We start from the raw sequence: 115,343 nt of genomic DNA on the forward strand, positions 1-115,343 counted from the left end.
GTCATTAGCTCAGTTGGTAGAGCAGTTGACTTTTAATCAATTGGTCGATGGTTCGAATCCATCATGACCCACCATTTGCTATATTCTTTTTTAAAATCCTATTCTGTTTTTTATAAACAAGCTTAACCAGTTTGCTGTTATTTATGTTTTTATTCTCGTATAATTCGCCGTAATTTATACACTGTAAATAAGTGGTCGAGAACATGAGTTTAGCGCAAACTATTATGCCTGAAGGCTATATTTTCCCTCCAAAGCCAGCACCGTTAACAAACGATGAGCAAGGCGAATACAAAGCACGTATTAAGCAATTACTTAAAGATAAAAACGCGGTACTCGTAGCGCATTATTATACTGATCCTGAAATCCAAGCCCTTGCCGAAGAAACTGGCGGTTGCGTTGCCGACTCTTTAGAAATGGCGCGCTTTGGTGCAAGACACGACGCTAATATGATCATCGTTGCAGGCGTTCGTTTTATGGGTGAAACTGCTAAAATTTTAACGCCAAACAAAACGGTTGTTATGCCAACACTTGAAGCAACTTGCTCGCTAGACATCGGTTGTCCTATTGATGAGTTCTCAGCATTTTGCGACCAGCACCCTGATCGTAAAGTGGTGGTGTATGCAAACACCTCTACAGCGGTTAAAGCCCGTGCAGATTGGATTGTAACCTCATCGTGCGCGCTTGAAATTGTTGAGCACTTAGACGAGCAAGGCGAAAAAATTATTTGGGGCCCAGACAAACACCTAGGCAGCTACATTCAAAAAAATACCGGCGCTGATATGATCATGTGGAATGGCGCATGTATTGTTCACGACGAGTTTAAAACTAAAGCATTGAAAGAGTTTAAGGCACTGCACCCAGATGCTGGCGTTTTAGTTCACCCAGAGTCACCTGCAGAAATAGTTGCACTTGCTGACGCCGTTGGATCTACAAGCCAGCTGATTAAAGCAGCGCAAACAATGGCGAATAAAAAGTTTATTGTTGCGACTGATCGCGGTATTTTTTATAAAATGCAGCAGCTATGCCCAGAGAAAGAGTTCTTTGCCGCCCCTACGGCTGGTGAAGGCGCTTCTTGCAAAAGTTGTGCACATTGCCCGTGGATGGCAATGAATGGCTTAAAAGCGATTGAGGAGGCTTTAATAGACCCTCAAGGTAAAGAGGTATTTGTAGATATGGACTTGCGTGAAGGTGCACTTAAGTCACTTAACCGCATGCTAGACTTTACGGCGAGTATGGCTAAATAGTTTTTAGCAAATGTAAAGTAACTAGACTGATATAAAAAACGGCTAAGCCTTATGGTTTAGCCGTTTTTTATTGAAAAAGTAAATAACTGCACGATTAATAGCCATTCAACAGTACATATTTAAAAAGGCCTTGCACCTGCGTAACCTATTTCATACTATAACGCGCTGTTGCTAGGCAACACCGTGGAGGAATGGCTGAGTGGCTGAAGGCGCACGCCTGGAAAGTGTGTTTAGGTTAATCCCTAACGAGGGTTCGAATCCCTCTTCCTCCACCATCATTCAATATTAGGACGTCTCAGGACGTCCTTTTTTGTGCCTGTAATATTTTAAAATCAATAACTTAGAGTGTCACTCTGTCCCAGGCTGTTTCATCCAAGCTCAAAGCTTTAGTATCTAAAATGGTATTCCTTGAATAAGCTTCCATAATAAAAGAATACTAAATTTGAGTGGGGTTCATTTTTTATGGCAAGATCAGCCAAGCAGCTTACCGATACAGCGTTAAAAAAAGTAAAAGCAGAGGATAAAGATATAATTTTATCCGATGGTAACGGCCTACAAGTAAAAGTCAGAAAGAGTGGCTCTAAGCTCTGGAACTTTAATTACTACCATCCAATCACAAAAAAGCGTGTCAACATGGGATTAGGCAAGTACCCAGATGTATCTATTGTAAATGCCAGAAAGTTAGCGCAACAAGCTAGAGAACTAGTTGCTTTAGGGACTGATCCAAAAGAGCATAGAGATGAAGCCTTAGCTTTTAAACGGGCTCAAGAAGAGTTAACACTAAATAAAGTAGCTTTAGAGTGGTTTGATGTTAAAAAGCCTGATTTTACGCAAGCTCATGGCGAAGATATTCGGCGATCGTTAAATAACCATATACTGCCGGTTATTGGTAAATATCCTATTGGCAAAATTAACGCACCACAAGTCATAAAAATTTTAAGGCCTATAGAGGCTAAAGGTACTCTAGAAACAGTTAAGCGTTTGAGCCAACGATTAAACCAAGTTATGACCTATGCAGTTAATAGTGGTTATATTCAAGCTAATCCGCTTGCTGGAATAAAAGAAACATTTAAAAAGCCGCAAAAACAAAACATGCCTTCGTTAAAACCAGAAGAGCTGCCTGAATTGATGCAAACGCTTGCAACGGCGTCAATTAAACGAGTAACCCGCTTTTTGATTGAATGGCAGTTACATACTCTTACCCGCCCAGGTGAAGCGGCCGGTACTCGTTGGGATGAAATTGATTTTGAGAATAAACTATGGATTATCCCAGCTGAACGTATGAAAAAGCGCAGAGAGCATGTCATACCGTTATCACAACAAGCTATAGAGTTATTAGAAGCTATAAAACCAATTTCAGGGCACAGAGACTTTGTTTTTCCGTCAGACAGAAACCCGAGAACCCATATCAACAATGAGACAGCTAATATGGCTCTAAAACGCATGGGGTTTGAGGGCCGTTTAGTAAGCCATGGCTTACGTTCGCTTGGAAGTACAACATTAAACGAGCATGAGTTTAATCCCGATATAATAGAAGCCGCACTGGCACATGTAGATAAAAACTAGGTTCGTTCTGCTTATAATAGAGCTGAATATATAGAAAAACGTAGAGAGTTGATGAACTGGTGGAGTGAGCATATAGCAAAAGCATCTCAAGGTTCATTGTCGGTATCAGGACATAAGCACCTTTTAAAAGTTGGTTAGAAGATAAAATAAGGATATAAAATGGCTTTAACACAAATGCAAATCATTCAGTCGCTGGGTGAGGCAATGAGCTGGTTAGAAAGGGAGTTGAGTTGGGATGTACCTGCAACAGAACTTAGACATTTAACAGGTAGAATTGGGGAGCTGTACGCCGCACTTATAACAAATGGACGCATGGCAACAGAGGTTAACCAGGCGGGGTACGATGTTGTATCAAGTAGTGGCGAGCGTATATCAGTCAAAACAACAGGTAGAATGCATACAGGTGGCCATATAAGCTTTAATACTAATACGCTAAACTTGGTCGATCGTATAATTATTTTAAGAATCAATACAGATGAGATGCAAGTTGAAACTTTATTAGATGCGCCCGTTGAAGAAGCTAAAAAACTAATGAGTGATGCAGTAACGGGAAAAAGCTGTATTACAATGAGTAAGTTAATAAACGCACCAGTTAAGCCACGTATACTATTAAATGTAAAAGAAGTTATATGGAATAACTACAAATTGGTGGAGCTTGAAAACGGCACTATTGAAGTGTTTTTAAATGACGAGCTTGTAACACCCAGTAAGCCTTACTTGCGTGATATTGCTAAAGAGTTAGGGGTTTCAATTTTAAATGGCAACGGGAATCCGTTTAATACACGCCAGCAGGGTTCTGTGTTGATTAAAGAGTTATTAAATTAAAGCTACTGTTGTTTATACACCGTAGCTTAAAGGCAAGAAATAAGGCCTCTAATCCACTGAGCTCAAACAAGTTTCATTAACTATGTAATTTATGTATTATGCAGATTCCTCATACAAAAGGATCGTTGATGAAGAATGTACTACTAATAGTTACCGGTGCAAGCCCGCAGGTATTAACCGAAACTCTTTTTGCGCTTTATCAGCAGGGTAAGCCTATGCCTGAAGAGATTTTTGTTATTACAACAAAAAGCACCAAGGCTATGCTCACCGATGGATTATTTAAGCAAGGTAATTTAGCTAAATTAATAGCAGATTATAAACTTCCCTGCATTAAACTTCCCGATGAAAACATATGCCTAATAGAAGACGATAAAGGCCAACCTATTAATGATGCTAAATCTGAAATAGAACAAACCTACATGGCCGACTTTATTACGCGTAAAGTGTTTGAACTTACCAATAAAAACGATATTAGTATTCATGCATCCATTGCAGGTGGCCGTAAAACAATGGCATTTTATTTAGGTTATGCCATGTCTTTATTGGGGCGTGAGCAAGATTCACTCAGTCATGTATTTGTAAATAGCGAATTTGAATTTGTTAGAGACTTTTACTACCCAACACCTTATGACCACATTATTGATGGTAAAAATGGCACGCAAGTAAACTGTATTAATGCAAATGTAACCCTTGCCGAAATACCCTTTGTACGAATGCGCCAATCTATCGACGAAACCCTCATTGCAAATATGCAAAGTGCATCGTTTAGCCAAACAGTAGCAAGCTTAAACTCAGCGCATAAAAAAGATTTAACCCTTGAAGTAAACGCAAAAGCAAAAACGCTCACCTTTGCAGGTATCGAAATTAAACTTACCGCAAAAGAAACCGCCTTCTATTTATGGTTAAACCAATACAGCCAAAATGAAAATAAACAGTTAGTGGTGGGTCGTGATTTTGAAGAGTCTTTGCGATACAGCAAAGAGTACCTCATGCTTTTACAGCAAAATAGCAGTGATTTACGTATATTTCGTGATACGTTTGGCATAGAGCCAGAAGATTTTAGAGAAGGTATACACAGTAATTTAAAAGTAATGGAAAAAACCTTTGTGCAACAAACGCGTAGCCGCATAAATAGTAAAATAAATAAGGTGTTACCAAACGAGCTTGCTAAGAAAATAGCGATTGATTCTAATAACCAAAGCTTTGAAACAAGCTACTGGTTAAGCGCAGTAACACACAATATAAAAATAAATATAACGGCTTAATATTCGCAAGCTTGCAAACGCATAAAAATAATAACGCATGGTAAATTAGTTGATAAGGAAGTAATCAGGAATGAAGCAATCAATGAACTTTGAACACATTCAATCTAAGTGGCCAGAGCTACACCAGTTAGCCGCTTTTGCAGAAGACTATGCGATTACCGATCCACAAAGCTCACTGGTTAAGCTGCGTTGCTTTGCCGAAAAAGTAGTAGGTTACTTATATAAAGAACTTAGTTTACCTGTTTTACCCACTTCTAACATTTTTGATAAACTTACCGCCGACGACTTTACCAGCGCAGTTCCGCGTTTAATTACCGATAAACTTCACGCCATTCGTAAAAGTGGTAATCAAGCAGCCCACGAAGGCAAAGTTGATCAACAACAAGCTATTTGGATATTAAAAGAAAGCTACTTTGTAGCTTCGTACTTATTTATGGCGTATGCCAATGGCACGCAACAAGAATGCCCAGAGTTTAAAGCGCCTGAGCAAACACAGCCGACTAATCAAAGTGATGCTCAGTTTGCTAAAAAGAACAAGCAACTTACTCAGCAGCTAGCTGAAAACCAAGCCCGTTTAAAACGCGCACTTGACGAACTAGAAGCCGCAGAGCTTGCACAAAAACAAGCACAGCAGCAAGCAGCAAAACTAAAACAAACTATTGATGCTGAAAAGCTGGCTCAGGTTAAAACCCGCAATGAGCAAATTGTTAACTCTAGTTTTAACTTTAACGAAGACGAAACCCGTAAACGCATTATCGATTTAGATTTACGTAATGCTGGTTGGAATGTAGCACTTGACGACAAATCAACAGAAGACGTTGGCAAAGAAGTAAAAGTAACAGATCAACCTACAACAACAGGCGTAGGTTATGTTGATTATGTATTATGGGATGACGATGGTAAACCACTTGCGGTAATAGAGGCAAAACGCACTCACGAAAATATCGAAAAAGGCCGCCAGCAAGCAACGCTTTATGCCAATGCGCTCGAAAAGCAATATGGCCAACGCCCTATTATTTTTTATTCAAACGGCTGGGATATAAAAATACTCGACGACACGCAAGGCTATAATAGCCGTGGTTTATACGGTTACTACTCAAAAGATTCTCTACAGTACTTAATAAAGCAGCGCACACTTAAAAAAGACTTAAATAAAACGCCGATAGATACTGCTGTGGCAGGGCGTTTGTATCAAATGGAAACCATAACCCGAGTGTGTGAGCGTTTTAGTGATAAACACCGCAAAGCGCTTATTGTTCAAGCAACCGGCACAGGTAAAACACGCGTATCTATTGCCCTTGCAAAACGACTACTTGATGCAGGTTGGGCTAAGCGCGTACTATTTTTATGTGACCGAAAAGAACTACGTAAACAAGCGGGTAACGCCTTTACCGAATTCACCAAAGAGCCAGTACATATTGTTGGTAAAAGCGCTAAAAACACAGCAGCCAGCGCGCGGGTATTTATAGCAACGTACCCAGGTATGCTACGCATAATGAACAAGTACGACGTAGGCTATTTTGACCTAATAGTAGCCGACGAATCGCACCGTTCAATTTACAATATATATGGTGATATTTTTAAGTACTTTGATGCACTCGAAGTAGGCCTAACCGCCACTCCGGTTGAAATGGTATCGCGCTCAACGTGTGATTTGTTTGGTTGCGATTACAAACTACCCACAGCTAACTACCCATTAGAAGATGCTATAGAACAAGGCAACTTAGTCCCTTACAAAATTGTAAGTTACACCACTCAGTTTTTGCGCGAAGGCATTAAAAAAGACAATCTAACCGATGAGCAAATAGCCCAATTAGAAGAGCAAGGCATTGACCCTAACGAGCTCGACTTTGACGCAAAACAAATAGACGAAGCCATTAAAAATAAAGACACCAACAGGCTCATACTGCGTAACCTAATGGAAAAAGGTCTGCGCGATAAAGACGGCCAACTGCCAGGTAAAACAATTATATTCGCCCGTAATATAGCTCATGCCGAATTAATGGCCCAGTTATTTAGTGAGCTTTACCCGCAGCATGGTGCTAATTTTTGCCGCGTTATTCACTCAAAGTACGAACGGGCCGAAGAGCTAATAGACGATTTTAAATCAAGCGACGAAAACAGCATGCGTATAGCAGTGTCGGTCGATATGCTCGACACCGGCATAGACGTACCAGAATGTGTAAACCTTGTATTTGCAAAACCCATAAAATCAAAAGTAAAGTTTTGGCAAATGATTGGCCGTGGCACACGCTTATGCGAAAACCTATACGGACCAGGGCAGCACAAAACTCACTTTTTAATATTCGATCACTGGGCAAACTTTGAATACTTTGACGAAAACCCAGAAGAAGACGACGTAAAACAAGCAAAATCGTTACTGCAAAAACTATTTGAAGCGCGGGTAACCCTTGCACAAACGGCCCTCAAAAAAGCAAACATGGATGTGTTTGACCAAACCATTAAATTAATTCACGACGATATTTGCCTACTGCCAATGGAATCAATATCGGTGCGCGATAACTGGCTAGTGGTCGAAACTTACAAAGATTTTAAACGTCTTAATCAATTTGCACCGCAAACAGTAAGCGATCTGCTTGAAAAAGTCGCGCCACTTATGCAATGGCGTAACATAATGGGGCAAAGTGAAGCGTATAAATTCGATTTAGAGCTAACCACTATCCAAACACTAATATTTATCGATGCAAACCAAATTGATTTAGCTAAACAAAGTATAATGAACAAGGTTGAATCGCTTCAAATGCACCTAAACGAAGTGCGTAGCAAAGCACCTGCAATAGAAGAAATACAAACACAGCAGTACTGGCAGTATTTAACCCATGCAGCCCTTGAGCAAAGCCGTATTAATTTACGCAGTATTATTCACCTGCGTAATAAAAGCGTGAAGCCACCAACAAGTGATTTTGTACTTGATATAACAGAAGACGAAAATCAAATACACGAAGCTGATAGGCTTACAAAAATAGTCTCCATTGATTATCAAATATATCGCCAAGAGGTAGAAAAAACACTCACCCCGTTATTTGAAACCGACAGCGTACTTAAAAAAATTCGCAACGGCGAACAAGTAACCGAAGCCGACTTAGCGCAATTAAGCTCGTTAGTGCATACGCAAAACCCAAGTGTTGATTTAAATACATTAAAAGAGTTTTTTCCCGAATCAACCGCGACGCTCGACAAAATATTGCGTACCATAGTCGGCATGGATAAAAACGCCATAGAGCAAAGCTTTACAACCTTCGTGCAGCAAATACACACCCATGTAAATGCCAAGCAACAACGCTTTATTGGTATGTTAAAAAACCACCTGATTCGCCACGGCGCTATTGAAATAGCCCAGCTTTACGATGCGCCCTTTACACAAATACACGACATGGGGCTCGATGGCGTATTTAGCCAGCAACAAGCCGACGTAATTGAGCAATTTATTAAGCAGTTTGATGTACAATTGGGTGATAAAAACCAAACGGTAGATAAAGAAGTGGTAGTGTAAATGGCTAATCAAGTAGAAGTGTTTCAAAATGAAGATGGTAGCCTACAGTTAGCAGTGCAAGTGCAGCAAGAAAGTATCTGGTTATCGCAATCTCAGCTTGCTGAACTGTTTAAAACATCAACAGACAACATTAGTTTACACCTAAAAAACATATATCAGTCAGGTGAACTTGATGAAAACGCAACTACCGAGGATTACTCGGTAGTTCGTCAAGAGGGTAAACGCCAAGTAAAACGTAAATTAAAACACTACAATCTTGATGCAATAATATCTGTGGGCTACCGCGTTAACTCAACCCAAGCAACACGCTTTCGCCAGTGGGCAACTAAAACATTAAAGCAGCATTTATTAAAAGGCTACACCTTAAATCAAGAGCGATTAGCACAAAACGCAACAGAGCTAGATAACGCATTACAACTCGTTAAACGAATTGCTGTTTTGCCTCAAAACAGTGAATTTGGTGCAGGGCTTGTAGATATAATTGCCAGTTACACGCAAACCTTTTTATGGCTACAACAGTATGATGAAGGACTGCTTAATTCTCCACAAGGTGAGTTAGGCGGCGCACTTACACCACTTAATGATGCAAAAATCGCAATTTCACAGCTTAAGCAAAACCTTATAAACAAAGGTGAAGCCACCAAGCTATTTGCACAAGAGCGTAACAGCGGCCTAAATGCCATTTGGGGCGCTTTAGATCAAAGTGTATTTGGTGAGCCTGCCTACCCAAGTGTAGAAAAGCAAAGCCGCGCATTTATTGTACTTCGTGGTTAAAAACCACCCGTTTAGTGATGGCAATAAACGCACCGCAGCATTTTTATTTGTCGATTTTCTAAATCGAAATCAACGCCTGTTAAATGAGCATTATCACCCGTAATAAACGATATAGGGTTAGCGGCCATTACTTTATTAGTAGCAGAGTCAAACCCTAAAGAAAAAGATACCATTATTCGCTTAATCGAAAATTTATTAAGCCAAAATTAAATAGCACAAAACGTAGGTTGGATAAGCCAGAGCGCCATCCGACGATGTTGGATAAGCCAAAGCGCTATCCGAGGATGCTGGATAAGTTAGAGCGCCATCCAACACCATGATATAAAATTTAATCAATACAATGAGCGCAATAAACCGCTCACACTAGGAAAATTATGATAACCGGACCTTTAAAAAGTAAAATCGACAAACTATGGGAAGAATTTTGGACAGGCGGAATAACTAACCCGCTTACCGTAGTAGAGCAAATTACTTTTTTAATGTACGCCCGTATGCTCGACATGAACGAGCAAGCCGATGAAAAACGAAGTGCACGTACTAAACAGCCATTTAACCGCCGCTTTAGCGACGCCGAGCAACACATTCGTTGGCAAAACCTGCGCCATTTAGGGGCAGAAGAGTTATACAAACTGGTTAAAGATGAACTGTTTCCGTACTTTTCAAAAACCTCAGATGATGTATCGCCAGAAGGCGCGGTATTTAACGAGTTTATGAAAGACGCGCAATTGATGATCCAAAAGCAAAGCTTATTGGTAAAAGCCGTTGAAATGGTAAACGACTTACCCCTTGAAAACTCAGACACCAAAGGCGATTTGTACGAATACTTGCTTAGCAAACTCACTACAGCAGGCATTAACGGCCAATTTAGAACCCCGCGCCACATTATACGCGCCATGGTCGAAATGATGGACCCAAGCGTTACCAGCCAAATTTGTGACCCATCAACCGGCACCGGTGGCTTTTTATCGGTAAGTTACGAATACCTATTACAAAAATACACCTCAGCTGAGGGCATCGACCGTGAACCCGTGCTGGATGTAGATGGCAACGTTCAATGTGATGACAGCGGTAAACCGCTTGAAAACTTACTTTACTCAGGCGATTTAATAACCCCAGAGCAGCGCAGCCACATAGATGCTCACATGTTTAACGGCTTTGACTTTGACGCCACCATGCTACGCGTAGCTGCTATGAACCTAGTAATGCACGGCATTAAACAACCGGGCATTCATTATCAAGATACCCTAAGCCAAAACTTTAAAGAGCACTACCCGCAAAAAGCAAAAGAAGGCTTTGACATAATACTGGCCAATCCGCCATTTAAAGGCAGCCTAGACGAAGAAGACGTATGCCCCGAGTTATTACGCAAAGTAAAAACTAAAAAAACCGAGCTGCTATTTGTTGCCCTTATAGAGCGCATGCTAAAAATAGGCGGGAAATCGGCGACCATCGTGCCTGATGGCGTATTATTTGGCTCATCAAAAGCGCACGTACAACTGCGCCAAATGTTGGTAGATAACAACCAGCTAGAAGCGGTAATCTCACTACCCAGTGGCGTGTTTAAACCCTATGCTGGTGTTTCAACTGCCATAATTATATTCACCAAAGGCGGCAGCACCGACCACGTATGGTTTTACAACGTACAAGCCGATGGTTTTAGCCTTGATGACAAACGCACCCCTATAAAAGCCAACGACTTACCAAGCCTAATTAGCGAATTTAAAGCCCGTGATAAAGCACAGGCGACAAGTAATAAAAATGATAAAACTCAGAAAGCCTTTTGGGTAAGTAAAGATGAAATAGCCAGCAATAAATACGATCTATCAATCAACCGCTACAAAGAAGTGGTATACGAAGAAGAAAGCTACGATCCGCCAAAAGAAATCCTAGGTAAATTAGTGAGCTTAGAAAACGAAATACTCGCTGAGCTGAAAGAGCTGGAGGGAATGCTGTGACAATCAAATTGAAAAAGTTTAAAGATTTGATTTCAAAAAACGGTTTGTTTTCTGATGGAAACTGGATTGAAAGCAAAGATCAAAATCCAGATGGTTCAGTTAGATTGATTCAATTAGCGGATATCGGTGTAGGTAAATTTATAGATAAATCTAACCGTTTCATGACTGAAGAGCGTGCAAATGATCTAAACTGCACTTATCTTGTTGAAGGTGACATCCTTGTTGCTAGAATGCCAGATCCAATTGGTAGAGCTTGTATTTTCCCTCAAGTTCAACAGAAATGTGTAACTGTTGTAGATATTTGTATTATAAGACCTGACTCTGATCAAATAGGTACTCGTTGGTTAATGCATTTGATTAACTCTAAACATTTTAATAACCAAGTTTTACAATATGTGACTGGTACTACTCGGCAACGGATTTCGAGAGGAAATCTAGCTAAACTGGATGTTGAAGTACCACCATTAGACGAGCAAAAACGCATAGCCGCGATTTTAGATAAAGCCGACGCCATCCGCCGCAAACGCCAACAAGCCATCCAACTCGCCGACGACTTCCTACGCAGTGTATTCCTAGACATGTTCGGCGATCCGATTACCAACCCGAAGGGGTTTAAAAAGGCAGCAATAACTGAGATGTCAGAAGTAATTACTGGCTATGCCTTTAAAAGTGCAGAGTATGTACAAGATAGTGAAAATTCTGTAAGGCTTTGTAGGGGGGCTAATACTTTAACGGGTTATTTTGAATGGAAAGATACGGCATATTGGGATAAGGATAAATTAAAAGGAATAGAAAGCTATATTATTAACTCGGGTGATGTGATTCTAGCGATGGATCGTCCATGGATTTCAAGTGGTCTTAAAGTCTGTATATTCCCTGAGAATCAACGAACTACATACTTAGTGCAACGTGTTGCGAGGATTAGACCGAAACAAGCAATCTATACAGATTATTTATATTCATGCATTTTATCTAGTGCATTTGAAAAACACTGTTGTCCTACAGAGACTACTGTGCCGCATATTTCTCCGGTAGAACTTAAGAACTTTGAGGTATTAGTGCCGGATAAAAAGCTAGTTCAAAAATATCATGATGTAGTATTTAAGGTTCGAAGTTCTATGTTAGCGATGGAAGAGTCCTTGCTAGAGGCTAATAGTGCTTTTAACTCATTAAGCCAAAAAGCCTTTGCTGGCGAACTATAACGATTACCATAAAACTAGAATAACAAGGACGTTGATATGCTAGAAACAATCAATAAACCAATTGAGTTCGATAATGTAACTATTTTTATCACTGAGTTTTTATCAAAAAGAAACTTAGAAGCTCCCATTGCTGCTGCGTTATTTACCTATCATTTTAGTATCGGGGCTTACACGCGGTTAACGTTTTTACTGTGTAAACAAACAATTATTAACGCGACCTTCAATAATAAGTATTAGTGTAATGGGTTTTGTTTGTTGAGCGTCGAGTGGTATCGCCAAAGGTAAATAGCTAATGTCATAATAAAGTTGTAAAGGGAGTTTTATTTACAAGCTTGTGAAAATAAACTCATATTAAAATTTTAGTAATCTATTTAGTAGTTTAGTTTTTTTAAACTGCTGCAATATGTAAGTGTTAAATAGGTTATTTTCAGAATAAAAAATTTAGTTAAGGATAAACAATGGATACAAAAATAATTTCTCAATGGACGTTGTCGAATAAAGAAGCACAGCAAAAAGGATTAGATGGGTCATTTGACAACATGGTGGCGAACCTAGATGAAATAATACAACCAGAAATCGCTGCATTTATTAATGGTCAAACCGATAATAAAGACAAGCTATTGTTGAAAGCTTTAAATTCATGTTTTTCGATTGTTGAGAGTGAATTTAAGGCAGCCCGCTGGATAAGCTTTGAAGGCGATATTTTCTTTGATAAAGATGCCAAAGGTTTTTGGATGCTTTGTGAAGATAAAATAAGAAACTTCAATAAAAATAATAGCTTTAATTCTGGGGAGCTTTATGCGGATGTTATTGAAATTATAAATTCAGAGCTTGAAGATGCGTTTAATGAATGGGATGTGCCAAGCTTATCAATTTTAAAGTGTTTAACTAATTTATCTAATACACCTTTTAAAATTTCTAACGGTCGCTATAGCTTTTCCGCCTATAGTTTATATAAAAATGAAAATAAGGTGCAAGGATTTGATTGTGATCGCTCAATACTTAAAGTTTCTAGCTTTGGCCGTTGTTTACCGTATTTACCTCAGAGTGATGTAGCTGAGCTAGGCGATAAAGGGGTGTTTATTAATGCTATATACAGCGGCTTTATTCCACCTAAACTCAAAGATAATGAATTGTATAAATCTTTAATTGTTGCATTAAATTACAGCAATAAAGCAGCGGTTGAAGAGTTTAAAGATAAAACACAGGTTGTAGAACAACTTATACAGCAAAAAATATCTAACATATTGCTTTTAGATGACTTTATTCGCGCTGATATTACCCCTTATCAAGAAAAAATACTCGAAGATACTGAGCTTGGTCATTGGTCTTTATGGACCGAGGAGCTAGAGAGTGATGCTGAGCAAGTTATTGACTTACCCACCCCGATGGTCGCGCGAGATCCAAAGTCGAGCATTAACGATGGTGTGGTAGCAATTGATTTTGGTACAAAAAGTACTGTTGTGGTGTATCAAAAAGATAATGTGAATATACATCCAATGCGTATTGGAACAGGCGATTTAAGCAAAGATATACAAGCTCATCATTATGAAAATCCAACTATTATGGAGTTCAGAGATCTTGACGCCTTTATAGGTGCTTATAGTGCAAAAGCCAATAAGCCTTACACACGCTGGCAAGATTTAACCATTTCACATACAGCAAAAAATGCGTTAGAAGGAACGGATTCTAGTAAATTCAATACATTTTTAGATGAAATAAAACAGTGGGCAGGCGATAAAAACAGAAAACTAAAAGTAGTTGGTCAACAAGGTAAAGTGATTGACTTACCCCCGTTTTTAGAACTCACAGAGGACGACTTTAACCCGATTGAAATTTATGCTTACTATTTAGGTTTATATATTAATAACTTAAATAATGGCATTTTTATGGATTACATTCTTTCATTTCCTGTGACTTACGAAATGCCAGTGCGCGATAAAATAATCGAAAGCTTTGAAAGAGGCATTAAAAAATCCCTCCCGAGTGAGCTAGGCGCTGATACTATTGAGCACTTAACAGTAACAAAAGGGGCGAGCGAACCGGCTGCCTACGCACTAACAGCATTTAAAGCTCATAATTTTGACCCTGTAGACGATGAACATATTTTTTATGGTGTATTTGATTTTGGTGGTGGCACCACTGACTTTGACTTTGGTATTTTTAGAGAAGCGCAAGGTGCCAAAGAGCGCCGTTTTGACTATGTTATAGAACATTTTGGCGCAGGTGGAGACAAATTTTTAGGAGGCGAGAATTTACTTGAGCTTTTGGCGTTTGAAGTGTTTAAGAAAAATAGAGTAGCACTATTAGAAGCCGGTATTCAATTTGAAAAGCACCCTGAAAAAGATGCGTTTGCGGGTAGTGAGCAGTTATTAAGTTATTCCCAAGAAGCCAAAAACAATACAAAGAAGCTGTGTATTGCGTTACGTCCATTTTGGGAGGAACATGACGATTTTAGTATTGATTCATCAGACTCTTTAAGTATTACACTAACCGATAGTCGTGGTATTCAGCATTCAGCTTTTAACTTAGTTGTTGATGAAGAAGAGTTAAGGCAATTGCTTTCAGATCGAATTGAACGTGGGGTAGAAAACTTTTTTGATGCTTTGCGTTTGGCGTTTAGCCACAGTGAAGCACAGCTTAATGGCATAGAAAATGTAAATATATTTTTGGCTGGTAATTCAAGTCAATCAAGCTATGTGACAGCGTTATTTGAAAAGCATATTGCGCTGCAAGATGAAGAAATTGGAAGAGAGGGGCAAAGTCATTTTAAATTATTTGGACCCCTTGGTGCAGATAAAACGAATATAGAAAAGCCAACGGGCAAAACTGGCGTTGCTTTTGGCTTAATTGAATCACGAGAAGGCGGTAATATTAAGGTTATTGACCGTAATGTTAGTGGTGAGGATATTCGTTTTAAATATTATTTAGGAGAAAATAGGAAGGGTAAATTTAAACCTATTGTTGACCGCGAAAATAAGTTTAATGAATGGGTAGAGTTTATTGATGCGGGGTATCAAAAATTTGAACTTTATTACTCAGAACAACCTACTTCAAGTACTGGTAATGTACTTGCCGCAGATGACAGTATTAAAAAGAAGAGTATTAAACTTGATTTAACCGATGATGATGCAATGGTCTACATAAAAATTATATCACCTACTCAGATTGAGTACGTGATAGCAGATGAGCAGGATATTAAAAATAACATTTATTTAAATGAACCTCAGAGCATAGAACTATAATATTTAAGGAAGATTATGTTAGCACCCACACTTATCCCTACAATAATAACAGCGGTTAGTAAATTAGCTTCGACCCTAGGGCCAATGATAGCTAGAACTGCACCTATGGTATTAAAAACAGTAGGTGAAAACTTACCTAAAGTGGTTCAAGCCATTGAGCAGTTGAGCATTGCATCGAGCGTTCTTAAACCGAATGAAAGCGTTAATGAGCTGGGCGCTAAAGCTATCGCTGCTGATAAAACACCTGAAGACTTTAATGAAATTAATGATTATATCGAGTATTTACGAAATGATGTAACAGAAGTAACTCTATCTGATGAACCAACAAGTGTTTTAGCTCGTCAGGCGATAGGGAGTGCCATTTTACTACAAGGCTTAAACACGGAATTGAGTACTAACATTTCTTTGCCATTTTTAAATAAAGTAGGTGAGATAGGTGTAGGCTCGAAAGTGGTTTTCGAGATTATTAAAGCGTATTCAGACAGTGGCTTAAATATAGAGCAAATAGAAGCTTACAGTGACGGGCAGTTATCATTGGCTGAAACTAAATGCCATAGTGATTGCTTGGTTAGCGCTTATAAAAATGCTGAACCAACAATGACTCAGCAAGAAGCCGAACAAGCTGTAATGAAGGACTTTTAGAATGCCAAGGATAAAAAAATCGCTAGTTGAGCTTTTAAAAGCAAATAGTGTAGATGGAAAAGTACAAGTACCAGCTATCGAAAAGCCATTTTTATTAGCTGAGCATGAATTTTCACTTTACCATATTAAAGAAGTAACCTTTGATGAAGAACTCCCCCGAAAAGAGGCGTTTGAGAATGTGTTAAATTCGTTAAATATTGAAGGTATTCTCTTTCTTTATTTACTCATTGGTGATGGAGAAAGCGTTAAGTTTTTATTTGGTATTGCAAAAGATAAGCGCTATAAGGGAGATTTATTGCTTGATGTTGACGATATAGGCGAAAGTATTTTAAAACCATCTTTAGAGGGAAACTTTAGAGGAAGCATAGTCAAAAAGCTTGATAAATATGAACGAACGCAAGTTAAAAGCGACGTTGATGCCTTTTCTAAAGTGTCTAAGCTTGAAGGTGTGCCAAGTGTTCATGAAGATAATGAACAGTTTCAAGGTGTTGACCGCTTGGTAGATATAATGAGTGGCGATAAGTTCTGCTTGGCTGTTTTGGCTGATCCTCTTTCATTGGCTGAGGTAAATGAGCTTGAAGGGCAATTGCATGAAATTTATGACAAATTATTGCCTTTATCTAAAAAAAATATTCAAGACGGAACAAATAAGGCTAAGACAGAAGGAGCCTCTGAAGGTTCTAGTACCACTAAAACAACGAGTGAAAATGATGGTAAATCTATAACAACTAATACGGGTAAATCGGTTAGTACAACCAAAGGGACAAACAACACTGAAGGCAGTAAGCAGTCATCATCAGGTTTTTCTGAGACCGACCATAATCGTCATATAAATGGCAGTGAAAGTACAACGAAAGGCACTTCAGAGTCAACGGCTACAGGCAGTAACCGAGGTACAAATACATCGGAACAAACAGGTAGCTCATCTAGTGAGTCTCGAGAGTTTTCTGATAAAACATTACAGGATTGGGTAAATTATATTGATGAGGTATTATTAAAGCGTATTCAAATAGGTAAAAATAAAGGACTTTATCTATCTAATATCTACTTATTATCGAATTCTGAGGCTAGTGTTTTAAAGCTAGGAAATACTGCAAAATCAATATTTTCCGGTGAAGAAGCAAATAAGTCACCTTTACAACTTAAAAAATTAACGATTAAAAATGAGATTTCTACATTAAAGAACTTTCAATTACCTGCATTGCAAGTAGCAAGTGCTGATGTTGCGAAAAGTGATAATACTCATCAGTTAAATTTGTTGCTTTCTAAAAATCCTTTTAATCGATACTTATGTAATTGGTTGTCTACTAATGAATTGAGTGTTGTTGCTGGTCTACCTCAAAAAGAAGTCGTGGGATTAACTTTAAAAGAAGAAGTTGAATTTGGCTTGAATATGACGCAACAGGCCAGCGTTGAAAACAAACTCTTTTTGGGTAACTTAGTTAAAAGTGGTTTAAAGCAAAAAACAGAGGTGAGTATAGATAAGCGTGATCTAGACAAACATACGTTTATAGCAGGTGTTACAGGCAGTGGTAAAACGACAACCTGCCATCGATTATTACACTCAGCTCAAATGCCATTTTTAGTTATTGAGCCAGCTAAAACAGAATATCGAGTACTAACAAAAAAAGATAATAGCATCTTAATTTTTACCTTGGGTAATGACAATGTTGCTCCTTTTAGGCTGAACCCTTTTGAATTTTTCCCGCATGAAAATATCACCTCTAGAGTCGATATGATAAAGGCGAGCATAGAGTCGGCATTTGAGATGGAAGCTGCAATACCACAGTTAATAGAAGCAGCTATTTATAGGTGCTACGAAGCTAAAGGTTGGAATATTGCTAACTCTAAAAATAGCTATTACGAAAACCCATTCGCGCCTGGGGTATATGCGTTTCCTACACTTGCAGAATTGATTGATATGACAGAGGTTGTTGTAAACGATCAAGGTTTTGATGATAGGTTGAAACAGGATTATGTAGGGTCAATAAAAGCCCGCTTACAAGGATTATTGATTGGCTCTAAAGGCCAAATGTTAAATACACCACGGTCTATAAACTTTAAAGATTTAGCTAAACGCAATGTAATTTTAGAACTTGAAGAGATACGCAACCCAAGTGAAAAGTCTTTAATAATGGGGTTTGTTTTAGCTAATCTAAATGAAGCTATACGTGCTAATTACGAAGAGTATCGTAAACGTGGTGAAAAGTTTAGACACATTACACTAATTGAAGAAGCGCATAGGTTATTATCTAAATTTGAGGCAGGGGATAGCTCGAATAAAAAACAGGGGGTTGAAACCTTCTCTGATATGTTGGCAGAAGTGCGTAAGTATGGGGAGTCGTTAATCATTGTTGATCAAATTCCAAATAAGCTAACGCCAGAAGTTTTAAAAAACACGAATACAAAAATTATTCATAAACTTTTTGCTCAAGATGATAAAGAAGCAGTTGGGAATACTATGGCTTTATCTGATGAGCAAAAAAACTTTTTATCTAACCTTGAACCAGGGCGCGTAATTCTATCGAGTTCGGGAACGACAAAACCCTTGCAGGTACAAGTCAAAGAGTTTCTTAGTACAACAGAGGAAGCAGATGTTGATCCCGATAATATTAGAAAAATAGCACTTCAATATTACGCAGATAATTACAAATCAGGTTTGATAAAAGGTTTAGAATTACTTGAAAGCCCTCCTTCAGGTGATGTTATTGAGGATATTCTTCAGGGGAATCCGCTATTAGCTTGGGTTGAAACATTAAAGAAACGAAAATCAAATAAAGCGCTACATAACTACATACAAAGTTATGGTGTTGAGTTTATGCACCAATATATTCTTGCCTCTTGTTATAAACCTCTTGCTGAGTCGAAAGAAAATATAAAAGAGTTAGGTTTAAGAAGTAATTGTTTAGGTCACTACTTATCTGAGGTCAATCTAAACCCTGATGTAGCATTTACTTTGGAGCAGAAAAATGCCCTTTCAACCAACAAAAGTATAAATGTTTAACTAAGGAAAATTTTATGGGACTTTGGAGTAGTGTGTGTAGCGTTGTTAGCAGTGCTTGTAGTTTTATAAGCAGTGTTGCCTCAAGTATTGGTAATAGCGTTGTAAAATCAGCAACCAGTATTGCTAGTTTGGGTGTTTCCCTTGCGGCTAAAGTGACAGATGCAATAAGAAGTGTAGGTGTTTCTTTAGGTATTATTCGACCAGAGGATAATCTCGAAGAGTTAGGTGAAAAGGCTATTCTAAGTGACAAAAAACCAGAAGATTTTGACTCAATCAATGAATACATCAATCACCTAAACAATAATGTTGCCTTTGATAAGGATAAATTTGACAGATTAGACGAGAAAGAACTTTTAGCTCGCTCTTCAATAGGTGCTTCAATAACCTTAAAGGGAATTAACGAAAAATTAGATTCAGTAGTAACGCCTGAATTTATGGCTACTGTGGCTTCGCAAGAGCTCGAAACGAAAGAAATAGTTAGCACTATTAAAGCCTACAAAGAGAACGACTTAAAACTAGAAGATTATGATCTTTATTTAAACGATGAGCTTACTCTTGATGAAACAACTAAACATAGTTCAGCTTTGGTAGAAGCATACCAGAAGTTGGAGCCAGAGTTATCTATAGAAGAAATTGAAAATAAAGTAATGGGACTAAGTAATTAAATGACAGACTTTTACGTTGAAAATAAAAATTGCAAAATTAGAACGTGCAGAGTTATTGAAGGTGAGTTAGAGGATGTTCGGTTTTCAGGTGAATTATGGATTGATAGTGCTGACTTTTGGGAACAATTTAAACGTAAAGTTGAGTATATTGAGAATGAGCGTTTAGCATTTATTGTTGTTTCTGATGACGAAGTATTTGATGTTGATCCTAGCATTTTCATTGCTGACGATTTTGCGACAGGTAAAAGTGAGTTAAATAGGCTATTGGCACAAATAGGTGCTATTTCTTCATCTATTAAACTTTACCCAAACTCATTTGAAATACAACGAACTGCCATAAATGATAAGGCAGAAGCGCTTGGTGTACTTTTAGATGATAGTGCCAGTGAAGCTCTAAACACTTCGATAGAATATAGCTCAAAAGGTTTACAAGCTCATTATCGAAAAAAAACGAATGAGCTAAAAAAGGAAGATTAGTTATGTATAAGAACAGTTTAAAAACAGAAGTATTAGTTCTCCTAGAAGATGAAGATATTAGAAGTAAAGTATGTGAAATAGCATTCGAGTATTCAGAGAAACACTTAACTACTTTGTCGCCAAATAAGATTGAAGAATCAAGCCAAAAAGAGTGTCATGGTCTACAAGCTGAAAAAGATACGTTAAAAGAAGAAAATGCAAAACTTAGATCTATGCTGGGACTAAAAGAATCCGCTTTAGTGGAAAGTGAAAATTTAATTCAGTCTTTAAATGTTGAAAAATCAGGTCTGGAGAAAAATTTATCTGTAGTTTTGAGTGATGTCGAAAAAAATGAAAAAACACTGACAGAAACTTTAAGTTTATATGAAGAGCTAAAGAGAAAAATTACATTTTACAGAGATAACTTTGAGGAAGACCTTAGGATTAAAGAGGTTTATGAGGAGCTCTCATCACAAACTAAAGTATCAATTAAAAATATTTTTAAAGATACAACACCAAAAGGGTTGGTTGTTTGCGGGACTCAAGAAAAGTTTATATTTAGCTTCTGGGACTATATTAAAGCTGAAATAAACAATAGTAACAATCAAGACGATAAAAAATTAGTTTGTTTATTTGAGTTATTGTTTACTCGTTTCAAGTTAGCCTTTCCTATGTTTGAGCTACAACAAGTTAAAGTGGGTGATGTATTTGATAATCAAAAATTTGTAAAACATCACAGTAGCCAAAATATGAGTGGGCCGATACAAGCATTATTATTCCGAGGCTGTGTAAATAACCAAACTGGAAAAGTAGTTAAGCAATCTATAGTAGTACTTTAGCTGCCAAATTATATGCTCATCAAAGCGGTTATTTAATGTGTTTTAGCAAAATAAATTTGTTTATGAAATTTCGACTTTGTGCCTCAAACGCACTCAATAAATACCTAAAAGCTGATTTACCTCGTTTGCCACATGAACCCGGTAAACAAGCGGGGGTAAATACCCTTATTAGCGATAGTCATTGTTTTAACTGGCAATTACAGATTATTGATAATAGATATAAATCTCGTGAAAAAACAATCATTGTTTGTGAAGCGAATAGCCGTTTTACGTTTTTTATACCGGTTAGTTTAAAGTTATCGCAAAAAGAATTAACTCAGCACCTACAATATGAATGGCAGCTAATGATGGCTGAAACGCTTGAGGTGTATCAGTTAATACCGCGCAGCGATATTGCGGTGCTGTTAAGTGAGCTATCTAAAATAGAGTTTACTCCGCACTGGGTTAAAAATACCGATTTAAGTATAAGCGGGCATATTAGCGATGCTGCACTTTGGGTTACTCAAACACTACAAGAAGAGGGGCTTTATGAGTTACCTAAAGAGCTTGCCATTGAGTTAGCTATTTACTTAAACACCCAACCTAAACGTATTACTAATAAAACCACTGGCCGCAAAGAGAAGTTTATACCCATAGAGCGCCTACTCACTTATTGCCAATCGCTGATTACTGTTCAACAACATGATGATGAGTCATCAAACGAAATAGTTGATACCAGTAATATCATTAATTTTAGTGATTATAAAAAAGATTAAAGCCAGCTAGATTAAATTTTCACAAGCTTGTGAAATTATATTTTTATAAATTTTTGTATAGCATTACAAAAAATAAAGCAGTACTAACAAACATCTAATTGTTAGTTAAATATTTAAGGAAGAAAATGACCCTCTCATTACAAAATTTTAACAGAGCCCTATCTGAAGCAGAACAACTATTAGCATGCTTTGAAACGTTAAATAACCATCCAGAATTATGCTCATATGATGTTTTAAAAAAAGCGAGCTTAATAATGACGCTAACCGCATGGGAAACCTATGTTGAAGATGTGGTAACTGAAATTTTTGATGCCAAGTTTAGCTTAATTAAAGGCTCTCAATTTGGTCACTTTGCAGAAAAACAATTGCATGAGCGTTTAAAGTTTTTTCATAATCCAAATTCAAATAAAACCAAAAAGCTTTTTGAAGAGTTTTTTGGAGTAGATATTACTGAGCAATGGTCATGGCCTAATGTACTACCAAAAGATGCCAGAGAGCAGTTAAATAAGTGGATTTCGAAAAGAGGGGAAGCCGTACACCGCGCACAGCTTGATACAACTCAACCACAAATAATTAAAAAAGATGAGCTTGAAAAGTGTTTGCGTTTTTTTAAAGCGCTTGCACAAGCAACAGACAAAGCATTAGCAGTAATTTAAAGGAATAAGTAATGAGTTTACAAACAAGAATAAAAAAATTAATTGATCAAATTTCGGTCGGAATGCATGAGCGTGAGGAGATAATCCCGGTCGCATTACTTGGCGCACTAACTGGGCAAAATACATTTTTATATGGCCCACCAGGTACAGCTAAAAGTTTGATATCGCGACGTATTGCTAAAGCATTTGATAACCCGCCTTATTTTGAATATTTAATGAACCGTTTTAGTACACCAGAAGAGGTGTTTGGGCCGGTATCGATTAAAGCGTTAAAAGAAGATCAATACACACGTAAAACTGAAAATTATTTGCCTAAAGCAGAGTTTGCGTTTTTAGATGAAATTTGGAAGTCGAGCCCTGCAATATTAAATAGTTTATTAACACTTATAAATGAAGGGATTTACAAAAATGGGCAAGAGCTTGAAAAAGCACCTTTAAAAGCCCTAATTGCAGCATCAAATGAAACACCTGAAGAAAACCAAGGCCTAGATGCTTTATATGATCGTTTTATTATTAGGTTAATGGTTGGCCCTATTGAAATAAAAGAAAACTTTGAAAGCTTAATTAGTAGTAAGCCAACCCATGCTGAAATTAAAGTCACTGATGAGGTAGTCGTTAAGAATAATGAATGGGCTAGCTGGCTTAAAAAAATTGATACGGTTGAACTTTCACAAGATACGTTAACAATAATTCATTTAATAAGAAAAGAACTGTCGGATCAATTTGTAGAGCTTGGTGTTTATGTATCAGACAGACGATGGCAAAAAGCCGCACAATTGCTAAAAGCCTCGGCATTTTTTAATAACCGCAAACAAACTAACCACAGCGATGCTTTATTATTACGTTATTGCCTTTGGACCACCGAGAATAATCGCGAAGATGTTGAGAGTATAGTAAACAGTGCAATAGAAGAATCTGGTTTTTCACCAGAGTTAAGCTTAGCTGAGCTTGATAGAAAAAAAGATGCGCTTGATAAAGAGATTACTAATGAGATTTTTCATGAAAAAGATGTGTACGAAACACATGATATTAATGGTAAAGAGCACTATCAAGTGAAACAAGTATTTTCATATAGAGGGGGATACTATGCATCAGATACAAAAACAACAACACGAACTTTTTATATCCCTATTAATAAAATGAAGAGTAAAGACACCTTTAACCCTTTTGATGCGAATGGTAATGAGCTTGAAACTTATACATGTACGTTTGATGGTCAAGGTAGTTGCGAAGTTAAAATTACTGGATTAGAGGGACGATATGACTCTACAGCCCATGTAACACCAAAGATTCTATATAAAAAAGGGCAAAAGAAACAAAACGTAAATAATCGCTTAATTAATGCTTTAAAAGCTGAAGTTAACAAGCTTACACAGAGCTTGAGGACAACTTTAGAATTATGTGAGGCTAAGCAAGCAGAGTATGTGTCTAGCTTGTACTCACCATTTGTGTCTGAACAATCATGCAATATAGCGCTAAATGGCATTAATCAACAAATAAGTAATTTGAAGTTAAGAATTAAAGATTGTGACCGTTTAAAAGGGTTATGTAGTGCGTAAAGTTGATGAACATGCAACCACTATGCTGGCTGAAATATGTAACGATTACCAAGGTGTATTTGAGCAAGCGCCCAACTTAGCATTACAAGTAGAAGAACGCTTAAAAAATTGGGCCGATAAAACGAACCGGCATTGCTTATTAGAGTACCCTTATTACGATGCTCAAAATGAGTTGGATGTTTTTAATAGTTTAAACTTTGATAGCTTAACTATTAGAAAATATGAACTTGCGTTAAATAAATACAAAGCTTTGTGTCTAAAAAGCGACGTTAATTACAACCAAGACTTTTGGGATACAGATTTAGTTCACCTCAAAAATGAGGCTGTTGCGTCAAAAAGTAATAACGTTAAAGCTGCTAGTGATTTAGCCACTTCTGCTAATTTATTGGTAAAAGAGTGGCAAAAATTACTGTGTTCACTATATGAACAATGGGAGCTAGAGCAAATACTTTCATTAAGAGAAAAGTTTTTAAAAAGCTTAGTTAAAAAATTAAAGCTTATTGATGAAATGCTTACCTTACTGAGTAACATAGGTATTGAACCAGGCATTTTACTTGATCTTTCAAGTGGTTCTTTAAGGCTAAATAATTTAGCTAAAGTTAAAAGCTTAATGGAACGAATTCATAGTGATGAAGGAATTAAAAAGCTATTAGACTTGTTAGGTCGTATTAACCAGGTTAAAAAAAGTGAAAAAATAGAAACAGTTACTCATTCTTATATACGAAAATCTCCCATAATTGATATTAACTCTAAAGAAGAAATAGTAGGTATTAAATTATCTAAAGATATTGAGCATGCACTACCTTCTGAATTAGCGCTATTAAGCGACGAGGACACATCAATTTTATTTGATCTTAAGTATGTTGAATCTTCTTTGATGTGCTTTGAAATGTCGGGGCAGCAATTTATTGATGAGGAACATGAAGTAGAAAAAGAACAAACCATTGATGAAGATGAGCAAAAAGGCCCTTTAGTTATTTGCATTGATACCAGTGGTTCAATGCGAGGAACGCCTGAAACTGTTGCAAAAGCCGTTGCCTTAGTTATGTCACTAAAAGCGCAAGCTAAAAATAGAGATTGCTATATTATTAACTTTTCTACTTCGATTAATACCTTGGATTTATCCAAAGGGTTTAGTTTAGAAAAGTTGACGGACTTTTTGTCAATGTCGTTTTATGGTGGAACGGATGTAGGACCAGCTATTAGGCATGCAGTTAATTTAATGACAGAAAACACCTATAACAAAGCTGATTTACTTATCGTTTCTGATTTTATAATGGGTGGACTACCAACGTCGCAAATAGAGGCTATATCCGCTTTAAAGCTGAACGGAAATAAGTTTTTTTCTTTAGTGGTGGGTAACTGTTACCTAAGTAAACGCCTCAGAGAAGTATTCGATCAGGAATGGATATATAATCCTCATAATGGAAGTATTAATGAGCTGGTTGCTATTGAAAGCTGGCTAGATTAATAAAGATTTTCAAATCCCCACCATCATTCAATATCAGGACGCCTTTGGGCGTCCTTTTTTGTGCTTTAAATCTGCTGAGTGGTATTGTGGTTAGTAGGTGTATTATTTTTACGAGCATATTTTGCCGCATACATTCTTTCATCAGCTAAAGTAAAACATGCTTTATAATCTGTGCACTCACTGCTGCTAGCAATGCCAAAGCTTAAACCAGATTGCGGCCACGTTTGCTTTAGTTGAATATGCGCTTTATTAAGTGCTTTAGATGTGTTGTCTGCCAATTTTTCTAGCTCGTTTAACGACGAAGCACAACACAAACATATAAACTCATCGCCTCCAGTTCTATACACATCTCCTAGGTTGGCCAGTTCTTTTTTAATTAATTCAGTAACATTGATAAGTAGTTTGTCGCCACTGGCATGCCCTAGTTGATCGTTTATTGATTTCATACCATCGCAGTCAATAAATCCTATTAAATAATAATGGCCTATAGAATTTAGCTTTTCTTGTAGTAGTAAACGATTGCCTACTTTTGTAAGTGGGTCAATACGGGATTGCTCAAGGGCATTAATATAATCGTTTTGCTTTATTTTCAGCCATTCGGATAATGAAAGTAATATACAAATACAATCAATAGCGAGGGCAACAAGCACCCAAAGTTCAGCTGAAGCCGTTACGAATAAATTAAGGTGAGATAAAATAAAGACAATAAGTGATAGGCTGTAAACAATATTACCGGTTAAAAAGTACTTTGCTCTAAAATCGTTTAAGCTCAACATTTAAAGCCGAGCACTAACGTTAGTACCACCCATATTGCTGCTAAAGTGTGTGCTAAATAAAATACCCAATGAAAGGGTAGTACTAGGTTTATAAAGCCACTAATAAAAGCGACATAAGAAAAATACTTTAAAAATTGGCTTATTCGTGTTTTTTCAACCGTATGAAAATTAAATAAGTAATAGGCAAAGGCGCTGGCTGAAGATATCGCAAACGAAAAAATATACATACCAAAATAATGTGAGTTTATGCTTTTAAAGCTGTAAAACACGCCAAAAACCCCAGCCGCAAACGCCCAACCAATTCCGTGTAAGCCAATATAACCTGCACAATATAACGCAACGTTTTGACCTGTTTTTAAATAAAGAATGAATGCCATGCAGGCAAGGGTGAGCATAATGGTGATGGACATTATACTGAGTGAATTTATAAAAAACTGCTGGTATATAAATGTAGGCTCATCTAAAAAGGTTACACTCACTGGTTTGGCGTAATGACGTGCATTTAAATAAAGCCACAGTACGCCTTGAGAATTTGTTTCTAGGTTTAATTGAAACGCTTGTCCATGCATTATAATTGCTGACTGCGACAAATTACCCTGAGAAAAATCAGCAATTAAACGAATTCCCTGTGTATCTTGCCAATAAGCAAAACCACCATCTAGGTAGTTTGCTTGGGGTAATACAAACCAGCGTTCTTCATTCAGAGTCGACACTGGTATTTTAGCAACAGCGGGTCCACGCATTTCAGATAAAGAAACAAGAGGGCTTTGCTTATTTTGATATGCACTGATTATTTGTTCACCCGAAACAGGTGACTTTATATTAACTTGTTGCCAAATAGCTGGCCCAATTTTTTTAATTTGTTCATCATTAAGCGATTGAGCTAATGTACTAAAAGGCAATAGGGTCAACAATATACATAAATATAAACTAAATAATCTAAGCATACTCCCCCATTAATTTGCTTATGTGCTTATGTAAAAAATACTTTATAAGTATTTATATAACCATTTAATACCCAATATGTCAGTTTTTAAGGTATTTCGGTTTTAGCCATTTTTAATATGTAATGCGTTTATTAGTTTTTGTTTTTCAATAGGTTTTGATACGTACCCATCAAAAAACTGTTCATAAAGTTGCTTTTGTTCAGAGAGTACATTGGCTGTAAGTGCAATAACTGTTTGTGATGCATCTATCCTTTTTATGGCTTTACACGCTTCAAAGCCATCCATTTTTGGCATTTGTATGTCCATTAAAATTATATGAGGTGATACCTTTTTGTATAAATCTATTGCTTCATAACCATTATTAGCAATGACTAATTTAGCACCTGTAGGCTCAAGAAAAGAGCTCACAATTATTTGGTTAATTTTATTATCTTCAGCAATCAAAATAACTTTATTACTTAGATCGGGAAAATCTAAATTTTCAGTATTATCAGTGCTTGGTATTTTGTCAGCTTGTTCTAACGGTAGGTATACATAAAACTGGCTACCCACACCTTCTTCGCTTGTTACTTTTATGTCACCGTCCATAAGGTTGATTAGCGACTTCGTAATTGGCAATCCAAGCCCTGTTCCACCATATTCACGCGTGGTTGAAGACTCTGCTTGTTCAAATCGTTCAAAGAGCCTGTTTACAACATTTTTTGGAATACCAATACCTGTGTCTGAAACAATAGCGCAAACTTGTTCATCGTCAGTTAGTTTAAACTCAACCGTTACACCTCCTTTGTGTGTAAACTTAATTGCGTTGTATATTATGTTTAAAAACACCTGCCTTATTCTTACAGCATCACCACGCCAGTATTTATGATGAATCGTTGATTTAAATTTTAGATAAATATTTTTATCTTGGGCAGGTACTAATAAATCAGACTCTAAATGATGAATTAATTCGTCCAGCTCAAACACCTTCTGCTCAAGAGAAAGTTTACCGGCTTCGATTTTAGAAAAATCCAGTATATCGTTAATAATAGTGGTTAATGAGCGAGTAGAGTAGAGTGCTTTTTTTAAGTAGTCTGTTGATTTATCATTCATCGGTTGCTCTTGCAGTAACTGCAGAGTACCTAAAATACCATTCATAGGTGTACGTATTTCATGGCTCATGTTCGCTAAAAATTCAGATTTAGTCTTAGAGCTTTGCTCTGCGAGTTCTTTTGCATGAGCAAGCGCGTGCTCGTGTTTTATTTGCTGCGTTAAATCAAACGCAATGCCTAAAAAACCTACAACTTGGGCTCTGTTATTCAACAGCGACGTAACACTTAAGCTGACTTGAATATGCTTGCCTTTAGAGTCTACATAGGTCCATTGATTAACATCGGGTTCTGTGGGGGTTGCTTTTACAATTAATGTTTCAAATCCAGGGCTTACTTTTTTATTGAGCTCAATACTCAGTTGTTTTGCTTTGCTTATCAGCTCTGTTTCTAAATGAAATATGCCACAGGTTTTTTTACCCACCACATCAAATGCCTTGTAGCCCAGTAACTTCTCTGCGGCAGGGTTAAACTCGGTGATTAAACCGTTTATGTCGGTAGCTATAATAGAGTAGCTAGCACTGTCTAAAATACTACGCTGTAACATACTAATATCAGCTATTTGCTGAGTTCGCAGTTTTACATCGGTTTCTAGTTTTAAATTGGCTTGTTCAAGAATATTTTTATGTGCTTGTTCAGCTTCACGTCTTAAATTTTCTTTTTGGGCTTTTCGAAAAAATTGTAACTGTATTGCAAGCACAATTAACATAGCAATGAGTGTTAAAAAAATACCATTCACGAGTGCTTGATACTGATAGGGCAAATGCAGGTTTTCTACAAACGCGTAAGAGCCATGCAACGTTATTTGCCACTCACGACCAATCACTTTAGTCACAGTGGATACTTTAAATTCAGTGTTATTTGCTGGATTGCCGTATGTAAAAAAGGCCACATCAGTTGCATCGTTGAGATCGCTAATGGTTAAGTAGTTTTCATCAATCTCAAATAATGAGTTTAAAATATTGTCTATAAGCAAAGGGGAGTATGCCCAGCCATGCAGTGCTTCAAGGCGTTCATCGTTGGATGCAGGAGTGATCTTACTCTTATAAATAGGTAATAGAATCAAAAAACCATGATGAGCTTTCTGATCTGCTTGGACTAACGTAATAGGTGCAGATAATTGCGCATTATTTGCAAAAACTGCGCTTAATGCTGCACGTTTACGAATAGTTTCTGAGCCAATATCTAACCCTATTGCTTGTTTATTACCACTTTCAGGAAAAATATATTGGATCACAAAATGATCATTTTTATTTTCAGTAAGTGTTTTAAAATTAAATAGGCTATCGGGGCGTTCGCTTTGTGCTTTATTTATAAACGCGGCAAGTTCGTTATGTGTTACTTTTTTTATGTACCCAACGCCGTTAGCACCAGGAAACTCTTGGGCGTAATCTCTTGCGTTTGAATAACTCTTAATTGCGGTGTAGTTTAAGTTTTCAATACCAATACCCTGTATAAACCCTTTAAGGCCAAATAACCCGTATTGATATAACTCCATTCTGTTGTTTATGCCTACGGAGAGGTTTGTTAGCTCGTGGTTTAAAGCCGCTAATACTTTTGTGTCTAATGTTTGCTGATGTTGTATTTGTTGAAAGTAGGTTAAAACAATACCTGTAGTGAGGATTACAACCTGAAGCAAAGCACTTAATAGCACCCCTTTACTAGCTCTACTTTGCAAAGCCATTTAGCAATCCTTTTGTATGGTGTTTTTTTAGATTGTATTACTGCCTAAGAGCTTTGAATATAGCATTTAATGGTTAAGTTACAAGCTAATAATTAACTAAACTCTTTGTTAAATAGTACGTTGCTTAATACTTTTATTTAGCGTGGGTTTTCAGTTAATACCGTATTTATAGGCATTTTTGTAATGAAAAAGGCTTTCTTTTAATCAATGCGTTAAAGCTTGCTGGTGATTTTTCGAAGTTTATGGGTAATTGTGTTACAACACTTAAATAAAAAAGTTCTGGTTCATAACATGTACACACTTTCACAATGGCAATTAAGCGGTCAATTTATAAATATAAACGGGCATCAAATTTTTACTAAAACGGCAGGGAATACACATAACCCCGCGCTTGTTTTAATTCACGGTTTTCCAAGTGCAAGCTGGGATTGGGAAGGTATGTGGGATGAACTTAGTAAACACTACTTTTTAGTGACACTTGATATGCTTGGATTTGGGCTTTCGGATAAGCCATTTAAAGCGGATTATAAAATTGCAGAGCAAGCTGATTTATACACACATTTTTTACAGCGTTTAAATATAAGTAATGTACATATACTTGCCCACGACTATGGCGATACCGTTGCCCAAGAGCTATTAGCGAGGCAAGTGGCTAATCAAAGTGAAATACATATACACAGTGTGTGCTTTTTGAATGGCGGGTTGTTTCCTCAAGCACATAAACCGTTATTTATACAAAAGTTGTTACTTTCAAAGCTGGGCTGGATAGTCCCTAAGCTAATGAGTAAAAAAAAGTTTGCCAAAAATTTAACCTCTATATTTGGCGAAAACACACCACCCACACCTGTAGTTATAGATACGCTTTGGGCGCTTTTAAATCACAATAATGGTTTACGTGTTATGCCAAAGTTAATTAATTACATTACACAGCGAAAGCAAAACGAGCAGCGCTGGGTTACTGCAATTATTAATAGCGATATACCGGTTATATTTTTTGCAGGTGAGCAAGACCCAATATCAGGGAAACACATGCTCGAACAGTATGAAAAAATAATACCTAATGCCCGCACGCAAGGCTTTGTTGAGCTTGGGCACTATCCGCAAGTTGAAGATGCTAAGGCAATCACTCAGGCTTATTTAAATTTTAGAAAGCAGGTATAAATACGCGGCTATTGTAAAGCCGCGTTTATAAACTAAATAAAGTTATGCTAGTTACTTAGTATTTTTTCTTTGGTGCTTTTAGTTGCCTTTCAAATTCATCAGGAAATAAAATAGTGCCGTCGTCTTCCTCTGTCGGGAATACGGCAATAAGTAAGTCGTCTTCTTCAAGGCCAGGTGTCCATCGGCTGAACCAGTCATTAGTAGGGATTGCTTTAGGTGTGCATCCTTCCCAGTCGCCCGTTGCCCATGCTTGTGCAAATTCTCGTGTAGGCCATACAGGCACACAATCGTCATCTTCGTTAGTAAGCATTACACAGCCGTCGTCGTCATTTAAAATCCATACTTGCTTGTACTGTTGTACGGTTTCAAACATAAAAGCGAGACGCTTTTTGGCCCCAAGGCCTAAAATTACGTCGTGTTCTTCGGTTGCATTTGCGCGTGTCATGATGGGCTCACTTTTGTTGCGGTCAATTTATATTTATAGCGTACAAGTATATCGAGTTATGTGACATCGTGTTGAAAACTTCACAATTATTTTTGTTATTTAGATCTGTTTTATGGGTTAGTCAGTATATTTTGAGCAAACATTCAAAATTGATCTTGAATGTTGCCTAAATGGCCGCACTTAGTATGCATACACTTAATCAAGGATTTATAAAATGAACACAGATTTACTTACACCATATCGATTAAATGACACGATTGAACTTAAAAATCGTGTATTAATGGCACCGCTTACACGTTGTATGGCTGACGAAAATTTAGTGCCAACGCAAGATATGGTTGAGTATTATGCTCGTCGCGCAGACACAGGTCTCATTATTAGCGAAGCGACAATTATTCGCCCAGACGGGCAAGGTTACCCAACTACGCCTGGTTTGTTTACACGCGAGCAAATTCAAGGTTGGAAAAAAGTGACCGACGCTGTTCATGCAAATGGTGGCAAAATGTTTGCTCAACTTTGGCATGTTGGCCGAGTTGCGCACCCTCACTTTTTTGATGGTGAAGTACTTGCCCCTTCAGCAATCGGCGTAGAAGGTTCTGTGCCCCGCATGCGCGAGCTGACTTATATAACACCAAAAGCGGCAACCATTGATGATATTAAATCGTTAATTGCAGATTTTGCCAAAGCCGCCGAAAACGCAATTGAAGCCGGTTTTGACGGTGTAGAAATTCATGGCGCAAACGGCTACTTAATTGATCAATTTTTACATTATGAAGCCAATGTACGTGAAGACGAGTACGGCCAAACACCGCAAAACATGGCTCGCTTTGCACTTGAGGTTACCGATGCAGTTATTGCTGCAGTAGGTAACGAGCGTACAGCACTGCGTGTAACACCTGGCGCCTACTTTAATATGAGTGAAGATAACCGTGACAAAGCGGTATTTGACTACTTACTACCTGAACTTGAAAAACGAAACCTTGCTTACTTGCACGGTGGTATTTTTGACGACAGCACAACATTCGAATCGCTAGAAGGCAAAACAACTTCAGCGTTTTTACGTGCGGGATACAAAGGAACACTGGTAGGCGTAGGTAGCTACAGCTTTGAGTCAGCTAAAGAAGCAATTAATGAAGGTAAGTTTGATTTGATTGCGATTGGCCGCCCGCTAATTGCAAACCCTGATTACATTAGCAAAGTAACTAACGGCGAAGAGTTAGTGCCTTACAGCGACGAGATGCTTGCTGAGCTTAAATAACGTTTAGCAATTAAATAAAAAAAGACACTTAATAACCTTATTGAGTGTCTTTTTTTTTACATATTTTCGCCATTATTTTCTCATATTTGTTTAATCTTTATGTCAATAAAACAAAGCTTTATTGTCATATTTAAAAATCATACTGTGCCCGTTTTCATAATAAACCATTAATAAAATCAAACGGGACAACAATGTACGCTTTAAAGAGTAAATCGATTTTGAGCATGGCCATTGCCATGGCGGTATCAACATCTGCTTATGCTAACGACGAAACCACTATTGAAGAAGTAACGGTTGTGGCAAAGCCAACCAGTTACGCTAATAATGTGATTGAACCTGCCATGTTAGAGCAGCAAAGCACGGTTTCAAGTGTGTTGTCAGTCATTGATAATTTGCCAGGCATTAGCATAAATGAAGGCGACGCATTTGGCGGTGACGATTGGTCTACCACAATTACGATGCGTGGTTTTAGTATTGACGGGAATCAGCAACAGTTAGGTATGACGGTTGATGGCATTCCTAATGGTGGCTCTAACTATGGCGGCGGTGCAAAAGCAAACCGCTACTTAGACTCTGAAAACCTTGCAACCGTTGAAGTAGGACAAGGCACGTCTGATATTAAATCGGCTTCACTCGAAGCACTTGGCGGTACATTTAACTTTGTCAGTAAAGCACCAAGCCTTGAAAAAAGCACTACTTTTGCTTACACGTCGGGCAGTCACGATGCTACACGATATTACTTAAAACACGAAACGGGTACATTATTTGATAACACCCAAGCTTACGTTAGTTACTCACAAACTGATACTAGCCGTTGGATTGGTTCGGGTAGCAATGGTGGTAAAGATAACCAGCACGCTGAAGCTAAATTTGTTACTACATTAACGGATTTAACCATTACCGGGCGTATATCATACGATGACGTAAGCGAAACAAATTACAACAGCGTGAGTCTAGCCCAATTTGAGCAAACACCAGACTGGGATCAACTAACGTGGAATTGGACGGGTGTGCCGCATTTTGACCAAATGTTTGCAGAAGGTTGGGGTACACTTCGCGAAAATACGTTAGCATATTTAAAGTTTGAATACGCTATTTCGCCAACGTCATTACTTACTGTTAGCCCTTATTATCATAAAAATTCAGGACGTGGCGATTGGATCCCACCTTACCTAACAACCCCAGTTGATGAAAATGGTAACCCAACAACCGAAGGTGGCTCAAATGCAGGGTCTTACGGTTTTACCGACAGTGAAGGTAATCCGCTTGCACCCAACGCAGATTGTACAGCTAGCTTAAGCTGGCCATGGGAGTCTGGCCCGGGGTTAAACCCTGCGTGTTACGATGCAGGAGCAACACCGGTTATGTCGTATCGTCATACTCATTACAATAAAGATCGCTTAGGCGTAACAGCCCATTATGCCGCTACATTTGGTATGCACGACATAGAAGCGGGCTTTTGGTATGAACAAAGTGACCGCGACGAATCGCGCGATTGGCACAAAGTGATAGATGCACGTATTTATCACCACTACGACAGCACGCCTTACTGGACTCAATATAAAAATACCTTTGAAGCCGATACGCTAAAATGGTACGCACAAGATTCAATGGCATTTGGCGATTTAACGCTTAACGTAGGTGTCAAAAAATACCTCGTTGATATTGAAAAGTTCGACCATTACCAAAATGCAACAACTGCAAAAGTAAACAGTGACTCAGATATACTGTTTAGTGGTGGTATTGTGTACCAGTTAAATAACTCAACAGAGCTATTTACTAGTTATAGCGAAAATTTTGCAGCTATAAAAGATGGTGTGCTTGAGCGCGACAGCTCTGATTTGTCAGCCATTGAACCAGAAACAGCTGAAAATATTGACTTAGGTGTTCGTTACCAAAACGATGCTCTTAAACTCACCGCTACAGCTTATTCAATTGAGTTTGATAACCGTATTACCTTTATTGCACCTGGCAGTGATACTGGCGGCATTGACTATACCATTGGTACTAATGGCTCTTACTTAAATGTAGGCGGTATTGAATCACAAGGTCTAGAGCTTTCAGCAAGTTACATGCTTAGCCCTGAGTGGAGTTTTTACAGCTCGTATACAAATAATAACTCAGAGTACAAAGGTGATGCGCCAGGTTTTGAAGCGGGTGATAAGGTTATAGACTCAGTGGATGACTTATTTGTGCTTTCTACCGATTATTACAGTGGCGATTTTCGCTTTGGTTTGTCGGCTAAATATACCGGTGAGCGTGACGACGTAGATAGCTACACTGTGCTTGATTTAAATGCGGGTTACGCAGCACAAGTTGATGCAGGGCCATTTAAAGCTATCGATATTGCTTTTGTTGTTTATAACGTAACAGATGAAAGCTACTTAGCCGGCGGCACCGGTAATGGTTCAACTTACTTTATAGGCTCGCCTCGCACTGCGGCAGTTACCTTTACAGCTACGTTTTAAGCAATCAATAACGTAAATATAAGCCCGTCACTTTGATGGGCTTTTTATTTAACGTGAGGTGAAAAATTCATGCATAAAATATTAAAAGTATTATTGGCGAGCTTTATTTTATTTACCAACTCTGTGTGTGCGAGTGACGCAAACGTTGTGCTTGTGACCCTTGATGGCGTGCGCTGGCAAGAAGTATTTAGTGGTGCTGATAAAAATCTTATTAGTAATAAAGACTTTGTTAAACAGCCGAGCGATTTAAGTAATGAGTTTTGGGATGAAAACCCACAAAAGCGTCAGCAATTATTAATGCCTTTTTTAACGCAAGTAGTCGCTAAACAAGGTGTAATTATTGGCGACAGAACAGAGGGATCGACAATGTCGGTTAGTAATCCGTGGTATTTTTCGTATCCCGGTTATAACGAAATCTTAAGTGGCGAAGTAGATGAAAATATTAACAGTAACGATAAAGTATATAATCCAAATAAAACCATTTTAGAGCGTTTAGACGCGCAAGCTGAATTTAAAAACAGCACCGCGTTATTTGGTAGCTGGGATGTGTTTCCATACATTGTAAATACCAAGCGCAGTAACGTCTATGTAAATGCAGGGTTTACGCCTATTGTAGAAGATTTATTTGCAGATGCCCCACTTTTAAATGCACTGCAAAAAGAAATTCCCAGCCCGTGGAAAAATGTTCGATTAGACAGTTTTACCTACCGTTTTGCTAAAGCCTACATGTTGGCTAAACAACCAAAATTGCTGGTAATAAGCTTAGGTGAAACAGATGATTTTGCCCACGATGGTCATTACGATGCTTACTTAAAATCAGCGAAACAAAGCGATGCATTTTTAAAAGACTTATGGCAAACCATTCAAAGTACCCCAGGTTATAAAAACAAAACAACCCTTATTATTACTACTGACCATGGCCGAGGGAGTCATGCAAGCGATTGGCAGCACCATAGCTCTAAACAGGCCTTAGCCAATTCACCGCAAGGTAAAAGGGCATTCCCAGAGGGAATTGTTGGTTCGGAGCATATTTGGCTTGGCGCAATTGGCCCTGCCATTAAAGGAAATGGCCTAATAAAAATTAAAAATGTTAAGCAAGCGCAAATTGCCGCTACAGTGCTTTCGGCACTTGGTCAGCAACCACATATAATAAACCCCAATATGGCACCCGCTATTAAAGAGATTTTAAAATGAAAATGTTATTAAACCCTATTTTATATTCAACGCTTGCGTTGGTTGTTAGTGCAAGCGCGATGGCTGCACCATCAAAAATATTGTTTGGCTCGTGCGGGCATCAAGACAAAGACATCCCAATATTCGACACCATAAATAAAGAGCAGGGCGATCTATTTATATTTTTAGGCGACAATATTTACGGCGACACCAATGACATGTCAGTGCTTGCTGATAAATATCAAAAACTAGGTGCAAAACCCGGCTTTAAAACCCTAAAAGAAAACACACCTATAATTGCAATGTGGGACGATCACGACTTTGGTCAAAACGATGCTGGAAAAGAATACCCTCATAAAGAAGAATCGCGACAAATTATGCTCGACTTTTGGGGCGAGCCTAAAAACACAGAGCGTAGAACACGCTCAGACGGTATTTATACCTCGTATATGTATGGTGAAGGCGAGCAAACGGTGCAAGTGATTATGCCCGATTTACGTTGGAACCGTGACACACTTAATCATGTAAGCGAGCTTGAATATTACACCAAGCGTAAATTAAACAACCAAGGCCCTTATAGCCCAACAGAAGTAAAAGGCGCATCAATGCTAGGTGAAGCGCAATGGCAGTGGCTCGAGCGCGAGCTTAAAAAACCTGCTGCTATTAAGCTTATAGCATCAAGTTTGCAGTTATTACCTGATTTTACAGGCTGGGAGTCATGGGCAAACTTTCCAGAAGATCGAAATCGTTTATTTACGTTAATTAAAAAACATAAAGTAAATGGCGTGGTGATCATTAGTGGCGATACACATTGGGGGGAAATATCTAAATACAATCAAAACCTAGATTACCCGCTTATTGAAATGACCAGCTCAGGTTTGACTGAAAAATGGAAAGACGTCAGCCCAAATAAGCATCGCGTGGGCAATTACACGCACAATGTAAACTATGGTGATTTAAGCATTGATTGGAAACAAGCTGACCCAGCTATCTCATTAAAACTCAAAGGAATTGACGGCAAGGTCATTATGCAAAGTAACTTTGGCCTTTCAAGTATTAGCCCTTATAAATAAGAGCGTGATATAAATAACAAACGCACAGTGATTAAAAAGTGATTAAAGTAAGTTCTGTGCGTTTATTTTTTGTTTAACTACCTTCTAACTTGCTGTTTTATTAACGTCATTTTCCCCTTATTGCTACCCCTATAATTGAAAATATCTTACACTGGTTTTACTTCAAGTAAGGACAGTGTCGTATGCTCAATATTATTCAATCAAACCGTATGGAAGCCCTGCAGGCACAGTTTCATCAACTGTTAAAGGTAAGCCCATTGCAAAGCCCGTTCGATAAAGAAGTGGTGCTGGTGCAATCTCCGGGTATGTCGCAGTGGCTAAAAATTGGCTTGAGTGAGCATTTAGGTGTGGCTGCTCAGGTTGATTTTCCGTTGCCATCGAGTTTCATTTGGCAACTATATCAGCAGCTATTACCTAATGTGCCTAAAGAGTCGGCCTTTAACAAACCTAACCTTGCATGGAAATTATTTTCAATTTTACCCACTTGTATTGACGAACCGCTTTATTTACCCCTAAAAACCTACTTAGAGGGCGATATTGATGGCCAAAAAACCTTTGCTCTATGTGAAAAAATAGCCGATGTGTACGATCAATACCTAATGTATAGACCGCATTGGATAGCAACTTGGGATAGTGGCAATGATGAACTTGATGACGTAGATGTCACCATTGCACCATGGCAGCCTGATTTATGGCGCCGAATTGTAAAATTAAGCAAAGCGCTAGGCCAAAGCCAATTTCACCGCGCAAATATGCAGGGGCAATTACTTGCTGCGTTGGAAAATATGGACAACAGCTTATTACCCAAACGCATTAGTTTATTTGGTATATCAGCCATTGCCAATTCTCAGCTTGATGTGTTTGAAGCATTGAGCAAAAAAACAGAGGTGTTTTTATTCTTTTTTAACCCGAGTGAGCATTACTGGGGTGACATAATTGACGAAAAAACAGCGGCTAAAATAAACGCTAAATACGCCAAAATGCCGCTGGTGGAAGCGCAGCAAAAAAAACAATCTAACCCAGATGAAGACTATTACTTTATAGGTAACCCACTTTTATCGTCTTGGGGGAAGTTAGGTCGCGATTATTTTGAACAGCTAGTGCAACTTGATGCCCGTTGGATTGATGGCTTTATAGATGCTTTTGACACTACATTACTTGGGCAAGTACAAAGCGAAATTTATCAGCTTGCGTTTAAAGGGGAGTCGCTTACCGATAACAAAGAATGGTTTATAAACGATGAAGGTAAATTACCAGTAAGTGCAAACGATACCAGTATTACCCTTAGTGACTGCCATACACCGCTTAGAGAAGTTGAGCGATTACACGACTACTTACTTAATTTGTTTAACCAAAACCCTGCGCTGACCCCAAAAGACATTATTGTAATGATGCCCGATGTAGGCACATACAGCCCCTATATAGAAGCTGTATTTGGTGGTGCGCAAGGCAGCCGCTATATTCCCTACGCGTTAGCTGATTTAGCCATAGAGCAAGAAAAACCAGTACTAAGCTCGTTTGCCAGCTTAGCTAACTTACCGTTCTCGCGGTTTGGCGTATCAGATATTTTAGATTTACTACAAGTAACCCAAATAGCTGAAAAGTTTGGCCTTGAAGCGCACGAGTACGAACAAATACAATACTGGCTTGAACGCGTAGGTGTTAAATGGGGCATCAATGCCGAACATAAACACAGTTTTGATTTACCCGCCATTGAACTAAATACATGGCAGCATGGTTTAAACCGTTTATTACTGGGTATTGCCATGCGCGACGAGCAATGCCCATTTAATGGTATTTACAGCGCCGACGAAGTAGAAGGAATGGCGCTTGATACGCTTAATAAGCTGGTAGACTTTATCGATGTGCTTCAAAACTTTAAAGCCAAGCTTACCCCCGACGACACCCTCACTAACAAGGCACAAATTTTAAGCGAGCTACTTGGCGCTGTTTACGAGAGTGAAAGCGACGACAGTTGGGATTTATTAGTGCTGCAAAAAGTGCTTGAAGATATTCAAAAGCACCACGATAACGGCGACTACAATCAAGCGGTGTCGCAGCGCATAGTTAGCTATTTAATAAAACAGGGTATACAAGAAAAAGGCGTCGGTCAGCGATTTTTAGTAGGGCAAGTAAATTTTTGTACGCTTATGCCCATGCGCGCCGTGCCATTTAAAGTAGTGTGCATGCTAGGTTTAAACGACGCTGACTACCCACGTAATGTTCAGCCTATAGGGTTTGATTTAGTACCACACTCTAAAAAACAAAAAGGTGACCGATCACGAAAATTAGATGACCGTTACCTATTTTTAGAAGCGCTACTTAGCGCCCGTGAAAATCTTTATATGAGCTATATTGGCCGCTCCTGCTTTGATAACCAACCTCGCATGCCATCAACCCTGGTGAGCGAGTTATTAGAATACATAGGGCGTAGTTTTACGCTGGGTGACGACTCATCTAAAGCATTACCGGCATGTTTGATTAGCCAGCAACACTTGCAACCCTTTAATAGCCACTACTACCAAGATAATAAAAATAGTACCGTGCTTAATGATCATAGTTATAACCCAATTTGGTTGCCAAATGAGCCCATATTACCAGAGCCAGTTACCGCACTTGATGTAAAACCACCTGAACAGTTAGAGCTTGATGTATTTATACGCAGTGTTTGCAGCGCACAAGAGAGTTTTTACAATCAAACCTTGGGTTTACGTTTGCCGCAATTTAACGAAGTAGCAAAAGATGAAGAGCCATTTAGTATTGATGCGCTGCGCCGTTACTTTTATTTAGACGAAATATTAGAAGCCACAATTAACGATACGCCAATAAGTACTGAGCAAATTTTGCAACGCGGCGAGTTACCGCAAGCGAATGTGGGAAGTTTAGTTTTACAAAGCATGCAACACCGTGTTGACGCGCTTGCAGGGCAGGTGAAAGAGCAAATAAAAGCGGGTAAAAGTGAGCCTATAGAGGTGTCGTTTAATATTCAAGGAACACAAATTCAGGGCTGGCTTAACCATATTTTTATGCAAAAGCAGGTGTTTTACCGCAGCGCCAGTATTAAAGCCAAAGACATGATTAAAGGCTTTATTTATCACCTTGTGGCACAAAGTTTGGGGCATAACCTCGAAACGTTATTACTTGGGCTTGATAAACAAATTAGCTTTGCGCCTATGGGCAAAGCCGACGCTGATTTAATTTTGGCAGATTGGTTTGAATTATATAAAGCACTGCGTAAAGAGCCTGTGGCGTTTTATCCGGTAAGTGGATACGAATACATAAAAACGGGTGGCGATATGGCAAAAGCGATGAATAAATTTAGTCCGCAATACATAGGCCGAGGTGAAGGTGAAAACCCTTACATTAGATTAACGGTGCAATCACTTAACGACTGCCAAGACGAGTTTATTAGCTGGAGCGAAAAGCTACTCGCGCCGTTATATGAGCATGCTAAGGAGAGCGACCATGCAAGCGCTTAATCCACTTACTATGCCACTCAAAGGGCAAAGTTTAATAGAAGCCAGTGCCGGTACGGGTAAAACGTATACTATTACCGGGTTATATTTACGCTATTTACTTGGCATGCAAATACCGGGTGAGCTTAATGCTCCTTTAAGCGTAGAACAGATTTTGGTAGTAACGTTTACCGACGCTGCTACTCAAGAAATCAAAGACCGTGTGCGTAACCGTATTATTGCAGCCAGAGATGCATTACTTGGGCAAAACCCAAACGATGAGTTAATTGAAGGGGTTATTGCTGCTGTAGACGACAAACACAGGGCCTTTGATTTACTGGACGCTGCCGCAAAATCGATGGATGAAGCCGCTATATTTACAATTCATGGCTTTTGTCAACGAATGTTAAAGCAACATGCGTTTGAATCAGGTGTGGCATTTAATTTAGAGTTTATTTTAGACGAGCGCGACATACTACTCGAAACAATAAAAGACTTCTGGCGTTCGTTTGTTTATCCACTGAGTGAAGAAAGAACCGATGCTATTTTAGATGTATTTTCAGCACCCGAGTCTTTATTTTCACAGGTAGCCAGCATTTTAAATAAAGCCAATGCGCACATAACACCGCAAATAAACTTAGATGATGTATGGCAAGCTCGTGATGAATACCTAGCTCTCATCCCACAGTTTAAAGAAGATTGCCAAGAACACGGATTTACTGATGCTATTAAAGGCTCCGGCCTAAGTGGTGCTAAAACCCCCGCTCGCAAAGCAAGCCTTGCAGCGCTTGATGCATTTTGTGCAAGCGGTGACGTGTTTTTTGAGTTTGGTACCAATAAGTATTCGTTTGAAATATGGAGTACCAAGAACTTAAGTGACACCACTAACTATAAAAAAAATCAGCCTTTGTTTACGCATCCACTATTAAGTCAGTTTGATACCTTATCAGCGCTTAACAACACCATGAACCAAGGTTTAAAAATAGCGTTGGTACAAGAAGCTGCACGCTGGGTAAAATCAGCCATTGTTAAGCGTAAGCAAGAGCAAAGTGTGATCACCCCCGACGACTTACTCACTAATTTATACACTGCACTTAATAATGAGCAAGGTGATGTGCTTGCGCAAAAAATTGCGCAGTTATTTCCGGTTGCTATGATAGATGAGTTTCAAGACACCGATCCGATTCAGTATGGTATTTTTAGTCACATTTATGGCCAAGCCAATACTACACTTGCCATGATAGGCGATCCTAAACAAGCTATTTACGGTTTTAGAGGCGCAGATATATTTACGTATATAGGCGCAAAAAAGGCGGTAGACGAGCCTCAACAATTTACACTGGGCACTAATTTTCGCTCAAGCAGCGATATAGTAAACAGCGTAAATAGTTTATTTAGCAAACACGACAACAGTTTTATTTATAACGATGTTATCCCGTTTAACAAAGTGAGCGCTAAGGGTAAAAAAGCAGATGAATCGTTTTTAATTGATGGTAAACCGGCCAACGCCTTTGAATTTAACGTGTTTGTAGATGAAGCCGCCGATGAAAAAAATAAACCCACCAGTAAAGGATTAGGGCAAGCACACCTAGCCACTTACTTTGCGAATAAAATAGTCACTTTATTAGAACGCGCTAAACAGGGCACGGCGTGCATTGGCAAAACGCCAATAAGTGCGGCAGACATATGTATTTTGGTGCGTGACCGCGTTGAAGCGCAAATAATGAAAAAGGCTTTGAGCGAGGCTAAAATTGCCAGTGTGTATCTATCCCGCGACAGCGTGTTTAGCCAAGAGTTGAGCCATCATTTACTTAATTTTTTAACTGCATTACATGGTCAATATGACGAGTCATTACTTCGTGGTGTGCTCGCAGGACCGTTATTTTGTTTAAGTTATAACGATGTATACGCACTTGCCGATAACGAAAACGCTTGGCAAGATCACTTAAACTTTTTTGCTCAGCTTAGCCATATTTGGCATAAGCAAGGGGCAATGGCCATGCTTGAGCGATTACTAAGTCATAATCAGTTAAGTGCTAAATGGCAAGGTTTAGGCTACAACGTGGAGCGGTGGCTTACCGACTTTAGGCACCTTGGTGAAATATTACAGCAAAAGCAAATTGAGCTTGAAGGCACATTACGCTTGCTGCGTTGGTTTGCGCAAAAGGTGAGTCAACAAGATGGCGAAACCGTACAGGTACGTTTAGAAAGTGATGCCAACTTAGTTAAGATTGTGACAATGCATGCTTCAAAAGGGCTCGAATATCCATTGGTATTTATGCCGTTTGCCAGTGGTTATCGTGAAACTAAAGAAGCGCTTTATCATAAAAATGGCAAACTTATTTATGATTTAAGTAAGGATGAAGACGCACTCCAGCAGGCTGAAAAAGAGCGCTTAGCCGAAGATTTACGTTTATTGTATGTAGCGCTTACGCGCGCAGTGCATTTTTGTGCGCTGGGTGTTTATAACATAGGGCAAGGGCAAAGTAGTCGGTTAGCAATTCAAAGTAGTGCGCTTGGGCATGTGCTGTTCTCAGAGCTCGAAATTTCAAGCAGCCAAATATGGCGAACACATTTAAGTGAGTTTTGCGACAAGCACACATTCATGTGTTATCAACAATTTACCTCTGAAGAATTACGCCAACAGGGAACCTTACAGTTTGCTAATACCGAGGCTGCTCAGCAAATTCTGAGTGTAAAAAATAGTAAGGCGCACATAGAACGAGATTGGCGTGCAACCAGCTTTAGTGCATTGAGTTTTAAAAAGCACAGTGATGAATTAGCCCCAGGACGAAGCGACGAAGATCACGAGAAAGACGAGTTTGCCGTTCAACAAGACGAACTCCCTTCACCTTTTAGTTTTCCTAAAGGGGCAAAGCCAGGAAGCTGTTTACACGAAATTTTTGAACAAATTGATTTTACAAGTCCCGTTGTTCACCCCACAAACAGCGAGCAAAATTTGTCACAGGTAATTAAACGGGCCTTTGAAAAATATCACATTAGCGACACATGGCAGCCAATTGCGCAGCAGTGGGTGCTCGATGTGCTAAATTGCCCATTGAATGCTCAAACTGATTTAAGTTTAAGTAAGCTAGCGCCCAGTGACTGCTTAGTCGAAATGGAGTTTAATTTACCGCTGACGAGTTTAAGTGCCCCCAAGCTTAACGAAGTGCTAATTAAACACTTTGGCTTTGTACAAAGTAAGCTGGATTTTTCTCATGTTAAAGGGCTTTTAAAAGGCTTTGTGGATTTAATATTTTGCTACCAAGGGAAATATTATATTTTAGATTATAAATCTAATTACTTAGGTAATACGCCTAAAGATTATGAACCCGAGCAGCTAGAGCAAGCCATGAGCAGCCATCAATACCATTTACAGTATTTAATATATACCGTAGCGCTGCATAGGCTATTAAAGCAACGCATTAGTGACTACTCAATTGAGCGTCACTTAGGGGGCGTGTATTACACCTTTTTACGTGGCATGCCAGCAGGGCAAGGTGTTTTCTTTAATCAATTGACACTAGAGCAAGTAACTATCTTAGATGGCTTATTTAGCCAAGGAGCCATGCTATGAGTGAGTTAAATCAACAGCCGGGTTTATTTGACGCGCTAGAAGACGACGTTGAACAGGCGCCTTTAGCGCATGAGCAACAGGCAGTATCTAATAGTGTGGTTACCGAAGTGCCGTTACTGGATTATTTAGTGGGCGAAAATAGAATACGCGTCGTTGATGTAAAACTTGCGCAGTTACTCTCAAATACGGATAAAACAACACATAATGAGCTGTTTTATATTGTATTATTGTTATGTATAGCCCAACAAAGCCAGCACAGTTGCTTAACTTTAAACACCATAGATTGGGCCAATCCATTTAATTTACGTCAAAGCGACTTTAATAAAGTTGAAGGGAATATTCCCACTACGTATAGCCCATTTGTGCAAGGGTTTAACCAACAAACCGCGTTAACCTATTTACAAAATCATCAAAGCGTTGGGGATGCCAAACCACTTCAGTTATTTGACCAACGCCTTTATTTTTCGCGTTTGGCAGCTTATGAGCACATACTTGCAGAGCGGCTATTAGCCATGAGTGAGCGAGCGCTTAATATTGATAGTCAAACTCTTACTGCTTTATTGCAGCATTATTTCCCAGAGCCCCCCGTGGACGACGTTGACTGGCAAAAAGTGGCGTGCGCCATTGCAGCAACTAAAGGGTTTAGTGTAATAACCGGTGGGCCAGGAACAGGTAAAACAACCACAGTAACTAAGTTGCTGGCTATATTGCAATCGCTTTACAAAGCAGCGCCATTAAGCATAAAGCTGGTGGCACCGACGGGTAAAGCTGCGGCAAGGCTAAGTGAGTCTATTTTAGGGGCTAAAAATCAGCTAAGTAGTATACCCGACGATATAAAAGCGCTGATCCCTGATACTGCGCAAACTATTCATCGCTTATTGGGGGTAAAACCTTTTACTAATAAATTTAGACACACTCAAAGCAATCCTCTGCACCTAGATGTGTTAATTATTGATGAAGCAAGCATGGTGGATTTATCGCTAATGGCGAAATTAATTGAAGCTTTGCCTGCTCATGCTCGATTAATACTGCTTGGTGATAAAGACCAGCTTGCCTCGGTTGATACAGGCAGCGTTATGAGCGATTTGTGCCAAGGGCTTGCACTTGGGCGCACACCAAACTACTCAAAGCAGCGGTGTGATGAACTAAATGCGCTTTGTTTTGATGATCAGCCTACATTAATATCGCAGGGAAATAGCCTATTTAAACTAGCCGATTGCATTGCCTTTTTACAACGCAGTTACCGCTTTGACGCTAAAAGTGGCATAGGGCAACTAGCATTGGCAGTTAATACAAATAATAGTGGCTTATTAAATTATGTAGAGCAGGAAAGTGTTGAAGGGCGTTTTAGTGATGTTATTTTGGATTACGACTTTATAGGTAAACCAATAGAAAACCTTGTAAATCGAGCAGCCAAACATTATGCACATTATTTAAATTTAATTGCCCAAGGTGAGAGTGTAGCCAAAGTGCATGCTGCGTTTGCAGGTTATCAATTACTGGCCGCAGTAAAAGAGGGCGACTACGGCGTTAATAGTTTGAATCAACGCATCGAACGGACCCTGCAGCAACAGGGTTTAATAAACGTAAACCCAAACCAGCGCCACTATAGTGGTATGCCTATAATGGTGAGCCAAAACGATTACCAATTAAAGCTATTTAATGGCGATATTGGTATTTTAATGAATGATGAAGCTGGGCAGCTTAAGGCTATATTTATTGACGAGCAGGGCAGCACACGTGCATTTTCACCGGCTCGTTTACCCGCACACGACAAAGTGTTTGCAATGACAATACATAAGTCTCAAGGGTCAGAATTTAGCTATACCGCAATGGTTTTACCGCCACTACAGCAGGCAAGTGTTGGGGTTAATCGCCAGCTTGTTTATACCGGAATTACCCGTGCTAAACATACTTTTGAGTTAGTTGCCGATAAAAAGGTACTGCAGTTAGCAATGAATAAAACTGTATCGCGCTCATCTGGTTTATATGAGCGGTTACAAGTGAAATAACCTTATGAAAACCTCATTTACAATAAATCGCATTACTACAAGTTTTGGCATATTTAGAGTAAAAGGGCTGTGGTGCACTCAATACGAAAACATCGATAGCGTAGAAATAACCTCGCTACAAATAATGGGAACAGACGGTTGGGTACGTATAAGTCACCAATATGAAGAAAACGCCCAGTGCATAGAAACGTTATTACCTGCACTATTACTGCATTTAAAAGCGTAAATGGGGCTTAAACAGTGATTTTAGTAAAATAGCCCATCGTAAAGTTTGACTTATATGGAGGCTATATTAAAGTAATAAATGGTCCCAAATGTGTGTTAAGTGTTTACTTTACCATGTAAAAGTCTTGGTTTTGGTTGAACTTTAAGCAAATTATTTAACGCTAGGGCAAATTTCATTTATCACGTAGATAAATTAGCCTCTGCATTTATAAATTTCATACCTCGAGTATTAGTAAGGATATTAATGTTTTTTTCTAATAGTAAACAAAACGAAATAGCATCTTTAAAAGCAGAGCTTTACCCACTACAACAAGTATGGGAAGGCCTTAATCGTGAAATGCTAGTAATTAATATTCTTTATGACGGACGAATTTCCCACGCAAACGAGCAGCTCCTTAATATGCTGGGCTATCGAGAAAATCATATTATTAATACTCCGCTTTTAGATATTATTTCTGAACACTCCCAACACTCAGACGAGTACAAAAGCTTACAAAAAGCGATTAAAAAAGAGGGCCATTGGGGGGGCGCGTTACAATTTATTCGCCAAGACGGTCAAGTAGAGTGGTTACGTTTAATTGTTCACCCTGTAAAAGGAGAACAAGATCAGCTTTTATATTTTTCTATTTTTTGTACTGTATTAACCAAAACAATTTCAGCATCGCGTGAGCAAAGTGACACAATCAAGGCGATTTACCGATCAATGGCGGTTATTGAATTTGATTTAGAAGGACATGCATTAAAGGCTAATCAGCAATTTTTAGATGCAATGGGCTACAAAGAAAAAGAAATATTAGGCCAACATCACCGTATTTTTTGTGAGCGCGAAGAGTCAGAATCACAAGAGTATCAGGCCTTTTGGTCAAAGCTCAGGCAAGGACAGTTTATAGCGTCTCGATTTAAACGTGTTGATAAGCATGGCAACATTGTCTGGTTAGAGGCCTCTTACAATCCTATTTCTAATGATGCCGGAAAGCTTTATAAAGTAATGAAGTTTGCGACTGTCATTACGAAGCAAGTAAACCGAGAAATTGCGATTTCTCAAGCTGCCGAAATTGCCTACAGTACCTCAACACAAACAGATAAAAAAGCAGAACAAGGCGCTGAAGTAATTAAAGACACAGTGGCTGTTATGACAGAGCTTGCTATAAATATGGAGCAAGCGGCCAGCGAAATCTCTGCATTGGATCAACAATCTCAACAAATAGCGAGTATTGTTCAAAGCATTAGTAGTATTGCTGAGCAAACTAATTTACTTGCACTCAATGCAGCTATTGAGGCCGCCCGTGCTGGTGAGCAAGGCCGGGGGTTTGCCGTTGTAGCAGACGAGGTTCGTCTACTCGCATCACGCACATCTAAAGCAACAGAAGAAATTGTTGAAGTTGTACAGCGAAATCAATCGCAAACCCAAAACACGGTTGATGTAATCGAAAAAGGGAAAGAAAAAGCAGAGCAAGGCTTAGCTTTATCTAAAGAGTCGGGCAATGTTATGAGTGAAATACAAAATGGTGCTCAAGAAGTTGTAAATGCTATAGGGCAATTTACAAGCGAGCTTAAAGGTCAATAAAGTCAGTTAAAAATTTTTGCCAAGGCTAAACCACGTTTAGGCTTGGCAAAATAGATTGCACTCCTCAGCTATATTTTTACAAACCCACCATATAATTCCAAAAAAGACAATTTTTAAATTGTTGATTAAAAATAAATTTTGTTTTGATCTTATATAAATGATAATAAATTGTTGCATTTTTGTTCTTTGTTCCTAATACTGGTCATTGTCTGGACTGATCAGTCATACTTAATTTGCTTAACTAAGTACATTACCTAAGGCAGGTAAAATAGAGTTATAACTCGCTGATAGTAGAATCAGGTTATTTCCTCTAATGCTTAATATTGCAGATAAGTAAAAAAGACACTAATAATGAATACCTTAACAAATAATATTTAACACACACATTAAGGAATTTTATGAACAACACACACACACACAAGTGGATAAAACCTCAGCATATAGTGGGCGCATGCCTTGCTATGCTAATGAGTTTTTCAGCTGCAAGTAAAGATCACAAAATAATATTAATTCATGGTTTGCAGGTATCTCAAATAACCAATAAATCAGGAAGCGACGTTGTAAATGATGGCGAAACATATTGGCAGTCGTATTGGAATAACAGAGCAGATGAACGAATTGATTGGCCTGCCTACGAGCGTGTTGAAGGTAAAATAGCAACAGATTGGGTTTGGCCTAAATTAAAGCAATTATCGCGCTCAAACTTATGTGCCGATGGCTGTGTATTAGTGACTCACTCTACTGGGGATTTAATTGCACGCCATATTATAGATAACCAAGCAAACTGGCTTGAAAACGCAGGGCTTTCTCCACTTAATATAGTTGCTACATTCGATTTAGCTGGTGCTGGTGGCGGTAGTGAACTTGCTGATGTTGCTGTAAGCGCACTTACAGGTGCCTCATGGAATTTTGCTATAGATGCTGCACTTAGATGGTGGCTAGGAAACGATGTTACTGAAGCGGTTGGCGTGTTACATGATTTAAAAGTAAATAATGCGCGTAAAATTTCTCCATTTCCAGATGCGCGTACACCTCGTTTACGTTTTGTTGCCGACGGTAATGAATACTTAGGGATCACTGGCGCATTTTTAAAAGGTAATGATGATTCGGTTGTCGCGTCGCACTCATCATGTGGTGCAAGCTCAGCGCGTTCATTTGGTAGCTGTAGCAGCAGTATTGGTACTGATGGTCGATTAAAATCACAAAGTGATGCGGTAAATAGTTTTATGCCTAACCATTACCCTATGATGATGAGTGACAGCTACAGTCATAATGAAATTCATAATGCTCAGCGTAAAGGTAATGTAACCATTGCTATGAATAATATTAATGTCGACGGACAAAATGTTGGCTTTAATACATTTGATCAAACAACGGGTACGTGGTTTTGGAAAAAGAACTACCGTTATATTAAAAACTCAAACACAACGAGTGCTTCTGCATTAATTTATAATGTGATCCCATAAGCGTTAAATGTGCAGCTTTTTTAAGCTGCACTTTTTATAAGGATTGAAGTATAAATGATAAAAAAAATCCTAGTAGTCATTTCAATAATGGCTATATTTGCTTTACTAGTATGGCCCTCTCAAGAAGAGATAGAGACTGAGGTTTCTGTTGTTAAGGTAAAACAGCCTGCCACCGTTGAGCATAAATCAAACTTACAAAAAAGCACTGCAAATTTGCCCGCTAAATCACCACAGAAGCATAAAGTAACAACAGATTATAATAGCAACTTAGCAAAAGCAGCAGAGCAAGTTGCCACTCAATACGAGCATGCACTTAAATATCCACCGTATTCACAACCCTTGTCTGAATTTGATGGAGACCGTTTAAAACCTAATCAATTTTATCCTGTTGAAAGCCCAATAGATGACAAAGGAAATGCGGTTACAGTCAGTCTTAGTAAATATAGGTTTGTATATCCAGAAGAAATAACATTAAAAGTCAGCGCAGGTGGCCTTAAAAATGTGATTGTAGAGCTTGCCAATACAGATACAAAAGAGATAGTAACAACTTATAAAAGTAACGCGCGAGAGGGCGAAGCCAATGTTATTTTTAAAGCAGAGGAAGACTACCCGCGAAATTTACAAATATTTGTTGAAGCTAATGTTGATGGGAAACAAATTCCTGTAGTGGCACAAATTCAATATATGCCACCGAGTGCGACACTTATTGGTTTTGAGTCGGCATACCCACAAAGTGAAAACATGCTTATACCAGCCAATTTAAAAGTAGTAAAAAAGGGCCTGTACCGTATTCGGGCGAACCTTTTTACTGGCGACACACCCCTTGCGCACTTGGTCAGTAAACAACGTTTAAGTGAAGGAAGCCAGACGATTGATTTAAAAGCGCACTGGTCAATTTTGCCGCAAGGCATGGCTGATATGCGTTTGAGTGGATTTGTAATTGAAAGGATGTCGCCAAGTCCTGGCGAGCGAAACAGTTTTGGTAATAGTGAAATTAGCCACTTTGATATAAATGACTTTCCTTTTGACAGTTTACAACAGCTGCCATATCAACCTAATGAGCAAGAAAAATTAAGCTTGGAGTTTTTAAAAGGATTAGCCGACGGTTAAACTAGTTTTGGGTTTGCTTTAATGCAAACCCAAAAAATACAACTTAGTTAGCTTAAGTTAATTGTAACAACGCCAGCGTTTTCTTCGTCTGTATCGCTGTTGACAGGTACTTTAGGAATATCTGGCTTGTCGAGTGCAATATCGCCGCCATCAATCACTTCACCCGTTTTTAGGTTTTCAAAATCAAATAATTCAGCATCGGCTAAATGAGATGGCACAACATTTTGCATGGCTGTAAAAATACTTTCAATCCGACCCGGATGGTCTTTATTCCATTGCGCTAACATGTTTTTTGTATGTTTACGCTGCAAGTTTTCTTGAGAACCACACAAGTTACACGGAATGATAGGATAGCCTTGAGTAAACGCGTATTTGCTAATGTCTGCTTCTTTACAGTACGCAAGCGGGCGGATAACCATATGCTCGCCGTTGTCGCTCATTAATTTAGCAGGCATACTTTTTAGTTTTCCACCATAGAACATGTTTAAAAATAGTGTTTCAATCATATCGTCTCGGTGATGACCCAGGGCAATTTTAGTTGCACCAAGTTCTTTAGCTGTGCGGTATAAAATACCACGGCGTAAGCGAGAACAAAGCGAGCAGGTGGTTTTACCTTCAGGAATTATGTCGGTGACAATGCTGTAGGTATCTTCTTCTACAATTTTGTACTCTACATCGAGTTTGTTTAGGTACTCGGGCAAAACATGTTCAGGGAAGCCGGGCTGTTTTTGGTCGAGGTTAACAACTACAAGATCAAATTTAATGGGGGCAACACGTTTAAGGTGCTGCAGCATTTCAAGCATTGTATAACTATCTTTACCACCAGAGAGGCAAACCATTATACGGTCACCTTCTTCAATCATGTTAAAGTCCATAACCGCTTGGCCGGTTAAACGGCGTAAACGCTTTTGTAACTTATTAAAGTTATATTGAGCTTTGGCTTGAGCTGAGTTAGACACTACGCCCCCTTAGTAAACAATGCAGCAAATTACTTGCTAGAAATAAAGGGGCGTATTATATGTTATTAGCATATCGGGAGCTACAGCAAAATTTATTAATCTTTTGCCAGTGGGCTAACGTAGCCGTCTGGTTTCAGTGCTAATACATCGCAGTCTAGGCTATCTATTACATGCTCTGCAGTATTGCCAACTAGCGCAGCACTTAACCCAGTACGTCCAACAGTTCCAATAACCACTAATTCACTATTCAAACGATTTGCAATATCAGGAATTACATCTTCTGGTAAGCCTTCTTCAATAAAGCATTGCTCAGTAGTTAATGTAAATTCAGCAGCCAGTGCATTAGTTGATTCTATATGGTGTTTTTTAACTGATTCGTTGTAAAGACTTGGATTAAACTCTGGTATTTCAATGGCTATATTAATAGGGGTGGCAGGGTATGCATTGACTAAGTTAAGTTTTGCATTAGCAAGCTCACATAAAAATTGCGCGTCTTTGATTATACGTTTATTTAACGCTATATGCTGATCATTTTCGCTCACTGCGTTAACAGCAGCTAGAATATTGCCATTTTCAGGCCATGCCATTTCTTTTACAAATAACACCGGAGTAGGGCATTTACGTACCAAATGCCAATCTGTAGGGGTAAATATCACCGATTTTAGTGCACCATGTTGATGAGTGCTTTTAATGACTAAATCGTAATTTTGATCGATAACTGTTTCAATAATGGCTTCGTAAGGGCGGTTATGCCAAACAACTAATGTTTCAATATTTAAGTTATTGTAAGGTGAAACTAAATCGTTGAGCCAGAGTTCGCGGTCTTTTAAAACGGCTTCGCGCATCGCTTCACGCTCATCGCCTGAAAGCATCGTTGTCATTTCATAAGAGAAGTCATAGACCGTCATGAATGCTGTAATTGTTGCGCCAGATTTTTTTGCCAGTTCGACTGAGCGCGCTAAACCATGTTGATCGTCTTTGGTGGGGTCAATAACCGCAAGAATGCGTTTAATTGTGTTCATGTGCTACTCCATTTATCTAACTGGTGTACTTTTAGTGTAACTCAAATACAAAACAGTTAAAGGCTTAGCACATAAATTGTTGTTCTATATCAATGTATATCTATTTAACAATGGCTGCTGCTTTAGCGAGTGCATCATTATCTAAAATAGTAATAAACTTGCCTTCTACTTTAATTAAATCGGCTTTTTGAAAGCGACTTAATAAACGGCTAATGGTTTCTACTGTAAGACCTAAGTAATTACCTATTTCACCACGGGTCATAGTAAACCTAAACTCTTTGCGCGAAAAACCACGCTCACCAAATCGCTCAGACAAGTTATAAATAAAACTAGCTAGGCGTTCTTCTGCCGATTTTTTGTTAAGCAGTAAAAGCATTTCTTGATCGTAGGTAATTTCACTGCTCATTAAACGCATTATTTGCTGGCGTAGTTTAGGTAATTTACCTGCAAGCTCGTCAAGAGTGTCGAAGGGAATTTCGCAAATCATTGAGGTTTCTAGGGCTTGAGAAAAGCTCTGATGTGCCATTTTACTAATGGCATCAAAACCAACTAAGTCACCTGCTAAATGAAAGCCAGTAATTTGCTCATCACCTTGCTCAGACAAGGTGTATGATTTAAATGAGCCAGAGCGTACAGCATAAATTGCTTTTAATGGTGCACCTGATTCAAATAAATAGTCACCTTTGTGTAATGGTTTTTTTCGCTCAATAATTTCGTCAAGCTTATCCATTTCTTGGCCATTTAACGAAAACGGTAAACACAATTGGCTTATGCTGCAGTTATTACAGCTAATAGCACAATTACCTTTAGCGCGACTTTGAGTGAAATCCATAATTTTATCCGTTTTAGTTTTTATATACAGGGGCAAATAAACCTGAAAAGGTTAATACATTTTAACATTAATGTACTAACTTGTCGGTTGCAATAATCAATAAGTAGATACCATACCAAATTATAACACTGCCTAATACTATTCGGGTCCAAGGATGATTTATAATGGTATTAAGTTTTTGCGCAGTGATCCCTACTGTGATCATGGCAGGAAATGTACCTAGTGCAAAACATAGCATAACTATTGCGCCATCAAATGCTGTGGGGCTCGTCATTGCCCAGGTTAGCGCTGAATAAACCAAACCGCACGGAAGCCAGCCCCATAAAGCCCCATAGCCTATGGCTTTTACTGTTGAGTCAACCGGCATTAAATATTTGTTAAGCTTAACAATATGCTGCCAAATAAGTGTTTTACCCACTTTTTCAAGCCATTGAAGTGTAGGTCCTAAGCGCATTATGTAAACGCCTACCAACAGCATAAAAATTGCTGCAATAAATGAAAGCGTTATAGAAAATGATGTGTTTTGTTTAGCAAATTGGCTGCTTATACCCGCAACGAGTGAGCCTGCAAGCATGTAACTTATTGCTCGCCCTATATTATAAGCAAATGAATAGGTAAGTGTTTTACGTTTGTCGCTGGCTAATTGTAAAGAGCTGGCAATTCCTCCACACATTGCTATGCAGTGGCCGCTGCCAATCAAACCCATTAAAAATGCGCTAATGTATAAAGGGTCAATCATTACTTTTGTTATGCTGCTCTTTGTCATCTTCAAACAAAATACTGTGGCCTTGTTTGTTCAAATCAGAAAACTGCTCGCTTCTTACCGCCCAAAAAAATACACCAATGGCAATAAGCACAAACAATATGGCAATGGGGATCAAAATATAAATTATGCTCATAACTTTAATAGCCTTAGTGAATTACAAATCACAATAATTGAGCTGGCAGACATACCAATGACGGCCATCCATGGAGCAACTAACCCAAGTGCTGCAAGCGGTAATATTGAACCATTATATAATAAAGACAATGTTAGGTTTTGTTTAATAATACGCCGAGTCTGTTTAGCTATATTGAGTAAGTGATCAATAGACGCTAAATCGCTATTTAGCAGTACAACATCGGCGCTGTTTTTTGATATATCAGCGCCAGTTTCCATTGCAATAGACAAATGGGCACTTGCAAATACAGGGCTATCGTTTATGCCATCACCCACCATAGCGACCACCTCATTTTGAGATGAAAATGCCTCTACGGCTATTTGTTTATCTTGTGGTGAGCAACCAGATTGCACGCTGTCTAAGTTTAATTGCTTAGCTACTTTTTTGCCCGCATCTGACGCATCGCCAGTAAGCATGTGGCAAGTTAATTGCTGCGCATGTAACGATTTAATTAAACTTTGAGCATCGTGCTTTACTTTATCTACAAAATAAAAACGTGCCACAACGTGTTTGTTTATATACAAACTGGCTTGCGCGTTTGTTTTTTGACTATCAAACCAACCACTTTTACCTATAGCGTAGTGGGTGGTTTCATCTTGTGCACTAATCCCTAAACCTGCGTGCACTTCAATGTTATGAAGACTATGCTTTGCTGGAGTGTAGCCGTCAAATGCACTTGCAATCGGGTGCTCAGAAAAGCGCTCCAACATTGCTGCAATAGCCATTACATCATCTTTTGAGTAGCTGTTGTCGATAATATCTACTTCATCAAGGCTAAATTTACCTTGTGTGAGTGTGCCTGTTTTATCAAATGCAAATAAAGTTAGTTTCGAGAGGGTTTCAAGTACATGGGCTTGTTTAATTAAAATCCCCTTTTTGGTTAGGCTGGCAATTGCACAGGTTAGGGCTGTCGGTATTGCTAGGCTTAAAGCGCAAGGGCAGGTTGCGACTAATACTGAAATAGTAATCCAAAAAGCATGCTCGGGATCAATTTGATACCAACCAATGGCGGTCAACGAGGCAAATACCAATAAGCAAGCTACAAACCCTTGTGCTACTTTATCGGTTATTTCGACCAGCTTCGGCCGCTTTGTGAGCGCATTGTGTTGCAGACGAATAATTTGATTTAAAAGGGTGTTTTGACCTATTTTATTTATTTTAATTTCAATAACACCATCGTGGTTTACACAGCCGGCATACACATTATGGCCTATGAACTTGTTAACCGGTTGGTGCTCGCCAGTCATCATTGATTCATCAACGGTCGTTTTACCTTTAATGAGCTCGCCGTCAGCGGGAATGGTTTCACCTGCTTTAATAAGCACAACATCATTAAGTTTAAGCTTTTTAGCCGCAATAATTAGCTCTTCACCACTATCTGTAAGCGTGCGAGCCGTTAATGGTAGTAACTTTTGAAGGTTTGCTGTGTATTCACTCGCTTTTAAACGCGCTCTAAATTCTAAATATTTACCTAATAATAATAAAAAGGTAAACATGCAAATAGATTCAAAATATACCTCACCAACTTGCATAACGGTTGCATAACAACTGGCTCCGTAGGCGCCAAATATAGCTAAAGAAACAGGTAAATCCATATTAAGCTGTTTAGCTTTTAAGCCGTTAATTGCGTTGGTTAAGAAGGGCAGCGCACTATACAAAATAACAGGAGAAGCTAATACAAGGCTTATCCATCTAAAGTACTGTTCAAAATTACTATCCATACCTGAAAACATGCCAAAATACATGGCAAATGCAAACATCATTACTTGCATTGTCATTAGGCCTGCCACACCCAAGCGGCGAATGTATGCTTTTGCAGTTTGTTGTTTTTGTTGTGCTTCGGTATCGGCCTGAAATGGATATGCTTTGTAGCCTATTTTAGCCAAGGCGGTAATAACATCACTCAGTGGAGTTGCTGTTTTGTCCCATTGGATCATTGCACGGTTAGTTGAGGTATTTACATCTACCCGTTTTACAGTGTTTAAACTCAATAATTGCTTTTCTATAAGCCACGCACATGCGGCGCACGTAATGCCTTCAACACTCAGTAATACCTCTGAAATATTGTTGCTTGTGGCTATAAATTCATCTTGAATATCTTCGTTGTCGTAACTTTTAATAAATGCCAATTGCTCAGGAACAAGTTGCTCTACTTTACCCGCACTGACTGTGCGGTATTTGTAGTAATCAGTCATTCCTTGCTCAACAATATTTTGCGCTACGGCCTGGCAGCCAATGCAACACATTGGCTGAGGGGTATCGTCTATTGTTACTGTGGCGCTAAATCCCTTTGGCACACTTTCAAGGCAATGAAAGCAAGAATTAGACATAATAATAACTACTTATAGTTTGGCGTAACTAAAACGGTTTCAACCGTAGGTAGGGTAATGTTTTCTTTTAGTTTCCATGTTTTATCGATAGGTTCAACAAAAATGGAATAGGCACCTTCAGTGTAATTTTCAAGAAGTGCGGTGAATTCTTTGTTTGCATTCGCTGTAAGTGTCGCTTCAAAGTCGTGTGCTTTGATTGTGCGGTGATAAAACGATACTTTTAAAGCCGATACATTACTGCTATCGCCTTTGGTAAATTTAAAACTCACTCGGTCGTTAGTTACGGCTAATTCACCATGTAAGTAAAGTGCTTTTGCTTTCTCAAACTTACTGAGCTCTAAATTAATTGCTTTACCTTTTTTATAGTAATCATCAACGACCATATCTGGGCCATTGCCAATTGCCGTTATTAGTAAAGTAATACAGCCAACAATAGCTGCTAGCGGGAAAAAAATTAAAAACCAAGGCCAAAAGTTTTTATACCACGGAGTAGGTTGCATAGTGACTCTAATATTAGTTTCGAGGAGGTTATTTTATAGTAATTGTACGTAAAAGACTAAAAAAAAGCCTCCAAGTGGAGGCTTTTTTGATCTGGATTAATCTATTGAATTTAATAAATTAATTTATAAACATTCTATTAACAGCGTGCTTATTTATCTTGCGATAAGTTGTAAACGTACGCAGTTAAAAGGTGGATTTTATCTTCACCTAAAATGTCTTTCCACGCTGGCATTACACCGGCACGACCGTTAAGCAGTGTTTCTTCAACGGCACGTTGAGAACCACCGTATAACCATATGTTGTCGGTTAAGTTTGGTGCGCCAAACGGTAGGTTATGAGCAACAGAGCCTTTGCCGTCTGCACCGTGACACGCTGCACACATAGCAAACTTAGCTGCACCAGCGGCTGCATCTTTTTGGTTAACTGTACGACCAGAAAGGCTCAACACGTGTGCTGTCATTTCTTTTATACCTTGCTCACCTAATGCTGCTCCCCAAGGAGGCATAGCTGCAACACGACCAATTAGGAGTGTTTCTCTAATTTTGTCTGGTGTGCCACCGTATAACCAATCTTTATCAGTTAGGTTAGGGAAGCCAATGCCGCCACGTGCATCAGAGCCATGACACTGCGCACAGTTTTGTGAGAACAAACGTTGACCAATTTCTAGTGCTAATTGACCATCTGTTTGTTCATGCTCAGTACCATTTTCAAGGGCTAGCTGCTGTGCTGCATCACCATCAATTTTAGATTGAACCAAATCTAAAACAGGTACTTTTGCAAGTCGGTTAAAAATAGGACCAAAACGCTCTTCTGCTGCTTCGTACTCTTTATCAAGCTTTACAAAACGGCCTTCTTCAGCTGCTAACTTAACGGCTTCTTTCGATTCCGCTAAAGAGGTAATACCCTGATTAGAGCTTGTCCATTTACCTAACCCTTCCCAGTTACCTAAACCTGGGTATGCTGCTAGGTAGTAAACAGACCAAATAAACGTTGCGAAGAACATGTAAGTCCACCACTTAGGTAGTGGATTGTTCAGTTCGGTAATACCGTCATACTCATGCCCACAATCTTCACCTTCTTCAACACCAGCGTAGTTTTTTAAGTTCCACACTAATAGGCCAAAGATAATAAGTAAGCATGCTAGGGTTAAAACAATAACCCAAATACTCCAAAAGCTAGTCATTTTTCAGACTCCTTTTCCTCGTTAGAGAGTGTGTTGTTATGTTTTTTTTCATCTTCAAAAATGGCATTCGCGGCGTCGTCAAAACGATTTTTGGTACGCTTGCTGTATGCCCATACAACAATCACAATAAACAATACTAAAATTACCAGAGTTAAAATGCCTCTGTATGTTCCGTAATCCATAATAATTACTTCAAGTGCGTGCCAAGCTGTTGCAAATAAGCGATAAGGGCTTGCATTTCTGTTGCACCTTTACCGTCATTCATTGCATCAACTTTGGCAACGTCAGCTATTAGTTCTTCATCGCTACCGTAACCTAAACCCGGATGCTTTGGGTTTTCTGGGTTAATAGCGAATGTATCACGGAAAATTTGTAGTTTTTTCAGAGTTAAGCTGGTATCAACTGTGTTCTCTGCTAACCAAGGGAAACCTGGCATATTAGACTCAGGAACCACATCACGCGGGTTCACTAAGTGAGCATAATGCCAATCGTCCGAGTAACGTTTACCAACACGAGCAAGGTCAGGTCCAGTACGTTTAGAACCCCATTGGAAAGGGTGATCCCATACTGACTCGCCTGCTACAGAGTAGTGGCCGTAACGTTCAACTTCGTCACGAAAAGGACGGATCATTTGTGAATGACAGTTATAACAACCTTCACGCACGTATATATCGCGACCTTCCATTTCTAATGCATTTAGAGGACGTAAGCCATCTACTGGTTTTGTTGTGTCGTCTTGGAACATAAGTGGAGTAATTTCAACTAATGCACCAAAGCTAATAGCAAAAACAGTCAGTATGGCCATAAGGCCAACGTTTTTTTCTACTATTTCATGTTTGTTTTGTGAATTTTTATTGCTCATCATCTCACTCCGTTATGCTAATTGTGCTTGCGCGTCTAACTTCAGTGATTCTTTTTCAGCTGAAATTGTACGGAAAACGTTATAAGCCATAACTAACATACCTGTTACGATGAATACACCGCCAACAAAACGCATTATGTAGAAAGGATGTGATGCTTCTAAAGACTGAACAAAGCTATACATTAATGTACCGTCAGCATTTACTGCACGCCACATAAGACCTTGCATTACACCTGAAATCCACATTGCAACAATGTATAAAACAACACCAACAGTGTGTAACCAGAAGTGTGTGTTAACAAGCTTAATGCTGTACATACGACCTTGTGCAAATAGTGCAGGGATAAGGTGATAAATAGCACCAATAGAAATCATAGCTACCCAACCAAGTGCACCTGAGTGAACGTGGCCTACAGTCCAATCTGTGTAATGAGATAACGCGTTCACAGATTTAATTGCCATCATTGGGCCTTCAAACGTAGACATACCGTAGAAAGAGAGTGATACAACTAAGAAACGAAGTACTGGGTCAGTACGCAGTTTATGCCACGCACCCGATAAGGTCATTATACCGTTAATCATACCGCCCCAAGATGGAACGAATAAGATAATTGACATAACCATACCTAAACTTTGCGTCCAATCTGGAAGTGCAGTGTAGTGAAGGTGATGAGGACCAGCCCAAATGTATAGAGATACAAGCGCCCAAAAGTGAACGACCGATAAACGGTAAGAGTATACAGGGCGACCTGCTTGTTTAGGTACAAAGTAGTACATCATACCTAAGAAACCAGCGGTTAATAAGAAACCTACAGCGTTATGACCGTACCACCATTGAACCATCGCATCTACTGCACCTGCATAGATAGAGTATGATTTAGTTAACGATACAGGCACTGCCATGCTGTTCACAATGTGCAGTACTGCAACAGTGATGATAAAGCCAGCATAGAACCAGTTAGCAACGTAGATATGCGATACCTTACGTTTAATTAAAGTACCAAAAAATACAACTGCATAAATAATCCAAACAACAGCGATTAGAATATCGATTGGCCATTCTAGTTCAGCGTATTCTTTAGAGCTTGTAATACCTAATGGTAAAGTAATTACTGCTAATACGATAACTAGCTGCCAGCCCCAAAATGAAATTGCGGCAAGTTTGTCTGAGAAAAGGCGCGTTTGACAAGTACGTTGTACGACGTAATAAGACGTCGCAAAAAGTGCACTTGTACCAAATGCGAAAATTACTGCGTTCGTGTGTAACGGACGTAGTCGAGAGTAAGTTAACCATGGTGTATCAAAGTTAAGTGCTGGCCAAGCTAATTGGGCAGCAATCAGAACCCCAATACTCATGCCAACGATGCCCCAAATCACTGTCATAATAGCGAATTGGCGTACAACTTTATAGTTATACTCAGTTTGTGATGCTACTGTTTGGCTCATTTTCTGGCTTCCGCTGCAATAAATGCGTTTAGAAATGAATTACCCACTTAAAAAGTGGGGCCTACTATTACTTCACAAGCATGTTACCTAAAACGTTCAAAGCATGAATGCTTCAGAAAACAAACTCGAGAAACCCTAATTTTTGCGAGGGAAATAATAAATTTTTTGGCCTAAAAAAGATAGGTCAATTACGTAATATTATGACATCAATCAAACTTTGTGGCTTTGTTGTCTATTTTTTGATTAGCTGAGTGCCTAAATTTGATTATTTAGTGGGCCATGCTTGTCATTTATAAGCTTGATTATTAGTATCTGCTTTTATTCGGAGCGAATTTTTATGAAAGCAACCCAATTATGTTATGTGTTTTTGCTACTTTTATTGTTGACCGCCTGTGATTTTGATAATCAAAAAGACGCAAGCATACATAAAAATTCAAACTGCGAACCTAACCAAGAATGTACCTTCCCAAATAAGGTGAAAGTGTGGCTCAGTGATCAATCTCTTTCACCTGAAACACCTTTTACAATTTTCAGCAAATTACCCAACAATACAAAAATCAGCCAAGCAAAATTGAAAGGCATAACTATGTACATGGGATTTATCCCGCAGCAGTTTGTACAGCGAGGGGATTTGTGGCAAAGCGAAACCATGGTTGGCATTTGCTCAGAAAACAATATGCTTTGGACCCTTGAATTAACTGTTATAAATACAATCACTTCAACCGAAGATACCCTTAACTATTACTTTTATGTTACCTACTAACGAGCTTTAATAATATTACGAATTAACCAGTTAACCGATCACGTTTTATCCCAAATTTGTTGTTTACCTAAGCTTATAAACTTTTCTTTTTGATAGGTTCAAACTTGAACCTGTAATGCCAATGCGCAGCAAAACTTAATTAATTAAATGCACTAACCCTTTAGTCATTAGTGCTAAAATTTCAAAAAATACATCTAAAACTAATTTTTTAATTAGTCCTGTCAAAAGTGCGTAGTCACAAAGTTAAGCTCTCGCAAATGCCGTATTTATTCCAGCCAGCTAATTTGATTTATAACCATAGTTAATATCAACATCTCACATTATTTATATAGTGTAGACCAAATTATGAGCAGTTATGCCCACGCAAAATAAGCGAACTTATTATTCACTATGAACCAAAAGCTTTTCTTATGAGTTAGCAACTTTCAGGTGCTTTTACCTTTTTAATAATGGGGTGTGATTAAGTTGTTAATACCTGAATTATTGCTAAACAACAGGTGTAATTACATTTGATTACAAAGTAGAGGTGTTTGATTTCATCTGTACTTTAATTGTATAAAAATTATTTTAACTTATTAATTTTAAATTGTATTTTTATATTAACAATGAAACAAGTAGTAACCTTTGTACCTTTTTTAGGTTGGTCTTTTTTGTCTTTGTCAAAAACCACTCAAGCGTTAAGTTTTCGTTCAGTTAAGTGCGCTTAAGTTGCCTGCCGACTCATTCTTCTTATAACAAATGAGTTTTACCAATCTTGGTAAATTCCAACAAGTAGGATTCTTTCATGACTAAATCGACTCTTGGTCTAGCTGTAATAGCAGCCATCCCAATGTTTTCAAGTGTACATGTACTAGCAGCAGACGAAGCTGCAAATTCAATCGAAAAAATTCAGGTCACGGGTTCACGTATCAACCGTACTGATATGGAAACAGCCAGTCCAATTACCGTTATTGGCGATGACTTTATTGCAAAAAGTGGTTTCACTTCTGTTGCCGATATTCTCTCAACTCAGCCATCTGCTGCTGGTATAAGCCTTGGTGCTTCAAGTAATAATGGTTCAGGTGGCTCTGCAACTGTTAACTTACGTGGCATGGGGTCACAACGTACCCTAGTGTTATTAAATGGTCGTCGTATGGTTTCTTCTGGAACCGGTGCAGACTCTTCAGTTGATTTAAATACCATTCCTGTTGCAATGATCAAATCAATTGAAATCTTAAAAGATGGTGCATCAGCTGTGTATGGATCTGATGCAATTGCTGGTGTTGTTAACATTATCACTAAAAAAGATTTTGAAGGTACTGAGCTTAATGTTGAAGGAAGTCGCACAACTAAGGGTGATGGTAACAACTACGGTACTAGCTTATTACACGGCATGCAGGTTGCCGATGGTAACTTAGTTGTTGGTGCACAGTTTTCAAGCCGTGGCGAGGTGATCCAATCAGATCGTAGCTTTGTGCCTGCAGGGCAGTCTTCGTTTATTCCACAAGGTACGCTAGGCGGTAAAACATACGAAGGTAATGGTGAGTTTGCAGATAGAACAACATCGTACGACTTTACTACATCGAGTTATGCACAAACACCAAACGATCTGTACAGTTTATTTACAAGCTTTGATAAAGAGCTAGACGCTGATACCACATTCAATGTTGACCTTATGTATACACGCCGTGATTCATCACAGCAATTGGCACCTCAACCAGCCAGTGTAGATTTACTTACAGCAAACCTTGATAGCGAATACACCAATGCATTTATTGTCGACGGTGAGCTTGCCGATTCGCTAGAGTATCGCAGAAGAATGGTTGATGCTGGGCCGCGAATATACGAGCAAACAACAGACACATACCGTGCATCAGTGGCATTACAAGGTGTCTTAGATAACGATGCAAGCTGGGATGTAAGTGCTACATACGGCAGAAACGATTCTAAAGATAAAGTACAAAACTCTATTAATGCAAGCCAAGTAGAGCAAAGTATTTACGCAAACCAAGCAATTTGGTTTAGTGGTGATGCACTTAGCCGTGACTTTTTAACTGCTAACGATTCTATTTACACTGAAAGCAATGAAGGTGGAAATGAGCAGTTTATCCTATCTGCAGGTTATAGCGCACTAACCGATAGCGATATTGGTTACGCTATAGGTATTGAGAACCGTTTTGAAAGTGGTTTTTACACACCTGATTTAATTACACAATTGGGCCAAAGTACAGCAGCACAGCAAGATCCTACTGAAGGTGACTATTCGGTACAGTCTATCTACTTTGAAACATCGATGCCGGTATTAGAAGTCGTGACACTTGAAGGGGCTGCACGTTACGATAATTACTCTACCTTTGGTGGTGAAACAACGTGGAAGCTTGGTGCTACATGGGATGTAACAGATTCATTTATGGTTCGTTCTGTACTAGCTACCGGCTTTAGAGCGCCAAATGTTGCTGAACTATTTGGTGGCAACTCGGGCTCTTACGATTACCTAGCCGATCCATGGGGCAACGAGCAAGACGCACAAATCTTGGTAAATTACACCAGTGATGCAGACTTACAAGCAGAAGAAAGCCGTTCGTTTACATTTGGTATGGTGTGGGAAGTAGTTGACGGTTTATCTACAACACTTGACTACTGGAAGTTTGACATCACAAACGCCATCACGCGTTTAGATGTACAAAACGAAATGAACAACTGTTTTGCGGGCGACACGCAATCGTGTGATTCGGTAAATATTACTCCAGCGGGTGATTTATCAAACTTAAGCTCAGCATTAACCAATGTTGGCTCTCAAAAAACGTCAGGTATTGATTGGAACATTGGTTATACCGCCGATAACTACCGTATTAACTTAGATACAACCTACTTGGTTGAATTTGAGCAAGATGATATTGATTACACGGGGACTATTGACGGTAACATTGGTGGCTATTCTAAAATCAAATCTAACTTATCTGTAAACTACGATTTGTCTGATGCGTTTAGTGTGCTTTATAACGCACGCTTTATTCGTGGCATGAGTGGCGACTACTACGGCGAGTCGTTCAGCACAGATAATATTGTTTATCACGATATTTCAATGACGTACAACCTAAATGAGTCACTGAAAGTGACAGGTGGTATGAATAATATTTTTGATAAAGAGCCAGAAGAAGTACTAGGCGGAAATGACATGGGCACCGTACCTGAGATTTACGACGTAATTGGTTCACGAGTATTCGCAAGTATTAACTATAAGTTTTAACTGCAAACAAATACTTTAACCAGTGTTTAAGTTAAATATTTAAACGAGTAAGGCTCCGTGTTTACGGGGCCTTTTTTATTGAACAAATTACTGGAGGCAAGTAAACTAAAACGAATAGAAAAAGGAGAGTTGATTGTTAAAACAAGACGAAAATTTATCTTTTGTCATTGAGCCCGAGTTAAATGCGCGTTCAGAGCAGCGTATTGATCTGTACTTTTCTATTCCTAACGAAATGGGAATAAACCCTAAAACGCTGAGCGAAGAATCTTACTTCAACAATCAGTTCAAATCTCACTTAGCTTACAACGCTAACAATATTCACTTGCCATTAGTACGAAGCCGTTTTGTAAGTAAAAACAAAGGCGAACAGCAAGACTACAGGCAAAATCTAAACTTATTTTGTTACCAAGTGCGTTTAGCACTTGATGCTGATATTAAAGATGCGCTTAAGTTAAGCGAGGCGGAAGAGTTTTATAATCGTGCAAATGAATTATTTGAGCAAAGTGAAGGCCTATTAAAAAAGTTACGCCGTTATACGCCCGATGACGAAAAGTTACTGCCGTTTTATACAAACGCAGATAATTATCTGAGTTGGCACGTTGAGCAATCATTTTTAAAATTACTAGATGAAGGCCCGCGCAGTAGCGATTTTGCTAAAGAGCGGAACGACCTTTTGCAATTTTGTAAAAGCGAAAATGTGTACAGAGCAGATAAAAACTATAACTCTGAAACCACTCTTCAAGACGCTAATCGAATCACAAATAAAATGCGTTTATTGCAACGCTTAATTGAGCATGGAGTAATACTTCAGCGCAATACTCGCTTTTTAAATAGTTACCTAAAGCGCTTGGTAAAGGGGACGGTAACGGCGGTTATTATGGCGTTTGTGATGCTGGTAATTCTTAATGCACGTTCCAGTTTTACAGAGGTAACAGCGACTCTCATTTTGATACTGGGTGTAATTTATGGTTTGCGTGAAATTTTTAAAGAAGATATCACCCGTGTAATTTGGCGCGCAATAGTTCAAGGGCGGCCAAAATGGCGATTTACCTTTAAAAATAGTATTACCAAAGACAAAATAGCCAGCCAGTTTATTTGGCTTGAGTACACGCGTTTTAAAAAAATACCGAAAGAAGTTCAAACCATTTTTTCAAAACGTCGCCAGCAAAACAAACAGGCTGCGCAATGGCTGCACTTTGCGAGTGAAACGCGCGTGTCGGCCAAAGAGTTTTTACCTGGATACGATACGTTGCAGCAAACACTGCAATTTAACCTAGCGCCATTTGCCCGTTATTTAAAACGTGGTGAAGGTAAGCTTTACCATTTAGATAGCAATAAAATATCAAAACAAGCCGTTGAGCGACGTTATCAATTAAATATGGTATTGGTGCACACAGAAGGTGATAAAACACTTTATCAGCGTTATAAAATTACCTTAAATCGCAGTAAAATAGTCAACATTGAGCTCATTTATTCTAAAAAATAAAAATGGGGGATAGACCACAGTCTATCCCCCTTTTTATACTCGATTTTATTGAGTTAAGCCGTGCTTACTGTATAAAGTCACTTTGTCTGAAACGAGTGTAATCTCTATATTTTTAGACTCGTCGCCCCAAACACAGTTAGTATGAAGTGTTTTTTCTACGCAGTTGTCAGCGCTACCTAATACAGCCTCTACTTCAGCTTTATCCATACCAATCTTAATTTTTTCGTAGTTTTCTACTGTTACTTTAGAGCATGCAGCCAGGCTTAGTGTAGCTGCAATAATTAGGAGTTTTTTCATTGTTGTATCCTATTAAGTATTAATGTTTAAATTTTCTAATTTGGACAATCATGCCCATGCGAGGGTGGTCAAAGTAATGAATTTCACCACTTATTACACGTTTAAATTGTGAAAACCGTGATGACTCTACATCACCACTTTGTAGTTTTTGGCTAATATCAAAATCTGCAGTGATAAATAAATAGTGACGCAAGTGAATTTTAAATAACCCTTCTAATTCCCATTTACTAGTTGATTCATCGGGGTCGTTAAATAAGCTAGGCTGGGGCTCTAGTAAACTAACAAAGTCTGGATTTGAATAGCGCGGCACATCAAAAACGCGTGTTTTGATAAGCTCACCGGCAAATAAGTGCATGCTTGGCGCACGTGATTTACTTTTTGCTTCAAAACGCCATCCAGTATGTAAAATAGGCGTTAAGCCTTTACGGTCTAGTTGCTCAAACTGCGTTTTAAATTGTAATTGCTCTGGAGCAAGTAAGTAGGGTTGCTCCATGGTATCAAGTGCCGGCGCCACAGGTGTAACAGGCAATGTATCGTAACTTTGAACATAGTCGGTGCTTGCATCGCAAACACCCGAGCGTGGATTGTCGTTAACGAGCGAATCCGTAAATGAGCGCTTTTGAAAACGTGTATCGCCATCAATACAGGCTTGCATGGCTTGCTCGGTATAAAGTGGCGTTAATAAATCCAGCGTGTTTTTATCTTCAATAGCCTCGTGTTTTAAACTAAAGTCTTCTTGTAAATAGGGGGCAGGGCGCTGTTTAAATATCAGCACCTCAGCTTCAAACCAACGCTCTGCAACTGCAGTGCTGCTAAATAAGCAACATAAAACTACCAGCGATTTTTTTAGCAACATTAATGGCTAACCTTTTTTTCGAAATCTGCAATCATAGCAGTGACCATTTTTAAGCGTTCGCGGGCATTTGCCTCACTAATCGCGAAGCGCAATTTATTTGCGCCTTCCATTTTATAAATATGCGGTGCACTTTGTATCAGCCCAATAATGAAGCTAGGATTAACCTTGGTATTTTGGCTAAATTCAAAGTAGCCGCCTTTAGGGTTTGCCTCTATTTTTGTTATCCCTAAATTACTGGCTTGCATTTTAAGTTGTTGCAAACTAAATAAGTTTTTAGCTGCATCAGGTAATAAACCAAATCGGTCTATTAGTTCTACCTGTAACTCATCAATGTCGCCTAGGTTAGCACAACTAGCTACACGCTTGTACATACCTAATCGTGCATTTACGTCATGTATATAATCATCAGGCAGTAATGCAGGCAGTTTTAAGTCAACTTCGGTTTGTTTTTGTAAGAGGTTTTCAAGAGTAGGTTCTTTACCTTCACGCAGTGCATTTACTGCTTGCTCAAGCATTTCCATATACAAGCTAAAGCCAATAGTTTGCATTTGCCCAGATTGATCGTCACCCAATAACTCACCTGCACCACGAATTTCTAAATCGTGTGTAGCAAGTGCAAAACCAGCGCCTAAATCTTCCAATGATTCAATTGCTTGTAGACGTTTGCTGGCATCTTTTGATAATGCTTTAGGGTCGCCTGTGAGCAAATAGGCATATGCCTGATGGTGGCTTCGGCCTACACGACCACGCAATTGGTGTAATTGTGCTAAGCCTAGTTTGTCGGCTCTATCCATAATAATGGTATTTGCTGTGGGTACGTCAATACCGGTTTCGATAATGGTTGTACACACAATTACATTGTATTTTTGGTGATAAAATTGGGTCATTATTTGCTCAAGCTCTTGCTCGCGCATTTGCCCATGAGCGGTAATTACATTTGCTTCAGGTACCCATTCACTTAATTCTTGCGCCACGCGTTCAATTGTTTCAACGTTATTGTGCAAAAAGTACACTTGGCCACCACGTTTAATTTCACGCAAAATGGCTTCGCGAATAAGCTCCACATCACGTTGGCGAACAAATGTTTTAACCGCCAAGCGTTTGGCCGGTGGTGTAGCAATAATAGATAAGTCGCGCATGCCACTCATTGCCATATTGAGCGTTCGAGGAATAGGTGTTGCGGTAAGCGTTAAAATATCGACATCTGCACGTAGCGCTTTAATTTTTTCTTTTTGGCGTACCCCAAATCGATGCTCTTCATCTACGATGAGTAGCCCTAAATCGTTAAATTTAATGTCTTGCTGAATAAGTTTGTGGGTACCAATAACAATGTCTAGCTTGCCATTCGCCATATTTTCTAGCGTGTCTTTTTGCTCTTTGGTTGAATTAAAACGAGAAAGCACACCCACTTCGATAGGAAAGTCAGCAAAACGGTCTTTAAAATTCTCATAGTGTTGCTGCGCAAGCAGGGTAGTGGGCACTAAAATGGCAACTTGTTTACCATCGTTAACAGCAACAAAAGCTGCACGCATGGCGACCTCGGTTTTACCAAAGCCTACATCACCACACACTAAACGATCCATCGCTTGTTTTGATTGCATGTCGCCTAATACTGCTTCAATTGCATTACGCTGGTCGTCGGTTTCTTCAAACGGAAAGCTTTCACTAAACTGGCGATAGGCTTGTCCGTCTAGGGTAAATTTATTGCCTGGTTTAGCTTGGCGCTGTGCGTATATATCAAGTAACTCTGCGGCTACATCACGGACTTTTTCTGCAGCACGTTTTTTTGCCTTTTCCCATGCATCAGAGCCGAGCTTATGCAGTGGTGCACTGCTTTCTTCGCCGCCTGAGTAACGGCTAAGCATATGTAGTGCCGACACAGGCACATACAATTTAGACTCACCGGCGTATATTATGGTCACAAATTCTGTAATTACACCTGCTGCATCAATAGTTTGTAAACCTTGATAGCGGCCAACACCGTGGTCAAGATGCACAACAGGCTGACCTTCTTTAAGCTCGGCTAAGTTACGAATTAGGGCGTCTTGGCTTGCTTCGTACTTATGTTTACGGCGTCTGCGCTGCGAGACTTTAATACCTAGCAGCTCTTGTTCGGTAATAATTGATAATGAAGGTTTAGAGCCAAGCACAACGCTTTGTTCAAGCGGACTTACAATTAAGCCTACATCACTATCGCTTTGGGTAAATTGTTCAAAGGTATCAAACTCTTTAAACTTTAAACCGCTGGGTTTTAAAATATTGAGTAAAGATTCACGTCGACCATCCGACTCAACGCTTAGTAATATGCGACTTTTTTTCTTCTTTTGTGCTGTAACGTAGTCTATAAACGCCGCATAGGGCTCGTGTTGTTTATGATCTATTCTTATTGCAGGTAATTCACATACGGATAAATTTTTATTACCCGCTTTTGTACCCAGTTTGGCAAGCGATAAACGAATACGCGCAAATTGCCCTAAGTTAGAAAACAGCTCTTCAATAGGCTGGTATAAGGCATTTGGTTCAAGTAGTGGGCGCAGAGGGTCCACTTTACGGTTTTCGTAGCGAACATTAACATCGTGCCAAAAATTATCCGCAGCGTGTTCTAAATCGCCCAATTGCATAACGGTGGTATTATCAGGCAGGTAGTCAAAAATAGTGGCTAGGCTTTCAAAAAATAACGGCATGTAGTATTCAATACCAGCTGGCCAGTTTCCTTTACTAACTTGCATGTAAACAGAGTCTTGCTCTGAACTTGCACCAAATTTTTCACGGTAACCAATCCTGAAACGCTCAATATCTGACTCATTTGTTGGAAATTCATGCGCTGGTAGCAGTTCAATTTTATCTACTTTTTCATCAGAGCGCTGCGTTTCCACATCAAATAGACGAATGGTGTCTAATTCGTCATCAAAAAAGTCGAGCCTAAATGGATGCGGACTACCCATAGGGTATAAATCGACGATTGAGCCACGAATTGCGTACTCACCATGTTCCATAACTTGTTGCACGTTTAGGTAACCGGCTTGCTCTAAGTTTTGCCTAAAATTATGTGTGTCGAGTTTATCGCCTACTTTAAAGTTTATTGTCGAACCATAAATAAACGAGGCCGGAGCGGTTCGCAGCATAAGCGTAGACACAGGCACAATTAATACGCTTTGCTGTTCTTTTTTTAGGGTATTTAATGTAGCTAAACGCGCAGAAATAATATCTTGATGAGGAGAAAAATGATCGTAAGGCAAGGTTTCCCAATCAGGAAATACCATTACCGGATTATTAGGTAATAAATATTCTAGCTCTGTTTCAAGGCGCAGCGCGCTGGGGGTGTCGGGTGTAACAATTAATACTAAGTTCTCTTGCTGTTTAACACCTTCGGCAATGGCAATACTTAAACCACTTCCGCTTAGCTGCCCCCACTGAATTTTATCTTTTTGAGATTTTACCCAAGGCAAGGCTGCCCATTGCTCAAACGCCATTTATTACTCCATTTGATTGGCCCTTAACAGGTAAGAGCCATTCTTTAAGTTAGTCGCGGTATATTTTTGTAAGGTCGTTGTAGTGATCAATTCGGCGATCACGCAAAAACGGCCAGATACGTCTTACGTTTTCTGAGCGTTTTTGATCAACTTCTACCACTAATATTTGTTCATCGATGTTGTTAGCTTGCGCTAAAAACTCACCCTGAGGACCCGCAATAAAAGAGTTACCCCAAAATTGAATGCCGCTGCTATGTCCGCTTGGGTCGCTCTCGTGGCCAACACGATTACAGCTAATCACCGGTACTCCATTTGCGACCGCATGGGCACGTTGACTAATAACCCATGCATCTTTTTGGCGTGTTTGTTCATTTTGGTCGTCATTGGGATCCCAGCCAATAGCGGTTGGGTAAATTAATAGCTCAGCACCAGCCATAGCCATCAAACGCGCGGCTTCTGGAAACCACTGATCCCAGCATACCAACACGCCTAATTTACCGACCGATGTTTGAATAGGCTCAAAGCCCAAGTCGCCTGGAGTAAAGTAAAACTTTTCGTAAAAACCAGGGTCATCAGGTATGTGCATTTTGCGATATTTACCTGCAATACTTCCGTCTTTTTCAAGCACCACTGCAGTATTATGGTACAAGCCTGTTGCGCGCTTCTCAAACAGTGACGCCACAATAACAATATTGAGCTCTTTAGCGAGTTCACCTAAGGTGTTACTGCTTGGCCCAGGTATGGTTTCTGCCAGGTCAAAGACATCAACGTCTTCGGTTTGGCAAAAATAAAGGCTACGATGAAGCTCTTGTAAAACAACAAGCTGAGCCCCTTTTTGAGCAGCTTCACGAATGGCTTTTATTGATTTAGCCATGTTTTCATCGGCGTTATTGTTGTTGCTTTGTTGCACTAAAGCAACGGTTAATTTTGCAGGGCTTGTCATTGTGCTGCTCCAGCTAAAAATCCACGCGGTAATTGCATTGTAATACAGTGAAGGCTACCAAATTGCTCAATTATAGGCTGGCAATTCACGCCAATAATAGTGTGCTGCGGATACGCTATTTGAACCTGTGCTAATGCACGGTCGTCGTTTATATCGTTGTATGTAGGCACAAGCACTGCATTGTTAATAATTAAGTAATTGGCATAGGTTGCAGGTAAGCGTGAGTTTTCATCGTCATACGCTGCCTTAGGCCACGGTAGTTCAATTAAATTATATGGGGTGTTACCTGCCGTTTTAAAGCTTTTTAATTGGTTTTCCATTGCTTTTAGTGCGGTGAAATGCTCGTCATTTTCATCATCACATTGTACATATACAAGCGTATTGTTTGGTGCAAATCGTACTAGGGTATCAATGTGGCTGTCGGTATCGTCGCCAGCTAAATAACCGTGATCGACCCATAAAAAATTGGTGGCACCTAAATGCGTTTTTAATAAGGCTTCTATGTCTTGGCTCGATAAGTCAGGGTTACGGTTTTTGTTAAGCAAACATTCGCTTGTTGTTAGCAATACGCCGTGCTCGTTTATCTCAATACCGCCACCTTCAAGCACCATATCTAGGGCTTGGTAATCATTGTTTGCATGGCTTAGCTGTTCAACAACCGCTTTATTAATTTGGTTGTCGAGTGCGCTTTCAAATTTGTTGCCCCAACCATTAAATGTAAAATCATAGACCTTTAATTTGGTCTCATCATTAATATTTGCACATGTTAGTGGGCCATGATCGCGCGCCCAGGTGTCATTAGTGGGTGTTACAACAAAATGAACACGCTCTAAATTAATATTGGCTTGGTTAAGTAGTGCAGTGATATGTGCTTTTAAGGCTTCGTCGTGAGCAACAACAACTAAAAATTGGTAGTGTGTTATATGCTTTGCAAGCTCAACATAGACAGGCTCAACACGGGCTAGATTATCGGCCCAATCGGTATGTTTATGTGGCCAAGTTAGCATTACAGCGTCTTGCTCAGCCCATTCAGGTAAAAGTCTAAAGTTCATGGCATTTTTATACAAATAGAGATATCGCTAGTTTAGCAGTTGTGCTACTTCCAAGTCACTTGAAAAATAGGTTTGCTTTGCCATATAAACTGTATTGTAAAACCAATTATTCAGAGCTTGAATCGTCTAATGGTTGCTCTAGTTCTTGGCGTTTTTTTAGTTGGCGCGTTTGCGCATGTAAACTTGCTCTTACTATTAATTCTTGATCAGTGTTTCTTATAGACGTAAAAAGCACTGTGTATTGGTAGTGGTCGTTATCTTGTTTTTCTATGGCAACCACTTCAGTGTAGCAGTAAACAGCCGATGCCTCATGATGCAAAAAAAGTTTTGTCCTAAACGATTGGCCAATAGAATACACATCAGACGACGTAAACTTAATACCTCCGCCGCCATAGCTATCGCAGTGTATAGCATTTTCTTGCGCTTGTTCTGAGGCCAAAATATGGCTCATAATTAAATCTATTTTTCGCGATTGTGCCTGCAAAAATGCAGCAAGCTCTTGGGCTACATCGCCTAAGTTTCGAAGTGGACGTAACGAGCTTTGTTCAAGCTCACTCACTTCATTAGCTAATCTAAAAAGAGGCGGGATATCATCGTCAAGTGCTAGCTGAGATTTAGGTACTTGTTCATTAGATACAGGAAACAAATTAACCCTAATGCTCTCGTTTATTTGAAAATACTCTTCAAACTCGCTTAATCTTTGACTATTCATAATTATCTCCACGACGTGTTATTTTAAATAGTAGCGTTGTGAGGGGTAAATTGCTAGCAGTTAAAAGGGCTAAATACATTGTTTACACGCGGTTTTTAGCAATAAAAAAGCGGTCAAACTCTTCCTGAGAATGGCCGCTTGGGTATTGATTTTATAATTTGCGCTCGTTATTTAAGTAGAGCGGCTAATTCATGTAAATCTTTCACAACGTGATCAGGTTTTTTCGCAAGCGGATATAACGCTTTACCTGGGCGTGCAATAAAAGTTGTTTGCAAACCCGCTTGTTTAGCGCCCGCTACATCCCAACCATGTGCAGCAATCATCATAGCCTCGTTGGGCGCGACGTTTAACTTTTTAAGTACCCATTCGTAGGCACGTAAATCAGGTTTATATATTTTTATATCTTCAATGCTGTAACGCGCGTCAAAATATGACAATAAACCAGCGTTTTCAAATTGAGTTTTAACGCCTTTATTTGACGAATTAGTTAAGCTTACTAACTTATAGCCCTGCGCTTTTAGTTTTGCCAGTCCGTCTTTCACATCGCTATGTGGAGGTAATGATAAAAGCGGTGTAACAATGGCCGTTTTAGCTTGCTCGTTGGTAATTTTAATATTGTTATTATTTGCCACCATAGCAAGCGAAGCCACACCAATTTGGCCAAAATCGTGATAATCACCGGTCACTGTATCTACTAACGAGTTATGTAACATGGTTGAAAACCAAAGAGGCAGTAAATCTTCTCTGCCACCCAGCGCTTTACCAATCGAGGCGCGCATACTTGTTAGGTCAAGCAGGGTCTCGTTTACATCAAAAATAAGTACTTTTGGTTTTTCTTTACTTTCTTCAGCGTTCACTGAGCTACTCAATAAGCTTGCGCCAAGGGCAAGTGTAAGACTTATTAGCTTTAATGATTTTAATAAAGGCATTATTTATTTTCTCCATCAAGTGCGGTCATTACATCACTTGGTTCAGCGCGAAGTGTGTAATCTTCGTTTAAAAATGCATAAGTGATTACACCTTCTTGGTTAATCACGTAAGTGGCAGGTAGGGGAAGTTGGTATGTTTTATCGCCGTAAGTGTGTTCAAAATCAATACCAAACCCGGTGTATAATTCTTGAATACGTTTATCGAGTGTAAATAATAAGCCAAATTGCTGTGCAACCTTATTACCAATATCTGAGAGCACATCAAACTCTAGCTCATTTTTTTGGGCAGTCGTTAAGGTTTGATCTGGTAGTTGAGGAGAAATTGCCACCAATTGAGCGCTCTTAGTTTTAAACTGAGGTAAAAAATCGTTCAGTGCTTTTAACTCTAAATTACAATATGGGCACCATGCGCCACGGTAAAAACTAACAACCACAGGGCCTTTATCTAATAAATCGGCCAATTCTATATCTTTGCCTAGGTGGTTTGCCAAAATAAAGTTTTCTATTTTATCGCCAACCTGTAAGGCGTTATTTCGTATGTGCTGAGCAATTAATTCTTCGTTTGTTGTATTCATTAGTGCTAAAACGTCTGCGGGTAAATTAGCTTCTTTTTGAACATTAAATGCATCTATTTGTGCCTTTAAACTCATGGCTTAGTCTCATCAATTATTAAACTTGGTCAAAAGTATATGGTTTTAAATATTTAAATAAACATTGCAAAACTGAAAGCTTCATTCGAAAATATTAAACATTGAAAAGACATTGTGGGTTTTTATGTACAGTTTAAGTGACCTAGAAACGTTTATTGCCGTGGTTGAAAATAAAGGGGTACTGGCAGCCGCTCGTGAACAGCGTTTATCACCTGCAACAGTCAGTCATCGCTTAAGTAAATTAGAGCGAGAGCTCGCTACAGTGCTTGTGTTTAGAGATAGCAGAAGAGTGCGTTTATCACCCGCGGGAGAAGTATTTTACACCCGCATAGGTGCCATAATTGAAGCATTACGTGATGCAGAGCACAGTATTGGCGCACGTAGTTCATCGGTAAGTGGGTTATTAAGAGTAACCATGCCACCTTGGGTTTTCTCTAAATATGTAATGCCTAGGCTTAATGAATTTGAGCATGCTTTTCCAGATCTAAAACTAGACTTTTTAATAACCGATCAGTTTGTAAACGTAGTTGATGATGCGCAAGATGTCGCTATTCGTGTAGGGCAATTAAATGATTCAGGTTTGCTTTCTCGTAAAATAGTCAATAACAGTCGTGTATTATGTGCTGCGCCTAGTTATATAAAAAAGCATTCAATGCCAACAACCATCTCAGAGTTAGAAAAACATTTTTGGGTCTGTCTGCCATGGCAACGCCAATTAAAGCTTTATGATGCCCAACAAAAAATTCACACGTTTAATGCACAAACGCGCTTTACCATTTCAAATTCAGACAACATGACGCAAGCTGCCATTGCGGGCCACGGCATTGCTATAAAGTCTAGGCTTGCAATAAACGATGAGCTAAAAAATGGCACATTAGTAGAGGTGATGCCTAACGTACTTGCACAAAGCGATGCCCCTGTATGGTTTTTACGGCCACAGAATAGCTTAACAACCCGAAAAACAGATGTGTTTTTTGACTTTATGAAATCGTTATTTGCACGCACTGATTAATCGCAGATAAACGCGTTTAATTAAAACCATAAACAAAAAGCCTGTAAGCTCTGCAATAAACGCAATGATTATTGCGGTGATAATTGCTGCGGTAATTGAGTCTGTTTTTAAAATTATTTGCCCTTCAAAACGTTGCCATACTTGCTGTTTTATAGTGTGAAGCTCGCTACGCAGTGTAAACAGATAAGGCGAGTTTGAAAATTCATCAACAGCCCTCGCCAAAGTTTGCTGACGCTGGTTGAGAGTTTGAATATGATTGGCACCTTCTCCCACAATTTCATCGCCTAAATTTTCATAGTGCTTTATTAACTTAGCAAGGTCGTTATTAAAGTATTTTTTAGCGTCTTTTTGAAAAGGCGCTATTGCATTATTTGCCTCCACTAATTGTGCGTTTAATGCTTGGCCAAAATCACTCACAAACGCGGGTATTTGTACGCCTAAAAGTAGCCCGCAAGCAAAAAAACTCAGTCGGATATAGTCTAAAATTTTACCCATTAATTCTCCTAATAAAAAAATATGACATTTATACAACTAAAAATTTACATTTAACTAGTTTTTTATATTCAAAACTCGTAATCTTACGCTAACAATAATAACAACAGGTGTTTACTAAAGATGACCAAAAAGAATAAATTTGCGTCAACATTTGTTGATATTTCAAGCCAACTTAAACGCTTTGTTTCACGGATAGTACAGCCCGATGATGTAGATGACATTGTGCAAGAAACATTTATAAAAAGCTACGAGGCTGATTTAAAACAAGATATTCAATATACCCGTAGTTACATGTTAAAAACCGCTAAACATTTAGCATTAAACCATGTTGCTAAGTGGGACAACAAATTTAATGATTCGCTAGACGACGACAGTGAATTACCTGTGTTGCTAAAGTCAATGCAGCTCGAAGATGAATACACGTCAAAAGAACGTTTTTTACTGTTTTGTAAAGCAACAGAGCAGTTAAGCCCATCAACCCGTAAATGTTTTATACTTAAAAAAGTATATGGCATGAGCCAAAAAGAGATCGCAAGCGAGATGCAGCTTAGTCAGAGTACTGTTGAAAAACACATTGCTAAAGGGTTATTAAAAACCATGCTTTACATGCGCGAACACGATCAAAGCCAAGTGGCAAAAACTAAGCACGACAATTCTCTTCATCCGTTAACAGTAAAGAGGGTTGCAAAATGAGCAATGTCCATCAATTTACTTCAAAAGATTTAATATTAGAAACAGCTTGTAATTGGATCAGCGCCATTGACCGTGGCTTATCAAAAGATGAAAAAGAGCAGTTTACATTGTGGATGATGCAGAGCAACGCCCACCAAGATGCACTTTACGAGCTAGCCCACTTATGGGATGAAATATCTGTTTTAAACGAGCTCAGTAATTTATTCCCTCATCGTAATAGTAAACAACCCAAAAAAAGATGGCTGGTTTCAACGTCTATTGCAGCCAGTTTATTTGCAGCACTTATGGTATGTAGTTATCTATTAATCAACTTAGAAAATGGTTACAGCCAACAATTAGCAAAAGTTAATTACACTAAAATTTATAAAACTAAAGTTGGCGAGCAAGCAACCTACGCATTACCCGACGGCACTATTGTGCAGTTAAATACCAATAGTTTATTAGAAGTTGCCTATAGCAAAGGCCGCAGACAGCTATTGCTCAATAGAGGAGAAGGGCGTTTTAACGTTGCTAAAGATGCATCTCGTCCATTTAGTGTAATGGCTGGCAATAAGAGTTTTACAGCATTGGGTACTGTGTTTAATGTTCAGCGTAATACATCTTCAGATTTAGAACTGGTGGTAACCGAAGGCAAAGTCATGATCACCGATCCGAGTGTGGCGGTGGATGCCAGTGACTTTAAAGCCTACCAGTCAGCTGACAAAAACGCAGATAAAATTCGCCAAATTAACGCCAATATAGTTACATCTGGCGAAAAAGCAGTTATAGAACAAAGCATCACCAAGCCAATTACCCAGCTCTCTATTGATGATGTTGAACGTGACTTAGCATGGCAAAATGGCATGCTTGTTTTTAATGGTGAGCCGCTTAGCGATGCCTTAAACGAAGTGAGCCGTTATACTTCTACACGTTTTAAATTATCGTCTGAAGAACTTGCGTCTATTAAAGTAGCGGGTGTTTTCAAAGCAGGTGATGTGGCTGGGTTGCTAGAAAGTTTACACACTAACTTTTCTATTAATCATGAACGCCAAGGTAAACACACAGTTACGCTTACGCAAAATACAAAATCATAAGAAGCAGCTATGCAAATCAGACATATGTTAGATAAAGTTGCATCTTTAAATCCTGCACGTAAAAAAAAGATTAAAAAAAAGAAACAAAACCATAGAGGATTTTTGTTTGCCAGCTGTTTATATACGGTGCGCAGTAACCAATTGCATTTATTGAGTGGTTTATGTGTGCTTGCACCAGCTATGTTTAGCCTAAATGTGCAAGCCGCAAGTCAAACTACCGGGCAAATGGTGCAATTTGATATAAAAGCGCAGCGAGCAGACAAAGCCTTAATTGAATTTGCTAAACAAACCAAGCAAACCGTGGTGTTTTCATACGAGTTAGCTAAAGAGTATGAAGCAAATTCTGTCTATGGATTCTATACCCAACTAGATGCGCTGGAGGCATTATTGGTGGGGACTGAGCTCGATGCGGTTGTTGATCAAAATGGATTACTGAGTATAAAACTCAAACAAATCAACAGGAATGATAACAACATGATGAAGCTTTCAGCAGTCAGTGCAGCAGTATTACCGGCATTACTGGCGGTAAATTCTCAAGGTGTAAATGCAGCAGAAGACGTTGCTCAAGACAAAATCGAAAAAATTGCAATTGTCGGTAGCCGTGTAGCAGGGCGTTCGGTTGAAGATTTACCCGTTCCGGTCGATATTTTAAGTGCTGAAGCACTTGAAAATACAGGACAAACTGAAGTGGGTCGTATGCTACAAGCTATTGCGCCTTCATTTAACTTTTCAAGTTCATCTATTAGCGACGGTACCGATGCATTAAGACCTGCAACATTACGTGGTTTAGGTCCCGATCAAACATTGGTGTTGATCAACGGTAAACGTCGTCATCAAGCTAGTATTATCCATATTAATACATCGGTTGGTCGTGGTACTGCCGGTACCGATATGAATGCTATACCGGCATCTGCTATTAAGCGTATTGAAGTACTTCGCGACGGTGCGGCTGCTCAATATGGGTCTGATGCAATTGCTGGTGTTATCAACATTGTATTAAAAGATGGTAGTGAAGGTGGCAAAGCAGCCATTAACTATGGTGAATACTCTGAAGGTGACGGCGAAACAGTTAACGTTGACTTCAACAAAGGGTTTGCACTGGGTGACAATGGTTACTTAAACACAACGATTAACTACCGTGACCGTGCGCCAACTAATCGTGCAGGTTTGCATGGTTCATGTCAGTTTTACGGCTGTGAAGAACTTAGCGATGGTACGTTGTTGGCCGGCGATCCGCGTGAATTAACAGCTGATCGTAACACATTTAGAATCGGTGACGCTGATTCACAACAGTTTGGCTTAACGGTAAATACTGGCTACGAGTTAGGTGATGGCGAATTATATGGTTTTATTACGTATTCAACACGTGATAACGAATCAGCCGCATTTTTCCGTCATAATGCTAATGCGGGTGGTAATCCAGTATTGCAAGATGGCGACGCAACAATCCCACTTGGTTTCTTACCAAAAATCAACACTACCATTGATGATATTTCTTATAACTTTGGTTACAAAACAGAGTTTGATAACGATTCAAGCCTTGATTTATCGTACACGTACGGTGAAAACAGCATCGACTACACAACAAGCGATACAATTAATGCGTCATACGCTAACTTTTTGCGTTACGAACAAGGTTTAAGCGCTGCTGATATTCGTACTACTATCCCGCGCGAAGCATACGCATACGGTATGGAACTATCGCTACAAACAATTAATTTAGATTTCACTAAAAACTTTGATGACTACTCACTTGCGATGGGTGCAGAGATGCGTACTGATGAGTATCGTATTTTAGCCGGTAATGAGTATGCATATCGTGATTACGATACAAATAATGGCGTAAGTATTTACAGCGGTTTAAGCGGCGGTGTTGGCAGCGAAAATGCCTCTGGTGGTACGCAAGGCTTTGGTGGTTCATCACCTGCATCTTCAGTAGATGAGTCACGCGATGTAATTTCGTTTTACTTAGACGCTGAAGCATATGTTATTGAAGACGTTATTTTATCTGGCGCACTTCGTTACGATAACTACAAAGGCTTTGGTGATACGGTTAACTTTAAGTTAGCAGGTAACTGGGCAATTACAGACGATATTTCATTACGTGGCGCATTAAGCTCAGGCTTTAGAGCGCCATCTATGCAACAGCTTTACTTTAACAACATCAGCACACAGTTTGTTGTAGGTCCAAATGGTACATTAGTAGCCGAAGAGGTGGGCACGTTTAGAAACGATTCAACACTGGCGCAAAGTTTAGGTATTCCAAAACTTAAAGAAGAAAAGTCTCAAAACCGTAGCTTGGGTATTGTGTATAACGTAACAGACAGCATTAACGTAACGGTAGATTACTACTCAATCGACATTGATGACCGAATTGTTATTAGTAACCGTTTAGGTAAAGGGCTGTCTACTAGTTTAGACGCAGCGCTTGTTAGCTCTGGTGCAGGTGCTGGTCAGTTTTTCTTAAACGGCGCAGACACTGAAACCAGCGGTATAGATTTTGTTGCAACATATAACACTGAAGGGTTTGGCGGCACACTTGATTTTACCCTTGCTGCAAACTTTACAGAAACTGAAGTTGTTTCGTTATTCACACCTTCTGGCTCAGGTCTTGAAACTGTGCCGGTAGAAAGTGTGTTTTCAGATCAAGAAATTTCGATTATTGAAGAGTGGCAACCAGAAGATCGTATTAACCTAAGCGCGCTTTACCAAAACGAAGATTGGACCGTTAATCTGTCGCTTAATCGCTTTGGTGAATACACAGTTGAAGACGGTGGTCGTCAAACTTACGGTGCCGAAATATTAACAGACGTAAAAGTTAATTACTTCATTAACGAAAACCTATCTGTGAATGTGGGCGCTAACAACTTGTTTGATATATACCCAGACAAAAATGAAATTGGCAACTCTCGTACAGGCACAATTGTAGATGCTAACGGCAATACCGTTGTAAGTAGTAACGGTGTGTTTGAATACTCTCGTCGTTCAGCACCTTTTGGCTTTAACGGCGCGTACTACTATGTAGGCGCAGAGTACCGTTTTTAATAAATAACTCTCCCTTTCGTTATTTAACTCAAAGGGCCGCAAGGCCCTTTTTTTGGGTTTATATTTAAGGCTAATTAGCTAACAGGTTTTAGTCAGAAACCAAGCTAATAGCGTAGTTGTCGTACTCTTTAATGCTGTTCATCACAGTCATCAGTGTGTTGTGCTTGCTGTTTTCATCTGCTTTTATAAGCACAGAGCTTATTTTATATTTAGCTGCAAACATGGCTAAGTTGTTCGACACTTGCTCCAAGTCAATTAACCTCCCTGAAAAGTAAACGCCGTTATTTGCATCAATACTGAAAACCGCATTTTTACTTTGTTTTTCAATACTTGGTTTGTCTAATGGGCGATTTAATTCAATGGCGACGGGTTTAACAAATGAGGTAGTAACAATAAAAAATATGAGCAGTATGAACACAATATCAAGCATTGGGGTCATGTCTACGTCGGCGTTATTTTGCAGTTTAGCTGTTTTATTTTTCATATTGGACCTTACTATTTTAATTAAAGCTGCGGCGCCACAGCGAGGTTTTTAGGATCCTATTAACAAAACTAGCACAGCTGAAAAATAATACAGTTAAATAAATATTCTAATAACATTAAATATTTGTATAAACTATGTTCTGACATGTTACTCAAACAGGTTAAATGATTTTAAAGCAATAAAAAACCCAGCCTATCGCTGGGTTTGTATGGGGAATAATTTACTGAATAGCTAAAATACAATTCAGGTTATTTAGCTTTTTTGCATACGGCTCATTTCAGCATGACAGCTTTGCATTGTAAGAAGTGTTGCAGCAAGCGCGGCTTCACAATCTGCAGGTTGTGGCTTATCCATCGCTTCTTTAATTTCTGCTAGTGTTTTGTCTTCAACTTCTTCAAGCTCGCTTACATAGGTGCTGTCGTTGTTTGAGCCAAATGTAGTAAGAAGTGCGGTGTATGCTCTGCGCGCTTCTACAGCAAATGAAGAGCCTTCCTCTCGCTCACCTTGCTCGTTAATAGCATAGGGTTGCAGGCGTTCAACGCTGACTCTGCGTGCGTCAATCATGCGCTGGAATAATGCTCCAATGGCAGGGTCTTTTATATTTTCTTGTGCTTTTTGGTAAAAATCGATACCGCTGTTCATTACTTGAATGATGTCTGAAATATGATTAGCGTCTGTTCCTTGAAGGGTGTTCATAATGACCTCTTTAATGTTATGAATGAAACTTATCATAACTAAAGCAAGGGCCATTCCATTTTAAAAATGGTAATTTAAGTTGCTGATATTTATGTGTATATTTTGCTTATTAAAAATGGCTAGGCGAAAATACAATATTACGCCTAGCAAATCTTACAAATAACCGTGTAATAAGTTTATTTTAGCTCATCAGCGACTTCAGCGACTTTTTGACGAAGCCAAATATGGCTTGCATCCCTGTGTAGCAGTGGGCTCCAGATCATATCTAACTCAAAAGGAGGAATAGGAAATGGTGGCTCTAAAATTTTAAGGCCGGCATCGTCTAAATAAATATTTGCGGCCTTTGATGGCAAAGTGGCCACTAAATTTTGCTCTTTTGCCAAGTGAATGGCTACATGGTAATTACGTGTAAATGTGGCGATATTTCGGTGTTTCCCAAAGTGAGCAAGTGCTTCATCAACCCAACCTAGCTTTTGCACATCTTTAGGGTCCATACCAACACCCACACCAAACCCCGTTTTACTCACCCATATATGGCGCGCTTTTAGATAGCTATCAAGGCTGAAGTTTTCAATAATTGGGTTGTCTGCTTTTACAAGGCAGCAAAAGCTGTCTTTCCAAATACGTTTGTGGTGAAACGATTGTGGCAAATTTTCAAAGCGGTTGATTGCCATATCTACTTTACCATTTTCAACATCATGAAAGGTCACGTCACTTGGCGTAAGTATATCTAAAGTTGTATCTGGGGCTTCTTCGTGCAGTTTGCTCAGTAGTTTTGGTGCAAGTGTGCTTGCTGCATAGTCACTGGCCATTATCCTAAATACACGTTTACTTTGGCTGGCTTCAAACTCTCTATTTGGTGCAAGTGTTTCTTCAAGTGTCATAAGTATGCCACGAATAACTGGCTGTAACTCTATGGCACGCTCTGTTGGTACCATACCATCGCTGGTACGAACTAAAATAGGGTCATTAAAAAGGTTTCGAAGGCGCTTTAGGCCGTTACTCATGGCCGGTTGAGTAATGCTAAGTTGATTTGCTGCGCGTGTAACGTTGCACTCTCGAAGTAGCGTATCGAGGTATACAAGTAAATTTAAATCTATTTTGCTTATATTCATGTGTGTGTCCTTGCGTTTACCAGTGATGGATAAAACGCTGTGCTGTCGGGTACGGGTAAATATGATTTATTAGGCCATTTTTTATATTTTGTTGGGCCTGCTTCCAAAAGTTAACATCAATCAGTTCAGGGTGTGTGCTTATTAAAAACTGTTTGTATGTTGGATTGGGTGTTACAAATGTGCAAAGTTGCTCCGGAAAAACGTCTTGCGGGGCAACAGAGTAAGTTTGTTCATCCATTAAGTAATCATCGTAGCTTTTCGCTTTAGGTAAAGCTCTAAAGTTCATGTCTGTTAAATATTGTACTTCGTCGTAATCATAAAAAATAATGCGCTTATGTTTACTTACACCAAAGTTTTTCAATAGCATATCACCAGGAAAAATATTAACCGCTATCATTTCTTTTAAGGCTTGGCCGTATTCCTCTATTGCATCTGCAGCGCTTTCGTCGTCAGCATTTTCCAAAAATAAGTTAAGTGGCGTCATACGGCGCTCAATATACAAATGTTTTATGATCAGCCAATCACCTTCAATGACCATAGACGAGCCAATTGTTTTGTGCAGTTGCTCAAGTAAATTACTATCAAAGCGTGCCAAAGGAAATACGACGTTTGAATATTCTATTGTATCGGCCATTCTGCCAACTCGGTCATGGCTTTTTACGAGTTGATACCTTTTCAAAACTGTATCGCGGCCAAATGGTTTACTCTCACCAAATTTGTCTTTAATGACTTTAAATACATAACCAAAAGAAGGCAGGGTAAACACCATCATCACCATACCTGGAGTACCTGGTGCAATGGTAAATTCGTCATTCGAATGCGTTAAATGATTTAAAAATTCACGATAAAACTCGGTTTTTCCCTGCTTATGAAAGCCTATGGCGTTATAGAGTTCTGCCATAGTTTTATTGGGCATAAGTTCATTTAAAAAGCGTACCAGCGCAGAAGGTGCATGGGTTTCAACCATAAAGTAAGCGCGGGCAAAACCAAAAATAACACGCATCTGTGATGACTTAGTGAGTAGGGCATCTAAATATAAGCCTTTATCTTCGTGATGAAGAACAGCAATTATAAACGGCTGAACACCACTTTCAGATACAACCCGTCCCACTATGTAAGCTGCTTTATTGCGATAAAACGCGGTATGTAAAATATCAAAGCGCATTTTCCAGGGTTGATGATGAGTGTCGGGGGCTTGCTTATAAAATGCTTTTACTAGCAGACGAATATCGCGTTCTAAATCAACAAAAGGTGCTTTAAAGTCAAAGTGGTTAATAATGCGTTTAATTGTGGGTTTAAGACCATCAACAACCGGAAAGTAACTTCGGTATTCTGACTCAACAGGAACCGATGGCGCATCTTTTAGGGTTGCTTGTACAAATATAAAGTCGTTATGAAAATAGCGTCTATGGTAAAGCCTGCAAAACACCGAATTATAAAATGTTTCAGCAAGTTCAGCCTGAGGGTGAAAGCATAAGAATTCTTGGTATAGCTTTTTAACTTCAAGCCAAAGGGTTTCGTCAAGTTCGTGCGAAGGATGGTCTTGCTTTAGGGTATGTATTGTTTCGTTAACACGCTCATCGTAATAACTAATACGTAAACGGCTAATATCATTAATTGCTTGCCAGTCTTGTTTGGCAAAGGCAAGGGGCGCTTGAGCGGTTATTTTTTGAAAAAGCTGATAGTGCTTTTTAAAGCCAGTTAAAATTAATTCAGCAATACTACGTGGCTGCATTAGCACTCCTTAATTGACACTAGAGTTTATACTCTATTTTGTTAAGGGTATGTTATTTTAAGTTTAAAACCAAGCTAAATTAATTAGGGCTAAATTAATCGATAAACTAAAAGTGCAAATTGTAAGTTAAGTAATATGTTTGCTAATTACTTTTTTTGTAACGTTCGATTTTTTTCTCAAGTTTTTTAATTCGTTTGGTGACTGTAGATACTTCTTTTTTATATTCTTTATTTATTAGCTTCAGTTTTTTGGTAATGTCTTTTGCAATTCGCTTTTTATCGTCGTCAGCCAGAATATGATTTAGGCGTTCCTTTTGCTTGTATTCATTACGTTGTTTGTTTCTGTCGAGAATAGCAAGCTTATGGTTATTACTTCGTAGCTCTGCCTCTAAGCCTTTTAAAAGCTGTTCTCTTTCAAGTGCATTTAATTGTTTTGAATAATCAACATCAGGCCCTGACTCTGTGACATTAGTAGTAGTCACTTTATAAGCTGTCGCTTGGTTATCGCAAGGGAACTGAGAAAAGGTTGTGCCTTTTTCGGTCACGCATTTGTAGTAGGTAGTTGCGTTGCTGTGTGTACTCAATAAAAGAGTACCAAGCACAATAAAAAGGTAAGTAGGTTTAGTCATAATAGCCATCCATGAACGTATTTTTTTGCTAAGCAATTAACGTGTTATAAAACTATAACCTAGCTTGGCATTATCGCAAGCTAGGTTAACATCATGACTATTCAGAGAAGGTTTTTAGCTTTTTAATACTTTGTACTAAAAATGGGATATCTAAGCGTTGTTCAATAGAAAACCCCTCAGCGGCAGAAATATTTTTAAAGTTACCATCTGAGTCTATTAAAGTGATTCGATCTTTTTTATATGCAATTACAACACCTTGGCTGTAGTTAACACCCATGTCATCTTTTTTCTTGTATAAGTTTACACCGAGCATTGTTTGCTTAGCAATGGCGCTACAATTTAAGTATTTTCCAATGCTTGTTGTAATTAAATCGCTAGGTTGGATAAGCCCATTTACTTCAGCAATATTCTTATCAGAAGTATATAAGGTTGATGTAGTGACTACTTCAGCGTTATCGCTTGCTAAACTAAAGGCAAAAATATGCGAGTTGTTACGTGGCGCTTGCTCGGCAGCACCATTAATAACTCTAATGGCATTATTGGTATGAGCTTGATCATTAATAAAGCTAAGGCTATCAATACCTATAACTTCAATACTACGGCGCTGGCTTTGCCATGCAGGCAGTATTTGTTCTTGTAAAATAGCGGCTTTGTAAAATGAAGGTAAACCATACACTAAACCAAACAGCGTATCGTCATGGTTAGTAGGCTGTAAAAACAGTTCTGTTTTATGTAGCTCTTTGTGGTTATTTGCAAACTCAACTAGTTGTGCATCAGTTTCAAATACAAATATGTCTACATTAGCCTGAGTAAAGTCATCGCACTTTACCAGTGGAGCCGGTGGCTGATAATTAATATTTTGGTTATTAATTTTTACGCTATGGGCTTGGTTATAAGTTTCTATATCTAGTAAATCGTTTTTAGCCAATAAGCTTTTCGCAGTGGTTGGGTACGAAAGCGGCAACACATTGTCTTGCTTGGTAATATCAAATTTTAAGTTAGCGTCTGCCCAAATATGAATGCTGTGGCTAAAAGCAAAACAGACCACTAAAAACGAAATTGCATAGCGTGCAAATTTAAACTGTTTTAAGCGTGCCAAATGGTGCCAAGTATAATTGCTTACCACTAATTGAAAACCTAAAATCAATAGTACAATACCGCCCGCAAGAAACGTAGTAAGCGCTGGAGAAGTGGTTAAGCGGTTCCAAAGTAAGGAAATAATTTCAGGCAGGGCTGAAGGGTTTAAATGATAACCCAAGTTAACATATACATAGGCGTCTAACGTTAATAAAGACGCGCCACAGGTTGCAATAACAGCGGCCATGCCACGAATATGGCGTGGGTAAGGAAACACTAAACTTAAAGGAAATACCGTCAGCACAAACGCCAAAAAGGCAATAAAGCTAGTATGGCTAAGCCATGTTACTAGCATGTATGTAATGCCCATGAAGCTTGTTGGTGGCGAGTCAGCAAATAAATAGCTTAAGCTAATTAGTAGCGCTAAACCTATGTTGGCGAAGGTAAACCAATGCCCCCAACTTAGCAACTGACTTGCTTTTGATGAAAACTGATTGTGCTGCGATAAATTCATGCGTTTATTTAACCGACTGTGAAAGTGCTTTTGCAAAGTTCTCAGTTACAGCTTGTCTTTTCCCTGTTGGTACATGCTCTTTTAGGATATGCGTGATAGAATTTCCTAAACACATAAGACTTAAATCAACCGGTGCTTTGTGCTGAGTTAACACATCAATAAGCTGGTCGACGATTTGTTCTACTTCTTCATTAGAGTATTTTGATAAGATTGGCATCAGTTGGTTCAATAAAATAGTTATATTCCCGTATTTTAACACTTGAGGCGTGAAAAACAAAGATGACAACAGACGTTAAAAAATTAGTCGTTCATTATGTAGACAAAAAAGATGACGATACGCAAATTCACCTTCGCAACGACGAAATGATCATTAATGATAAAGTCGCTGTTTTTATCGAACAATTACACCATGCATTCACGGGCAAGCCAGGTAAAGGGTATTGTGCCTTTAGTGGCGAGAAAAACAGTATTGTTGCGTCATCTATGCAAAGTTACCGCAATAACGAGCTGGGCTTTTGGCATTTAACTGAGCAAGCATCTACCGTATTAAAAGAAGAGCTAGATAAATACGCATTTAACGAAACAGGCTACTTGGTATTTTGTCATTATCAGTACGTGGCTACGGACTACATGTTAATTGCTATGATTAATATCAAAGAGCATTACTCAATGACCTCTGAGCTTGATTTAGCAGCATCGCGTCATCTTGATATTTCTCGTATGCAATTAGCGGCTCGTATAGACTTAACGGCTTGGGATACACAACCTGAGGATAATCGTTATATTTCGTTTATTAAAGGCAGAGCAGGGCGAAAAGTTGCTGATTTTTTCTTAGACTTTTTAGGCTGTGAAGAAGGTGTTGATCCTAAACAACAAAGCCAAGTTATGCTAAATGCAGTAGAAGATTACCTATCTGAGCAGCAGTTTGATAAATCAGAAAAAGACGATTTACGTAAGCAGGTTTTTGATTACTGTAACGATTGTGTAACGACTGGTGAAGAAGCAAGCGTAACCGAACTATCAGCGGCTATTTCAAAAGGCGATGACAGTCCGTTTGACAGCTTTTGCAAGGACCAAAGTTACGATTTAGAAGAAACATTCCCAGTCGATAAAAAAACCGTGACCAGTATGGTTAAATTTTCAGGCTTAGGCGGCGGTGTGAGTGTAAGCTTTGAGCGCAAGCATTTAGGTGAGCGTGTAACCTACAACGAAGCAACAGATACGTTAGTAATTAAAGGTATTCCACCAAACCTTAAAGATCAACTGCAACGCTTTATGGAAAGTGAAGGCGAATAAGCCAAGCACTCCCATAATAAACAGATTTAAAGCGTGATAGTTATATCGCGCTTTTTTATTGCCTGTTACGCCAATAGTTAATTTAAAGCTAGCTGCTAATTTTTCGCACCTTTTATTAAATTAAAGATTCAAATTGCACAAAGAGAAGAGAATGAGGAGCAAATGAGCAGACAAATAAATTTAAGCCGTATTTTCACTTCTCTAAAAGCGAAGCGCCTCTTCTTCTCTTTGTGAATATTTTTTCAGGATAAAAACCCGGTGTTCAAAAGTCACCGAGTACTCCGTTTAAACGTGCTATGCCACTGTTTAATATTTACTTGTAGACGTAGAGCTTGCTCACGTTAGAAGCGCAGCTTCTTGTTACTGTATTTTGTGCTAAGTAAAAGCATCACCCATTTAAAACAAAAAAGCCCCGCTATTTAAAAATAGCGGGGCTTTTAAATTAAGCGTTATTTACTAATCAGCGCTTAACGTTTTTGTCATTGCAGAACTTGCACGACCAGCAGGTTTAATTGAACCCGGGCGTAAACCACTATCAGGGATAAGTTCACGTTTATCGTGAGCCATAGCCACTGGTACATGTTTTACTTCACTATCTGCTGCTGGAGCAGGTTGTGCCATTGGCGCACTTGCGTGTCCTTTAGTGATCACTGTTTTAGAATTTAAAGTTGCCTCAGCCGCTTTTTCAACTACTGGTGCTTCTTTAGCTTCTACAGGCGTCTCTGTAGTCTCAACCGGTACCACTTCAGCTTCTAAAGCAGGTTCTTCAGTTTTAACTGATTCTTCAACTTTCACTGGTTCTTCAGCTTGCACTGGCTCTTCAGTTTGAACTGGTTCTTCAGTTTGCACTGGCTCTTCAGCTTGCACTGGTTCTTCAGCTTGCACTGGTTCTTCAGCTTTAACTGGTTCTTCAGCTTGCACTGGCTCTTCAGCTTTAACTGGTTCTTCAGTTTGCACTGGCTCTTCAGCTTTAACTGGTTCTTCAGTTTTAACTGGTTCTTCAGCAACTTCAACTTTAGCTAAATCTTCAACAGCAACTGCTTGTTCAACCTGTTCAGAAGCGTCAACAGCCGTTTCTTCCGATTTTGCTTTAAGTTCTGCTTCGTACTCTGCAGCAGCTTGGTCAGCAACCGGTACAAAAGCAGGGGCTTCATCAGATTTAGTTTCAGCACTTTCACCTTCAGGGCGGCGACGACGCTGACCTGATGCACGAAGATGGCGAGGAGAACGACGCGAACGTGTACGCGTTTGCTCTTCTTCAGTTGCTACAGTTTCATCTTTCGACTCAACAGTCTCTACTTTTTCTTCTTTTACAGGTGTAGGCTTTTCAGCGGCTACTGGCTTTTCTTGAGCTTCAGGCTTTGCTTGAACCTGCGGCTTTTCTTCTACTGCAGCTGTTTCAACAGGAGTTTGTTCAGTTGCTTGTAGTTGCTCAGCGTTTTCGTCCTGAATACGTACTTTCTTACGAACGTTACGACGTTGACGACGAACCTTAGGCTTATGCTCTTTAGGCGCTTCTGCAGCATTCGTATCAGCATTTGCTTTTGCAGGCACATCTGCCGCTTTAGTTTGATCTTTATCTGCTTTGTGCTCAGGGCGCTTACGAGAGTTAGAATTACGACGACGCTTGTTGCGGTTTTCGTTCTTCTCTTGGTTCTCGTTTGCTACCGGTGAATTAGTTTTTGTTTCTACTTCATCAGTATTGCGTTCTGTGCGTTGTTTAGAGCGAGGGTTATTACGACGACGTTGATTGTTATTACGACGACGATTATCGTTTCCACGACGTTTATTATTACGTGCTTCTTCTTGCTGCTTTTCAACGGCTTCTTTTTTCTGCTCAGGTGTTTCGCTAGCAAAAATAGATTTAAACCAGTTAGCAAGTGCAGTAAATAAACCCGCTTCTTCTTTAGCGGCTACCGCTGCAGGTTTAGCTGCTGGAGCCGGCGCTGCTTGTGGAGCAGGGCTTGAAGGCATAACAACACCTTTTAGCATAGGCTCTTCACGAACAGGTGCTGCAGGCGATTTTGACATTTCAAACGCTTCTGGTTCAGGCGCAACAACTTGCTCGTAACTTACTGTTTCAAGTGTTTCGTCTTTACGTAAGCGCATTACTTCGTAGTGTGGTGTTTCCATGTGTTGATTAGGAATAATCACTACATCACACTTGTGATGCTTTTCAATACGGTGAACACTACGACGTTGTTCGTTTAACAAGTAGGCGGCAACAGCAACAGGTACTTGTGCATTTACTTGAGAAGTGTTGTCTTTAATCGCTTCTTCTTCAATTAAGCGAAGGATAGACAGAGCAATAGACTCGTTAGAACGAACCGTACCTTGGCCACTACAACGAGGACACACACCTTGGCTTGCTTCACCTAATGAAGGGCGTAGGCGCTGACGCGACATTTCAAGTAAACCAAAGCGAGAAATTTTACCAATTTGTACACGAGCACGATCTGGGCGCGCAGCGTCTTTTAAGCGGTTTTCTACTTCACGCTGGTGACGTGGCGGTGTCATATCGATGAAATCTATAACAATCAAACCACCTAAGTCGCGTAAACGTAATTGGCGTGCAATTTCGTCAGCTGCTTCAAGGTTAGTATTAAGTGCTGTTTCTTCAATATCGCCGCCTTTTGTAGCTTTAGACGAGTTGATATCGATAGACGTAAGTGCTTCAGTAGGATCAATAACAATTGAACCGCCTGATGGTAAACGCACTTCACGTTGGAACGCAGACTCAATTTGGCTTTCAATTTGGTAATGCGTAAATAACGGTGTGTCGCCTTGGTAAAGCTTAACGCGGCTCATAAAGTCAGGACGAAAGCGCTCAATGTGCGCTTTAGCTTCTTCAAAAACACGTGGCTTATCAATTAAAATTTCGCCAATATCACGACGTAAATAATCACGAATTGCACGGAAAATTACGTTGCTTTCTTGGTGAATTAAAAACGGCGCTTTAGCACTGTCGGCAGCTTGTCTAATAGCTTCCCAGTGAACTAATAACGCTTTTAAATCGTAATTTAATTCTTCAAACGATTTACCAACACCCGCAGTACGCACAATTAAGCCCATACCTTTAGGTAGTTCTAAACGGCTGAGTGCTTCTTTAAGTTCGGTACGCTCATCACCTTCAATACGGCGAGAAATACCGCCAGCACGAGGATTATTAGGCATAAGTACTAAGTAGCTACCAGCAACACTAATAAAAGTTGTTAACGCTGCGCCTTTTTGGCCACGTTCTTCTTTATCAACCTGAATTATTACTTCTTGGCCTTCTTTGATCACGTCACGAATATTCGGACGACCATTAAAGGTGTAACCAGCAGGGAAGTAAGTGCGGGCAATTTCTTTTAAAGGAAGGAAACCATGACGATCAGCACCGTAATCAACAAATGCTGCTTCTAAAGATGGTTCAATGCGTGTGATTTTGCCTTTATAAATATTGGCTTTTTTCTGTTCGTGACCTGGGCTTTCTATATCTAAATCATATAGGCGCTGGCCATCAACCAGTGCTACGCGCATTTCTTCTTGCTGCGTTGCATTGATTAGCATACGTTTCATATTGTTACTCTATTAAATTATGTCGCTGACATGACGATGTTTTCTCGCCTGTTCAGTTGTTCCTATTTTTAGAATGTGCAGCCTCACGACTGGGTCTTTAACGGAACGGCTCTGTATTTTCGTAAGCAGTATTTTTTAAATGCTGGCAAACAATAGCGTACTAAACGCTATTAAATTCTTAATGGTGTTAAAACTGTCGGCTTTTCAGCTACGTCTACAAGTTTTACCCAGAAGTCGGCCTGTCATATCAATCTTATTAAATGTCATTCATATTAGGCGCGTAGGGCTCATTAAGTGGGTGAGCAATACAGTGTGATGTATCGCTAAATCCTGGTTTAAGAGCAAAATTCGCTGCCGATGTTAATGAATACTTATTTATTAGATTTTTTTAGTTCTAAATAAGCTGCTTTACGGTACTACAATAATTGAGCAGTTGCTGAACGGCGCTTTTTACGCCGTCACTATCAGACAAATTATCTGTTCATTGCTTTTTCAATCGCATTAAAAACCACTTCATGTTCAAACTTAACCTGCAATATATTACGCGCATTGCTGTTAGTTGACCGCACGTGTTTACTAGGTATGTATAAAAGCTTTGGAAAACTTAACTCGGATCTGTATGATCGGCTACCCAGAATGTGCATCACGAATGTTTTAATGTGTTAAGTTAAAAAGCACCGTTGTTATTTGCAAATACTAAATATTTGCGCTGCTGATTATCCCACTATTATAACTGTGTTAGCAACTAAATTATTTTACTTAAATCAGTGATTAGGCAATGTCAGAAAAAACCGGCTTACAAGTATCTTTTGTCACAATCAACGAAGACCATTTAGGTCAGCGAATTGATAACTTTCTTATTACCCATTTAAAAGGGGTGCCTAAAAGCGCAATCTACAAAATTCTTCGTAAAGGCGAGGTGCGTGTAAATAAAAAACGTATTAAGCCAGTATATAAATTACAGTTAGACGACATCATTCGTATCCCACCTATAAAAGTGGCAGAGCGCGAAGAGTTTGTGCCTTCAAAATTAGATAAAGTAACGCGCCTTGAAGACGATATTTTATTTGAAGACAAATACCTCATTGTTATAAATAAACCATCAGGCATGGCTGTTCATGGCGGCAGTGGTTTAAGTTATGGCTTAATAGAAGCGCTGCGTGTACTTCGCCCAGAAGAGCGCAACCTTGAGCTAGTACACAGGCTTGACCGCGATACATCGGGGTGTTTACTCATTTCAAAACGCCGCTCAGTTTTAACATCGTTACACGAGCAACTTCGTGAAAAAACCATGGAAAAGAACTATTGGGCGTTAGTTGATGGCCAGTGGGATGGTAAAACTAAAAACGTAACCGAAGGCCTGCGCAAAAACACGCTTAAATCGGGCGAGCGCGTTGTACGTGTAGATAATGTTGAAGGCAAACCGTCGCATACTCGTTTTAAAGTACTAGAGCGTTTTAACGAATGTTCACTTGTACAAGCGTCGCCAGTAACAGGGCGAACACACCAAATTCGTGTACACACCCAATGCAAAGGGCATCCAATTGCATGCGACGATAAATACGGTGACCAAGCGTTTGACGCAGGAATGCGCAAAGTAGGTTTAAATCGCTTATTTTTACATGCGCACGATTTAAGTTTTTATCACCCTAAAAACGAAACCACTATGCGTGTAGAAGCACCCCTTGATAAAGCCCTTAGCAATTGCTTATTAAAGTTACGCGCAGCTAAAGGGTCTTAATGTATGGCCAGTAATCAATACAAATTAGTTATTTTTGATTGGGACGGCACCATTATGGACTCAATTGGCAAAATAGTTAACTGTATTAAATGCAGTGCACAATCTTTAAATATTGCACCGCCAAGCGACACCGCAATAAAAAATATTATTGGGCTGTCGCTTGAAAAGGCAATGGAGGTGCTATTCCCCAGTTACCCAACAAAGCAAACCGCACTAATTAATGCATACAAGGCACATTATAAAGTTGACCCAACACCTACACCTGTATTTGATGATGTAGCAAACGTCCTCAATGCCCTTAAACAAAACGGGGCAGTACTTGCTATTGCAACAGGTAAAGGAAGAGACGGTTTAGAACGATTATTAGATCAAAGCCAGCTGAGGCATTTTTTTAGTGCCACCCGCACAAGTGACGACGCACAGTCTAAACCCTCACCCGATATGCTTTATCAATTATTAGTGGAGCTTGGCGTAAGTGCCAACGAAGCTGTAATGATAGGTGATACACAAATTGATATGGCAATGGGTAGGGCAGCAAACATGGACCGAATAGGCGTTACTATGGGTGTACACAATGCACAGCAATTAAGTGAGTATGACCCAATTGCAACAGTCGATAGCTACCAACAGTTGCAACAGGTTTTAATAGGCTAACACTTAAAGCAAGCGTTATTTGGTTTGAAGGCTCAACACATCAACATTAAACTCAGCTAATAATTGGCTGAGTTTAATGAGTGGCAATCCAATTAAACTATTGGGATCGTCACCGCTTAGTTTTTCAAATAAACAAATGCCGAGTCCTTCACTTTTAAAGCTACCCGCACAGTTATAAGGCTGTTCTGCATCGCAGTAAGCGCTAATTTGTACTGTAGTGAGTGTTTTAAAAGTCACATTAAATGGCTCAACAAGGCTTCTACTTTGGCCACTTTGAATATCAAAAACACATAATCCGGTTAAAAAAGTAACTGTTTGGCCACTAAACAGGCTCAATTGCTTTACGGCGTTTTCTTTAGTGTGCGGCTTACCTAAAATTTGGTCATTAAACACAGCCACTTGATCAGAGCCAATAACTAAACCTTCGTTAAAATGTTTAGTAGCTTCAGTAGCTTTAAGTTCACTTAAACGCTTAACTAACTCATTGGGTGTTTCGTTTTCAAGTGCTGATTCGTCAACGTCTGGCGAAAAGGTTTCAAACGGTAAATTAAATTTTTGTAATAAAGACTGCCTAAAAGGCGAGCTTGAGGCTAAAATAAGCGAGTGCTTCATGAATGGTTTTCCTAAGATAAATCAGATTGAGTTAGGATAAATCAGATCCGTGAGTAAAACACGTGAAAAACCTAGTAAAAATGGTTTTTTACTTTGACTAACAAACTAACTATCTATATGATGCAGCCCCTATGCAAAAGGTAAAAATTCCCTTCACTCTTCATCCTGGGAAAGCAGCGCAACACCGTTTATCATACGATGGTATTGTACCGCTTGAAAAACTGACTCGTTTACGAGGTGTTGTACAGGAAGAAGTAGGTGAAATAGCGGTAAAAATTCAGTGCAAAAACGATGAGCAAGGTTTAGTTGTGATTAGCGGCAATTTGTCCACACACGTTACTGTAACTTGTCAACGTTGTAATGATGATTTAGGGTTGGATTTGGATCAAGACTTTATGTATTCGCCAATTGGTTTGGATGCTGAGTCGGATGATCTTCCAGAAGACTACGATGAAGTAGCGCTTGATGAAAACGGTGAAATTAACGTGTTTGAGTTAATCGAAGACGAATTAATTTTAGCGGTGCCATTAGTGCCTACACACAACGAAGCTTCGTGCAATTACTCGTCAAAGCCTGCCAGCTTTGGTGTATTAAAAGCGGAAGATGATAAACCAAATCCATTTGATATTTTGAAACAACTTAAGAAAGATTCTTAGGAGAAGACTAATGGCTGTACAAAAAAGCAAAAAGTCTCGTGCAAGACGCGGCATGCGCCGTTCACACGATGCGATCAACGGTCCAACTTTAACAGTTGACCAAACTTCAGGTGAGACTCATCGTCGTCACCATGTAACTGCTGACGGTTACTACAAAGGCGTTCAAGTAATTTCTAACTAAGAGATTGCTTTGATGCTGAATAATCTAACCATAGCGTTAGATATGATGGGGGGCGATTACGGCCCCCGTTCATCTATTCCTGCTGCTGTTAGTGCAGTAAACGCTCACGCCAACCTTACACTTATACTGTGTGGTAACGAGCAAGTTATATCTAAAGAACTCGAATCCCTCGATTCTTTATCTCACCCAAGACTCATAATTCGTCATTGCAGTGAAATAGTCACTAATGCCTGCGAACCTGCTGTTGCTGTTCGTTCAAAAAAAGATTCTTCAATGCGCGTTGCCCTTGATTTAGTTAAATCAGGCGAGGCTCAAGCATGCGTAAGTTCAGGTAATACTGGCGCGTTATTTTTTATGGCGCATTACGTATTAAAAATGTTGCCTGGTGTAAAACGTCCCGCACTTATTTCATCTGTACCAACAGAGCGTAAAAACCCAGTGTATTTACTCGACTTAGGCGCAAACGTACATTGCGATAGCGAAATACTCTACCAATTTGGTCTAATGGGCTCAGTGGTTGCTGGCCAAGCACTTGGTTGTGATAACCCACGCGTAAGTTTGTTAAACATTGGCGCAGAAGACATTAAAGGCCACGACGACATAAAACACGCTGCGCAATTAATGCAGCAAAGCCCACATATAAATTATATTGGTTACAGTGAAGGTAGCGATATTTTTACAGGTAAGGCCGACGTTATCGTATGCGAAGGGTTTGTTGGCAACGTTGCCCTTAAAACCTGTGAAGGCATAGCCAAACTTATCATGAATAAGTTCTCAAAAGCCCTCGAAAAACACCTTATATATAAATGTATGGCGTTTATCCTTAGCCCAATCATAAAAAAACTCTATAAAAGGGTGAACCCCGACCAGTATAACGGTGCTTCTCTGGTAGGATTGCGCGGTATTGTCGTTAAAAGCCATGGAAACGCCTCAGCTAAGGCATTTCAAGCAGCAATCGATGAAGCGGTAAAAGAAGTTGAACGCCAACTTCCCACTAAAATAGCCGCTATTTTCGAAAAAACACATTCTAAAGACACGGTGGCCAATCAGTAAATTGATGTGCCGTGTATTTCATTATTTATTTGTTTAATTAAAAAGAGCAAAGTATGGCACAAAAAATTGCACTTCTATTCCCAGGTCAAGGTTCGCAAAGCGTAGGTATGTTACAAGCGCTTTTAGAAACCTCCGACATTGTAAAATCAACGTTTGCAGAAGCATCAACCGCATTGGGATACGACTTAGCAGCGTTAGTTCTTAACGGTCCAGAAGAAAAACTAAACGAAACCCACCGAACTCAACCTGCATTATTAACCGCAAGCGTTGCGATTTATCGCGACTGGTTAGCTAAAAATCCAGATGCCGATGTTGTCATGGCAGGACACAGCTTAGGTGAATATTCAGCACTGGTATGCAGTAACGTAATTAGTTTAAGCGAAGCTGTAAAATTAGTAGAAAACCGTGGCTTGTACATGCAAGAAGCCGTACCAGCAGGTGTGGGATCTATGGCCGCTATTATTGGTTTAGGCGACGACGAAATTAAAGCGGCGTGTGCAGCATCAGCACAAGGCGAAGTTGTATCGCCAGTTAACTACAATTCACCAGGTCAAGTTGTAATAGCCGGGCATAAAGCGGCAGTAGATAGAGCCTCAGTAGCCTGTAAAGAAGCGGGCGCAAAACGCGCATTACCGCTATCGGTTAGTGTGCCTTCGCATTGCGAATTGATGAAGCCGGCAGCAGAAAAACTGGCGAATGATTTAGCCGCTTTAACATTTAATACACCTAAGTGTGATGTAATTAATAATGTAGATGTAAAAGCAGAAAGTTCAGCTGACGCGATTAAAGATGCACTTGTGCGTCAATTATACAGTCCAGTACGCTGGACAGAAACCGTGCAAGCATTAGTAGCGCAAGGTGTAACGCAAAGCTACGAATTTGGTCCGGGTAAAGTATTAACAGGCCTGGCAAAACGAATTGATAAAGCAATGGTATGTGGCTCAGTAAACGACGCAGCTTCAATTGATACAGCTAAATAAGAGTAAAAAAATGTCTAACTTATTTTCTTTAGAGGGCAAAGTTGTCCTAATTACAGGCGCAAGCCGTGGTATTGGTAAAGCAATTGCAACTATGCTGGTTGCACAAGGCGCAAAAGTCGCTGGTACAGCAACAAGCGAGTCGGGTGCGGCTAACATTAGTGACTATTTAGGTGATAACGGTAAAGGTTATGCATTAAACGTCACCGATCCTGCTTCAATTGAGGCTACTTTGGCAGCAATTAAAGCCGACTTAGGCGATATTGACGTACTAGTAAATAACGCAGGTATAACGCGCGACAATTTACTTATGCGAATGAAAGAAGCCGAGTGGGACGATATTATCGACACCAACCTAAGCTCTATTTTCCGTTTGTCTAAGGCAGTGTTACGGCCAATGATGAAGAAAAAGAACGGCCGTATCATTAATATTGGTTCGGTAGTAGGCACTATGGGTAATGCAGGGCAAGCTAACTACGCTGCGGCTAAAGCGGGTGTTATTGGTTTTTCTAAATCATTAGCACGCGAAGTTGCCTCGCGCGGTATTACAGTAAACGTAATTGCACCGGGTTTTATCCAAACAGATATGACCAACGAGCTAACCGATGACCAAAAAGCAGCCACTTTAGCCAATGTGCCAGCGGGTCGTTTAGGTCAGCCTGACGAAATTGCAGCTGCAGTGTGTTATTTAGCATCTGACGCTGCTGCGTATGTATCAGGTGAAACTTTGCATGTAAATGGCGCGATGTATATGGTTTAATAACCATATAGCCATTACAAGAGTAAAATTAAGTTGGCATAATTCACTAAAAAACATTGAATTATTTGTGAACTTGCTTTAAACATACTTGAAATTGCTATTAAAATAAGCGATAACAGGGAAAACACACACTCAGAGGTTTGACCAGACAATTATTTACGGTCAGATCATTGAATCAGAGAATTATGCGGCGTAAACTACCCCGCAATCTGAAAATAACGCATTGGCGTTTTAATAAAGGAAAGAAGAATGAGCGATATCCAAGAACGCGTAAAAAAAATTATCATTGAACAACTAGGTGTTAAAGAAGAAGAAGTTAAAAACGAATCTTCTTTCGTAGATGACCTAGGTGCAGATTCTCTTGATACTGTAGAACTAGTAATGGCTCTTGAAGAAGAGTTTGACACTGAGATCCCAGACGAAGAAGCTGAAAAGATCACTACAGTTCAAAGCGCAATCGATTACGTAACAGCTCACGCTGAGTAATCAATTGTATATTAAAGGCAGCATTCGCTGCCTTTAATCTATGTATCCAAACCACCTCAAAGTTCATGATTCAAAAATCAAACCTTAACTCCCCAAATTTAACTAACATTAATTTTGTTTGCGTTATGTGTTGTCAAACAAGTTTGAGACTCGCACTTTGAGGTTGCTTGGGTATGATGATCCCCTTGTGAATCTAATTGGATTAAAAAACCATTTAAAAATTAAAATGGTTAAAATTTTAATAAAATTATAAATATCCCTTATTGGAGGCAAACCGTGGCTAAACGTCGTGTCGTCGTAACTGGCTTAGGAATGTTGACGCCGCTAGGCAATGATGTTCAATCAACCTGGCAAGGCTTATTAGATGCTAAAAGTGGTATACAAACAATAACACACTTTGACACATCAAAATTTGGAACAAAGTTCGCTGGTTTAATCAACGACTTTGATGCATCGGCTTATATGCCACCAAAAGATGCAAAAAAAATGGATTTATTTATCCAATATGGTTTAGCAGCGGGTGTTCAAGCCTTTAAAGATTCAGGTTTAGAAATCACAGAAGAAAACGCAACGCGCATTGGTGTTGCTGTTGGTTCTGGTATTGGCGGCCTAACACTAATTGAAGAAAACCACGTTAAGTTACTTAACAGTGGTCCACGTAAGCTATCTCCATTTTATGTGCCTTCTACCATTATTAATATGATCTCGGGTCATTTATCAATAATGTACGGACTACGTGGCCCTAACATTTCAATTGTAACTGCGTGTACGACAGGTTTACATAACATTGGTCATGCAGCACGTATGATTGCCTACGGCGATGCCGACGCAATGGTTGCTGGCGGTGCCGAAAAAGCGTGTACACCTATAGGTATGGGTGGCTTTAACGCAGCACGCGCATTATCAACACGTAACGACGACCCACAAGCAGCGTCGCGCCCGTGGGATAAAGACCGTGATGGTTTTGTACTTTCTGATGGTGCTGGTGTTGTAGTTGTTGAAGAATACGAACACGCAAAAGCACGTGGCGCAAACATTTATGCCGAGCTAGTTGGTTTTGGTATGAGTGGCGATGCATTCCACATGACATCCCCTCCAGAAGACGGCGCAGGCGCAGCCCTAGCAATGGAAAACGCATTAAAAGATGCGCAAGTAAATGCAGAGCAAGTAGGTTACATAAACGCTCACGGTACGTCGACCAACGCTGGCGATAAAGCCGAAACTGCTGCAGTTAAATCTATTTTTGGCAATGCAGCAAAAGACGTAATGGTTGGCTCGTCTAAATCAATGATGGGTCACTTACTAGGTGCAGCGGGCTCAGTTGAATCAATCGTGTCGATATTGTCGCTAAAAGATCAAAAAGTGTCGCCTACTATCAACCTTGATAACCCAGATGAAGGCTGTGACCTAGATTACATTGCACATACAGCACGCGATGCAAAACTAGATTACTCACTGTGTAACTCATTTGGCTTTGGTGGTACTAATGGCTCGTTGCTATTTAAAAAGGTATAATCTTTTTTAACAACGAACCACTTTATAAGAGCTCAGTTGTTTAACTGGGCTTTTTTTATATGCAAAAAATAATAAATAATACGCAAACAATCATAAATGCCAGCCAATCAAACGCCGTTAGCATAACCGACAGAGGCTTAAACTATGGCGATGGTTTTTTTACAACAGCAAAAATTGTAAATGGGCAAGTTGAATATTGGCAGCACCACAAAGCTCGCTTAGCTGAATGTGCCGAGCGATTAGCCTTTCCTGAACTCGACTTTAGTCCTTTAGAGCAACACATACACAATCAAGTAAAACAAAAGCAAACGGGCGTGTTAAAAATACTCGTAACACGCGGTGAAGGCGGGCGTGGATATAACTTACCGAGCGAATGTAATTTAACAATTATAGTAAGCGTGCTTGAATACCCTGCAAACTACAATGCACTTGTAGAGCAGGGTGTTAGCCTTGAAATAAGCCCTATTAAATTAGCGGCGCAGCCTTTACTTGCGGGGCTAAAAACCCTAAATAGGTTAGAGCAAGTACTCATTAAAAAAGCCATGCAAACGCAAAATTGCGACGACGTACTTGTGCTCGACTACAACAACCAGGTAATTGAAGCCTCAGCAGCTAATATATTTGCCATTAAACACGGTAAAGTATTTACACCAAAGCTCAATGAATGCGGTATAAAGGGCGTTTATCTGCAAGCGTTATGTGATAAATTAACGGTTGAGTTTAAACACATAACAGTAAACGATTTAACCAAGGCCGATGCTGTATTTGTATGCAACAGCTTAATGCATGCAGTACCTGTTAAACGCATAGAGCAACAGTGCTTTAATGCAGCCCACAGCAACGCATTGCTAACTAATTTATTAGCCAAGGAGGCTTAGTGTTAAAAGTTATTTTATCAGTCGCTTTTTTAGCGATTATTAGCACAGCTATTGGCTATCAGCAATTGCAGGCAACCCTACAAAGCCCGCTAAATATAAGCGAAAGCACGCAATTTGAGGTAAAAAAGGGCACCGGTTTTAATAAATTATGCCAGCAATGGCAAGCAAAAAACTGGGTTGAAAGCTGTTGGCGTTACCAAGTTATTGCAAAGCTCGACCCCACACTAACCGATTTAAAAGCCGGGCTTTACGAGCTTTCAAATACCAGTGTTATTAACAACATAAAAAAAATAAACCAAGGTCAACAAATAAGCTTTAGCTTTACCATTATTGAAGGCCAAGCGCTGCGCGATGTATTAGCAAATATTAAAAATGCGCCTAATTTAAATAACGATCTAAAGTTAGACGAGTTAGGTAAACAAATTATAAATGAAGATACATTGTTAGAAGGCTGGTTATTTCCAGATACTTACCACTACCAGCATAACGATACCGCAAGCAGTGTATTAAAACGCGCCGCACAAACCATGCAACAAACACTAAGCGATGCATGGCAAAAACGCGCTAACAATTTACCTTACAGCACTGCGTACGAGGCACTAATAATGGCCTCAATTATTGAAAAAGAAACCGCAGTAGCCAGCGAGCGCCCGTTAATTGCCTCGGTTTTTGTTAATCGGTTAAACACCAAAATGCGCCTACAAACCGATCCAACCGTAATATATGGCCTAGGTGAAAGCTTTGACGGCGATATTAAATACAAAGATTTACGCAATCACACGCCATACAATACCTACCGTATTGATGGATTACCGCCAACGCCAATAGCTATGCCGTCAAAAGAAGCTATTTTAGCTGCGGTAAACCCGCCACAAAGCGACTATGTTTACTTTGTAGCAAAAGGCGATGGCAGCCACCAATTTTCTACCACGTTAAAACAACATAACGCGGCAGTTAAAACCTATATTTTAAATAAAAAGAATTAACGTGTTTATGAAACCAAAATTTATAGTAGTAGAAGGCTTAGAAGGCGCGGGTAAATCAACCGCTATTTCACTTTGCCAAGACTTTTTAAACAAAAAACAAATAGAATACATTAACGTACGCGAACCTGGCGGCACGCCATTGGCCGAGTCGTTACGTACATTAGTAAAAGCAGAGCACGAAGAAGAAATAGCCTTCGAAACCGAGCTGCTTATTATGTACGCCGCACGTTCGCAGCTAATGCATAATGTAATAAACCCTGCGCTTGAGCAAGGTAAATGGATATTAGCCGACCGTCACGACTTATCGTCGCAGGCGTATCAAGGCGGCGGGCGCGGTATTAGCTCAAATACACTAGCGTCGTTATCGTCTATGGTATTAAAAGGCCTAAAGCCCGACTTAACCATTTATCTCGACATAGACCCAGTAATTGGCCTTGAACGTGCTAAAGGGCGAGGTGAACTTGACCGAATAGAGCAAGAAGCTATTGAGTTTTTTCAGCGTACACGCATGCGCTACCTAGAGCTTGCAAGCGACGACAACTCTATTAAAACCGTAGATGCCAATCAAGAAATTGATAAAGTACATCGCGATATCACAAACGTATTACGTACTTTTTTTGAAGAGCTAAAATAACATGTCTCTACCTTGGCTATATGAAACACAGCAACACTTAGCACAAAGCTTTCGTGGTCAGCGTTTTCATCATGCCCAATTGTTTTGTGGCCCTGTGGGTGTAGGTAAGTTTGCCTTAAGTGACGAATTAGCCAATGCCTTGTTATGCCAAAATATTACCCAGCAAACAGCCGCACCAAACAGTATTTTAGCGCCATGTGGGCAATGTAAAAGTTGCTCGCTTAACCTTGCGGGTACACACCCCGACAAGCGCATAACCCAGGTAGACGGCCAAAGCATTGGCGTAGACGACATACGCGCCATTAGCGATTTTATGAACCACTCAGCGGCGCAAAATGGCAACAAAGTAGTGGTAATAGAAAACTGCGAAAAAATGACCATGGCAGCGGCTAACGCCTTGTTAAAAACGCTTGAAGAGCCAAGCAATAGCCGGTTTTTAATATTAACCACAAGCCAACCTGCGCAATTGCCAGCCACTATTTTAAGCCGATGCGCTAAAACCGACTTAAAAGTAACAAGTACACAACTAGCGCAGCAATGGCTTGAGTCGTTACAAATACAAAATTACCCTTGGCTACCGCTTTTTTATAGCCAGCCATTACAAGTAAAGCAGTGGCAAGAGCAAAACCAGTTACAAAATATAGACACCCTTTATAAGTTTGCAACTGAGTTTAAACAAAGCCATAATTTCAAAGCGTTAGTCGATATAATAAATAAACAACCGGAGCTGGTTCGTATATTTACCTTATTTTTAAGCGAGCAATTAAAACAGCAATTATTACAAGGTATGAGCTTTGAAGCGTATCAAGAAGCGCAACAAGCACTCAGCGAATTTTTGCAAAATAACACAAAAATTCTCGGCCTTAATTTACCGCTCGCCGTATCACGATTAGCGTACATTTTACGTAATAAATAAAAGGATTAACCATGCAAGAGCTATTAGTAGATATAGACGACCTAGACGAATTATATCGCTGTTACATGCCTTACTTAAAAAAAGGCGGCTTATTTGTACGCACTAACATGCGTTACGAAGTAGGACACTCGCTGGCGTTACGTGTAACCCTTCCCGACGCACTCGAAGACGACATAGTAACCGGCAAAGTTGCGTGGATCACCCCACAAGGTGCGCAAAGCTCTAATCCGCCAGGTATTGGCATTAGCTTTTTAGACGACAAAACAAACCTAAACGCCAAGATCGAAAAACTACTGGGGACTATGTTAAACTCCGGTAATCCAACTTACACCATGTAGTAAAAAACAGGCCCAATTTTGATTGTAGATTCGCATTGCCATTTAGACCGTCTTGATTTTGATAAACTCGATTTAAACCTAGACCAAGTGCTAGACAAAGCACGCGCCAAACAGGTTGAACACTTTTTATGTGTAAGCGTAACGCTTGACCAATTCCCAAGTATGCTTGATAAAATTAAGCACTACGACGATGTATCGGCCTCGTGTGGCGTACATCCGCTCGATCAAAAAGACGCGCTTAACAAACAGCAATTAATTGATTTAGCATCGCACAATAAAGTAGTAGCCATAGGCGAAACAGGCCTAGATTACTACTACGCAAAAGACACCCATGCCGTTCAGCAAGCAAGTTTTGTAGGCCATATTGACGTGGCTAACGAACTACAAAAGCCACTAATTATACATACACGCGACGCCCGCGCCGACACCATAAACCTAATGCGCGAGCACAAAGCCGAAAACTGTGGCGGCGTACTGCATTGTTTTACAGAAGACTGGGACATGGCTAAAAAAGCCATAGATATGGGCTTTTATATTTCTATTTCAGGCATTGTAACGTTTAAAAATGCAGTAGAGCTTAAAGACGTGGTAAAGCAAATTCCACTTGACCGACTACTAATAGAAACCGATTCGCCGTATTTAGCACCGGTGCCACACCGTGGGCAAACTAATCAGCCTGCTTACGTGCAAGATGTAGCGTATTACATTAGTGAGTTAAAAGGCATTAGCTTTAACGAACTAGCTAAAGCCACCACCGATAACTTTTACTCGCTATTTAAATTAGCAGCTAAAGGCTAATAATATGACGACTCACGCGGCGCAACTTCCTATGTTACTTATGGGGCCAATGGTGCGCCGCGCTGAGCAAACAGGCGTGTGCATAGTATTTGCAACGTCAACCCCTGCACAGTGCCAAATTAATATACTCAATACGCAAAGTGTGAGCGAGCAGCAAACCATTACACTAGGCGAACGCCTTTATTTACATTTTGTAGTTGTAAAACCGGCAAGTACACCTTTTGCGCTCGACACCTTACTAGCGTATCAATTAATAATAAATGGCAATGAGGTTGACCTATCAGCTTGGGCGTACAGCAACCAAGCAACCCCAGCATTTGTAATACCCAATAAACTAAATAGCATATTACATGGCTCGTGCCGAAACGCGCACCACCCCGCAAAAGACAGCCTAGTCACCGCAAGCCAATGGCAAAACACTCAGCGCAGCCAAAATACACCCGGCGCACAATTATTGCTGTTAAGCGGCGACCAAGTTTACGCCGACGATGTAGCAGGGCCTATGTTATTGGTTATTCATCAGCTTATTGAAAAACTAGGTATTTATAAAGAACAACCTATGGCGTTGCCGTTGCCAGAGCAGTTAAATGAGCAACTTTACAACAGGCAGCATTTTTTACCCAAAACACCGTGGCAAAAGCGCTCAAAGCTGGGAGTGGGTTACTGGCTAAAAAAAGACGAACCGCATTTTTCAAGCGTAAAAGCATTTAACCACCTTATTCACTTTGAAGAATTTATAGCGCTTTATTTACTTAATTTAAGCGCCGCTGCCTGGCAGTGTGTTGATTTACAAAACGCGCAATACACCGGGCAAAACCAAGAGCATCAACGTATTTTTAATGCCGAAAAATCGGCGTTACTCGGCTATGCTAAAGGGCTGAATGAAGTAGAAAAATTATTTGCTAATGTGTCGACGTTAATGATGTTTGACGATCACGACGTAACCGACGATTGGAACCTCACCGCAGGGTGGGAGCAAGCCATAAACCAAAACCCAAGCAGTAAACGCATAATTAACAATGGGCTTATTAGTTACTGGCTGTTTCAAGGTATGGGTAACGACGCGCTTGCAAAAACAAGCGCGCTAATACCGCCATTTAAACAAAGCTTAAGTGCTAATAACCAATGGCAATTTAAAGCGTTTGATAAACCCCTAAACGAATTTAACCATTGGCATTATGAGCTAACTACAACCCCCAAAGTTGTGGTGCTCGACACCCGCACACACCGCTGGCGTAACGAAAGCAATTTTAACGAGCCGTCAGGCCTGCTTGATTGGGAGCGCCTTACAGAGCTTGAAGAAAGCCTACTCAGTCACGATAAAGTAATTATAGTATCGCCCGCGCCGGTATTTGGTGTTAAATCAATAGAAGCCATTCAAGCGGCTTTTAATATATGCGGCCAGCCACTGATGGTGGATGTAGAAAACTGGATGGCCCACGAAGGCTCGGCTAAAAAACTACTCGACACTTTTAGACGCACCGACACCCCAAACGAAACCCTTATTTTATCAGGCGATGTACATTACTCGTTTTGTTTTTCGGTGCAAAAGCGTTTTGGCGATCACCCAAACAGAATATGGCAGCTCACCGCAAGCGGGATAAAAAACGAATTCCCGCGTAAGTTAATAAACGTACTAGACAAACTAGACTCTATTTTGTATGGCCCCAAAAGCCCGCTTAACTTTTTCACCAAACGCTGGCACATGGAAGTAGACAAACACCAAACCCTAGGCGAAGGCCAAAAGTATTTAGTAAGCGACTCCGCAATAAGCCTAATAACGTTAGATAACGGCGACTTGTCCCGCTATCAACTCATCCACGGCGACGGCCACACCACTGAATTCGACTTAGAACACAAATAAAGCCCGGCATTGCCTTTATTGTAGAAGTAGAGCTTGCTCACGTTAGAAGTACAGCCTCTTGTAAAAGATCAAGTGCATAAAGAGAAACAAATTGGTGAAGTTTTTTTAAGCGAGCTGTTCTGGTCTAACATCATTGGATACTTAATTTTTCAGACATAAACGTAAATCAATTAAGAAAGCGATATGAGGTTAGGTTTACTCATTTACTCCTCACTCATTTCTCTTTGTGCAATATATTTTGCCTAAAAGTCGTTTTTGTATAAACAAGCACAGCGTTTACAAACCAAAATATACATTGAGTTTGTAAACGCCGGCTTTATTTATTACCAGCTATACGTTGCACTTAACGTATATTGCTCACCTCGCCCTGGTGTGCCGGGTATTTCTTCAAACGATTCATCCCACACATTGTCTGCAGCTAATGTAATAAATAAATTATTAATAACGGTTGGCGTAATTTTTAGCGACAATTGCGTAAATAACGCGGTGTCATTACCATTGCGTAGTGCGTTTTCGTGCTGTTTTCGCCACTCGTTATCAACCCTCATTTCTATTAGGTCGTTTGGTGTCCAAATTGCACCTAAGGTAACACGGTGATCAGGAAAATTTAACGCGTAAAAGCTGGCGTCGATATCTGCATCACCATAGTTTTCTGACTTATTTAAGTAGGTGTAGCTTGCAATGAGCTCGGTTGTATCAAAATACTTAGTCGCAAAAAATTCAACGCCGGTGGCGTCTATGTCTACCGGATTAGCAAAGCGGGCAGAGCTAGAGTCAAAACTAAAAGTCCAATCGGTTAAGTTGTTATCCTCTCGGTAAAAAACTGCTGAATTAAGCTGCCAGGTTTGCTCTTGTATTAAATAGCCAAGCTCTAGGTTTTTAGTTGTTTCGCGCCCAAGGTTGTAATTACTTCTAAATAACCCGCCTTGATCACTGCCACCAATAGCGGTGTAGCCTGCAACTTGGCTCGCTTGCGCATACGATAAGTAAACGGTTTGCTCAGAGCCATCACTGTTTTGAGTGTTTAGTGAAATATCGCCAATGAGCGATAACTCAGAGTCATCTCGGTTTGTGTCGTCAAAAGCAGCACCTAGGCGAAGTGTTAATAGCTGGTTTTGTTTAAGGTCGATTTTATATTCAGGTAATACGCTCAGTTTGTAATAAGTGCGTGAGGTAAAATTATTCTCAAGTGTGGTCGACTCTATTTCATCTTCAATATATTGCGCTGAATAATTTACTGCAAACGCGGTGTTTTGTGCATGGCTTCCTGATATCGCAATCGATTTTACTTTAGTTTCATGAAAGGCTTCAAAAGCGCTTGGATTCTCACGAGAAAATACATAATGGTCGTTGTGTTTTCTGTAATAGGCAGATACTTCAAAATGACTATTATCTGCGTAATTTTGCTGGTGGTTAAGCATGAGTAAGCGGGTTTCTAGTTCTTCTGTTTCGTTTACGCCAAATGGCGTGTACATATTTGGCCAACCAAAAAACTTTTCTTGTGAGCCATACAGCACATCGGTTTGCGAATCCGAACCTATTAACTGTATGCGCGCTGAGGCGCGATTAAAATCGTGATCGCCGTTTTCTATTGAACCGTCGCTTTGTGAATGAGAATATTCGCCCTCAAAGCCAAGCTGCCAATTTTTAGCATCGTCGACATCGGTACTTATTCCTGCGTAAATACTTTGTAAGTTAAAGTTGTTTGTACCGGTACCAGCAGAGACATTGCCACCAGTTGTGATGGGTTTAAAACCAAACGAAATCGATCCCACAGAGCTGTTCATTCCGTTTAAGGCATTGTCGGCTCCGGTTAAAATGTAAGGTCCAGTTAGCATTTGCGGTGCAATTGGGAGCTCAGCAACGTAATGACCTGTTTGAGGGTCTAGTAGGGTAGCACTGCCGACTCTAAACCCTGTGTTTTCGAAAATACCACCACGGATTGTTACATCAGCTTGGGCTTCTGCCATATTACGTGATTGTAAATCAACACGAGGGTCGTATTCTAAATTAGAGACGGGGGAGTCAAAGGTACCAACGGGTAATTTATTTGCCGTGGCCGATGCCTCAACAGTAATTTGTTCTATTGCTGTTTCGGTGTTGCTTGTAGCTTGCGCATAAGAAAAAGGTGTAACGCTGCACAGCAGTGCAGAAAATATAAAATGCTCAGTGCGATTCATGCTGTATCTCATAATGTGTTTGGGCACTAATAAAAACTATATAAAGCGGGTGAGCTAGCTTAATTTAGTCAGTGCAATTTTGTGCGCTATTATACAGTAATTATAAAAATCTGCATTTGATAATCATTTGTATAATTAACGCGTTACAATACACATGTATTTTTAATTAACTTTATTGAGTTAGATAAACGATGACAGTTCAGCAACACAATACACTTTATTTTGCCGGCGGCTGTTTATGGGGCGTGCAAGAGTTTATGAAACATTTACCCGGCGTTATAACCACCCAAGCAGGGCGTGCTAACGGCGCAAGTAATACCACGCAAGGAGAATATGATGGTTATGCCGAGTGTGTGAAAGTAACGTTTGACTCAAGTGTTGTTTCACTCAATCAACTGTTTGACTATTTTTTTGAAATTATTGACCCCTATAGTATTAATAAGCAAGGGGAAGATGTAGGCCCAAAATACCGGACGGGCATTTATAGCAGAAGCCAAAACCATTTAAATATTGCACGCAATTATATAAATAAGCGCAGCGATGCCGATAAAATTGCGGTAAAGGTGGAGCAGTTAACCAATTACGTACCAAGCGATCCAGAGCATCAAGACCGTTTAACTAACCATCCCGATGATTACTGCCATATACCACTAGATTTATTGTATAAGTATAAATTGTCATAGAATTATACTTGGATTATAGGTCACTCAGGCCTTTCAAAGCGATACAATTTAAATGAGCCAGTTTGAAGTGTTGTACCTTTGTGGTTTGAATACATATAGCCTTTGAGTTCTCGGTTGTCTTTATGAATAATTAGTTTATTTGCGAAGAGTGGATTGCTGGTCGTGATTTCCAGTACGTTGTCTTTTTCTTTAATATCTTGTGGCATAAACGTGGTACTGACTATGCCATCACTTATAAAATAATTGAAATATGACTCTTTATTGGGATGAAATTCAATACTTGCGAGTTTCTGATTGCCGTCTAAATTTAATAATCCTATCCAAAAACCATATAAGCCTGACTTTTCTATTGTTGCTAACTTATCTATTTTAGAGCGGTATTTATCTATAAATGTATGAACGGTAGATTGCCGTTCTTGTTTTTCCAACCGGTAAGTTTTTGACATGACAAAATTATCTTCTGTATTAGAATAAATTTCTAATACCTCAAATGAATTATCTAAAAAACGGCTTAAAATTAATGTAAATTGCAGATGTTCTTTATTAGGGCTAATAAGTGTAATAGTGCAATTAAGGCGACTGCATTTAATATCGTTATTATTAAACGCAATTGATTTATTTCTATGAAATGCACTGGCGATATTTGCAATGATTAAACGATGTTCTCCGTTTTCTTTTATTTCCAGTACATTGTATTCAAAATTATTTTTGTAAATGCCTTGCCATAAACCCGGTGTTAATTTTAAATTTTCCGCATGTGCGGGGATCGAAGCAAAAAAAGCGAGTAGAGTGACTGTAAAGTACTTTAAAAATGCCAAGGTATGAGTCCTTTATTAACAAAAAAGCTCACATTCTGTGAGCTTTTTAAAAACTAACTTCAAACTTACTGCTGCTTTTGCGGCGGGAAGTTACTTAAAATATTTGCGACTGTTTTCTTAATTGACGCTTCGCGTTGCTCAGGCGATTGTTTTTTCTTTAAACGGCCTTCTTTAGCACCGCGCCATATTAGTTGATTGGATGCACTGTCTACAATATCGATAACCAATGTACCCACTTCGTATTCACGCGCTGTTGTGTCTCGTTGAAAACCAGTACCCCAGTAACCCCAACGGTTACTGTAACCAGTATTAAATGTATCTACTTCTAATTCTTTATCTACCGACGCATGATAGTTAACAAGTACGTCAGCTTGGGCTGGATCTACTAATGTCATACCAAGGGTGTTTGTAAGCTCATTATTTACCGCAGTACGCACACGTTTTTCCATTAAACCGTTAATTTGGTAGTTGTTGGTGTCTTTAGTTAAACTCGCGTTTTCTACCCAAGCAAATGTTTTAAAATTACTAAAGTTAGCTGATTTATCGTAATCCCAATCTGGGGTTTGAGTACAAGCGCTAAGTAGTGCTAGTGCTGCAACAATGAGTATATTTTTCATTACGTTTGCTCCAATAAAATGCATTACCTTAAAATAACACACCTTATATAAATGTGTATTATTAAAAGGTTCTAAAAATTAGTTTAGTGTGATGAACATGAATGACTAATTAATACTAATTAGCCACTCAAAAATTTAATGCTCTACTTCTATCCAATCTTTTTCATCTACCCAGTTTTGTGCGCCATCTTTTACCGAACGAATCGGCACAATGTAGTCACAACTTATTTGCGGCTTAACTGAGGCAAATATTGGCACAAAGCCAAAGCTTAGTGCGGTTTCTATAATTGCTTTTTGGTTTTGCGGGTCAATGTCGGCCGCTTCATCAATATAAATAGGTATACGGTACAGGTTTTGTTCCTGATCGCTTAATAAGTAACGAATAAACAACATGCCACACAATAACTTAATAGTAATACGTGTGCCATTTGAGCCGGCTGAGTCTATTTTTTCAAAGTGTTCGGTTTCACCTGCGCGGTTTACCACTTCAAAACGAATATCGAATAAGTCAGTTAATGTAAGGCCTGCTTTGTCTGAGGCGAGCTTTATCAGGTGATCTTTTGCTTCGTTTACCGCGCTTTCGCTGTAAGGTTCTTGGCTCAGTAAATCAAGCGTGTCGCCTTGCTCAAACTGATGCGACGTACTGATAATGGTATCAATACTATCAACTAGCATTTTGCGCGGTATTACGTTAATTTTAAACGCTTGCAAGTTAGAAATACGGTGCTGGCTTATGCCTTTATTAAAGCTGTTCATTTCCCGGCGAAGGCGGTCTAAATCTTCACGCAAGCCCTTAATCGTGGCGGCTACTTCGGTTAGTGCCACGCGGCCTTGGCGCTCAACCGCATCGCGCTCGTTATCAAGGTTATGAAATGCGCTAATCAACTTTTGGTATTTAGTAAATTCGTCGGTTTCGTTGTCGAACTTAGTAATGCCTGCGTTATATACGTGCAAATAGGTATTACGCACGTTTATGTCAAAGTTGCGAAGCTCTTGGCAGTCTTTATTAAAGTGATGTACTAGGTCGCTTAAGTTATCAAAGTCGACTGTTATATCAATCATGTACGGGGTCACTTTACCGCTGTATAAATCAAGCGTGTGATCAATTCGCTCACTTTTAACTTGGCGAAGGCGCTCGGTTTGGCGATTAATTTGCTCTTGCTTAGATTTAATTAACGAGCGTCTGTCTGCAATTGAGCCACTATTTTTTTGAATGTCTTGCAGGTAATCGTCAACTTGTTCGCGCTCTGCTAATAATTGCTCTTTTAGCATGGCTTGCGCGTCTACCGACTGCTGCATTACTTCAAATTGCTCTAAACGTTTTAGTGCTCCCTCAAGACTCATTAGTTCATCGTAAAGTGCGTCTTTTTCTTTTTGTTTATCGGCAACATTGGCTGCCACTTCGCGCTGTTGTTTAAACTCTTTTAACGCGTGTTCAAGCGCACTTAACTGCGCGGTTAATTGCTCTTTGTTTTCGCCGCTTTGCATTTGTACTGGCGAAAGCTTTTTAAGTTTAATACTTGCGCCTGGCAAAGTAAGCACACCGCCTTTAACGTTATCGCTTAATAACGATAAAAATTCCCCAAAGGCATCTTCGTCATCAATGGTTATATCGCCATTAGTGGTGGTGGCAAACGAGAGAAGGTCGGGGTTCAAAATGCGTGATATTTCTTCCACTTCTTTAAGCGATAGGTCTTCGCGCATACGGGTGAACAAATTAAACTCCAGGTTTTTAAGCTGCAGTTTTAAGCTTTTAATTTGTTTTTGCGTTTCGCTAATGCGGTAATCAAGCGTGTGCAAGCTTTGCCCTTGTGCGCTGGTAATAGAGTGCGAAAGCGACTCGTAGTCTTGTTTTAGTTGGCCAAGGCTAGTTTTAATTGTGGCTTTATTTACCAGTTCAAACTCGCTTTTAAGGGCGCTGTAATCTAAAAACCATTGCTCAATTTGAGTTTGTTTGCGCTCTATATCGCGCGATTGCTGTACGTATAGGCTTTGTTTTTGCTCAAATTCGTGCTTTTCGTGTTCAATGTCTTCAAGTGCTATACCAAGTTCACTAAGCTGCTCTTCTTGGTAAGTGTCAAAGTCAATGAGTGCTTGGTCAATTTTAGGCGCGTACGCTGCTAATTTACCTTTAAGCACGGTTTGATTTTCAAGCATTGATTCAAGTGCGCTTATTGGCTCTTGCATTGATTCAAGGGCTTTTAATTCGCGCTTAGCCCGGTTTACTTTGTCAAACGAGCGACGCCATACTTCATAAAAATCAACCTTTGAGTTTGACATATGGCGCTCAAACACTCGCAGCATAAAGCGCTTAACATCGCTTGCGCCCAATTTGTGTAAGTTAAGAATACGCCTAAAAATTTCTTTATAAATGGCGGAGTCTTGCACGTTATTAAGTGGGATCATTTTTAAATTAATGTCGCCGTCAAAGGGCGTTGCGCCGCCGGTAAGCAGGGCGTTTAGCTCTTGTGCTTTTAACTCAATAGGATTGTAATTAAGCGACTTTAAATGATTAAACAGCTTGGTAAATTTAATTATGGTATTACCTTGCGTGTACTGTTCTAAGTCGAGCTTGCCCTGATAACAAAAGTACTGGTGCGCGTAACCGGCTATTTTACCCAGACCCGCTACACCAATAACCACCGAGCCATGGGGGAGGTTAGCTTCAAGTAAAATGTACGACTGATCCGATGAAAAATAAAACTTACGGGTTTCATCTAAATCGTGCCCGTCCCATTCGGTTAGGCGCAAATCGTTTATAAGCGGAAATTGTAGGGCGTTTATAACCGAGCTTTTACCGGTATTATTTGGCGCACAAATAGAGCTGCTTTTATCCAGCGGGATCACACACTTTGCATAACCTGCGGTATTAAGTAGGGCGAGTTTACTCAGTCCGTATAAGTTGTTCATTCCTCGTCCTCCGTCATGTAGGTTTCTTCGTTTACTTCCATTAATGCATCAATGTAGCGGTGAATAGGTGCTTG

At 39.5% G+C, this 115,343-nt stretch carries 94 protein-coding genes, 1 tRNA gene and 1 pseudogene (1 of these 96 running past the window's edge); 58 read left to right on the forward strand and 38 right to left on the reverse strand.

The annotated features are described in order from the left end of the window. The first annotated feature begins 203 nt into the window (after nt 1-203). The 21 genes and pseudogenes from nadA to R0J88_RS00105 all read left to right on the forward strand — a co-directional run bounded on the left by nadA (nt 204) and on the right by R0J88_RS00105 (nt 25,637). Nucleotides 204-1,244: a quinolinate synthase NadA gene (gene nadA / locus R0J88_RS00005; RefSeq protein WP_410898671.1), complete on the forward strand. Its 1,041-nt coding sequence runs from the start codon at nt 204-206 to the stop codon at nt 1,242-1,244. Nucleotides 1,245-1,429: 185 nt separating this feature from the next. After that, nucleotides 1,430-1,519 (forward strand) — tRNA-Ser (locus R0J88_RS00010). A 187-nt stretch (nt 1,520-1,706) separates the two neighbouring features. Then, nucleotides 1,707-2,948, forward strand: a pseudogene (locus tag R0J88_RS00015) (integrase domain-containing protein). 21 nt (nt 2,949-2,969) lie between these two features. Continuing rightward, a complete protein-coding gene (locus R0J88_RS00020; RefSeq protein ID WP_410898672.1) occupies nt 2,970-3,635 on the forward strand; it encodes a DUF6998 domain-containing protein in 666 nt (221 codons plus the stop codon). Between the two features lie 128 nt (nt 3,636-3,763). Then, on the forward strand, nt 3,764-4,900 hold the full coding sequence (csm6, locus tag R0J88_RS00025; RefSeq protein WP_410898673.1) for a CRISPR-associated ring nuclease Csm6: 1,137 nt from the start codon (nt 3,764-3,766) through the stop codon (nt 4,898-4,900). A 70-nt stretch (nt 4,901-4,970) separates the two neighbouring features. After that, nucleotides 4,971-8,414: a DEAD/DEAH box helicase family protein gene (locus R0J88_RS00030; RefSeq protein WP_410898674.1), complete on the forward strand. Its 3,444-nt coding sequence runs from the start codon at nt 4,971-4,973 to the stop codon at nt 8,412-8,414. Then, a complete protein-coding gene (locus tag R0J88_RS00035) occupies nt 8,415-9,188 on the forward strand; it encodes a virulence RhuM family protein (RefSeq protein WP_410898675.1) in 774 nt (257 codons plus the stop codon). It begins immediately after the preceding gene. Next, nucleotides 9,181-9,291 carry a Fic family protein gene (locus R0J88_RS00040; RefSeq protein WP_410898676.1) on the forward strand — a complete coding sequence of 37 codons (111 nt, stop codon included), beginning with the start codon at nt 9,181-9,183 and terminating at the stop codon, nt 9,289-9,291. Before R0J88_RS00035 ends, R0J88_RS00040 begins: the two co-directional genes overlap by 8 nt. A gap of 271 nt (nt 9,292-9,562) precedes the next feature. Continuing rightward, complete coding sequence (locus R0J88_RS00045) at nt 9,563-11,143, forward strand: N-6 DNA methylase (RefSeq protein WP_410898677.1); 1,581 nt, start codon at nt 9,563-9,565, stop codon at nt 11,141-11,143. Continuing rightward, complete coding sequence (locus tag R0J88_RS00050; RefSeq protein ID WP_410898678.1) at nt 11,140-12,345, forward strand: restriction endonuclease subunit S; 1,206 nt, start codon at nt 11,140-11,142, stop codon at nt 12,343-12,345. The genes R0J88_RS00045 and R0J88_RS00050 overlap by 4 nt, the downstream gene beginning before the upstream one ends. Before the next feature lie 36 nt (nt 12,346-12,381). Beyond that, complete coding sequence (locus R0J88_RS00055; RefSeq protein ID WP_410898679.1) at nt 12,382-12,582, forward strand: hypothetical protein; 201 nt, start codon at nt 12,382-12,384, stop codon at nt 12,580-12,582. A gap of 221 nt (nt 12,583-12,803) precedes the next feature. Then, on the forward strand, nt 12,804-15,590 hold the full coding sequence (locus R0J88_RS00060) for a hypothetical protein (protein ID WP_410898680.1): 2,787 nt from the start codon (nt 12,804-12,806) through the stop codon (nt 15,588-15,590). A gap of 15 nt (nt 15,591-15,605) precedes the next feature. Continuing rightward, nucleotides 15,606-16,232: a hypothetical protein gene (locus R0J88_RS00065; RefSeq protein ID WP_410898681.1), complete on the forward strand. Its 627-nt coding sequence runs from the start codon at nt 15,606-15,608 to the stop codon at nt 16,230-16,232. 1 nt (nt 16,233) lies between these two features. Beyond that, nucleotides 16,234-19,236 carry a helicase HerA domain-containing protein gene (locus R0J88_RS00070; RefSeq protein ID WP_410898682.1) on the forward strand — a complete coding sequence of 1,001 codons (3,003 nt, stop codon included), beginning with the start codon at nt 16,234-16,236 and terminating at the stop codon, nt 19,234-19,236. A 14-nt stretch (nt 19,237-19,250) separates the two neighbouring features. Next, on the forward strand, nt 19,251-19,901 hold the full coding sequence (locus R0J88_RS00075; protein WP_410898683.1) for a hypothetical protein: 651 nt from the start codon (nt 19,251-19,253) through the stop codon (nt 19,899-19,901). Then, nucleotides 19,902-20,378: a hypothetical protein gene (locus R0J88_RS00080; RefSeq protein WP_410898684.1), complete on the forward strand. Its 477-nt coding sequence runs from the start codon at nt 19,902-19,904 to the stop codon at nt 20,376-20,378. It abuts the gene before it with no gap. A 2-nt stretch (nt 20,379-20,380) separates the two neighbouring features. Further along, nucleotides 20,381-21,196 carry a hypothetical protein gene (locus R0J88_RS00085; RefSeq protein ID WP_410898685.1) on the forward strand — a complete coding sequence of 272 codons (816 nt, stop codon included), beginning with the start codon at nt 20,381-20,383 and terminating at the stop codon, nt 21,194-21,196. Between the two features lie 62 nt (nt 21,197-21,258). Beyond that, a complete protein-coding gene (locus R0J88_RS00090; RefSeq protein WP_410898686.1) occupies nt 21,259-21,951 on the forward strand; it encodes an amino acid adenylation in 693 nt (230 codons plus the stop codon). A gap of 125 nt (nt 21,952-22,076) precedes the next feature. Then, on the forward strand, nt 22,077-22,607 hold the full coding sequence (locus tag R0J88_RS00095) for a HEPN domain-containing protein (RefSeq protein WP_410898687.1): 531 nt from the start codon (nt 22,077-22,079) through the stop codon (nt 22,605-22,607). A gap of 11 nt (nt 22,608-22,618) precedes the next feature. Further along, entirely contained in the window at nt 22,619-24,166 is a 1,548-nt protein-coding gene (locus R0J88_RS00100) for an AAA family ATPase (RefSeq protein ID WP_410898688.1), read from the forward strand. Continuing rightward, nucleotides 24,159-25,637, forward strand: coding sequence for a VWA domain-containing protein (locus R0J88_RS00105; RefSeq protein WP_410898689.1), 1,479 nt, complete (start codon nt 24,159-24,161; stop codon nt 25,635-25,637). The genes R0J88_RS00100 and R0J88_RS00105 overlap by 8 nt, the downstream gene beginning before the upstream one ends. A gap of 65 nt (nt 25,638-25,702) precedes the next feature. On the opposite strand, the gene R0J88_RS00110 is transcribed toward R0J88_RS00105, so the two are convergent. From R0J88_RS00110 to R0J88_RS00120, 3 genes are all read right to left on the reverse strand, one after another. Next, on the reverse strand, nt 25,703-26,413 hold the full coding sequence (locus R0J88_RS00110) for a GGDEF domain-containing protein (RefSeq protein ID WP_410898690.1): 711 nt from the start codon (nt 26,411-26,413) through the stop codon (nt 25,703-25,705). Continuing rightward, a complete protein-coding gene (locus tag R0J88_RS00115) occupies nt 26,407-27,360 on the reverse strand; it encodes a hypothetical protein (RefSeq protein WP_410898691.1) in 954 nt (317 codons plus the stop codon). Before R0J88_RS00115 ends, R0J88_RS00110 begins: the two co-directional genes overlap by 7 nt. 102 nt (nt 27,361-27,462) lie before the next feature. Beyond that, the gene (locus R0J88_RS00120; protein WP_410898692.1) at nt 27,463-30,132 is read right to left on the reverse strand and encodes a CHASE domain-containing protein; all 2,670 of its coding nucleotides are present in this window, start codon (nt 30,130-30,132) and stop codon (nt 27,463-27,465) included. Between the two features lie 291 nt (nt 30,133-30,423). Between R0J88_RS00120 and R0J88_RS00125 the strand changes: the two genes are divergently transcribed. Then, complete coding sequence (locus tag R0J88_RS00125; RefSeq protein WP_410898693.1) at nt 30,424-31,293, forward strand: alpha/beta fold hydrolase; 870 nt, start codon at nt 30,424-30,426, stop codon at nt 31,291-31,293. A gap of 55 nt (nt 31,294-31,348) precedes the next feature. On the opposite strand, the gene R0J88_RS00130 is transcribed toward R0J88_RS00125, so the two are convergent. Next, complete coding sequence (locus R0J88_RS00130) at nt 31,349-31,738, reverse strand: DUF2750 domain-containing protein (protein WP_248519504.1); 390 nt, start codon at nt 31,736-31,738, stop codon at nt 31,349-31,351. 214 nt (nt 31,739-31,952) lie between these two features. Here R0J88_RS00130 and R0J88_RS00135 point away from each other — a divergent pair, with 214 nt between their 5' ends. From R0J88_RS00135 to R0J88_RS00185, 11 genes are all read left to right on the forward strand, one after another. Then, a complete protein-coding gene (locus R0J88_RS00135; RefSeq protein WP_286890398.1) occupies nt 31,953-32,996 on the forward strand; it encodes an alkene reductase in 1,044 nt (347 codons plus the stop codon). Nucleotides 32,997-33,187: 191 nt separating this feature from the next. Beyond that, complete coding sequence (locus R0J88_RS00140) at nt 33,188-35,464, forward strand: TonB-dependent receptor domain-containing protein (protein ID WP_410898694.1); 2,277 nt, start codon at nt 33,188-33,190, stop codon at nt 35,462-35,464. Between the two features lie 69 nt (nt 35,465-35,533). Beyond that, nucleotides 35,534-36,658, forward strand: coding sequence for an alkaline phosphatase family protein (locus R0J88_RS00145; RefSeq protein WP_410898695.1), 1,125 nt, complete (start codon nt 35,534-35,536; stop codon nt 36,656-36,658). Then, entirely contained in the window at nt 36,655-37,710 is a 1,056-nt protein-coding gene (locus R0J88_RS00150; RefSeq protein WP_410898696.1) for an alkaline phosphatase D family protein, read from the forward strand. Before R0J88_RS00145 ends, R0J88_RS00150 begins: the two co-directional genes overlap by 4 nt. A 182-nt stretch (nt 37,711-37,892) precedes the next feature. Further along, nucleotides 37,893-41,189 carry an exodeoxyribonuclease V subunit gamma gene (gene recC, locus R0J88_RS00155; protein WP_410898697.1) on the forward strand — a complete coding sequence of 1,099 codons (3,297 nt, stop codon included), beginning with the start codon at nt 37,893-37,895 and terminating at the stop codon, nt 41,187-41,189. Then, entirely contained in the window at nt 41,176-44,742 is a 3,567-nt protein-coding gene (recB, locus tag R0J88_RS00160; protein WP_410898698.1) for an exodeoxyribonuclease V subunit beta, read from the forward strand. Before recC ends, recB begins: the two co-directional genes overlap by 14 nt. Next, nucleotides 44,739-46,754 carry an exodeoxyribonuclease V subunit alpha gene (recD, locus tag R0J88_RS00165; RefSeq protein WP_410898699.1) on the forward strand — a complete coding sequence of 672 codons (2,016 nt, stop codon included), beginning with the start codon at nt 44,739-44,741 and terminating at the stop codon, nt 46,752-46,754. Before recB ends, recD begins: the two co-directional genes overlap by 4 nt. Before the next feature lie 4 nt (nt 46,755-46,758). Next, entirely contained in the window at nt 46,759-46,980 is a 222-nt protein-coding gene (locus R0J88_RS00170) for a hypothetical protein (RefSeq protein WP_039037902.1), read from the forward strand. A 243-nt stretch (nt 46,981-47,223) separates the two neighbouring features. Continuing rightward, a complete protein-coding gene (locus R0J88_RS00175; protein ID WP_410898700.1) occupies nt 47,224-48,546 on the forward strand; it encodes a PAS domain-containing methyl-accepting chemotaxis protein in 1,323 nt (440 codons plus the stop codon). A 398-nt stretch (nt 48,547-48,944) separates the two neighbouring features. Next, complete coding sequence (locus R0J88_RS00180; protein ID WP_410898701.1) at nt 48,945-50,012, forward strand: hypothetical protein; 1,068 nt, start codon at nt 48,945-48,947, stop codon at nt 50,010-50,012. A gap of 54 nt (nt 50,013-50,066) precedes the next feature. Then, nucleotides 50,067-51,122 carry a hypothetical protein gene (locus R0J88_RS00185; RefSeq protein WP_410898702.1) on the forward strand — a complete coding sequence of 352 codons (1,056 nt, stop codon included), beginning with the start codon at nt 50,067-50,069 and terminating at the stop codon, nt 51,120-51,122. Nucleotides 51,123-51,169: 47 nt separating this feature from the next. Here R0J88_RS00185 and ttcA read toward each other — a convergent pair whose 3' ends face one another. The 11 genes from ttcA to ccoN form a co-directional block, all read right to left on the reverse strand. Further along, complete coding sequence (gene ttcA, locus R0J88_RS00190; RefSeq protein WP_410898703.1) at nt 51,170-52,081, reverse strand: tRNA 2-thiocytidine(32) synthetase TtcA; 912 nt, start codon at nt 52,079-52,081, stop codon at nt 51,170-51,172. Nucleotides 52,082-52,176: 95 nt separating this feature from the next. Continuing rightward, nucleotides 52,177-53,103: a universal stress protein UspE gene (gene uspE / locus R0J88_RS00195; protein ID WP_410898704.1), complete on the reverse strand. Its 927-nt coding sequence runs from the start codon at nt 53,101-53,103 to the stop codon at nt 52,177-52,179. A 100-nt stretch (nt 53,104-53,203) separates the two neighbouring features. Next, nucleotides 53,204-53,935 (reverse strand): FNR family transcription factor, encoded by a 732-nt coding sequence (locus R0J88_RS00200; RefSeq protein WP_006794303.1) that lies wholly within the window; start codon nt 53,933-53,935, stop codon nt 53,204-53,206. A gap of 67 nt (nt 53,936-54,002) precedes the next feature. Further along, a complete protein-coding gene (locus tag R0J88_RS00205) occupies nt 54,003-54,674 on the reverse strand; it encodes a sulfite exporter TauE/SafE family protein (protein WP_410898705.1) in 672 nt (223 codons plus the stop codon). Continuing rightward, on the reverse strand, nt 54,667-54,834 hold the full coding sequence (gene ccoS / locus R0J88_RS00210) for a cbb3-type cytochrome oxidase assembly protein CcoS (RefSeq protein ID WP_006794301.1): 168 nt from the start codon (nt 54,832-54,834) through the stop codon (nt 54,667-54,669). Before ccoS ends, R0J88_RS00205 begins: the two co-directional genes overlap by 8 nt. After that, nucleotides 54,831-57,206: a heavy metal translocating P-type ATPase gene (locus tag R0J88_RS00215; protein ID WP_410898706.1), complete on the reverse strand. Its 2,376-nt coding sequence runs from the start codon at nt 57,204-57,206 to the stop codon at nt 54,831-54,833. Before R0J88_RS00215 ends, ccoS begins: the two co-directional genes overlap by 4 nt. An 8-nt stretch (nt 57,207-57,214) precedes the next feature. Continuing rightward, nucleotides 57,215-57,706 (reverse strand): FixH family protein, encoded by a 492-nt coding sequence (locus R0J88_RS00220; protein WP_006794299.1) that lies wholly within the window; start codon nt 57,704-57,706, stop codon nt 57,215-57,217. A 149-nt stretch (nt 57,707-57,855) separates the two neighbouring features. Beyond that, on the reverse strand, nt 57,856-58,890 hold the full coding sequence (locus tag R0J88_RS00225) for a c-type cytochrome (RefSeq protein WP_008126414.1): 1,035 nt from the start codon (nt 58,888-58,890) through the stop codon (nt 57,856-57,858). After that, nucleotides 58,887-59,072, reverse strand: coding sequence for a CcoQ/FixQ family Cbb3-type cytochrome c oxidase assembly chaperone (locus R0J88_RS00230; protein ID WP_006794297.1), 186 nt, complete (start codon nt 59,070-59,072; stop codon nt 58,887-58,889). Before R0J88_RS00230 ends, R0J88_RS00225 begins: the two co-directional genes overlap by 4 nt. Nucleotides 59,073-59,077: 5 nt before the next feature. Next, the gene (gene ccoO / locus R0J88_RS00235) at nt 59,078-59,752 is read right to left on the reverse strand and encodes a cytochrome-c oxidase, cbb3-type subunit II (RefSeq protein WP_006794296.1); all 675 of its coding nucleotides are present in this window, start codon (nt 59,750-59,752) and stop codon (nt 59,078-59,080) included. A 12-nt stretch (nt 59,753-59,764) separates the two neighbouring features. Continuing rightward, on the reverse strand, nt 59,765-61,198 hold the full coding sequence (gene ccoN, locus R0J88_RS00240; RefSeq protein ID WP_006794295.1) for a cytochrome-c oxidase, cbb3-type subunit I: 1,434 nt from the start codon (nt 61,196-61,198) through the stop codon (nt 59,765-59,767). A gap of 337 nt (nt 61,199-61,535) precedes the next feature. On the opposite strand from ccoN, the gene R0J88_RS00245 reads away from it, so the two are divergent. The 3 genes from R0J88_RS00245 (at nt 61,536) to R0J88_RS00255 (ending at nt 66,676) form a co-directional block, all read left to right on the forward strand. Next, nucleotides 61,536-61,961: a hypothetical protein gene (locus tag R0J88_RS00245; protein WP_010557291.1), complete on the forward strand. Its 426-nt coding sequence runs from the start codon at nt 61,536-61,538 to the stop codon at nt 61,959-61,961. 784 nt (nt 61,962-62,745) lie between these two features. Next, a complete protein-coding gene (locus tag R0J88_RS00250; protein WP_410898707.1) occupies nt 62,746-65,190 on the forward strand; it encodes a TonB-dependent receptor in 2,445 nt (814 codons plus the stop codon). Nucleotides 65,191-65,323: 133 nt separating this feature from the next. Then, complete coding sequence (locus R0J88_RS00255) at nt 65,324-66,676, forward strand: hypothetical protein (protein ID WP_008126399.1); 1,353 nt, start codon at nt 65,324-65,326, stop codon at nt 66,674-66,676. Between the two features lie 45 nt (nt 66,677-66,721). Here R0J88_RS00255 and R0J88_RS00260 read toward each other — a convergent pair whose 3' ends face one another. The 8 genes from R0J88_RS00260 to R0J88_RS00295 form a co-directional block, all read right to left on the reverse strand. After that, complete coding sequence (locus R0J88_RS00260) at nt 66,722-66,973, reverse strand: hypothetical protein (protein WP_008126398.1); 252 nt, start codon at nt 66,971-66,973, stop codon at nt 66,722-66,724. A gap of 19 nt (nt 66,974-66,992) precedes the next feature. Further along, nucleotides 66,993-67,829, reverse strand: a complete 837-nt coding sequence (locus R0J88_RS00265) for a peptidoglycan binding protein CsiV (RefSeq protein WP_058429101.1) — start codon at nt 67,827-67,829, stop codon at nt 66,993-66,995. Continuing rightward, a complete protein-coding gene (gene mfd, locus R0J88_RS00270; RefSeq protein ID WP_006794674.1) occupies nt 67,829-71,302 on the reverse strand; it encodes a transcription-repair coupling factor in 3,474 nt (1,157 codons plus the stop codon). The genes R0J88_RS00265 and mfd overlap by 1 nt, the downstream gene beginning before the upstream one ends. Nucleotides 71,303-71,351: 49 nt before the next feature. Continuing rightward, nucleotides 71,352-72,245 (reverse strand): carbon-nitrogen hydrolase, encoded by an 894-nt coding sequence (locus R0J88_RS00275; RefSeq protein ID WP_410898708.1) that lies wholly within the window; start codon nt 72,243-72,245, stop codon nt 71,352-71,354. Continuing rightward, nucleotides 72,242-73,297, reverse strand: a complete 1,056-nt coding sequence (locus tag R0J88_RS00280; protein ID WP_410898709.1) for an agmatine/peptidylarginine deiminase — start codon at nt 73,295-73,297, stop codon at nt 72,242-72,244. The genes R0J88_RS00275 and R0J88_RS00280 overlap by 4 nt, the downstream gene beginning before the upstream one ends. Before the next feature lie 106 nt (nt 73,298-73,403). Further along, on the reverse strand, nt 73,404-74,009 hold the full coding sequence (locus tag R0J88_RS00285) for a PilZ domain-containing protein (protein WP_410898710.1): 606 nt from the start codon (nt 74,007-74,009) through the stop codon (nt 73,404-73,406). 167 nt (nt 74,010-74,176) lie between these two features. Then, on the reverse strand, nt 74,177-74,938 hold the full coding sequence (locus R0J88_RS00290; protein WP_008126386.1) for a haloacid dehalogenase type II: 762 nt from the start codon (nt 74,936-74,938) through the stop codon (nt 74,177-74,179). Then, the gene (locus tag R0J88_RS00295; protein WP_410898711.1) at nt 74,938-75,588 is read right to left on the reverse strand and encodes a peroxiredoxin-like family protein; all 651 of its coding nucleotides are present in this window, start codon (nt 75,586-75,588) and stop codon (nt 74,938-74,940) included. Before R0J88_RS00295 ends, R0J88_RS00290 begins: the two co-directional genes overlap by 1 nt. A 124-nt stretch (nt 75,589-75,712) precedes the next feature. Here R0J88_RS00295 and R0J88_RS00300 point away from each other — a divergent pair, with 124 nt between their 5' ends. Continuing rightward, nucleotides 75,713-76,600, forward strand: a complete 888-nt coding sequence (locus R0J88_RS00300; RefSeq protein ID WP_006794668.1) for a LysR family transcriptional regulator — start codon at nt 75,713-75,715, stop codon at nt 76,598-76,600. On the opposite strand, the gene R0J88_RS00305 is transcribed toward R0J88_RS00300, so the two are convergent. Then, the gene (locus R0J88_RS00305; RefSeq protein ID WP_006794667.1) at nt 76,580-77,095 is read right to left on the reverse strand and encodes a DUF2937 family protein; all 516 of its coding nucleotides are present in this window, start codon (nt 77,093-77,095) and stop codon (nt 76,580-76,582) included. The genes R0J88_RS00300 and R0J88_RS00305 overlap by 21 nt on opposite strands. A 120-nt stretch (nt 77,096-77,215) precedes the next feature. Between R0J88_RS00305 and R0J88_RS00310 the strand changes: the two genes are divergently transcribed. From R0J88_RS00310 to R0J88_RS00320, 3 genes are read left to right on the forward strand one after another with little or no spacing between them, the layout of a single operon-like run. After that, the gene (locus R0J88_RS00310; RefSeq protein ID WP_006794666.1) at nt 77,216-77,788 is read left to right on the forward strand and encodes an RNA polymerase sigma factor; all 573 of its coding nucleotides are present in this window, start codon (nt 77,216-77,218) and stop codon (nt 77,786-77,788) included. Further along, nucleotides 77,785-78,861, forward strand: a complete 1,077-nt coding sequence (locus tag R0J88_RS00315; protein WP_277054577.1) for a FecR family protein — start codon at nt 77,785-77,787, stop codon at nt 78,859-78,861. The genes R0J88_RS00310 and R0J88_RS00315 overlap by 4 nt, the downstream gene beginning before the upstream one ends. Nucleotides 78,862-78,870: 9 nt before the next feature. After that, a complete protein-coding gene (locus R0J88_RS00320) occupies nt 78,871-81,906 on the forward strand; it encodes a TonB-dependent receptor plug domain-containing protein (protein ID WP_410898712.1) in 3,036 nt (1,011 codons plus the stop codon). An 88-nt stretch (nt 81,907-81,994) separates the two neighbouring features. On the opposite strand, the gene R0J88_RS00325 is transcribed toward R0J88_RS00320, so the two are convergent. The 7 genes from R0J88_RS00325 to R0J88_RS00355 all read right to left on the reverse strand — a co-directional run bounded on the left by R0J88_RS00325 (nt 81,995) and on the right by R0J88_RS00355 (nt 88,372). Next, nucleotides 81,995-82,390, reverse strand: a complete 396-nt coding sequence (locus tag R0J88_RS00325) for an ExbD/TolR family protein (protein WP_006794662.1) — start codon at nt 82,388-82,390, stop codon at nt 81,995-81,997. A 252-nt stretch (nt 82,391-82,642) separates the two neighbouring features. Continuing rightward, nucleotides 82,643-83,086 carry a ferritin-like domain-containing protein gene (locus R0J88_RS00330; RefSeq protein WP_008126367.1) on the reverse strand — a complete coding sequence of 148 codons (444 nt, stop codon included), beginning with the start codon at nt 83,084-83,086 and terminating at the stop codon, nt 82,643-82,645. A 176-nt stretch (nt 83,087-83,262) separates the two neighbouring features. Further along, nucleotides 83,263-84,201, reverse strand: coding sequence for a LysR family transcriptional regulator (locus R0J88_RS00335; protein ID WP_006794660.1), 939 nt, complete (start codon nt 84,199-84,201; stop codon nt 83,263-83,265). 16 nt (nt 84,202-84,217) lie between these two features. After that, nucleotides 84,218-85,936 (reverse strand): bifunctional isocitrate dehydrogenase kinase/phosphatase, encoded by a 1,719-nt coding sequence (aceK, locus tag R0J88_RS00340; protein WP_008126363.1) that lies wholly within the window; start codon nt 85,934-85,936, stop codon nt 84,218-84,220. Between the two features lie 142 nt (nt 85,937-86,078). Next, a complete protein-coding gene (locus R0J88_RS00345) occupies nt 86,079-86,564 on the reverse strand; it encodes a DUF4124 domain-containing protein (protein ID WP_410898713.1) in 486 nt (161 codons plus the stop codon). A gap of 97 nt (nt 86,565-86,661) precedes the next feature. Then, on the reverse strand, nt 86,662-88,155 hold the full coding sequence (locus tag R0J88_RS00350) for a DUF3413 domain-containing protein (RefSeq protein WP_410898714.1): 1,494 nt from the start codon (nt 88,153-88,155) through the stop codon (nt 86,662-86,664). A gap of 4 nt (nt 88,156-88,159) precedes the next feature. Then, nucleotides 88,160-88,372 carry a DUF1414 domain-containing protein gene (locus tag R0J88_RS00355; protein ID WP_006794656.1) on the reverse strand — a complete coding sequence of 71 codons (213 nt, stop codon included), beginning with the start codon at nt 88,370-88,372 and terminating at the stop codon, nt 88,160-88,162. Between the two features lie 62 nt (nt 88,373-88,434). On the opposite strand from R0J88_RS00355, the gene yejK reads away from it, so the two are divergent. Further along, a complete protein-coding gene (gene yejK, locus R0J88_RS00360; RefSeq protein ID WP_006794655.1) occupies nt 88,435-89,451 on the forward strand; it encodes a nucleoid-associated protein YejK in 1,017 nt (338 codons plus the stop codon). A gap of 456 nt (nt 89,452-89,907) precedes the next feature. Here the strand turns inward: yejK and rne are convergent, their stop codons facing one another. Further along, a complete protein-coding gene (rne, locus tag R0J88_RS00365) occupies nt 89,908-93,012 on the reverse strand; it encodes a ribonuclease E (protein ID WP_410898715.1) in 3,105 nt (1,034 codons plus the stop codon). A 778-nt stretch (nt 93,013-93,790) separates the two neighbouring features. On the opposite strand from rne, the gene rluC reads away from it, so the two are divergent. Further along, nucleotides 93,791-94,753: a 23S rRNA pseudouridine(955/2504/2580) synthase RluC gene (rluC, locus tag R0J88_RS00370; RefSeq protein ID WP_410898716.1), complete on the forward strand. Its 963-nt coding sequence runs from the start codon at nt 93,791-93,793 to the stop codon at nt 94,751-94,753. 3 nt (nt 94,754-94,756) lie between these two features. Next, nucleotides 94,757-95,407: an HAD-IA family hydrolase gene (locus R0J88_RS00375; RefSeq protein WP_010557309.1), complete on the forward strand. Its 651-nt coding sequence runs from the start codon at nt 94,757-94,759 to the stop codon at nt 95,405-95,407. 15 nt (nt 95,408-95,422) lie between these two features. Here the strand turns inward: R0J88_RS00375 and R0J88_RS00380 are convergent, their stop codons facing one another. Next, entirely contained in the window at nt 95,423-96,019 is a 597-nt protein-coding gene (locus R0J88_RS00380) for a Maf family protein (protein ID WP_410898717.1), read from the reverse strand. 131 nt (nt 96,020-96,150) lie between these two features. Between R0J88_RS00380 and yceD the strand changes: the two genes are divergently transcribed. The 14 genes from yceD to R0J88_RS00450 all read left to right on the forward strand — a co-directional run bounded on the left by yceD (nt 96,151) and on the right by R0J88_RS00450 (nt 108,061). Continuing rightward, nucleotides 96,151-96,675, forward strand: coding sequence for a 23S rRNA accumulation protein YceD (gene yceD / locus R0J88_RS00385; protein ID WP_008126337.1), 525 nt, complete (start codon nt 96,151-96,153; stop codon nt 96,673-96,675). A 10-nt stretch (nt 96,676-96,685) separates the two neighbouring features. Beyond that, complete coding sequence (gene rpmF, locus R0J88_RS00390; RefSeq protein WP_004587686.1) at nt 96,686-96,856, forward strand: 50S ribosomal protein L32; 171 nt, start codon at nt 96,686-96,688, stop codon at nt 96,854-96,856. A gap of 12 nt (nt 96,857-96,868) precedes the next feature. Continuing rightward, nucleotides 96,869-97,909 carry a phosphate acyltransferase PlsX gene (gene plsX / locus R0J88_RS00395; RefSeq protein WP_010557311.1) on the forward strand — a complete coding sequence of 347 codons (1,041 nt, stop codon included), beginning with the start codon at nt 96,869-96,871 and terminating at the stop codon, nt 97,907-97,909. A 53-nt stretch (nt 97,910-97,962) separates the two neighbouring features. Continuing rightward, a complete protein-coding gene (fabD, locus tag R0J88_RS00400; RefSeq protein ID WP_010557312.1) occupies nt 97,963-98,889 on the forward strand; it encodes an ACP S-malonyltransferase in 927 nt (308 codons plus the stop codon). A 10-nt stretch (nt 98,890-98,899) separates the two neighbouring features. Continuing rightward, nucleotides 98,900-99,646 carry a 3-oxoacyl-ACP reductase FabG gene (gene fabG, locus R0J88_RS00405; protein ID WP_006792305.1) on the forward strand — a complete coding sequence of 249 codons (747 nt, stop codon included), beginning with the start codon at nt 98,900-98,902 and terminating at the stop codon, nt 99,644-99,646. A 249-nt stretch (nt 99,647-99,895) separates the two neighbouring features. Continuing rightward, nucleotides 99,896-100,132 (forward strand): acyl carrier protein, encoded by a 237-nt coding sequence (gene acpP, locus R0J88_RS00410; RefSeq protein WP_006792304.1) that lies wholly within the window; start codon nt 99,896-99,898, stop codon nt 100,130-100,132. Nucleotides 100,133-100,408: 276 nt separating this feature from the next. Further along, on the forward strand, nt 100,409-101,647 hold the full coding sequence (gene fabF / locus R0J88_RS00415; RefSeq protein ID WP_006792303.1) for a beta-ketoacyl-ACP synthase II: 1,239 nt from the start codon (nt 100,409-100,411) through the stop codon (nt 101,645-101,647). 59 nt (nt 101,648-101,706) lie between these two features. Further along, a complete protein-coding gene (gene pabC, locus R0J88_RS00420) occupies nt 101,707-102,525 on the forward strand; it encodes an aminodeoxychorismate lyase (protein WP_410898718.1) in 819 nt (272 codons plus the stop codon). Further along, the gene (mltG, locus tag R0J88_RS00425) at nt 102,525-103,511 is read left to right on the forward strand and encodes an endolytic transglycosylase MltG (RefSeq protein ID WP_410898719.1); all 987 of its coding nucleotides are present in this window, start codon (nt 102,525-102,527) and stop codon (nt 103,509-103,511) included. The genes pabC and mltG overlap by 1 nt, the downstream gene beginning before the upstream one ends. Nucleotides 103,512-103,518: 7 nt before the next feature. Then, on the forward strand, nt 103,519-104,145 hold the full coding sequence (gene tmk / locus R0J88_RS00430) for a dTMP kinase (RefSeq protein ID WP_039037938.1): 627 nt from the start codon (nt 103,519-103,521) through the stop codon (nt 104,143-104,145). 1 nt (nt 104,146) lies between these two features. Next, nucleotides 104,147-105,061: a DNA polymerase III subunit gene (locus tag R0J88_RS00435; protein WP_410898720.1), complete on the forward strand. Its 915-nt coding sequence runs from the start codon at nt 104,147-104,149 to the stop codon at nt 105,059-105,061. A gap of 11 nt (nt 105,062-105,072) precedes the next feature. Next, complete coding sequence (locus tag R0J88_RS00440) at nt 105,073-105,399, forward strand: PilZ domain-containing protein (RefSeq protein ID WP_006792298.1); 327 nt, start codon at nt 105,073-105,075, stop codon at nt 105,397-105,399. 18 nt (nt 105,400-105,417) lie between these two features. Next, entirely contained in the window at nt 105,418-106,197 is a 780-nt protein-coding gene (locus R0J88_RS00445) for a TatD family hydrolase (protein WP_410898721.1), read from the forward strand. A 4-nt stretch (nt 106,198-106,201) separates the two neighbouring features. Continuing rightward, nucleotides 106,202-108,061, forward strand: a complete 1,860-nt coding sequence (locus R0J88_RS00450) for an alkaline phosphatase D family protein (RefSeq protein ID WP_410898722.1) — start codon at nt 106,202-106,204, stop codon at nt 108,059-108,061. A 323-nt stretch (nt 108,062-108,384) separates the two neighbouring features. Here R0J88_RS00450 and R0J88_RS00455 read toward each other — a convergent pair whose 3' ends face one another. Beyond that, on the reverse strand, nt 108,385-110,241 hold the full coding sequence (locus R0J88_RS00455) for a TonB-dependent receptor plug domain-containing protein (protein WP_410898723.1): 1,857 nt from the start codon (nt 110,239-110,241) through the stop codon (nt 108,385-108,387). A 191-nt stretch (nt 110,242-110,432) separates the two neighbouring features. Here R0J88_RS00455 and R0J88_RS00460 point away from each other — a divergent pair, with 191 nt between their 5' ends. Next, nucleotides 110,433-110,924 carry a peptide-methionine (S)-S-oxide reductase gene (locus R0J88_RS00460; protein ID WP_410898724.1) on the forward strand — a complete coding sequence of 164 codons (492 nt, stop codon included), beginning with the start codon at nt 110,433-110,435 and terminating at the stop codon, nt 110,922-110,924. 20 nt (nt 110,925-110,944) lie between these two features. Here R0J88_RS00460 and R0J88_RS00465 read toward each other — a convergent pair whose 3' ends face one another. From R0J88_RS00465 to R0J88_RS00480, 4 genes are all read right to left on the reverse strand, one after another. Beyond that, the gene (locus R0J88_RS00465; protein ID WP_410898725.1) at nt 110,945-111,742 is read right to left on the reverse strand and encodes a methionine sulfoxide reductase; all 798 of its coding nucleotides are present in this window, start codon (nt 111,740-111,742) and stop codon (nt 110,945-110,947) included. A gap of 65 nt (nt 111,743-111,807) precedes the next feature. After that, nucleotides 111,808-112,359: a DUF4136 domain-containing protein gene (locus R0J88_RS00470; RefSeq protein WP_008132113.1), complete on the reverse strand. Its 552-nt coding sequence runs from the start codon at nt 112,357-112,359 to the stop codon at nt 111,808-111,810. A 135-nt stretch (nt 112,360-112,494) separates the two neighbouring features. Then, entirely contained in the window at nt 112,495-115,269 is a 2,775-nt protein-coding gene (locus R0J88_RS00475; RefSeq protein ID WP_410898726.1) for an ATPase, read from the reverse strand. Further along, nucleotides 115,266-115,343, reverse strand: partial view of a condensin complex protein MksE gene (locus R0J88_RS00480; RefSeq protein WP_008132116.1) — the 3' end only. Its footprint extends 471 nt past the window's final position; only the last 78 of its 549 coding nucleotides appear in the window; the start codon falls outside the window, past its right edge; it ends in the stop codon at nt 115,266-115,268. Before R0J88_RS00480 ends, R0J88_RS00475 begins: the two co-directional genes overlap by 4 nt.

Origin of the sequence: Pseudoalteromonas sp. SIMBA_162, assembly GCF_046535955.1 — a bacterium.
Classification (GTDB): Bacteria; Pseudomonadota; Gammaproteobacteria; order Enterobacterales; family Alteromonadaceae; genus Pseudoalteromonas; species Pseudoalteromonas marina.

Bases quoted from the DNA above. Each gene is read 5' to 3' on its own strand.
- R0J88_RS00080 (WP_410898684.1), top strand. From the start codon at position 19,902: ATGACAGACTTTTACGTTGAAAATAAAAATTGCAAAATTAGAACGTGC.
- R0J88_RS00055 (WP_410898679.1), top strand. From the start codon at position 12,382: ATGCTAGAAACAATCAATAAACCAATTGAGTTCGATAATGTAACTATT.
- R0J88_RS00110 (WP_410898690.1), bottom strand. From the start codon at position 26,413: ATGTTGAGCTTAAACGATTTTAGAGCAAAGTACTTTTTAACCGGTAAT.
- yejK (WP_006794655.1), top strand. From the start codon at position 88,435: ATGACAACAGACGTTAAAAAATTAGTCGTTCATTATGTAGACAAAAAA.
- R0J88_RS00075 (WP_410898683.1), top strand. From the start codon at position 19,251: ATGGGACTTTGGAGTAGTGTGTGTAGCGTTGTTAGCAGTGCTTGTAGT.
- R0J88_RS00275 (WP_410898708.1), bottom strand. From the start codon at position 72,245: ATGACAAGCCCTGCAAAATTAACCGTTGCTTTAGTGCAACAAAGCAAC.
- R0J88_RS00355 (WP_006794656.1), bottom strand. From the start codon at position 88,372: ATGCCAATCTTATCAAAATACTCTAATGAAGAAGTAGAACAAATCGTC.
- R0J88_RS00130 (WP_248519504.1), bottom strand. From the start codon at position 31,738: ATGACACGCGCAAATGCAACCGAAGAACACGACGTAATTTTAGGCCTT.
- R0J88_RS00460 (WP_410898724.1), top strand. From the start codon at position 110,433: ATGACAGTTCAGCAACACAATACACTTTATTTTGCCGGCGGCTGTTTA.
- pabC (WP_410898718.1), top strand. From the start codon at position 101,707: ATGCAAAAAATAATAAATAATACGCAAACAATCATAAATGCCAGCCAA.
- R0J88_RS00220 (WP_006794299.1), bottom strand. From the start codon at position 57,706: ATGCAACCTACTCCGTGGTATAAAAACTTTTGGCCTTGGTTTTTAATT.
- ccoO (WP_006794296.1), bottom strand. From the start codon at position 59,752: ATGAGCAATAAAAATTCACAAAACAAACATGAAATAGTAGAAAAAAAC.
- R0J88_RS00375 (WP_010557309.1), top strand. From the start codon at position 94,757: ATGGCCAGTAATCAATACAAATTAGTTATTTTTGATTGGGACGGCACC.
- recB (WP_410898698.1), top strand. From the start codon at position 41,176: ATGCAAGCGCTTAATCCACTTACTATGCCACTCAAAGGGCAAAGTTTA.
- fabD (WP_010557312.1), top strand. From the start codon at position 97,963: ATGGCACAAAAAATTGCACTTCTATTCCCAGGTCAAGGTTCGCAAAGC.
- R0J88_RS00345 (WP_410898713.1), bottom strand. From the start codon at position 86,564: ATGACTAAACCTACTTACCTTTTTATTGTGCTTGGTACTCTTTTATTG.
- R0J88_RS00225 (WP_008126414.1), bottom strand. From the start codon at position 58,890: ATGACTAGCTTTTGGAGTATTTGGGTTATTGTTTTAACCCTAGCATGC.
- R0J88_RS00320 (WP_410898712.1), top strand. From the start codon at position 78,871: ATGCAAATCAGACATATGTTAGATAAAGTTGCATCTTTAAATCCTGCA.
- R0J88_RS00450 (WP_410898722.1), top strand. From the start codon at position 106,202: ATGACGACTCACGCGGCGCAACTTCCTATGTTACTTATGGGGCCAATG.
- R0J88_RS00170 (WP_039037902.1), top strand. From the start codon at position 46,759: ATGAAAACCTCATTTACAATAAATCGCATTACTACAAGTTTTGGCATA.
- nadA (WP_410898671.1), top strand. From the start codon at position 204: ATGAGTTTAGCGCAAACTATTATGCCTGAAGGCTATATTTTCCCTCCA.
- R0J88_RS00145 (WP_410898695.1), top strand. From the start codon at position 35,534: ATGCATAAAATATTAAAAGTATTATTGGCGAGCTTTATTTTATTTACC.
- recD (WP_410898699.1), top strand. From the start codon at position 44,739: ATGAGTGAGTTAAATCAACAGCCGGGTTTATTTGACGCGCTAGAAGAC.
- R0J88_RS00070 (WP_410898682.1), top strand. From the start codon at position 16,234: ATGCCAAGGATAAAAAAATCGCTAGTTGAGCTTTTAAAAGCAAATAGT.
- R0J88_RS00065 (WP_410898681.1), top strand. From the start codon at position 15,606: ATGTTAGCACCCACACTTATCCCTACAATAATAACAGCGGTTAGTAAA.
- rpmF (WP_004587686.1), top strand. From the start codon at position 96,686: ATGGCTGTACAAAAAAGCAAAAAGTCTCGTGCAAGACGCGGCATGCGC.
- R0J88_RS00475 (WP_410898726.1), bottom strand. From the start codon at position 115,269: ATGAACAACTTATACGGACTGAGTAAACTCGCCCTACTTAATACCGCA.
- fabG (WP_006792305.1), top strand. From the start codon at position 98,900: ATGTCTAACTTATTTTCTTTAGAGGGCAAAGTTGTCCTAATTACAGGC.
- R0J88_RS00200 (WP_006794303.1), bottom strand. From the start codon at position 53,935: ATGGATTTCACTCAAAGTCGCGCTAAAGGTAATTGTGCTATTAGCTGT.
- R0J88_RS00380 (WP_410898717.1), bottom strand. From the start codon at position 96,019: ATGAAGCACTCGCTTATTTTAGCCTCAAGCTCGCCTTTTAGGCAGTCT.
- R0J88_RS00175 (WP_410898700.1), top strand. From the start codon at position 47,224: ATGTTTTTTTCTAATAGTAAACAAAACGAAATAGCATCTTTAAAAGCA.
- yceD (WP_008126337.1), top strand. From the start codon at position 96,151: ATGCAAAAGGTAAAAATTCCCTTCACTCTTCATCCTGGGAAAGCAGCG.
- ccoS (WP_006794301.1), bottom strand. From the start codon at position 54,834: ATGAGCATAATTTATATTTTGATCCCCATTGCCATATTGTTTGTGCTT.
- R0J88_RS00085 (WP_410898685.1), top strand. From the start codon at position 20,381: ATGTATAAGAACAGTTTAAAAACAGAAGTATTAGTTCTCCTAGAAGAT.
- plsX (WP_010557311.1), top strand. From the start codon at position 96,869: ATGCTGAATAATCTAACCATAGCGTTAGATATGATGGGGGGCGATTAC.
- R0J88_RS00180 (WP_410898701.1), top strand. From the start codon at position 48,945: ATGAACAACACACACACACACAAGTGGATAAAACCTCAGCATATAGTG.
- R0J88_RS00325 (WP_006794662.1), bottom strand. From the start codon at position 82,390: ATGAAAAATAAAACAGCTAAACTGCAAAATAACGCCGACGTAGACATG.
- R0J88_RS00230 (WP_006794297.1), bottom strand. From the start codon at position 59,072: ATGGATTACGGAACATACAGAGGCATTTTAACTCTGGTAATTTTAGTA.
- R0J88_RS00260 (WP_008126398.1), bottom strand. From the start codon at position 66,973: ATGAAAAAACTCCTAATTATTGCAGCTACACTAAGCCTGGCTGCATGC.
- acpP (WP_006792304.1), top strand. From the start codon at position 99,896: ATGAGCGATATCCAAGAACGCGTAAAAAAAATTATCATTGAACAACTA.
- tmk (WP_039037938.1), top strand. From the start codon at position 103,519: ATGAAACCAAAATTTATAGTAGTAGAAGGCTTAGAAGGCGCGGGTAAA.
- R0J88_RS00300 (WP_006794668.1), top strand. From the start codon at position 75,713: ATGTACAGTTTAAGTGACCTAGAAACGTTTATTGCCGTGGTTGAAAAT.
- R0J88_RS00125 (WP_410898693.1), top strand. From the start codon at position 30,424: ATGTACACACTTTCACAATGGCAATTAAGCGGTCAATTTATAAATATA.
- R0J88_RS00455 (WP_410898723.1), bottom strand. From the start codon at position 110,241: ATGAATCGCACTGAGCATTTTATATTTTCTGCACTGCTGTGCAGCGTT.
- R0J88_RS00090 (WP_410898686.1), top strand. From the start codon at position 21,259: ATGAAATTTCGACTTTGTGCCTCAAACGCACTCAATAAATACCTAAAA.
- R0J88_RS00335 (WP_006794660.1), bottom strand. From the start codon at position 84,201: ATGAATATAAGCAAAATAGATTTAAATTTACTTGTATACCTCGATACG.
- uspE (WP_410898704.1), bottom strand. From the start codon at position 53,103: ATGAACACAATTAAACGCATTCTTGCGGTTATTGACCCCACCAAAGAC.
- R0J88_RS00150 (WP_410898696.1), top strand. From the start codon at position 36,655: ATGAAAATGTTATTAAACCCTATTTTATATTCAACGCTTGCGTTGGTT.
- R0J88_RS00115 (WP_410898691.1), bottom strand. From the start codon at position 27,360: ATGCTTAGATTATTTAGTTTATATTTATGTATATTGTTGACCCTATTG.
- aceK (WP_008126363.1), bottom strand. From the start codon at position 85,936: ATGCAGCCACGTAGTATTGCTGAATTAATTTTAACTGGCTTTAAAAAG.
- R0J88_RS00245 (WP_010557291.1), top strand. From the start codon at position 61,536: ATGAAAGCAACCCAATTATGTTATGTGTTTTTGCTACTTTTATTGTTG.
- R0J88_RS00135 (WP_286890398.1), top strand. From the start codon at position 31,953: ATGAACACAGATTTACTTACACCATATCGATTAAATGACACGATTGAA.
- R0J88_RS00295 (WP_410898711.1), bottom strand. From the start codon at position 75,588: ATGAGTTTAAAGGCACAAATAGATGCATTTAATGTTCAAAAAGAAGCT.
- rluC (WP_410898716.1), top strand. From the start codon at position 93,791: ATGTCAGAAAAAACCGGCTTACAAGTATCTTTTGTCACAATCAACGAA.
- ccoN (WP_006794295.1), bottom strand. From the start codon at position 61,198: ATGAGCCAAACAGTAGCATCACAAACTGAGTATAACTATAAAGTTGTA.
- R0J88_RS00100 (WP_410898688.1), top strand. From the start codon at position 22,619: ATGAGTTTACAAACAAGAATAAAAAAATTAATTGATCAAATTTCGGTC.
- R0J88_RS00285 (WP_410898710.1), bottom strand. From the start codon at position 74,009: ATGAATAGTCAAAGATTAAGCGAGTTTGAAGAGTATTTTCAAATAAAC.
- R0J88_RS00250 (WP_410898707.1), top strand. From the start codon at position 62,746: ATGACTAAATCGACTCTTGGTCTAGCTGTAATAGCAGCCATCCCAATG.
- R0J88_RS00350 (WP_410898714.1), bottom strand. From the start codon at position 88,155: ATGAATTTATCGCAGCACAATCAGTTTTCATCAAAAGCAAGTCAGTTG.
- csm6 (WP_410898673.1), top strand. From the start codon at position 3,764: ATGAAGAATGTACTACTAATAGTTACCGGTGCAAGCCCGCAGGTATTA.
- R0J88_RS00205 (WP_410898705.1), bottom strand. From the start codon at position 54,674: ATGATTGACCCTTTATACATTAGCGCATTTTTAATGGGTTTGATTGGC.
- R0J88_RS00045 (WP_410898677.1), top strand. From the start codon at position 9,563: ATGATAACCGGACCTTTAAAAAGTAAAATCGACAAACTATGGGAAGAA.
- rne (WP_410898715.1), bottom strand. From the start codon at position 93,012: ATGAAACGTATGCTAATCAATGCAACGCAGCAAGAAGAAATGCGCGTA.
- R0J88_RS00020 (WP_410898672.1), top strand. From the start codon at position 2,970: ATGGCTTTAACACAAATGCAAATCATTCAGTCGCTGGGTGAGGCAATG.
- R0J88_RS00095 (WP_410898687.1), top strand. From the start codon at position 22,077: ATGACCCTCTCATTACAAAATTTTAACAGAGCCCTATCTGAAGCAGAA.
- R0J88_RS00315 (WP_277054577.1), top strand. From the start codon at position 77,785: ATGAGCAATGTCCATCAATTTACTTCAAAAGATTTAATATTAGAAACA.
- R0J88_RS00470 (WP_008132113.1), bottom strand. From the start codon at position 112,359: ATGAAAAATATACTCATTGTTGCAGCACTAGCACTACTTAGCGCTTGT.
- R0J88_RS00035 (WP_410898675.1), top strand. From the start codon at position 8,415: ATGGCTAATCAAGTAGAAGTGTTTCAAAATGAAGATGGTAGCCTACAG.
- R0J88_RS00185 (WP_410898702.1), top strand. From the start codon at position 50,067: ATGATAAAAAAAATCCTAGTAGTCATTTCAATAATGGCTATATTTGCT.
- R0J88_RS00440 (WP_006792298.1), top strand. From the start codon at position 105,073: ATGCAAGAGCTATTAGTAGATATAGACGACCTAGACGAATTATATCGC.
- R0J88_RS00060 (WP_410898680.1), top strand. From the start codon at position 12,804: ATGGATACAAAAATAATTTCTCAATGGACGTTGTCGAATAAAGAAGCA.
- R0J88_RS00330 (WP_008126367.1), bottom strand. From the start codon at position 83,086: ATGAACACCCTTCAAGGAACAGACGCTAATCATATTTCAGACATCATT.
- R0J88_RS00120 (WP_410898692.1), bottom strand. From the start codon at position 30,132: ATGGCTTTGCAAAGTAGAGCTAGTAAAGGGGTGCTATTAAGTGCTTTG.
- R0J88_RS00435 (WP_410898720.1), top strand. From the start codon at position 104,147: ATGTCTCTACCTTGGCTATATGAAACACAGCAACACTTAGCACAAAGC.
- R0J88_RS00305 (WP_006794667.1), bottom strand. From the start codon at position 77,095: ATGGGTAAAATTTTAGACTATATCCGACTGAGTTTTTTTGCTTGCGGG.
- R0J88_RS00140 (WP_410898694.1), top strand. From the start codon at position 33,188: ATGTACGCTTTAAAGAGTAAATCGATTTTGAGCATGGCCATTGCCATG.
- R0J88_RS00280 (WP_410898709.1), bottom strand. From the start codon at position 73,297: ATGAACTTTAGACTTTTACCTGAATGGGCTGAGCAAGACGCTGTAATG.
- recC (WP_410898697.1), top strand. From the start codon at position 37,893: ATGCTCAATATTATTCAATCAAACCGTATGGAAGCCCTGCAGGCACAG.
- R0J88_RS00310 (WP_006794666.1), top strand. From the start codon at position 77,216: ATGACCAAAAAGAATAAATTTGCGTCAACATTTGTTGATATTTCAAGC.
- mfd (WP_006794674.1), bottom strand. From the start codon at position 71,302: ATGGCGTTTGAGCAATGGGCAGCCTTGCCTTGGGTAAAATCTCAAAAA.
- R0J88_RS00030 (WP_410898674.1), top strand. From the start codon at position 4,971: ATGAAGCAATCAATGAACTTTGAACACATTCAATCTAAGTGGCCAGAG.
- R0J88_RS00215 (WP_410898706.1), bottom strand. From the start codon at position 57,206: ATGTCTAATTCTTGCTTTCATTGCCTTGAAAGTGTGCCAAAGGGATTT.
- R0J88_RS00265 (WP_058429101.1), bottom strand. From the start codon at position 67,829: ATGTTGCTAAAAAAATCGCTGGTAGTTTTATGTTGCTTATTTAGCAGC.
- R0J88_RS00290 (WP_008126386.1), bottom strand. From the start codon at position 74,938: ATGCCTTTATTAAAATCATTAAAGCTAATAAGTCTTACACTTGCCCTT.